This is a genomic window from Flavobacterium sp. Flavsp81, assembly GCF_059491325.1.
In genome coordinates, this window is record NZ_CP168505.1 from 2,537,543 (window position 1) to 2,652,885 (window position 115,343).

At 32.9% G+C, this 115,343-nt stretch carries 104 protein-coding genes and 2 tRNA genes (2 of these 106 running past the window's edge); 61 read left to right on the forward strand and 45 right to left on the reverse strand.

Annotated elements, in window-relative coordinates; translation table 11 throughout:
• The 4 genes in view from ACEN92_RS10485 to ACEN92_RS10500 are tightly spaced (at most 46 nt apart) and all read left to right on the forward strand, a layout consistent with a single transcriptional unit that may run on beyond the window.
• On the forward strand, window positions 1–462 hold the 3' portion of the coding sequence (locus ACEN92_RS10485; protein WP_495642298.1) for a M23 family metallopeptidase. 1,242 nt of this gene lie to the left of the window's left edge; only the last 462 of its 1,704 coding nucleotides appear in the window; the start codon falls outside the window, past its left edge; the stop codon is at window positions 460–462.
• 3 nt (window positions 463–465) lie between these two features.
• Entirely contained in the window at window positions 466–2,928 is a 2,463-nt protein-coding gene (locus ACEN92_RS10490) for a TonB-dependent receptor (RefSeq protein ID WP_495642299.1), read from the forward strand.
• Entirely contained in the window at window positions 2,925–3,575 is a 651-nt protein-coding gene (locus tag ACEN92_RS10495) for a hypothetical protein (protein WP_495642300.1), read from the forward strand. Before ACEN92_RS10490 ends, ACEN92_RS10495 begins: the two co-directional genes overlap by 4 nt.
• 46 nt (window positions 3,576–3,621) lie before the next feature.
• Complete coding sequence (locus ACEN92_RS10500; protein ID WP_495642301.1) at window positions 3,622–4,347, forward strand: hypothetical protein; 726 nt, start codon at window positions 3,622–3,624, stop codon at window positions 4,345–4,347.
• Between the two features lie 188 nt (window positions 4,348–4,535).
• Here ACEN92_RS10500 and ACEN92_RS10505 read toward each other — a convergent pair whose 3' ends face one another.
• The 6 genes from ACEN92_RS10505 to ACEN92_RS10530 all read right to left on the reverse strand — a co-directional run bounded on the left by ACEN92_RS10505 (window position 4,536) and on the right by ACEN92_RS10530 (window position 11,591).
• The gene (locus ACEN92_RS10505; RefSeq protein WP_495642302.1) at window positions 4,536–5,237 is read right to left on the reverse strand and encodes a hypothetical protein; all 702 of its coding nucleotides are present in this window, start codon (window positions 5,235–5,237) and stop codon (window positions 4,536–4,538) included.
• A gap of 126 nt (window positions 5,238–5,363) precedes the next feature.
• Window positions 5,364–7,193: an ABC transporter ATP-binding protein gene (locus ACEN92_RS10510; protein ID WP_495642303.1), complete on the reverse strand. Its 1,830-nt coding sequence runs from the start codon at window positions 7,191–7,193 to the stop codon at window positions 5,364–5,366.
• Window positions 7,186–8,232, reverse strand: coding sequence for a PDDEXK nuclease domain-containing protein (locus ACEN92_RS10515; protein ID WP_495642304.1), 1,047 nt, complete (start codon window positions 8,230–8,232; stop codon window positions 7,186–7,188). The genes ACEN92_RS10510 and ACEN92_RS10515 overlap by 8 nt, the downstream gene beginning before the upstream one ends.
• 6 nt (window positions 8,233–8,238) lie before the next feature.
• A complete protein-coding gene (locus ACEN92_RS10520) occupies window positions 8,239–9,966 on the reverse strand; it encodes a phospho-sugar mutase (protein WP_495642305.1) in 1,728 nt (575 codons plus the stop codon).
• 130 nt (window positions 9,967–10,096) lie between these two features.
• Window positions 10,097–11,053 carry a glycosyltransferase family 2 protein gene (locus ACEN92_RS10525; protein ID WP_495642306.1) on the reverse strand — a complete coding sequence of 319 codons (957 nt, stop codon included), beginning with the start codon at window positions 11,051–11,053 and terminating at the stop codon, window positions 10,097–10,099.
• A 7-nt stretch (window positions 11,054–11,060) separates the two neighbouring features.
• Window positions 11,061–11,591: a DUF4199 domain-containing protein gene (locus ACEN92_RS10530; RefSeq protein WP_495642307.1), complete on the reverse strand. Its 531-nt coding sequence runs from the start codon at window positions 11,589–11,591 to the stop codon at window positions 11,061–11,063.
• A gap of 251 nt (window positions 11,592–11,842) precedes the next feature.
• Between ACEN92_RS10530 and ACEN92_RS10535 the strand changes: the two genes are divergently transcribed.
• From ACEN92_RS10535 to ACEN92_RS10545, 3 genes are all read left to right on the forward strand, one after another.
• Complete coding sequence (locus ACEN92_RS10535; RefSeq protein WP_059116365.1) at window positions 11,843–12,094, forward strand: type B 50S ribosomal protein L31; 252 nt, start codon at window positions 11,843–11,845, stop codon at window positions 12,092–12,094.
• A gap of 173 nt (window positions 12,095–12,267) precedes the next feature.
• Window positions 12,268–13,443: a GlmU family protein gene (locus ACEN92_RS10540; RefSeq protein WP_495642308.1), complete on the forward strand. Its 1,176-nt coding sequence runs from the start codon at window positions 12,268–12,270 to the stop codon at window positions 13,441–13,443.
• Between the two features lie 197 nt (window positions 13,444–13,640).
• Window positions 13,641–15,275 (forward strand): ABC-F family ATP-binding cassette domain-containing protein, encoded by a 1,635-nt coding sequence (locus tag ACEN92_RS10545; RefSeq protein WP_495642309.1) that lies wholly within the window; start codon window positions 13,641–13,643, stop codon window positions 15,273–15,275.
• A gap of 74 nt (window positions 15,276–15,349) precedes the next feature.
• Here ACEN92_RS10545 and ACEN92_RS10550 read toward each other — a convergent pair whose 3' ends face one another.
• On the reverse strand, window positions 15,350–15,634 hold the full coding sequence (locus ACEN92_RS10550) for a GNAT family N-acetyltransferase (protein WP_495642339.1): 285 nt from the start codon (window positions 15,632–15,634) through the stop codon (window positions 15,350–15,352).
• Window positions 15,635–15,914: 280 nt separating this feature from the next.
• On the opposite strand from ACEN92_RS10550, the gene ACEN92_RS10555 reads away from it, so the two are divergent.
• Window positions 15,915–16,571 carry an alpha/beta hydrolase family protein gene (locus ACEN92_RS10555; RefSeq protein WP_495642310.1) on the forward strand — a complete coding sequence of 219 codons (657 nt, stop codon included), beginning with the start codon at window positions 15,915–15,917 and terminating at the stop codon, window positions 16,569–16,571.
• Between the two features lie 180 nt (window positions 16,572–16,751).
• On the opposite strand, the gene ACEN92_RS10560 is transcribed toward ACEN92_RS10555, so the two are convergent.
• The 4 genes from ACEN92_RS10560 to ACEN92_RS10575 all read right to left on the reverse strand — a co-directional run bounded on the left by ACEN92_RS10560 (window position 16,752) and on the right by ACEN92_RS10575 (window position 20,186).
• A complete protein-coding gene (locus ACEN92_RS10560; protein WP_495642311.1) occupies window positions 16,752–17,627 on the reverse strand; it encodes a cation diffusion facilitator family transporter in 876 nt (291 codons plus the stop codon).
• A gap of 125 nt (window positions 17,628–17,752) precedes the next feature.
• Window positions 17,753–19,066, reverse strand: a complete 1,314-nt coding sequence (gene murA, locus ACEN92_RS10565; RefSeq protein WP_495642312.1) for a UDP-N-acetylglucosamine 1-carboxyvinyltransferase — start codon at window positions 19,064–19,066, stop codon at window positions 17,753–17,755.
• Window positions 19,067–19,163: 97 nt separating this feature from the next.
• A complete protein-coding gene (locus tag ACEN92_RS10570; protein WP_495642313.1) occupies window positions 19,164–19,886 on the reverse strand; it encodes a DUF4290 domain-containing protein in 723 nt (240 codons plus the stop codon).
• 3 nt (window positions 19,887–19,889) lie between these two features.
• On the reverse strand, window positions 19,890–20,186 hold the full coding sequence (locus ACEN92_RS10575; protein WP_495642314.1) for a DUF493 family protein: 297 nt from the start codon (window positions 20,184–20,186) through the stop codon (window positions 19,890–19,892).
• Between the two features lie 500 nt (window positions 20,187–20,686).
• Here ACEN92_RS10575 and ACEN92_RS10580 point away from each other — a divergent pair, with 500 nt between their 5' ends.
• From ACEN92_RS10580 to ACEN92_RS10600, 5 genes are all read left to right on the forward strand, one after another.
• Window positions 20,687–21,220: an AAA family ATPase gene (locus ACEN92_RS10580; RefSeq protein WP_495642340.1), complete on the forward strand. Its 534-nt coding sequence runs from the start codon at window positions 20,687–20,689 to the stop codon at window positions 21,218–21,220.
• Between the two features lie 64 nt (window positions 21,221–21,284).
• The gene (locus tag ACEN92_RS10585) at window positions 21,285–23,180 is read left to right on the forward strand and encodes a RecQ family ATP-dependent DNA helicase (RefSeq protein WP_495642315.1); all 1,896 of its coding nucleotides are present in this window, start codon (window positions 21,285–21,287) and stop codon (window positions 23,178–23,180) included.
• A complete protein-coding gene (gene fmt, locus ACEN92_RS10590; RefSeq protein ID WP_495642316.1) occupies window positions 23,180–24,127 on the forward strand; it encodes a methionyl-tRNA formyltransferase in 948 nt (315 codons plus the stop codon). The genes ACEN92_RS10585 and fmt overlap by 1 nt, the downstream gene beginning before the upstream one ends.
• Window positions 24,128–24,309: 182 nt before the next feature.
• Window positions 24,310–24,582 (forward strand): HU family DNA-binding protein, encoded by a 273-nt coding sequence (locus tag ACEN92_RS10595; protein WP_042567273.1) that lies wholly within the window; start codon window positions 24,310–24,312, stop codon window positions 24,580–24,582.
• Window positions 24,583–24,711: 129 nt separating this feature from the next.
• Complete coding sequence (locus ACEN92_RS10600) at window positions 24,712–25,272, forward strand: YqgE/AlgH family protein (protein ID WP_495642317.1); 561 nt, start codon at window positions 24,712–24,714, stop codon at window positions 25,270–25,272.
• Here the strand turns inward: ACEN92_RS10600 and ACEN92_RS10605 are convergent.
• Window positions 25,269–26,108: an aminotransferase class IV gene (locus tag ACEN92_RS10605; protein WP_495642318.1), complete on the reverse strand. Its 840-nt coding sequence runs from the start codon at window positions 26,106–26,108 to the stop codon at window positions 25,269–25,271. The genes ACEN92_RS10600 and ACEN92_RS10605 overlap by 4 nt on opposite strands.
• Before the next feature lie 54 nt (window positions 26,109–26,162).
• On the reverse strand, window positions 26,163–26,555 hold the full coding sequence (locus ACEN92_RS10610) for an START-like domain-containing protein (RefSeq protein WP_007804463.1): 393 nt from the start codon (window positions 26,553–26,555) through the stop codon (window positions 26,163–26,165).
• Window positions 26,556–26,709: 154 nt separating this feature from the next.
• On the opposite strand from ACEN92_RS10610, the gene ACEN92_RS10615 reads away from it, so the two are divergent.
• Both ACEN92_RS10615 and ACEN92_RS10620 read left to right on the forward strand, forming a co-directional pair.
• Window positions 26,710–26,783, forward strand: a tRNA-Met gene (locus ACEN92_RS10615).
• A 216-nt stretch (window positions 26,784–26,999) separates the two neighbouring features.
• Window positions 27,000–27,257: a hypothetical protein gene (locus ACEN92_RS10620; RefSeq protein WP_495642319.1), complete on the forward strand. Its 258-nt coding sequence runs from the start codon at window positions 27,000–27,002 to the stop codon at window positions 27,255–27,257.
• A gap of 278 nt (window positions 27,258–27,535) precedes the next feature.
• On the opposite strand, the gene ACEN92_RS10625 is transcribed toward ACEN92_RS10620, so the two are convergent.
• From ACEN92_RS10625 to ACEN92_RS10660, 8 genes are all read right to left on the reverse strand, one after another.
• Window positions 27,536–28,615 carry a hypothetical protein gene (locus ACEN92_RS10625; RefSeq protein ID WP_495638369.1) on the reverse strand — a complete coding sequence of 360 codons (1,080 nt, stop codon included), beginning with the start codon at window positions 28,613–28,615 and terminating at the stop codon, window positions 27,536–27,538.
• A gap of 118 nt (window positions 28,616–28,733) precedes the next feature.
• Window positions 28,734–29,630, reverse strand: a complete 897-nt coding sequence (locus ACEN92_RS10630; RefSeq protein ID WP_495638370.1) for a T9SS type A sorting domain-containing protein — start codon at window positions 29,628–29,630, stop codon at window positions 28,734–28,736.
• Between the two features lie 248 nt (window positions 29,631–29,878).
• The gene (locus tag ACEN92_RS10635; protein ID WP_495638371.1) at window positions 29,879–32,770 is read right to left on the reverse strand and encodes a pectinesterase; all 2,892 of its coding nucleotides are present in this window, start codon (window positions 32,768–32,770) and stop codon (window positions 29,879–29,881) included.
• Window positions 32,771–32,809: 39 nt separating this feature from the next.
• Window positions 32,810–34,264, reverse strand: a complete 1,455-nt coding sequence (locus tag ACEN92_RS10640; protein WP_495638372.1) for a right-handed parallel beta-helix repeat-containing protein — start codon at window positions 34,262–34,264, stop codon at window positions 32,810–32,812.
• Between the two features lie 92 nt (window positions 34,265–34,356).
• The gene (locus ACEN92_RS10645; RefSeq protein ID WP_495638373.1) at window positions 34,357–35,937 is read right to left on the reverse strand and encodes a DUF5123 domain-containing protein; all 1,581 of its coding nucleotides are present in this window, start codon (window positions 35,935–35,937) and stop codon (window positions 34,357–34,359) included.
• Between the two features lie 41 nt (window positions 35,938–35,978).
• Window positions 35,979–37,772 carry a RagB/SusD family nutrient uptake outer membrane protein gene (locus ACEN92_RS10650; protein ID WP_495638374.1) on the reverse strand — a complete coding sequence of 598 codons (1,794 nt, stop codon included), beginning with the start codon at window positions 37,770–37,772 and terminating at the stop codon, window positions 35,979–35,981.
• A 17-nt stretch (window positions 37,773–37,789) separates the two neighbouring features.
• A complete protein-coding gene (locus ACEN92_RS10655; protein ID WP_495638375.1) occupies window positions 37,790–41,026 on the reverse strand; it encodes a SusC/RagA family TonB-linked outer membrane protein in 3,237 nt (1,078 codons plus the stop codon).
• Window positions 41,027–41,669: 643 nt separating this feature from the next.
• Window positions 41,670–42,836, reverse strand: a complete 1,167-nt coding sequence (locus ACEN92_RS10660; RefSeq protein WP_495638376.1) for an MFS transporter — start codon at window positions 42,834–42,836, stop codon at window positions 41,670–41,672.
• Window positions 42,837–42,938: 102 nt separating this feature from the next.
• Between ACEN92_RS10660 and ACEN92_RS10665 the strand changes: the two genes are divergently transcribed.
• The 6 genes from ACEN92_RS10665 (at window position 42,939) to ACEN92_RS10690 (ending at window position 50,434) form a co-directional block, all read left to right on the forward strand.
• Window positions 42,939–43,772, forward strand: a complete 834-nt coding sequence (locus tag ACEN92_RS10665; protein ID WP_495638377.1) for an AraC family transcriptional regulator — start codon at window positions 42,939–42,941, stop codon at window positions 43,770–43,772.
• A 70-nt stretch (window positions 43,773–43,842) separates the two neighbouring features.
• Window positions 43,843–44,205, forward strand: coding sequence for a hypothetical protein (locus ACEN92_RS10670; RefSeq protein ID WP_495638378.1), 363 nt, complete (start codon window positions 43,843–43,845; stop codon window positions 44,203–44,205).
• Window positions 44,206–44,315: 110 nt separating this feature from the next.
• The gene (locus ACEN92_RS10675) at window positions 44,316–44,846 is read left to right on the forward strand and encodes a DUF3347 domain-containing protein (RefSeq protein ID WP_495638379.1); all 531 of its coding nucleotides are present in this window, start codon (window positions 44,316–44,318) and stop codon (window positions 44,844–44,846) included.
• Window positions 44,847–44,848: 2 nt separating this feature from the next.
• A complete protein-coding gene (locus tag ACEN92_RS10680) occupies window positions 44,849–45,409 on the forward strand; it encodes a helix-turn-helix domain-containing protein (RefSeq protein WP_495638380.1) in 561 nt (186 codons plus the stop codon).
• Between the two features lie 241 nt (window positions 45,410–45,650).
• Window positions 45,651–48,194 carry a heavy metal translocating P-type ATPase gene (locus ACEN92_RS10685; protein ID WP_495638381.1) on the forward strand — a complete coding sequence of 848 codons (2,544 nt, stop codon included), beginning with the start codon at window positions 45,651–45,653 and terminating at the stop codon, window positions 48,192–48,194.
• A 5-nt stretch (window positions 48,195–48,199) separates the two neighbouring features.
• Window positions 48,200–50,434 carry a multicopper oxidase domain-containing protein gene (locus ACEN92_RS10690; protein ID WP_495638382.1) on the forward strand — a complete coding sequence of 745 codons (2,235 nt, stop codon included), beginning with the start codon at window positions 48,200–48,202 and terminating at the stop codon, window positions 50,432–50,434.
• Window positions 50,435–50,681: 247 nt separating this feature from the next.
• Here ACEN92_RS10690 and ACEN92_RS10695 read toward each other — a convergent pair whose 3' ends face one another.
• The gene (locus tag ACEN92_RS10695) at window positions 50,682–51,626 is read right to left on the reverse strand and encodes an NADP-dependent oxidoreductase (protein WP_495638383.1); all 945 of its coding nucleotides are present in this window, start codon (window positions 51,624–51,626) and stop codon (window positions 50,682–50,684) included.
• 130 nt (window positions 51,627–51,756) lie between these two features.
• On the opposite strand from ACEN92_RS10695, the gene ACEN92_RS10700 reads away from it, so the two are divergent.
• A complete protein-coding gene (locus ACEN92_RS10700; RefSeq protein ID WP_495638384.1) occupies window positions 51,757–52,104 on the forward strand; it encodes a winged helix-turn-helix transcriptional regulator in 348 nt (115 codons plus the stop codon).
• Between the two features lie 497 nt (window positions 52,105–52,601).
• On the opposite strand, the gene ACEN92_RS10705 is transcribed toward ACEN92_RS10700, so the two are convergent.
• Complete coding sequence (locus ACEN92_RS10705; RefSeq protein ID WP_495638385.1) at window positions 52,602–53,054, reverse strand: DUF4442 domain-containing protein; 453 nt, start codon at window positions 53,052–53,054, stop codon at window positions 52,602–52,604.
• 230 nt (window positions 53,055–53,284) lie between these two features.
• On the opposite strand from ACEN92_RS10705, the gene ACEN92_RS10710 reads away from it, so the two are divergent.
• From ACEN92_RS10710 to ACEN92_RS10730, 5 genes are all read left to right on the forward strand, one after another.
• Window positions 53,285–53,764 carry a DUF4870 domain-containing protein gene (locus tag ACEN92_RS10710; RefSeq protein WP_495638386.1) on the forward strand — a complete coding sequence of 160 codons (480 nt, stop codon included), beginning with the start codon at window positions 53,285–53,287 and terminating at the stop codon, window positions 53,762–53,764.
• Window positions 53,765–54,029: 265 nt separating this feature from the next.
• Window positions 54,030–54,362, forward strand: coding sequence for a PadR family transcriptional regulator (locus ACEN92_RS10715; RefSeq protein WP_007804050.1), 333 nt, complete (start codon window positions 54,030–54,032; stop codon window positions 54,360–54,362).
• A 2-nt stretch (window positions 54,363–54,364) separates the two neighbouring features.
• The gene (locus tag ACEN92_RS10720; RefSeq protein ID WP_495638387.1) at window positions 54,365–56,080 is read left to right on the forward strand and encodes a PspC domain-containing protein; all 1,716 of its coding nucleotides are present in this window, start codon (window positions 54,365–54,367) and stop codon (window positions 56,078–56,080) included.
• Between the two features lie 3 nt (window positions 56,081–56,083).
• On the forward strand, window positions 56,084–56,818 hold the full coding sequence (locus ACEN92_RS10725; protein WP_495638388.1) for a head GIN domain-containing protein: 735 nt from the start codon (window positions 56,084–56,086) through the stop codon (window positions 56,816–56,818).
• 88 nt (window positions 56,819–56,906) lie between these two features.
• The gene (locus tag ACEN92_RS10730) at window positions 56,907–57,740 is read left to right on the forward strand and encodes a GIN domain-containing protein (protein WP_495638389.1); all 834 of its coding nucleotides are present in this window, start codon (window positions 56,907–56,909) and stop codon (window positions 57,738–57,740) included.
• A gap of 131 nt (window positions 57,741–57,871) precedes the next feature.
• On the opposite strand, the gene trxB is transcribed toward ACEN92_RS10730, so the two are convergent.
• Window positions 57,872–58,819: a thioredoxin-disulfide reductase gene (gene trxB / locus ACEN92_RS10735; protein WP_495638390.1), complete on the reverse strand. Its 948-nt coding sequence runs from the start codon at window positions 58,817–58,819 to the stop codon at window positions 57,872–57,874.
• Between the two features lie 153 nt (window positions 58,820–58,972).
• Window positions 58,973–59,047: transfer RNA gene (locus ACEN92_RS10740), tRNA-Pro, on the reverse strand.
• Window positions 59,048–59,242: 195 nt separating this feature from the next.
• On the opposite strand from ACEN92_RS10740, the gene ACEN92_RS10745 reads away from it, so the two are divergent.
• The 8 genes from ACEN92_RS10745 to ACEN92_RS10780 all read left to right on the forward strand — a co-directional run bounded on the left by ACEN92_RS10745 (window position 59,243) and on the right by ACEN92_RS10780 (window position 68,510).
• Entirely contained in the window at window positions 59,243–61,741 is a 2,499-nt protein-coding gene (locus ACEN92_RS10745) for a DUF2339 domain-containing protein (RefSeq protein WP_495638391.1), read from the forward strand.
• Complete coding sequence (locus ACEN92_RS10750; RefSeq protein ID WP_495638392.1) at window positions 61,728–62,957, forward strand: hypothetical protein; 1,230 nt, start codon at window positions 61,728–61,730, stop codon at window positions 62,955–62,957. The genes ACEN92_RS10745 and ACEN92_RS10750 overlap by 14 nt, the downstream gene beginning before the upstream one ends.
• 234 nt (window positions 62,958–63,191) lie before the next feature.
• Window positions 63,192–63,959: a ParA family protein gene (locus ACEN92_RS10755; RefSeq protein WP_007804035.1), complete on the forward strand. Its 768-nt coding sequence runs from the start codon at window positions 63,192–63,194 to the stop codon at window positions 63,957–63,959.
• Window positions 63,960–63,964: 5 nt separating this feature from the next.
• The gene (locus ACEN92_RS10760; protein WP_495638393.1) at window positions 63,965–64,867 is read left to right on the forward strand and encodes a ParB/RepB/Spo0J family partition protein; all 903 of its coding nucleotides are present in this window, start codon (window positions 63,965–63,967) and stop codon (window positions 64,865–64,867) included.
• A complete protein-coding gene (locus tag ACEN92_RS10765) occupies window positions 64,867–65,436 on the forward strand; it encodes a DUF5683 domain-containing protein (RefSeq protein WP_495638394.1) in 570 nt (189 codons plus the stop codon). Before ACEN92_RS10760 ends, ACEN92_RS10765 begins: the two co-directional genes overlap by 1 nt.
• Before the next feature lie 44 nt (window positions 65,437–65,480).
• Window positions 65,481–66,188 carry a 4-hydroxy-tetrahydrodipicolinate reductase gene (gene dapB, locus ACEN92_RS10770; RefSeq protein ID WP_495638395.1) on the forward strand — a complete coding sequence of 236 codons (708 nt, stop codon included), beginning with the start codon at window positions 65,481–65,483 and terminating at the stop codon, window positions 66,186–66,188.
• 48 nt (window positions 66,189–66,236) lie between these two features.
• A complete protein-coding gene (lepB, locus tag ACEN92_RS10775) occupies window positions 66,237–67,799 on the forward strand; it encodes a signal peptidase I (RefSeq protein ID WP_495638396.1) in 1,563 nt (520 codons plus the stop codon).
• Window positions 67,800–67,895: 96 nt separating this feature from the next.
• Window positions 67,896–68,510, forward strand: coding sequence for a WbqC family protein (locus ACEN92_RS10780; RefSeq protein WP_495638397.1), 615 nt, complete (start codon window positions 67,896–67,898; stop codon window positions 68,508–68,510).
• Between the two features lies 1 nt (window position 68,511).
• On the opposite strand, the gene ACEN92_RS10785 is transcribed toward ACEN92_RS10780, so the two are convergent.
• The 6 genes from ACEN92_RS10785 to ACEN92_RS10810 all read right to left on the reverse strand — a co-directional run bounded on the left by ACEN92_RS10785 (window position 68,512) and on the right by ACEN92_RS10810 (window position 74,770).
• Window positions 68,512–69,558, reverse strand: coding sequence for an endonuclease/exonuclease/phosphatase family protein (locus ACEN92_RS10785; protein ID WP_495638398.1), 1,047 nt, complete (start codon window positions 69,556–69,558; stop codon window positions 68,512–68,514).
• A gap of 18 nt (window positions 69,559–69,576) precedes the next feature.
• Entirely contained in the window at window positions 69,577–70,440 is an 864-nt protein-coding gene (locus ACEN92_RS10790) for a rhomboid family intramembrane serine protease (RefSeq protein ID WP_495638399.1), read from the reverse strand.
• 47 nt (window positions 70,441–70,487) lie between these two features.
• On the reverse strand, window positions 70,488–71,237 hold the full coding sequence (locus tag ACEN92_RS10795) for a rhomboid family intramembrane serine protease (RefSeq protein ID WP_495638400.1): 750 nt from the start codon (window positions 71,235–71,237) through the stop codon (window positions 70,488–70,490).
• Entirely contained in the window at window positions 71,234–73,120 is a 1,887-nt protein-coding gene (mutL, locus tag ACEN92_RS10800) for a DNA mismatch repair endonuclease MutL (RefSeq protein WP_495638401.1), read from the reverse strand. Before mutL ends, ACEN92_RS10795 begins: the two co-directional genes overlap by 4 nt.
• A 213-nt stretch (window positions 73,121–73,333) precedes the next feature.
• Entirely contained in the window at window positions 73,334–73,906 is a 573-nt protein-coding gene (gene ribH, locus ACEN92_RS10805) for a 6,7-dimethyl-8-ribityllumazine synthase (protein WP_495638402.1), read from the reverse strand.
• An 84-nt stretch (window positions 73,907–73,990) separates the two neighbouring features.
• Window positions 73,991–74,770 (reverse strand): tetratricopeptide repeat protein, encoded by a 780-nt coding sequence (locus tag ACEN92_RS10810; RefSeq protein WP_495638403.1) that lies wholly within the window; start codon window positions 74,768–74,770, stop codon window positions 73,991–73,993.
• 243 nt (window positions 74,771–75,013) lie between these two features.
• On the opposite strand from ACEN92_RS10810, the gene recF reads away from it, so the two are divergent.
• The 11 genes from recF (at window position 75,014) to ACEN92_RS10865 (ending at window position 84,264) form a co-directional block, all read left to right on the forward strand.
• The gene (gene recF, locus ACEN92_RS10815) at window positions 75,014–76,093 is read left to right on the forward strand and encodes a DNA replication/repair protein RecF (protein WP_495638404.1); all 1,080 of its coding nucleotides are present in this window, start codon (window positions 75,014–75,016) and stop codon (window positions 76,091–76,093) included.
• A 199-nt stretch (window positions 76,094–76,292) separates the two neighbouring features.
• Window positions 76,293–76,970 carry a DUF2461 domain-containing protein gene (locus tag ACEN92_RS10820; RefSeq protein ID WP_495638405.1) on the forward strand — a complete coding sequence of 226 codons (678 nt, stop codon included), beginning with the start codon at window positions 76,293–76,295 and terminating at the stop codon, window positions 76,968–76,970.
• A gap of 101 nt (window positions 76,971–77,071) precedes the next feature.
• Complete coding sequence (locus tag ACEN92_RS10825; RefSeq protein ID WP_495638406.1) at window positions 77,072–78,121, forward strand: glycosyltransferase; 1,050 nt, start codon at window positions 77,072–77,074, stop codon at window positions 78,119–78,121.
• Window positions 78,122–78,155: 34 nt separating this feature from the next.
• Complete coding sequence (locus tag ACEN92_RS10830) at window positions 78,156–78,698, forward strand: hypothetical protein (protein ID WP_495638407.1); 543 nt, start codon at window positions 78,156–78,158, stop codon at window positions 78,696–78,698.
• 138 nt (window positions 78,699–78,836) lie between these two features.
• Window positions 78,837–79,850: a UDP-N-acetylmuramate dehydrogenase gene (murB, locus tag ACEN92_RS10835; protein WP_495638408.1), complete on the forward strand. Its 1,014-nt coding sequence runs from the start codon at window positions 78,837–78,839 to the stop codon at window positions 79,848–79,850.
• Between the two features lie 135 nt (window positions 79,851–79,985).
• Window positions 79,986–80,375: a GNAT family N-acetyltransferase gene (locus tag ACEN92_RS10840; RefSeq protein ID WP_495638409.1), complete on the forward strand. Its 390-nt coding sequence runs from the start codon at window positions 79,986–79,988 to the stop codon at window positions 80,373–80,375.
• A gap of 11 nt (window positions 80,376–80,386) precedes the next feature.
• Window positions 80,387–81,001, forward strand: coding sequence for an FMN-binding negative transcriptional regulator (locus ACEN92_RS10845; RefSeq protein ID WP_495638410.1), 615 nt, complete (start codon window positions 80,387–80,389; stop codon window positions 80,999–81,001).
• An 86-nt stretch (window positions 81,002–81,087) separates the two neighbouring features.
• Window positions 81,088–82,194, forward strand: a complete 1,107-nt coding sequence (locus ACEN92_RS10850) for a glycosyltransferase (RefSeq protein WP_495638411.1) — start codon at window positions 81,088–81,090, stop codon at window positions 82,192–82,194.
• Window positions 82,185–82,736, forward strand: a complete 552-nt coding sequence (locus tag ACEN92_RS10855) for an RNA polymerase sigma factor (RefSeq protein WP_495638412.1) — start codon at window positions 82,185–82,187, stop codon at window positions 82,734–82,736. Before ACEN92_RS10850 ends, ACEN92_RS10855 begins: the two co-directional genes overlap by 10 nt.
• 159 nt (window positions 82,737–82,895) lie before the next feature.
• On the forward strand, window positions 82,896–83,729 hold the full coding sequence (locus ACEN92_RS10860; RefSeq protein ID WP_495638413.1) for an energy transducer TonB: 834 nt from the start codon (window positions 82,896–82,898) through the stop codon (window positions 83,727–83,729).
• 154 nt (window positions 83,730–83,883) lie between these two features.
• Complete coding sequence (locus ACEN92_RS10865) at window positions 83,884–84,264, forward strand: PH domain-containing protein (protein ID WP_007803986.1); 381 nt, start codon at window positions 83,884–83,886, stop codon at window positions 84,262–84,264.
• Window positions 84,265–84,325: 61 nt separating this feature from the next.
• Here ACEN92_RS10865 and ACEN92_RS10870 read toward each other — a convergent pair whose 3' ends face one another.
• Window positions 84,326–85,186 carry a M48 family metalloprotease gene (locus ACEN92_RS10870; RefSeq protein WP_495642341.1) on the reverse strand — a complete coding sequence of 287 codons (861 nt, stop codon included), beginning with the start codon at window positions 85,184–85,186 and terminating at the stop codon, window positions 84,326–84,328.
• A gap of 244 nt (window positions 85,187–85,430) precedes the next feature.
• Between ACEN92_RS10870 and lipA the strand changes: the two genes are divergently transcribed.
• The 3 genes from lipA to ACEN92_RS10885 all read left to right on the forward strand — a co-directional run bounded on the left by lipA (window position 85,431) and on the right by ACEN92_RS10885 (window position 89,558).
• Window positions 85,431–86,297, forward strand: coding sequence for a lipoyl synthase (lipA, locus tag ACEN92_RS10875; protein ID WP_495638414.1), 867 nt, complete (start codon window positions 85,431–85,433; stop codon window positions 86,295–86,297).
• Window positions 86,298–86,365: 68 nt separating this feature from the next.
• Window positions 86,366–87,364 (forward strand): type I glyceraldehyde-3-phosphate dehydrogenase, encoded by a 999-nt coding sequence (gene gap, locus ACEN92_RS10880; protein WP_495638415.1) that lies wholly within the window; start codon window positions 86,366–86,368, stop codon window positions 87,362–87,364.
• 25 nt (window positions 87,365–87,389) lie between these two features.
• Entirely contained in the window at window positions 87,390–89,558 is a 2,169-nt protein-coding gene (locus ACEN92_RS10885; RefSeq protein WP_495638416.1) for a tetratricopeptide repeat-containing hybrid sensor histidine kinase/response regulator, read from the forward strand.
• Between the two features lie 13 nt (window positions 89,559–89,571).
• Here the strand turns inward: ACEN92_RS10885 and lpxK are convergent, their stop codons facing one another.
• Window positions 89,572–90,582, reverse strand: a complete 1,011-nt coding sequence (gene lpxK, locus ACEN92_RS10890) for a tetraacyldisaccharide 4'-kinase (protein ID WP_495638417.1) — start codon at window positions 90,580–90,582, stop codon at window positions 89,572–89,574.
• Window positions 90,583–90,670: 88 nt separating this feature from the next.
• On the opposite strand from lpxK, the gene ACEN92_RS10895 reads away from it, so the two are divergent.
• The 5 genes from ACEN92_RS10895 to rluF all read left to right on the forward strand — a co-directional run bounded on the left by ACEN92_RS10895 (window position 90,671) and on the right by rluF (window position 94,944).
• Window positions 90,671–91,765: a Nif3-like dinuclear metal center hexameric protein gene (locus ACEN92_RS10895; RefSeq protein ID WP_495638418.1), complete on the forward strand. Its 1,095-nt coding sequence runs from the start codon at window positions 90,671–90,673 to the stop codon at window positions 91,763–91,765.
• 3 nt (window positions 91,766–91,768) lie between these two features.
• Complete coding sequence (locus ACEN92_RS10900; protein ID WP_007803973.1) at window positions 91,769–92,548, forward strand: zinc ribbon domain-containing protein; 780 nt, start codon at window positions 91,769–91,771, stop codon at window positions 92,546–92,548.
• A 216-nt stretch (window positions 92,549–92,764) separates the two neighbouring features.
• Complete coding sequence (locus ACEN92_RS10905; RefSeq protein WP_495638419.1) at window positions 92,765–93,616, forward strand: alpha/beta fold hydrolase; 852 nt, start codon at window positions 92,765–92,767, stop codon at window positions 93,614–93,616.
• A gap of 78 nt (window positions 93,617–93,694) precedes the next feature.
• A complete protein-coding gene (locus ACEN92_RS10910) occupies window positions 93,695–94,042 on the forward strand; it encodes an antibiotic biosynthesis monooxygenase family protein (protein WP_495638420.1) in 348 nt (115 codons plus the stop codon).
• 89 nt (window positions 94,043–94,131) lie between these two features.
• Window positions 94,132–94,944: a 23S rRNA pseudouridine(2604) synthase RluF gene (rluF, locus tag ACEN92_RS10915; protein WP_495638421.1), complete on the forward strand. Its 813-nt coding sequence runs from the start codon at window positions 94,132–94,134 to the stop codon at window positions 94,942–94,944.
• Window positions 94,945–94,963: 19 nt separating this feature from the next.
• Here the strand turns inward: rluF and ACEN92_RS10920 are convergent, their stop codons facing one another.
• The 10 genes from ACEN92_RS10920 to ACEN92_RS10965 form a co-directional block, all read right to left on the reverse strand.
• Entirely contained in the window at window positions 94,964–95,710 is a 747-nt protein-coding gene (locus ACEN92_RS10920; RefSeq protein WP_495638422.1) for a LytR/AlgR family response regulator transcription factor, read from the reverse strand.
• Window positions 95,703–97,442: a tetratricopeptide repeat-containing sensor histidine kinase gene (locus ACEN92_RS10925; protein WP_495638423.1), complete on the reverse strand. Its 1,740-nt coding sequence runs from the start codon at window positions 97,440–97,442 to the stop codon at window positions 95,703–95,705. Before ACEN92_RS10925 ends, ACEN92_RS10920 begins: the two co-directional genes overlap by 8 nt.
• Window positions 97,443–97,556: 114 nt before the next feature.
• Window positions 97,557–98,039, reverse strand: a complete 483-nt coding sequence (locus ACEN92_RS10930) for a hypothetical protein (RefSeq protein WP_495638424.1) — start codon at window positions 98,037–98,039, stop codon at window positions 97,557–97,559.
• A gap of 266 nt (window positions 98,040–98,305) precedes the next feature.
• Window positions 98,306–99,688 (reverse strand): DUF4153 domain-containing protein, encoded by a 1,383-nt coding sequence (locus ACEN92_RS10935; RefSeq protein WP_495638425.1) that lies wholly within the window; start codon window positions 99,686–99,688, stop codon window positions 98,306–98,308.
• A gap of 58 nt (window positions 99,689–99,746) precedes the next feature.
• Window positions 99,747–100,037, reverse strand: a complete 291-nt coding sequence (locus ACEN92_RS10940) for a winged helix-turn-helix domain-containing protein (protein ID WP_007803949.1) — start codon at window positions 100,035–100,037, stop codon at window positions 99,747–99,749.
• Between the two features lie 4 nt (window positions 100,038–100,041).
• Complete coding sequence (locus ACEN92_RS10945) at window positions 100,042–100,656, reverse strand: hypothetical protein (RefSeq protein WP_495638426.1); 615 nt, start codon at window positions 100,654–100,656, stop codon at window positions 100,042–100,044.
• Between the two features lie 184 nt (window positions 100,657–100,840).
• Window positions 100,841–101,770: a magnesium transporter CorA family protein gene (locus ACEN92_RS10950; protein WP_495638427.1), complete on the reverse strand. Its 930-nt coding sequence runs from the start codon at window positions 101,768–101,770 to the stop codon at window positions 100,841–100,843.
• A 223-nt stretch (window positions 101,771–101,993) separates the two neighbouring features.
• Window positions 101,994–102,878, reverse strand: coding sequence for a bifunctional 5,10-methylenetetrahydrofolate dehydrogenase/5,10-methenyltetrahydrofolate cyclohydrolase (locus tag ACEN92_RS10955; protein ID WP_495638428.1), 885 nt, complete (start codon window positions 102,876–102,878; stop codon window positions 101,994–101,996).
• Between the two features lie 131 nt (window positions 102,879–103,009).
• Window positions 103,010–104,362 (reverse strand): signal recognition particle protein, encoded by a 1,353-nt coding sequence (ffh, locus tag ACEN92_RS10960; protein ID WP_007803941.1) that lies wholly within the window; start codon window positions 104,360–104,362, stop codon window positions 103,010–103,012.
• A gap of 166 nt (window positions 104,363–104,528) precedes the next feature.
• Window positions 104,529–105,551, reverse strand: coding sequence for a hypothetical protein (locus ACEN92_RS10965; RefSeq protein ID WP_495638429.1), 1,023 nt, complete (start codon window positions 105,549–105,551; stop codon window positions 104,529–104,531).
• A 266-nt stretch (window positions 105,552–105,817) separates the two neighbouring features.
• Between ACEN92_RS10965 and ACEN92_RS10970 the strand changes: the two genes are divergently transcribed.
• The 7 genes from ACEN92_RS10970 (at window position 105,818) to ACEN92_RS11000 (ending at window position 112,226) form a co-directional block, all read left to right on the forward strand.
• Window positions 105,818–106,333 (forward strand): RNA polymerase sigma factor, encoded by a 516-nt coding sequence (locus ACEN92_RS10970; protein ID WP_495638430.1) that lies wholly within the window; start codon window positions 105,818–105,820, stop codon window positions 106,331–106,333.
• Window positions 106,334–106,385: 52 nt separating this feature from the next.
• Complete coding sequence (locus tag ACEN92_RS10975; protein ID WP_495638431.1) at window positions 106,386–107,285, forward strand: FecR family protein; 900 nt, start codon at window positions 106,386–106,388, stop codon at window positions 107,283–107,285.
• The gene (locus tag ACEN92_RS10980) at window positions 107,286–109,820 is read left to right on the forward strand and encodes a carboxypeptidase-like regulatory domain-containing protein (protein WP_495638432.1); all 2,535 of its coding nucleotides are present in this window, start codon (window positions 107,286–107,288) and stop codon (window positions 109,818–109,820) included.
• A 130-nt stretch (window positions 109,821–109,950) separates the two neighbouring features.
• Complete coding sequence (locus ACEN92_RS10985) at window positions 109,951–110,340, forward strand: OB-fold protein (protein WP_495638433.1); 390 nt, start codon at window positions 109,951–109,953, stop codon at window positions 110,338–110,340.
• Between the two features lie 10 nt (window positions 110,341–110,350).
• Window positions 110,351–111,214 (forward strand): DUF5777 family beta-barrel protein, encoded by an 864-nt coding sequence (locus ACEN92_RS10990; RefSeq protein ID WP_495638434.1) that lies wholly within the window; start codon window positions 110,351–110,353, stop codon window positions 111,212–111,214.
• A gap of 110 nt (window positions 111,215–111,324) precedes the next feature.
• Window positions 111,325–111,669, forward strand: coding sequence for a hypothetical protein (locus ACEN92_RS10995; protein WP_495638435.1), 345 nt, complete (start codon window positions 111,325–111,327; stop codon window positions 111,667–111,669).
• Window positions 111,670–111,680: 11 nt separating this feature from the next.
• Window positions 111,681–112,226, forward strand: a complete 546-nt coding sequence (locus ACEN92_RS11000; RefSeq protein WP_495638436.1) for a YceI family protein — start codon at window positions 111,681–111,683, stop codon at window positions 112,224–112,226.
• Window positions 112,227–112,660: 434 nt separating this feature from the next.
• Here ACEN92_RS11000 and ACEN92_RS11005 read toward each other — a convergent pair whose 3' ends face one another.
• Both ACEN92_RS11005 and ACEN92_RS11010 read right to left on the reverse strand, forming a co-directional pair.
• On the reverse strand, window positions 112,661–114,343 hold the full coding sequence (locus tag ACEN92_RS11005) for an MBOAT family O-acyltransferase (protein WP_495638437.1): 1,683 nt from the start codon (window positions 114,341–114,343) through the stop codon (window positions 112,661–112,663).
• A gap of 1 nt (window position 114,344) precedes the next feature.
• On the reverse strand, window positions 114,345–115,343 hold the 3' portion of the coding sequence (locus ACEN92_RS11010) for a GDSL-type esterase/lipase family protein (protein ID WP_495638438.1). Its footprint extends 333 nt past the window's final position; the window shows 999 of its 1,332 coding nt (coding positions 334–1,332); the start codon falls outside the window, past its right edge — the gene reads right to left on this strand; the stop codon is at window positions 114,345–114,347.

A 115,343-nucleotide genomic window follows, 5' to 3' on the forward strand; every position in this document is an offset into this window, starting at 1 on the left:
ATTACGATAAAAGACAATACTTATGCTGAGCCTTTACGTGATAAACTTTTTATTGCAAGAATAAGTGGAAACAACAGAAGTTATTATGCAACAACAAGAAAGAATGACGTTTTTACTGCAAAATTAAAAACATTGGGGCAATTCGGTTTAGTTTTAGATACGATTGCGCCAACAATTAAAATTACCAAATCAATTCAGGACAAATGGATCAGTGATTTAAAAACGATTCAATTTACTATTAGCGATAATTTATCCGGAATCAAATCTTATAATGGGTATTTAAATGGAAATTGGATTTTATTTGAATATGATAATAAAACAAAAAAAATAATTCACCGTTTTGATGATAATATAGTTGCTGAAGGTGCTAACGATTTAAAAATAGAAGTAGTTGATAATGTGGGGAATTCTGCTATCTTTGAAACTCATTTTTTTAGAAGTCAACAAAAAATAAAACCTTAACGTTTGAATAATTTTAAATTAATAATTGTTTTCCTTTTTATATGCATTGGTTATGCTTCATCTGCGCAAAGTGCTAAAGTTAAAGGTGTCATTTTAGATAATGAAAATCATCCTGTTGCAGATGTAAATGTTTCAGCCGGGGATAAAACTACACAGTCTGATGATAAAGGGTATTTTCAGATTTTTGTGCCATCAAATAAAAAAACAGTTTTGATTTTTACGCACATTTCTTTAAAAATGATGACATTAACGGTAAACCTGAAGCCTTATGAGACTTTTGTTTTTAATCCTGTTATGAACAATTATGAAGAACAGATGGGAGAAGTCTTTGTAACTTCAAAAAACAAAAAGCGTGTTCAGGGAATTACAGTCATTGATCCTTCTACAATTAAAAAGGTGCCCGGAGCAAATGCCGGTATCGAAAATATTCTGAAAACATTGCCTGGTGTAAATTCAAATAATGAATTGAGTACTCAATATGCGGTTCGTGGAGGTAATTATGATGAAAACCTGGTTTACGTAAATGAAGTCGAAGTGTATCGTCCGTTTTTGATTCGTTCAGGGCAACAAGAAGGATTGAGTTTTACAAATACCGATTTAGTGCAAAATGTTGATTTTTCAGCTGGAGGTTTTCAGGCAAAATATGGAGATAAACTTTCTTCTGTTTTAGATATTACTTATAGAAAACCAACTCAATTTGGCGCCGCTGTTGAAGCTAGTTTTCTGGGAGCAAGCTTTGCTGTTGATGCAGTATCCAAAAATAAAAAATGGTCGGCTGTAACTGGTGTTCGTTACCGTAATAATAGCCTGCTGGTTAATAGCCAGGATACACAGACTAATTACACACCAACATTTGTGGATATTCAGACCAATATTAATTATGATATTTCTAAAAAATGGCAAATGAGTTTTTTGGGGAACATTTCTCAAAATAAATATTTGTACCGTCCTTTGACCCGGGAAACAAAATTTGGAACAATAGATCAGCCAATGGCATTAGCTGTTTATTATGAAGGTCAGGAAAAAGACCAATATGACACCTATTTTGGCGCCATAAAAACAACTTATAAAGCATCGCCAACTTTTACTTTAAAGTTTATTGGTTCATTGTTTCATACTACTGAGCAGGAACATTTTGATATTTTGGCGCAATATAGATTAGGAAATGTAAACCCTGATGGAACAACAAATCCTGATGATGTTGATTTTACAAGAGGAATTGGTGCACAGCTCAATCATGCCCGAAATGATTTAGATGCTTTAATTGCAAATATTGAATTAAAAGGATTTAAAGAGTGGAACAATAGTCAGTTAGAATTTGGCCTGAAATATACCAGAGAATCCATAAGAGACAGAATTGTAGAATGGGAAGTAATTGATTCGGCCGGATTTTCAATAAATCCGCCTATTTTAAATTTACCAAGCAATAACCAGCCTGATACTCCTTATACAGGACCGCTTTTGCCTTATAAAAACATTCGTGCTGTTAATTTTAATGATATCAATAGATTTTCAGGCTATGCACAGTGGAATAATAAAACAGAATTAGGCTCTAATCAGTTTTGGTACACTATTGGCGCCCGTTTTCAAAGCTGGCAAGTCTCGGGAGTGGCTGTAGAAGGAAAACATCAGGTGGTTTTTAGTCCACGTGCACAATTTGCTTTAAAACCGGATTGGGATATGGATATGATCTTTAGACTTTCCGGCGGATTGTATCATCAGCCTCCTTTTTACAGGGAACTTCGTGATTTAGATGGAGTTGTGGATCCAAATGTGAAAGCACAGCAATCAGTTCATATTGTCCTGAGTAATGATTATAATTTTAAAATGTGGGGCCGCCCTTTTAAATGGGTTACAGAAGTGTATTATAAATCCCTTTCAGATGTAAATACTTATTCAATTGATAATGTTCGTATTCGTTATGCTGCAGATAATAATGCAAAAGCGTACGCTCAAGGTTTAGATTTTAGATTAAATGGTGAATTTGTTCCCGGAACAGAATCCTGGATTAGCTTTGGTTATTTAAAAACCGAAGAAAATTACGAAAACAAAGGCTATATCGCGAGACCAACCGATCAACGTTTGAAATTTGCCATGTTGTTTCAGGATTATATGCCAAACATACCGAGCGTTAAATTATATCTAAATTTAGTTTATAATACCGGTTTGCCTGGTGGATCGCCCTCCTATTCTGATCCTTATTTGTATCAGAACAGATTGAATGATTACAGAAGGGCTGATGTGGGTTTTGCTAAAGTTTTTATTGATCACAACAATATTGCAAAAGCGAGCTGGCTGAAAAAATTCAAAGAATTATCATTGGGTGTAGAGATTTTTAATATTTTCAATAATCAAAATGCAATAACAAATACCTGGGTTCGGGACGCTTATTCTAAAAGCCAGTATGCAATTCCTAATTATATGACTTCGAGAGTTTTTAATATAAAACTCAATGCAAGGTTATGATAGAGGAACGTAAAAAAAGAAAAAAGATTTTTTATGTTCCCGGAATGATTTCTTTAATTTTTATTCCTTTGTTTTGTTTTTATCATTTTTATAAAACTGATGTTTTTAAAGTTTATTATGGCATTGAATTAAGTGTTCCTGTTGGAAACGAGTTTGAAGAATATAAGGTTCTTAGTTTACGAAAATATAAAGTATTTAATTTTGATGGAAGCCATTCTGAAAAGAAAAAGTTAAACGCAATGAAGCTTTATCTCAGGAAGCTAAGAGTTGAAAAGGATACTGTAAATGGAATTAAAATACATTTTGGTTCAAAATCTTATTATCAAACTTTTATTACTAGTCTTGATATTTTAGTTGAAGAAAATGCCCCTACATGGATAACAAATGAAAACGACATTTATATTTTAGGAAGTAGTAACACTTATAAAAAAGTGAAAGATACTATTGAACATCATACTATGAATTGCAATACTGGAGAGTTAATGAGACAAGAGAGTATTAGGATGCAGGAATATAAAAAAGAAGAAGAAAAGCGTAGTTTTCAAGTCTCTTTTTTTAAAGAAAAAGGAAAGTTGCTTTTTCTGGGTTATTTTGGTCTCGTTCTTCTCAATATCTTTGCATTAGTAAAATTCAATAAAAATAAATAATACGATCAAAAATAGTATATTTGATAACCGAATATAATTAACGAGGATGAAAAAACATTTTAAATATATAGTCTTAGTAATAATTGGAACTTTAATAAGTTGCCGTGATGAAGCCCAAAAACCAAAAGTAACGTATGATGCTTCAAATAAAAAAGGCGGTGTTCTGGCAAAAACGGATTCAACACAAATAGAAGTCGCAGATTTACCTATTCAGATGGAAGGAACTAATTATCTGATTCATCCGGTTGGAGATTTAAGAGTTTTTGAAAAAGGTACAAAAACACGCTATGGATCTTCAAGTGTTAATGATGTGAGTTTTACAATTTCAAATTTAGGCGAATATGAAATTACAGGATATTTACAGAATCTAAAATTTCAAAAAATAGATTCAGATTCTATTCGGCCTTTAGCAGACAAACCTGTCCTAATCCTGACTGCCACTTATTTAAAGGCATTGGCAGACAAGACTATCAATCAAATAATGGTTTATACCCTGACAGATTCAGACACAAATAAAGACGGAAAAATAGATACCGGAGATATTAAGACTTTATATTTAAGTGATATTAGCGGAGAAAATTTCACTAAAATTTCAGCTGATCTTCAGGAATTAGTGGATTGGAATTTAATTGAGTCTAAAAATCGTTTGTATTTTAGAACTATAGAAGATACCAATCAAAATGGACAATTCGATAAAAATGATGTCCTGCATTATAATTATATCGATTTGGGCGCAAAAAAATGGGAAGTTAAAAATTATAAACCTATCTAAGGTCCTTAGTTGCTGAGATACTAAGATTCTCAGACTTTTCAGATCTTTGTACATAAAAAACCAGTTAAAATTAAATAGATATAATTTTAACTGGCTTTTTTTTATCGTAGAATTGGAAAGAATGCCTCTAATCTTATTATAATCTGTAACTTTAAAAAAATCAGCATCTTAGTTCTTAACAACTAAAATCAAATCAGAATATCACTTTCCAAATCTGATTTTTCTATTTCAATATCAAAGCCCAATCGTTCTACCAATTCGATTACTAATTTTTTATACCAGTTTTCTGATTTTGGATGAATGTATATTTTTTCAATTAACTGATTAATATCAACATTTATTTTCAAACCTTCATTTAACTTTATAGAACTTTGTGAAGTATCTGTAATAATGCGAACCTCCCGTTCGTATTGAAAACTTTTTCGTTTAAATAAAAACGGAAAGAATAAATCATCAAACGGAATGTATTCTTTTTTATAATCGATATAGTTGACTTTCCCAATGTATTGATCAAAATTAGTTTCGGGATTTAATGCTTTTTGTAATCTTCCAATAGTTGACTGAATAGCTAATCCTTCACTATTTTGGGTAAAAATCTGCCACATGGCAAACGATTCATATTCGTTAATGTGCCAGCTGCTGACTGCTACTTTTTCACGATGTGTTTTATAATAATTTAAAAAGTCAGGATTGTCAACTGCCAGTTTTTTAATCTCTTCAAACGTAGGTTCGCTAAAAGTACCTTCATACTGATCTTCAAATTTGTCAGAACGCGACATGAATAATTTTTTTGAAAGCAATAAATCAAGAAATTTAGACAAGTCCAGGTATTTCCAAACTATGGTATCAGGATCATCAGGCAATTTTATGTTTTGATTGTTAAGATACATTTCTGAAAATTAAATGATTTATCATTATTGTATCTAAGTTAAAAAAATAAACACAGATTAAAGAAATTAAAATCAGTTTTAATAATTCTTTAATCTGTGTAAATCACTTAATTACAGCGATGAATCTTAAGATTCAAATGATTGCATTGTCACCAGCTTGTTGTAAGTTCCGTTATGAGAAATCAGCTCATCGTGAGTTCCCTGTTCTACAATTTTTCCTTTTTGCATTACAACAATCAAATCAGCTTTTTGAATGGTTGAAAGTCGGTGTGCGATCACAATCGAAGTCCGGTTCTGCATCATGTTTTCAAGGGCAACCTGAACAAATTTTTCGCTTTCAGTATCCAAAGCTGAGGTCGCTTCATCCAAAATCATAATTGGAGGATTTTTTAGTACTGCTCGTGCAATCGATAAACGTTGTTTTTGCCCTCCGGATAATTTATTTCCGCTGTCACCAATGTTAGTGTAAATTCCTAAAGGCAAATCTTTTACAAATTCAAAGGCATTTGCAATTTTCAAAGCTTCAATAATTTCTTCATCCGTAGCGTCTAATTTTCCTAATGAAATATTCGCTTTAATAGTATCATTAAATAAAATACTGTCTTGAGTAACTAATCCCATCAAGCTGCGAAGAGATTGTAGATTCATCTCTTTTATGTTTACTCCGTCGATAGAAATCGTTCCGTCGTTCACATCATAAAAACGAGTCAGTAAGTTTGCAATGGTGCTTTTTCCACTTCCGGATTGCCCTACAAGAGCAACGGTTTGTCCTTTTTTAATTTGAAGAGAGAAATCTTTTAAAACCGTTTCGTCTTCATATTTAAAATTAATGTTTTGAACGGTAATATTGTCGTCAAAAGATGTTTTTTCGATTGCATCAACTTTGCTCGTAATTGGATTTTCCTGATCTAAAATTTCCAATACCCTTTCTGCTGCTGCATTCCCTCTTTTTACTCCATATGAAGCTTTAGAAATAGCTTTTGCGGGAGTCAGGATATTGTAAGCCAACCCCATATAGGCAATAAATGAAGCGCCATCCAGACTTTTTTCAATCAAAACCATTTGTCCTCCATACCAAAGTAATATGGCAATTACAGTGATTCCCATAAATTCACTTGCAGGAGACGCTAAGTTCTGACGATTGCCAATGCTGTTTGATAAGTTAAAAAAGCGTTCAGTTGAGCTTTGAAAAACACTATTAAAATAATTTTCAGAGTTATATCCTTTAACCACTTTGAGTCCGCCAATAGTTTCCTCAATAGTTGATAAAAAAGTACCTTGTTCCTGTTGTGCTTTACTCGATTGCTTTTTAAGCTGTTTACCAATTAATGAAATAATATATCCTGAAACCGGAATGAATACAAAAACAAATAAAGTAAGTTTTACACTAATGATCAGCATTGCACTTATAGTGAAAACGATGGTTAAAGGTTCCTTAACAATAAGTTCGAGGATTGCCAAAAAAGAAGTCTGTACTTCATTTACATCGGCAGAAATTCTGGAAATAACATCTCCCTTTCTTTTTTCCGAATAAAAAGCCAAAGGCAATTCAAGCGTTTTTTTATACATTGCATTTCGCATGTCTCTTAAAACACCATTCCGCAGAAAGGTAATAAAAAACATAGCCAAATAATCGAATAAATTTTTCAATAAAAATATCGAAATAATTACTCCAACCATAATCGAAAGTGTAAAACCAGGATTGTGGTTATCCGCATTCGTTGTAATGTAATAGCTTAAATAATCTTCACCATATTTTTTTATATGCGTAATTCCTTCATATACAGGCATAACAGTATTTCTTTTCGTTTTATCGAATAAAACCTGTATCATAGGTATTAGCGCTATAAAAGAAAGTGTACTGAAAAGCGCATATAAAACATTGAAAAAGATGTTTAGGTAAGCATATTTTTTATACGGATATATAAAAGGAACTATTTTTTTAAAATTACTCATTTATTTTATGGATGTTATTTTCTGCTATGGCAATAGCTCTTTCGAGTTTTTCCAGCAATAATTGTTTTTCAGGTAATTGAGTTAAATATGCTGATACTTTGATTTGTTCATCATTATCAAGCATTAAATAATTAATTTGCTCAGGTGATTTTTCGCTGCACAAAATTAATCCAATTGGTTTATTTTCTCCTTCTTTTTGTTCGTTTTTCTCTAACCAACGTAAATATAATTCCATTTGACCTTTGTAACCGGCTTTAAATTTCCCCAGTTTTAAGTCAATGGCAACCAAACGCCGTAAACCACGATGATAAAAAAGTAAATCGATGTAAAAATCTTCGTCATCAATTGTTATTCTTTTTTGGCGGGCAAGAAATGCAAATTCACTACCCATTTCAGTAATGAAATTTTGCAATTGTGCCAAAATAGAGCTTTCTAAATCTTTTTCGGAATAGCTGTCATGTAATCCTAAAAAATCTAAAAAATATGGATCCCGAAAAGTTAGGTCCGGACTAATCTGTTTATCAGATTTTAAAAGTGCCAGGTCATTAATGATGGTTTGTTCAGGCTTTTTACTGATGGCAGTTCTTTCAAAAAGCATGCTGTCAATGCGTTCCTGTAAAATTCTGACGCTCCATCTTTCATGAACACTCATCTGAATATAAAACTCTCTTTTAATATTGTTTTCAATATAAATTAAAGTTCTGATATGAGACCAACTCAATTGTGCACACAGTGTGTGCACAATTGTAAGGTCTTGAAATACAGAGTTTAGTTTTATAAAACTGTGTAGATTTCTTTTGTTAAAGCCAGTTCCATATCTATTGGAAAGTTCTTCGCTTAAATTTTGAATAAGCTTCTTTCCATAATCAGCCCTATCATTTTTTAGAATCTCTTCATTGATAGTTTTGCCGATTTTCCAATATAACAAAGTTAATTCCTGATTAACCGTTTTGGCAACAAAATGACGAGTCTGGTCTATTAACCCGATAATCGAATTTAATAGTTCAGGTTTTTCATTGCTGTCAATTTTGTTATTCATTTTTTATTAATTCAACTTCATTTCTTCAATGATATTCTGAATTTTTTCATTCAGGAATGCTTCTGCCGCATCAAAATTTTCAACAGAATCTAATTCTGCATTAACGCTGATATAGAATTTAATTTTTGGTTCCGTTCCGCTTGGCCTTGCGCAAATTTTAGAACCGTCTTCAGTATAATAAATCAAAACGTTTGATTTCGGCATATCCATCACGGATTCTTCACCCGTCAATAAATTCAAAGCAATAGATGACTGATAATCTTCAATCATAATCACGCGTTGTCCATTAATTTCTTTCAAGGGGTTTTCGCGTAAATCAATCATCATCTGATTAATTTCTTCTAAACCTTCAATTCCTTTTTTGGTCAACGAAACCAAATGTTCTTTATAAAAACCATTTTCAACATACAGTTGTAAAAGTTCTTTGTAAACGCTGCTTCCTGCAGCTTTTGCCTGTGCCGCAACTTCACATATTAATAAGGTAGCCGCAACAGCATCTTTATCTCGAACGGCATCACCAACCATAAAACCAAAGCTTTCCTCTCCACCGCCAATAAATTCAAGTTCTGGAAAATCCTTAATCATTTTGGCAATCCATTTAAAACCTGTCAAGCCAACTTTGCATTCTACACCATAGCTGGTTGCTAATTCCATTATCATTGGAGTCGAAACAATGGTAGAACCAACGAATTGTTTTCCGTTAATTTTACCTGCTTTTTTCCATTGTTTTAATAAAAATGAAGTCATCAAAACCATACTTTGATTTCCATTAAGCAAAATCATCTTGCCTTCGTTATTTCTAACGGCAACACCTAAACGGTCACAATCGGGGTCTGTACCCACCACAATATCCGAATTCATTTTTTCAGCCAAAGCCAAAGCCATTGTCAAAGCTTCTGGTTCTTCAGGATTTGGAGATTTTACCGTTGGGAAATCCCCATCAGGAATTGCTTGCTCAGGAACAATATGTACGTTTGTGTAACCTGCCTGCGATAAAGTATCAGGAACAGATTTTATAGAAGTTCCGTGCAAAGAAGTAAAAACTATTTGTAAATTTTCTTTGGCAGCAGCCGGAGTATTAAAACTCGCATTTTCTATAGATGATTTTACAAAAGCCTTGTCGATTTCGGTATCGATATACTGAATCAGGCTTTCATTGGCATTAAATTTAATTTTGTCATAATCCAAGCTTTCGATTACCTTAATAATTGCCTCATCTTCCGGCGGAACAATCTGCCCCCCATCTTCCCAGTATACTTTGTATCCATTATATTCCGGCGGATTATGCGAAGCTGTAAGTACAATTCCACATTGGCAGCCTAAATATTTAAGTGCAAAAGACAATTCCGGAGTTGGTCGCAAATCTGAAAACAAATAAACCTGAATTCCGTTTGCAGAGAAAACATCCGCAACAACTTTTGCCAAAGTATTACTGTTATGACGACAATCATAAGCAATAACCACTTTTACAGGCTGATTCGGAAAAACTTCATGCAAATAATCTGAAAGTCCCTGAGTGTTTTTACCAAGAGTATATTTATTGATACGATTGTTTCCAATACCCATTACACCACGCATTCCTCCAGTACCAAATTCCAGGTTTTTATAAAAACTTTCTTCAAGTTCTTTTGGCGATGTTGTCATTAATTCCTTAACGGCAGCTTGTGTTTCGTCGTCAAATGTAGGCGTCAGCCACTCGTTTACAGCATTCAATATATTAGGAGCTATATTCATGTAAAATATTTTTTTAATGTTTAAATTAAAGATAAGTTTTTTTCAGGAGCTAATCCCGCTGTTCACTATATCTTTTGTGGTATACCCCACCACAAAAGGATGCCGTTCCCATCAGGGCTATGGCTTCATGTTAAAAATTAACTTCCCGTGCTACTTTATAACGTGATTCATTGTTTTTAGTACGCAAAATAATTTCGCCAAGAAAACCGGCCAAAAACAACTGCGTTCCTAAAATCATAGTTGTTAAAGCAATAAAAAACCAGGGATTGCTGGTAATTAAGTTATATTTCATTCCATTATACATATGGTATAATTTTGAAACCCCGATATAACCTGCCAATAAAAATCCTATGATAAACATTAAAGAGCCAATTGCACCAAACAAGTGCATAGGTCTTTTCCCAAATCGTGACAAAAACCAAATCGTAATCAAATCTAAGAATCCGTTAATAAAACGTTCCATTCCAAATTTAGTTTCCCCATATTTTCTGGCCTGATGAATTACAACTTTTTCGCCAATTTTTCCAAAACCGGCATTTTTTGCCAGAACCGGAATATATCGGTGCATTTCGCCCGAAACTTCTATATTTTTTACAACTGTATTTTTGTAGGCTTTTAATCCGCAGTTAAAATCATTCAATTCAACGCCGGAAGTTTTCCTGGCTGCCCAGTTAAATAATTTTGACGGCAGATTTTTTGCCACAACAGAATCGTAGCGTTTCTTTTTCCAGCCGGAAACCAAATCAAATTTTTCTTTGGTAATCATTTCAAACAATCCCGGTATTTCATCCGGACTGTCCTGCAAATCGGCATCCATAGTAATAATAACATCGCCTTTTGCTTTGGCAAAACCAGCATGTAAAGCCTGTGATTTTCCAAAATTTTTCATGAAACGAATTCCTTTTACATTTGGGTTTTCGTTTGAAAAGCTTTCAATAATATTCCATGAATTATCTGTACTGCCATCATCTACAAAAATGATTTCATAAGAGTAATTGTTGGATTGCATCACTTTAATAATCCACGAATAGAGTTCCTGCAGTGATTCCTCCTCGTTTAGAAGTGGTATAAGTATAGATAAATTCATTTATTTTTTATTCTTGTGTAGTTTTGCTTTTAAAAAATGCCGCGAAAATTAATCCGAAAATTGAGCTGATAACAATTGCAAAAACAGATCCTTTTAATAATTCTATAGTCGAATAAGGATTGCTCAGTTTCATTTTTTCAATAGTTTCATTAATGACTGAAGCCGGTGTTCCAAATTTCTGCATCATGCTTACCGTATATTTAATCATTAATTCGCTTAAAGTATCTTTTGCCGCCGGATCAATAACATTAAAGAGGATAATATTGAAAAAAGTAGAAATCAAAATTCCAGTAACAGCCGCTATAAAGTAAGTAGTAAAAGCATCTTTAAAAGAAAAAACACCATTTAGTTCTTTCTTTGTTTTAGAAAGTAAAATAATAGAGATAGTCAGACTTATAACGATGCCTAATAATCCCATCCACCATGCGGTAAATAAGTTCAAATCAATTGCATATATTGCAGCCGTAATTAATGCTGATGCAATTCCAATCATTACACCATAAGTGATACCGTTCTTTTTTATAACTTCATTAATCATAATTTCTATATGTTTTAAAAAATAATCCACAAATATAGCAATTCCCAATATATTCGAAGATAAAAAAGCTTTTTGAATTTAACTAAAAAAAAGTGAGCTAAACATTTGTATATTAAAAAAGAATTGTAAATTTGCAGACTCAAAATAATTAAAAGTTTTTAAACAAAAAAGAGTATATTTTGTTTACACCTTTTTCTAACCATGAAAAAGCTTCAAAATAAAAGTGCTCTAAACAATAAATAAAAGAAAAGATGAAAAAAGGAATCCACCCGGAAAATTACAGATTAGTTGCATTTAAAGACATGTCAAATGACGAAGTTTTTATTACTAAATCTACTGCAGATACAAGAGAAACAATTGAAGTTGACGGAGTTGAGTATCCAGTTGTAAAAATGGAAATTTCAAGAACATCTCACCCTTTTTATACTGGTAAATCTAAACTTATCGATACTGCAGGACGTATTGATAAATTCAAAACTAAATATGCAAAACACGCTAAATAATAGCTGTTTTTATTTATACAAAGCCTTCCAATCGGAAGGCTTTTTTTATGGAGTTTCCTCAATTCTTTATTGTTGATTTAGCAAATAACACATTTTAATGAAACCAATAAAATATTTGTAACTTTGAACCTGATAACCAAATCAAGATTTAACAAGTACCAAATTTATTATTTATGAATTACATTCTTTTTGACGGTCCCGTTCGGAATGCTCTATTGCCTTTTACTTTTACAAGACCTGTTGCTGATATTTTAATCGGAATTATGACAATTCGCCAGAAATGGGAAGCGCGCTTAGGTTCCACCATAACCACTATTACCGAAGAATATTTGTCTGCCAAATTTCCGATGGTTGAAATGGAAGAAAATGTAATGATAAACGCTGCTTATTTGCCAAATGATACGCTTGCCGAAATGGTTTCTGATTTAAAAGAAAATCAGGCTATTTTTAAAGGTGATGATGTAATTGCTTTTTTTACAACCGAAAATCAGGAAGAAGTCGATTTTGATTCATATGAAATTATTCAGTACAGCGAAGATTGTTTAACGATTGAGCATACCTGGGATATTTTCTCTAAAAATGATGCCGCAATCCGTGCAGATTTTAATTACCTGACTGAAGATCGAAAATCACAGCCCATTCCAGAAAGCGTGAATGTCATTGCACCTGAAAATATATTTATTGAGGAAGGAGCAAAATTAGAATTTGTAACGCTGAATGCTTCAACAGGCCCAATATATATAGGTAAGAATTCTGAAATTATGGAAGGAACCGTAATCCGTGGCCCTTTTGCTTTATGCGAAAATGCACAGGTAAAATTAAATGCCAAGATTTACGGAGCAACAACCGTTGGTCCCGGATCAAGAATAGGAGGCGAAGTTAAAAATTCTGTTCTGTTTCAAAATTCAAATAAAGGACATGATGGATTTTTAGGTGATTCTGTTTTAGGCGAATGGTGTAATATCGGAGCAGACAGTAACAATTCAAACTTAAAAAATAATTACGAAGAAGTAAAATTATGGAGCTATGAAACAGAAGGTTTTGCAAAAACCGGGCTTCAGTTTTGTGGTTTAATGATGGGAGATCACAGTAAATGCGGCATCAATACAATGTTCAACACAGGAACTGTGGTAGGTGTAAGCACTAATATTTTTGGAAGTGGTTTTCCCCGTAATTTTGTTCCGAGTTTTTCCTGGGGCGGAGCTGCCGGATTTACAACTTATATTACCAAAAAAGCTTTCGAAACTGCGAAATTGGTTATGGGAAGAAGAAATATAGAGTTCGACGAAACCGAAGCGGCGATTTTAGAGCATGTTTTTGAGGAAACTAAAAAATGGAGAAAAGATTAATGTGTCAATGAGATAATTTAAGGAGCCCGACAAGTTTTAAAACCTGTCGGGTTTTATTTTGTTATGATTTAAAATCTAATTTTCTAATTGACACATTTTCTAATTGCTTAATTATCTAATTAATCTATCTTTGCACCTTCAAAAAATACTTGCTAAGATGTCTAATAATCAAAGCAGTCTAAAATCTAAAAATCTAAATGATTACAGTTAACGATATTTCGGTTCAGTTTGGTGGAACTACATTATTTAGCGATGTTTCTTTTGCTATCAATGAAAATGATAAAATTGCCCTTATGGGTAAGAATGGTGCGGGAAAATCGACACTTCTAAAAATAATTGCAGGCCAAAGCAAACCTTCAACCGGAAGCATTTCAACTCCAAAAGATGCCGTTGTGGCATATCTGCCTCAGCATTTATTGACCAAAGATGGTTCGACTGTAATGGAAGAAGCCTCAAAAGCTTTTGGTGAGGTTTTTAAAATGAAAGCTGAAATCGATGAAATCAACGAGCAATTAACGGTTCGTACAGATTACGAAAGCGATGGGTACATGAAACTGATCGAAAGAGTTTCTGACTTAAGCGAAAAATATTATGCGATTGAAGAAGTAAATTATGAAGCGGAAGTCGAGAAAATTTTAGCTGGTTTAGGTTTTGAACGTGAGGATTTTACTCGCCAGACTTCTGAATTTTCCGGAGGATGGAGAATGCGAATCGAGTTGGCGAAAATACTTTTGCAAAAACCAGATTTGATTTTGCTGGATGAGCCAACGAACCACATGGATATTGAAAGTATTCAATGGTTAGAAGAGTTTTTGATCAATCAGGCAAAAGCCGTTGTGGTAATTTCGCACGACAGAGCTTTTGTAGACAATATTACCAATCGTACCATTGAAGTGACGATGGGAAGAATTTACGATTATAAAGCCAAATATTCTCACTATTTAGAATTAAGAAAAGATCGTCGTGTTCATCAGCAAAAAGCATATGATGAACAGCAAAAAATGATTGCAGACAACAGAGCATTTATTGATCGTTTTAAAGGGACGTTTTCTAAGACTGATGCGGTTCAGTCACGTGTTAAGATGTTAGAAAAACTGGTAATCGTACAAGTGGATGAAGTAGATAATTCTGCACTAAAATTAAAATTTCCGCCAGCTGCACGTTCAGGTCAATATCCTGTCGTAGTAAAAGATCTTTCGAAATCTTACGGAGATCACATAGTTTTCAAAGATGCTAATATCGTAATTGAAAGAGGTCAGAAAGTAGCTTTTGTGGGTAAAAATGGAGAAGGAAAATCGACCATGATTAAAGCAATCATGAAAGAAATTGGCATTGATGAAGGAAGTGTAGAAATTGGGCATAACTCTCAAATTGGGTATTTTGCGCAAAACCAGGCTTCTTTATTAGATGAAAATGCTACGATTTTTGAAACTATCGACGCTATTGCAGTTGGAGATATTCGTACTCAGATTAAAAATATTTTAGGTGCTTTTATGTTTCAGGGTGATGACATTACCAAGAAAGTAAAAGTGCTTTCGGGAGGAGAAAAAACACGTTTAGCAATGATTAAATTATTGCTGGAACCTGTTAATTTATTAATTCTGGATGAGCCTTCGAATCACTTAGATATGAAAACTAAAGACATTATAAAAGATGCTTTGCGTGATTTCGACGGAACATTAATTTTGGTTTCGCACGATCGTGATTTCCTTGACGGATTGGCGACCAAGGTTTTTGAGTTCGGAAACAAACGTGTGAAAGAACATTTTGAAGATGTAGCAGGTTTCCTTGCGCACAAGAAAATGGATTCAATGAGAGAAATCGAGAAGTAATTTCTTGATTTGAAATAAAAAAAGAGCTGTCCGAAAAAATTTTCGGACAGCTCTTTTTCTTTACATACAAAATCTTAAATCCGAATTCCGGGAGGAAGTAATTCTTTATATTTTGGATTTTTTTTAACAAATAATACAATTTTAGGATGAATAGGGACTAATTTGAATTTTCTTTCGATGACAATTTCCATAATATTTTTAAGCAATGTGTCAATTAAAGCCTGATTTTCAAAACCTTCCGGAGTATTGATTTTGGTTAGGAAAATTTTCTTTTCCTGAAATGAATATTCAACAGAAAGTAATCCTTCGGGGACAATGGTTTCAAATTGTCTTGCAAAAGCGTTGTCTTTGATTTCCATAATAGATTCAATAGATTCCATAATTTACATGTTTTAGAAGTAATATAGATTAGGGGAGTAACAATTCATCAAAAGTTTTTTAAGTTTTTGATATGAATTATTTGATTTACAAAGGTAATTATTTGATTTTCAATATTGAATTATTGTTTAGCCAATATTTTTGTAATTTTTTTGTTTTTAAAATATATAATTAAAATGGAAGATTTGCTATGTATGTTTAGTAAAAAAAGTAATTTTAGCCTGAAATTGAAAACTGTAATTAAAATTCCTTTTCCAGCAAATGAGTAAAATTCCTGTTTATTTTATGCCTGGTTTGGCAGCCAGCCCCGCCATTTTTGAAAAAATAAAATTAGATGAATCTGTTTTTGAAGTTTGTTTGCTTGAATGGGAAATCCCACAGGCAAAAGAATCATTATCTGATTATGCACTTCGAATTACAAAAAACATCAAGCATGAGAATCCGATTTTAATTGGGGTTTCTTTTGGTGGAATTTTAGTTCAGGAGATGGCAAGGCATATTGATGCCCGAAAAGTAATTATTATTTCGAGCGTCAGAAGCTGTGCTGAATTTCCAAGAAGGATGAAAATTGGAAAATCCACAAAAGCTTATAAACTGATCCCAATGCAGATTTTATTAAATATTGAAAAGCTGGCGAAGTTTTCGTTTGGCGAAAAAATAAACAAACGCATTAAGTTGTATGAAAAATTCCTTTCAGTCCGTGATTTGAGGTATTTACAATGGGCTGTTGAATCAGTAATTCTTTGGGACAGAAACGAAATTGATGAAAAAGTGATTCACATTCACGGAGATAAAGATGATGTTTTTCCGATAAAATATATCAAAAGCTGTATTATTGTAAAAGGAGGAACACATATTATGATACTGAATAAATACAAATGGCTGAATGAGAATCTGCCTTCTATAATATTGGAATAGAATTTTAAAGATAATTCCAATTTCAAAAGTTACACATAAATATTGTTATTTCGGAGAAGGAAAAAACCATTTTATAAAAAAACCCTGTAACTAAAATATTACAGGATTGCTTTATTTTTCAGAATTGTGACAAAAAACGAGGTTCGAAAAAACCTTAGAACCCTATTTTTTTACGCCTCCTTAATGATAATCATCAGGTTCGATATGAATTAAAACATTGCCTAATTGGGGAATTTTTTCTTTTAAGGCATCTTGTAATTTGTGTGATAAATCATGACCTTCTTTTACCGAAATTTCGGCAGAAACAATAGCATGAAGATCTACGTGATATTTCATACCGGCTTTTCGTATAAAACATTTTTCTGTTCCCAAAATACCTTTAACAGTTAAAGCTGTAATCCGAATTTCTTCTACCAAATCATCATTCAGGTTTTCATCCATGATTTCACCCAAGGCAGGCCTAAAAATTTTATAACTGTTGTATAAGATAAAAAAAGCAGCAAAAAGTGCCGCCCAGTCATCTGCAGACTCATATCCTTTTCCCATAAACAGCGCAATCGAAATTCCGATAAACGCCGCTACGGAAGTTATGGCGTCACTACGATGATGCCAGGCATCGGCAGCTAAAGACGAGCTATTGATTTGTTTACTGCGTTTCATTACCAAGCGGAATGAATATTCTTTCCAGATAATAATAGCGCCTAAAACATAGAGGGTCCATGATTTTGGTAAATCATGCGGAGTCTGAATATTGGCAATACTTTCATATCCAATAATCGTTGCCGAAGTAATTAAAAATCCAACTACCAAAAAAGTAATTAAGGGTTCGGCACGTCCATGACCATAGGGATGATTTTCATCAGCCGGTTTATTAGAATATTTGATTCCGAACAAAACCAAACAGGACGAAAATATATCTGTTGTGGATTCAATCGCATCGGCAATCAGGGCATAAGAATTGCCAAAAAAACCTGCCAGCCCTTTTAAGATGGCCAAGCAGGTGTTTCCGGTTATACTAAAATAAGTAGCTTTTATAGCTTTTTGTTCATTTGTCATTTGGGCTTTTTTAGCACGACATTTGTGTTAGAATTTTCGCTAAGAATTTTACAAATTTTATTTATTTGAAAATTAGTTTAATTAACTTGCTCTTCGTGTAAATCTGTGAAATTCGTGGCTAATTTTTATGCTCTCACAATTTTTGCTCCAATTGCTCTTAAACGCTCATCGATACGCTCGTATCCACGGTCGATTTGTTCAATATTTTGAATTGTACTTGTTCCTTTTGCAGAAAGTGCAGCGATTAATAATGAAATACCCGCACGAATATCAGGAGATGACATTGTTGTTGCTTTTAGTTGAGATTCAAAATTATGCCCCATAACCACTGCTCTGTGCGGATCGCACAACATGATTTTTGCTCCCATATCAATTAATTTATCCACAAAGAACAAACGGCTTTCGAACATTTTCTGATGAATTAAAACATCACCTTTTGCCTGTGTCGCCACAACCAAAACAATACTCAACAAGTCAGGCGTGAATCCTGGCCAAGGGGCATCAGCAATGGTTAAAATAGAGCCATCAATATCTGTTTTTACTTCGTATCCGTCTGTATGGGCAGGAATGTAAATATCATCTCCTCGTCTTTCGATTGTAATTCCAAGTTTTCTAAAAGTATTCGGAATCAAACCTAAGTTTTCCCAACTTACATTTTTAATTGTGATTTCGCTTTTTGTCATCGCAGCAAGACCAATCCAGGAACCAATTTCGATCATATCCGGTAAGATTCTGTGCTCACATCCACCAAGGCTTTCAACTCCTTCAACAGTCAATAAGTTAGATCCAACTCCTGTAATTTTTGCTCCCATAGAGTTCAACATTTTACACAATTGCTGTAAATAGGGTTCGCAGGCAGCGTTGTAAACAGTAGTTGTTCCTTTTGATAAAACAGCAGCCATAACAATATTTGCTGTTCCGGTTACGGATGCTTCATCAAGTAACATATCAGTCCCTTTCAATCCTTCTTCAGGTGATTCTACTCCGTAAAAATGATCTTCTCTGTTGTATCTGAATTTTGCTCCAAGGTTAATAAAACCTTCAAAGTGAGTATCTAATCTTCGGCGTCCAATTTTATCTCCTCCCGGTTTTGGAATATATCCTTTTCCGAAACGTGCCAAAAGCGGTCCAACAATCATAATAGAACCACGAAGGGCTCCCCCTTCTTTTTTGAAGGCTTCTGTTTCTAAATATCCAACATTCACCTCATCGGCCTGAAACGTAATTGAACCCGGTTCATTACGTTGAATTTTTACCCCTAAATTACCAAGTAAGGTGATTAATTTATTGATGTCAATAATATCGGGAATATTATTAATCTTTACTTTATCTCCCGTTAAAAGCACGGCACATAAAATTTGTAATGCCTCATTTTTTGCTCCTTGAGGAGTAATTTCTCCTTTTAAAGGAATTCCTCCCTCGATTTTAAAAATTCCCATATTCTTTTTTTAAGGTTCTGAGTTACTGAGATTCCAAGTTTCTAAGTTTTCTTTAAAAAAGACTTAGCAACCTAGTTACTTAGATACTTAGCAACTTCTATTTCTGATTGTTATTTTTTTGAAATGGCTTTGGTTTTCCCGGTCCTTTATTATTTTTGTTGCCTTGAATTTTTGGTGGTCCGGGCGGCGTAATTTTATTCGACATACGTTTGTTGGTACGCAGTAAATCAGTTGTATTTAAAAGCTCTTCTGTACTTTGTAATAAATTAATTTTTCCTCCGGATAATTCAAATAAATGCTCAAAAATCACATCGTCTTTTACCGTGTCTTTGTTCCAGCTTAAATATGATTTTTTCATATGATTGGCGATTACCAGTACCAATGCATTCTTCATCTCACCATCTTCCCATTTGTTGGCAACATCTATCATATATTTGATGTTGTTACCATAAAATCTGTACTTTGGAAAGTTCTGAGGATACTGTAAAACATCCGGTTTTAGTTGTAACACATCACGGGACGGAATTGGATATGGAGATTCGACATCTAATTTAAAATCAGACATAATAAAAAGCTGATCCCATAATTTATGTTGAAAATCGGGCACGTCACGCAAATGCGGATTCAGGCTTCCCATTACCTGAATGATATATTTTGCGGCTTTGTTACGCGTTTCTGCATCTTCAATAATCGTGGCCTGATCAATCAGTTTTTGCAAATGACGACCATATTCCGGAATAAGTAAACGTTGTCTCTCAGAATTATATTCTAAGTTGAAAACAACGTCATTCGCGACTTCTTTTTTATATTTTTCGACCATAAGTTATAATGAAACTATACCCTCGATTGTAGAAACTTCTTTGTATTTGCCAATTACTTCATCAGCACTATTCATCGTCACATCTACAGAAACACTGGTAAATTTACCTGTTTTAGATTTTGTTGTTTTAATAACCGCGCCCATATTGTCAAAAGCTTTTTCAACCCGCTCGACATTATCACTTACTGAAGGCATTATAAATTTATACAAATATTCTGCCGGCCAGGTATTTGAATTGTCTAACTCAACCTTTAATCTTTCGTAAAATTCGGCGGTGTTTTTTTCTTTATCGTTGTCCATTCGTAATTAAAAATAAACGCAAATATACGGTTTTGATTTATGATTTATGATTTTAGATTTTAGATTTTTTTCAATGGCAAACATCTTGTCATTTTTGATATTATTTAGCTAACATTTCATTTTGAAAAAGGCACCTTTAAACGAAACCAAATAGAGGATAATCCCAGAATAATTCCGGAAGAAATTAAAAAGAAATGGCGGGAAATATTCGGCTAAAGCCAAGACATTTTCTAACCTTATAATCCGCTGGTTAAAACCAACGGCTGTCAAAAAATAAATTCAAATTTTATTCCCCTTTAAGATTTCCAAAAACAAAATCATGCCTTCTAAAAATAGCCCTGATGGGAGCGGAAATCCTTTTGCTTTTTCCTTTAGAAAGCAAAAGATTGAAGTGGACAGCAGGACCCATACCTCCTAAAAATGCGAAATCATTCGCTTCTGACAAAATATCTTTTCAAATACCAATAACTTTAGGTAAATTTGCGCTTTATTTTACGAAAGTGCAAAAAGAAATCATTGTTCTCCTTGGTGGTCCTGGTACAGGAAAATCTACTCTTATTAACGAATTGGTAGCTCGTGGCTACTGTTGTTATCCTGAAATTTCAAGACAAGTTACTCTCGAAGCACAGCAACGTGGAATCGATCAATTGTTTTTGGAACAGCCTTTATTATTTAGTGAAATGCTGTTGGAAGGACGCATCAAACAATACGAAAACGCTCTTAAGGAACCTGATAATGTAGTTTTTATTGATCGCGGAATTCCGGATGTAGTAGCTTATATGGATTATATTGGCGATGAATATCCCCAGTCTTTTACGAAAGCCTGTGAGAATTATAAATATTCGAAAACTTTTATTTTACCTCCCTGGGAAGAAATTTATCAAAGTGACACTGAGCGTTACGAAAATTTTGAACAGGCAGTAACGATTCAGAATCATCTTATTGAAACTTATAAAAAATACGGTTACGACTTAATAGAAGTACCCAAAGATACGGTTGAGAACAGAATTCTTTATATCTTAGATAAAATTTAGTCATGTTTTAAAGTTGCAAAACTAGAAACTGCTTTCTAAATTTTTTAACTTTAAAACGAGACCAATGCCTGAAGCGCAAGAAATTCTTTTAAAATACTGGAAACACGAAAATTTCAGACCTCTCCAAAAAGAAATTATCGATTCGGTTTTGGATGGTCAGGATACTTTTGCCTTGTTGCCAACCGGTGGAGGAAAATCGATTTGTTTTCAGGTTCCGGCCATGATGCAGGATGGGATTTGTCTGGTGATTTCACCTTTGGTAGCACTGATGAAAGATCAGGTTGCAAATTTACAGAAAAGAGAAATCAAAGCTATTGCACTCACAGGCGGGATTCATACGGAAGAAATCATTGACCTTCTGGACAATTGCCAGTACGGAAATTACAAGTTTTTATACTTATCACCTGAAAGATTACAATCGGATTGGATTTTGGAGCGCATCAAAAATTTGCCTATTAATTTAATTGCAATTGATGAAGCGCATTGTGTTTCGCAATGGGGACATGATTTTCGCCCGGCATACCTGAAGATTTCAGAGCTTAGAAAGTTCTTTCCCAAAATTCCTTTTTTAGCTTTGACTGCTACGGCGACACCAAGAGTTATTGAAGATATCAAAACCGAATTAGGATTAAAAGATACGAAACTTTTTCAGCAGTCTTTTGCCAGGGAAAATATCGCCTACATGGTTTTTGAAGTTGAAGATAAAATGTATCGTGTTGAACAAATTCTCAAGAAAAACCCACAGCCGTCTATTATATATGTACGAAACAGAAAATCGTGCCTGAATATTTCGACACAATTGCAGTCGCTGGGTTTTAGGGCTACTTATTATCACGGCGGACTTTCATCTAAGGAAAAAGATAAAAACATGCAGTTGTGGATGTCGGAACAAGCACAGGTAATTGTCGCAACAAATGCTTTTGGAATGGGAATTGACAAAGACAATGTAAAAACGGTTATTCACACACAGCTTCCTGAAAACATAGAAAATTATTATCAGGAATCCGGAAGGGCCGGAAGAAATGGGGGTAAATCTTTTGCGGTCTTACTGACCAATTCATCAGACACCAACCAAACGGAACAACAGTTTTTGAGTGTTCTGCCTGACAAAAAGTTCCTGAATCTAATTTATGTCAAACTTTGCAATTATTTTCAGATTGCTTATAGCGAAGGTTTAGACGATTCATTTTCGTTTAAACTGAATCATTTTTGCCAGAAATACGACTTCCCTACCCTAAAGACTTATAATGCTTTGCAGTTTTTGAATCAGCAGGGAATTATTACAATGTCTCAGGAATTCTCAGAAAAGATTACGATGCAATTTTTAATCGAGTCCAAAGAAGTAATTCGATATATAAGCCTGAACTCAAATGACGAAGAAATTGTTTTGGCTATTTTAAGGACGTATCCGGGGATTTACGAAATGAAAGTTGCTTTTAATCTTTCCTTAATTGCAAAAAAATCAAATCACACTGAAGAACAAGTTTCTGCCGTTTTAGAAAAATTAAGAGAAAAAGAAATTATTGAATACAAATCTAAAAATAATGATGCTACCATATTGTTTAATGAAGTTCGGGAAGATGACCGAACGATAAACAGGGTTTCTAAATATCTCGAAAGACAAAATCAGCTTAAAAAAGACCAGCTTATGTCTGTTCTTCATTATATAAAGGAAGACAAGACTTGTAAAAACCGATTAATTCTGGATTATTTTGGAGAAAAAACCGAAACAAATTGTGGCGTTTGTTCTTACTGCATCACAAAAAAAGGCAAAATTACCGAAGCTGATTCGATTGCTGACAAAATTCTGTCATTATTAAAAACGGCAGCTTTAACATCAAGAGAAATTCAGACCCAAATAAAACTGGATGCGAATGATATTATTTTGGCGCTTCAGGAATTACTGGAAAACAATCATATTATTATACAACCAAACAATAAATACACTTTAAAATCATAATGGAAAAATTGAGAATTATATTTATGGGAACTCCGGAGTTTGCTGTAGGCATCCTGGATACCATTATTAAAAACAATTACGATGTTGTCGGCGTAATAACTGCAGCGGATAAGCCTGCAGGACGCGGACAAAAAATAAAATATTCGGCAGTGAAAGAATATGCGCTGGCCAACAACCTTACTTTATTACAGCCAACGAATTTAAAAGACGAAGCTTTTTTAGCTGAACTAAAAGCGTTACATGCTAATTTGCAAATTGTAGTTGCCTTTAGAATGTTACCAAAAGTAGTTTGGGAAATGCCTAGTTTGGGCACTTTTAATCTTCATGCTTCTTTATTGCCAAATTATCGCGGAGCTGCACCTATTAACTGGGCTATTATTAATGGCGAAACCAAAACGGGTGTTACTACTTTTTTTATTGATGATAAAATAGATACCGGAGCAATGATCTTAAATTCGGAGATTGCGATTGAACCAACAGAAAATGCAGGACAATTACATGATCGATTAATGCATTTAGGAAGTCAGACTGTTATTGATACTTTGCAGGTTATTGAGAAAGGAAATGTTATCACCACAATTCAGGAAGACAATGCTGAAATCAAAACAGCTTATAAACTTAATAAAGAGAATTGTAAAATCGACTGGGCAAAACCCGGAGATGAAATCAACAATCTGATTCGGGGTTTAAGTCCGTATCCGGCAGCATGGTGTTTTCTAAAAGATAAAAATGAAGAATTAAGTATCAAAATATATGAAGCAAAACTTATTGAAGAAGCACATTCTTATGAAATTGGAAGCCTGATCAGCAGTAAAAAAGAAATTAAAATTGCTGTCCAAAATGGTTTTATTCAACTTTTGAGCTTGCAATTACCCGGAAAAAAGAGAATGCAAGTGTCGGAATTATTAAATGGAATTACTTTTTCGGAGACGGCAAAAGTCTATTAAGCTCAGTGAAACAGGGGTTTCTACCTGTTTTTGACCGGCAAACAACACGTTTTATGAACAAAAAAAGCAAGTTATTAACAATTTTTACTAAATTTAAAGAAAACACTTGCAAGGAACGGATTTCCTGCTAAATTTGTGTATTAACAATTTTTTTTTTAACCAACAATTAATAACTAATTATTATGAACAAATCAGAATTAATCGATGCTATCGCTGCTGATGCAGGAATTACAAAAGCTGCGGCTAAATTAGCTTTAGAATCTTTTTTAGGTAATGTGGGGTCAACTTTGAAAAAAGGAGGAAGAATTTCATTAGTAGGTTTTGGATCATGGTCAGTATCAGCCAGAGCTGCCAGAGACGGTAGAAATCCTCAAACAGGAAAGACTATTAAAATCGCTGCTAAAAATGTAGTTAAATTTAAAGCTGGAGCTGAATTAGAAGGTGCTGTGAACTAAGTAAGAAAGTTCTCTAAACTTATAATATAATCAAAACCCTTCCACATGAAGGGTTTTTTTATACGGTTTAACGATTTTATTTGGGATTTTAAATATTTTATGATTAAATTTAATAAAAATTGTAGCCGTATGATTTCAGAAAAATTAAAAAAAGGACACCTGCTTATTGCCGAGCCTTCTATAATTGGAGATTTATCATTTAATAGATCGGTAATTTTATTAGCAGACCATAACAAAGAAGGATCAATAGGTTTTATCATCAATAAACCATTAAAATATACTATTAATGATTTAATACCTGAAATTGATGCCACTTTCAAGATATACAATGGAGGTCCTGTAGAACAGGATAATCTTTATTTCATTCACAATATTCCAGAATTAATTCCGAATAGTGTTGAGATTTCTAATGGAATTTATTGGGGAGGTGATTTTGAATCAACCAAAGACTTAATAAACGACGGATCTATCAATAAAAACAATATTCGTTTTTTCTTAGGATATACCGGTTGGGATGAAAATCAGCTTGAAAACGAAATGCAGGGCAACTCCTGGATTATTGCCGATAATAATTATAAAAATAAAATTATCGGAAAGTCTACCACCCATTTTTGGAAAGAGCAGATTATTGAGTTGGGAGGCGATTATCTTATTTGGTCAAATGCACCTGAAAATCCATATCTGAATTAATTTTCAGAAATGGATTCATTCAGTTTTTGCATTAATAAATGAGCCAGATTATTTGTAAATTCTTTTTTCCGGTATTTTGTTATCGGTTGTATCCCTGTAATTACATTTGTAAGAAATAATTCATCAGCTTTTTGAAGATCAAAGGGTGAAATTATTTCTTCAGTAACTTCAATGCCTTCTGTTTTTTTAGCCAAAGCCAAAATTTGTTTACGCATTACACCATTTAAGCAGCCTTCAGAAATTGGCGGAGTAATTAGTTTTTTGCCCACAACCATAAATAAATTTCCTTGTAAAACTTCGACAACATTTTTTGTGTCATTAAGCAAAATACAGTTTTCAAAACCATTTTCACTGGCAAAAATACTTCCGGTAATATTAATCATCTTATTAGTTATTTTAATGGATGATAATAATTGTCTGGACACATAGAAGTCTTTGTACAGATCAACTTCGTAATGAGACGTATTTAAAGCGTAAGAAGCCTTTTCCAATGGAGTGGTGTAAATTAAAAAAGAAACTTCGTTCGTTTGAGGTAAATATAATCCGCCATTGTTTCTAAAAACGGTAATTCTCGCTCTGGCCGATGTAGAAAATCCATTTTCCTGAACCACTTTTAAAATTTGCTCTTCAAGGTATTCCATTGTAAAATTCATCGGAATCTCCATTCTAACAACACGCATAGAAGCCATTAATCTAAAATAATGATCTTCAAGAAATAAAATTTTATTGTTAACTATCTTTACTGTTTCAAAAACACCATCTCCATACAAAAATGCCCTGTTTTGAGTTAGTATATTATCGTCCTGTGCTATTACGTTTCCGTTAAAATTGATCATAAAAAAGCCCTGAATTTTGTTCAGGGCAAATATAAGTCATAAAATAGAATTTTACTAAACTGATCCTATTAGATGTTTCAAATCCGAAATTTGATTCTCCCACAATTGTTTAGCCTCACCTACTTCTTCTTTTTCAGCAAAATCAATAACCATTAATGATACATCTTTTGTCAATTCATCAACCAATATATGCAATTCAAAAAAGTATTCTGTGTCTTTACTGGCTTCGTCCACCCATTTGAATTTTACTTTTTCACCCGTTTTTTTCGAAGCCAAACGCGCTTTTTCCTGGGAATCATTCCATATAAAAGTAAAAAACTCGCCGCGAGAATTTACATTATCAGCAAACCATTCAGACAAACCGGACGGTGTTGATATATATTGGTATAATAACTGAGGAGAAGAATTAATCGGGAACTCTATTTCGTAGCGTATTTTTGAATCCATGAGTTGCATTTATTTTTTTTGGAAATATAAGAATATCTGTTCAAAAAAAAAGGTTTTTAAAAATATTTTTTTTTCTTTGATTTATGCTTGTCAGCTTTAATATAATTTTTATATTTGCACCCGCAATGAGGGATTCATTCCTGATAGCAGTCCAGGCGAGGTAGCTCAGTTGGTTAGAGCGCAGGATTCATAACCCTGAGGTCACGGGTTCAACTCCCGTCCTCGCTACAAGAAACAAACCCTTAATCATCAATCGATTAGGGGTTTTTTATTTGGATATTATTTCAAAAACACTAACTTTAATTCTTTATAAGGAATCTAGTGAGAGAATGTATAAATTTGAGATAGAAATTATTGCTATATACTGTGGATATTTAAAAAACGCAAATATAGCGACAATAATCGTAGTTAAACAGCATCTTGTAAACTAAGTAATTGAACAATATGGATATAGTTAAATTTAAAATCACATCAAAAACGATAAAAGTAGAAGTACGCAATTCGAATAATTATATTTTTAATTTCAATACTGCCTTAGAGATTGAAAAAGAAGACAGGGATGTTTTATTAAAACTATACAATGCATTAGATATTCTTTTTAAGAAAGAAACTCCAAGCGAAGTTAAAAACTTCATCTCGCCAAACCAAACCAATATATTAGACCAGATTTCTGCTGTTGACAATTTAGAAGAGGAATACTAATATTGGTTATCTGACGTAATTAACATCCAAACATGCTAGTGAGAAAGGCATAACCCTTTGTTGATGAATAAAAAACTTATAATTACGGAAGTTTGTACATATTATTGAAATGGAAGAAAACAAAATTTAGCTTTGGGAAGTTTAGATCAAAGCCTATTATTTCGTTTTAAAACCAAAAAGCCACTTCGACAATGAAGTGGCTTTTTGGTTTATAATGCTTCCATGTCGGGAAATCATCGAAGTATTGTCCCGGCTTCTAACACTTTGCTGAATCTTAATTATTTTTTTTCTAAAATTGCTTTTAGCATGGCTTTCAATTCACTAATCTCTTTGTTTTGAGCCTGATTCACTTTGTTTTGTTCGATTAAATAAAGTGTTAATTCTTCGATTTTTTCTTGTTGAATTTTTGACATTTCACCAAGCTCTATTCCGTTTTCTTTAATTTCTTTGGCAGACGGCACGTTGCGTAAATGCCCTTTTTCCTTAATTTGTGTTTCTACTTCTTCTAAGGTTGGTAATTTATAGTCTTTTGAAAACACATAATCCGCCCATGTTGATTGTAAACTTACACGTACTTCTTCTGTAAGAATACCACCTTTTACAAAAAGATTATAATTGGATATATTAACACCTCCAGCTGTTAAAGGGAAGTTTCCAAAAGCAGTAGTACCATTACCACCCATACCTACTTTTGCATGAAATTTAAGTTGGCTGGCCGTAAAATCCCCCCAAATAAGGTCCTTACGGGTGTAATTATTATTAATACACAACTTGTTGCTTCCTGGTTCGTTTGCACCAGCAGCTTGTCCAATGAAAATATTATTCGAACCATTTTCTTCAGAATAGAAACCAGAACCTGCACCAATACATACATTTCCACTTCCTGACATCTCATGACCTGCTTGATTTCCAAGATAAACATTATTAGTTCCTCCACCATTAGCAGATCCACTATCGTTTCCAATGAATATGTTTTGTGAGCCACTAGATCCCGCTCCAGCATTAAGACCTATACCAATATTTTCATTCCCTGAACAACTGCCCCCTGCACTAGCACCTAAAAAAGTATTTGAATTTCCTGTGGAATTATTTCCTGCACCGTTACCGATGGAAGTGTTATGAGCAAATGCTGGTGCAAAAGAATTTACTCCCAAAGAAGTACTATAAACTGCTATCATACCCGCAAAAACATTATTACGCTTAAAGAGCACGTTAACATCGTTAGCCGATCCTAGATAATTAGTTATTGGTGTTGCCGTTGAAAGTGTGTTGGATGCAACGGTAGCTTGCGCATTAGTTTTGGTAATTGCAGATAGTAAGGATAAACCCGTTAATAACAATAGTTGTTTCTTTTTCATAGTGTATATATTTTAGCCTTAAATTTAATATAAATAATAATATTTTTTTGTAAACCGCATAAAAAAAGAGAATACCCATTACCGGATATTCTCTTTTTAATATTGTAAAATTAGTAAATTAGTTCACTAATACTTTTACTGATTTTAGACCCTCAGCTGATTGTGCTTTTACAATGTAAACACCTGAATTTAATTCAAAACTTGTGTTTTCAGAAACTTTAAACGATTTAACTAAAGCGCCTCCTAAATTATAAACCTGTATCTGAGTATCTGAAATTACATTAGTCACATGTACTTGTTTTTTGATTGAAAAAATATCTAAAGACAAATCTTTTTCAAAACCATCAGTTGAAAGATTTATTCCTGCATTCACATCTCCCAGATAAATTCTATACATTTCTGGTTTATTTGTATAATCTCCAATAGTATAATTTCCAGCAACATCTGCAGTAATTTTCAATGTACGCATATCGTAAACATTTGTAACAGCAGCATATGCCTTACTTGTAGCAACGGACGAACCGGCTGGAACTGTAACAGTAAAATTAGCAGTATTTGTAACATTTACTTTAAAATAGTAAGTCACTGTCTCACCTGCGGCTAATGCAATTGTATAATATCTTCTTGTAGCATTGCCTGTACCATTAAAAGCCAATCTACCAGATTTGGAAGCACCAGTAAAAACCGGAGTAATTCCATTATTATTTAATTGAGAATCATAAAGCACTAAACTTGCATTATCAGATCTCCATCTGTCACCAGCTAATGTATTAATAGTCAATTCCCCAAAACTTGCGCTAGCAGTTAATGTAGCAACCTGATGACCGGCATCAACGCCACCTGTAAGACTTCCAGAAGTAAAAAGTGGACATACAGTCTGATTAGCTATAGTTATCATGTCTGTAAATCCTGATCCCATTGGATTAGCTCCGAAATCCCAAACTTTTGTTTGAGCACTCATAGAAAATGCTGAAAAAAGCGCAATTGAAGTTAAATAAAGTAGTTTTCTTTTCATAATTTATAGTTTTAATAGTTTAGCAATTACATTTGTAATCGATTGCCTAAAATTAAGTTTTTTTTTACTAAGGATAAAATTTTTAAGCATTTATTTTACAGATTTCCATATAGTTATGATAATTATCCACCCATAAAGAAAAACCTACGAAATCGTAGTAGTTTTTATAAGAAAAAGCAAGCTCTAAAAAAAGGATTCAGAGGCTTGCTTTTTGCAGTAATTTATTTTAAAAATTTAAAATCTGAATATTAATGTGTAATAATTTTTACTGATTTCTGACCATCTGCTGCTTTAATGGCAACAATCCAAACTCCATTTTGGAATTCAAAATCAATATCCTGATTTGTTTTAAATGATTTTACTTTAGCTCCGGTTATACTATAAACAGCAACAGCAGTTTCTGATTTTACATTTGAAATTGCAATTCTGTTTTTATATCCAAATACATTAACCGCAGAAGTTGGCGTATTATCTTTTACCCCTAAATTTTCATTAGAAATTAATTGTGGTAACGGGTCCCAGTTATCACTTCCTTTTGTAAAATTGAAAGTTGTAATTGCTGTTCCGTCTGTAAGTGTAGGTACAGCTAATTTCGTTGCCCAGGCAGCACGACTTGCAGAATTATCTACACCTGAGTTTTCGATAGTCCCATATTCATACATTTTAGCAGATTCTCCACTCAATGAGTTATTCCAGCCCAGAGGTAAAATTAATGATTGACCAGCATAAGAAGGATTGGCAGAAGTTTCGATAGTCGTGTTATAAAAAACTACTTCACTGGTATTTGCTGCCCAAGGACGGCCAAAATAGCCCGGCTTAGAACCAAAAGCCGATGCCGTTTCTGTACCAGGAACTGCAGATGTAACTTTGCATTCGTACATCAAAAATCCTCGCCCTGTAGTTTGTTGCGCAGCTGTTATGTAACACACGTCACTACTTACATCACTAGTGTTCATAGCAAAATCTGTTTTATAAAAAACGGCATCCATACCTCCAAAAATATAATCAGTAGCCCCCATCATCACTCCTTTATACACTACCACTCTTGCGGTTGTTCCACCAAAGAAAGAATCCTGACGTCCAACAACACGACATTTGTTTAATATCACTTTATCTATACCATTTTTAACAGCAAAGGCTGCTGCTCTTTCCACAAAGCTTTTATCCTGAACAGCAGTACTTCCGTATGTTGTTGGACGAACACCCTTATTTCCAGATGCCAACTCAACAACATCCTGAGATTCTTTCAATGAAATGTATTGATTATACGAGTTTTCAATAATAATGTCTTCAGCTATAAATCCGTTTGCACTAATCAGCAATGTTGCATTCCAATAAGAATTATTGGTAGTTCCGCTTACATTTGTATATGTCTGATAGCCGTTTTCTTTATTCACTCTTAAAACATCAGCATCCCATTTTTGGTTGCTCTTCATACTATAATAATTATAGCCTACACCATAATAAGAAGTAATCCTAACGGCTCCTGGCGCAATATCAACTCCTTTGTTTAACAAATTAATATTTGGTGTTGCAGCTGCATTTTTTAAAGTAACATTCGCTTGGGTAATGTCTATCATTTCTTCGTAATTCCCAGGATCAATCATAATGGTTACACGATCTGTACTGGTACGTGTCATTCTTGTAACATCAGCAAGAGCCGCATTAATAGTTTTGTATGTTTTATCAGTACCAACGGTAAGAATTGAAGCATACGCTATACTTCCTGTTGGTGCTGGCGCTACAAAATCAAGGGTTTTAGAAGTCGCTGCACCGGTTACTTTCAAATTAGAAGTTAAAGTCATCACCACAACACTGCTATTCAAACCACTGTACGTAATAGCATAAGTACCATTACGCAAATTGATTGCGGCTCCTGGTGCAAAAGTATAAACATATCCACTTTCATTCAGGTTCGTAAAAATCAATGTCAAACTATTAATTTGAGCAGCGTCTAAACCAGTGGTTGTAATCGTTACAGGATAAACAGGCTTATTAGTAAAGGCAACATCTGCAGTAGTTGTACCTGTAACCGTAATTGTATTGGCTAAAATTTCATAATTATTAACTCCCGTTGCCGAAACTGCATATTGAGTGTTCGGTTCCAATTCTACGGTATAAGTAGAATTCGAAGTATTGATAACCGGTTTCGGAATAAAAATTTTATTAGCTGATGGATCAGGAGTATAAGTTAAAGCTACTTTAGAAATATCAGTTCCCAATCCTGTGACAGAACCGGATATAGTGAATAAGTCTACTTTTAGGGCAACTATATTGTAGTTTGTGGTTGTAGCTAAAACGTTCAGAGAATCACCATTACTGATGATATAGCCGTTTGCATTCAACAAACTCATCTGGTAGGTGTATCCGGCAGGCAGTGTTACATTATAAGTTCCGGAGGTTACCGGTGCAGTCCATACTTTTCCGGCAGGGTTTGTAAACACAACAGAGTACCCTGTTATTCCAGGAGCTGCAGTTTCATCAACAGTGCCTGTAATAGTAGTGTATGTGGCTGGTTTTCTCAAAATTCTGAAGTAGTTTCCTTTACCACCTAAACACGATATTTTAAAATCTCCTGCTTGTTTTGCCTGAAATTTTGCCAATGTAACAGCACCTCCGGAAACTCCCAACGGAATAGATTCCGTCTGTGTATTAGTTGTTGTATTAACAACAGTCAACAAATTATTTGTATACCCTGATTCTATGGCAGAAACCACAGTCACTTCATCATCTGGGTTCAGGGTCAATGTAAAAAAACGGGTAGTGGAACTAGCGTTCCCATTACAATAATATCCTCCAGTATAATTAGTATCGGTTGTTCTAACACTGGTACCATAACGCGTAATGGCCGTATTGGTAGTATACAATCTATCGGAACCTCCTGTTTTAAGAGTCAACACTCCGGAGGTGAGCGTTTGTACAACCGAACTGGTCAAAGTATTGGCAGACGACGAAGTTCCAGAAATAATCGTTCCACTATATGTGTACCAAGTATTAATATCAGTGGCTGTTAATTTGTTATTATACAAATTGACATCTAATGTTGCCCCTCCAAAATCCCAAACATCTGTTTTTTGGGCCTGAGCAAACGATACTAAAAACAGCATCGCAAATAAAAGTAATCGTAATTTTGTTTTCATAATCTGGTTTTAGTTAATTAGTAAATTATTTATTGGTTTTTAAAATTCAAAAGCTCCTAAATCTGGTAAAGTTCCATTAAATGGCAAGCCCACATCTATCCCTTTATTGATCATATCGCTATCTGCTTTTAAGTGAAAGAAAGTTACATCCGGCAAACTGCCATCTGATTTTCTGGCACCTAATAACTGAGCATAATCAATGCTGGTAAAATCATCTGTCGTAACAGTTATTCCGTTTTGCCAGCTGTTGTTGGTTACATCGACAATATCAGCAAGTGTAGTTCCATAAACCCCAAGCACATTACTGTTTTTAAGAATCAATTTTGCTAATGGACTTGTACTGCTAAAAGAATAATTCCTGCCGTTGTCATACGCTGAACAATTAAAAAGAGTTACTTCTCCCCGGTTACTGTTATGATCAAAACCATCTGCTACATTTCCTGCTGCTATACAATTGGTATATTTTGCATTATGTTTTAGTAATTTATCATCGCTTCCTCCGGTTTTAAATCCGTTACCGTCCCCGGCTCCTTTGACTCCGGTTTTCAGATATCCATTTTTAACTGCCCAACAATTCTGATACGTTGTTGAAATATTATCAGTTCCTCTTAAATAACCATCCCAGCCGTCATCTAAATTTTGCCAGGCCCTGCATCCTATAAATTTATTTCCGGTACCGGCATTCAATTTACAGGCAAAACCATCCGCATTTTCAAGAGTGGAATCTGCATTGAAGTACGAATCACAATTCAGGATCGTATTATTTGCAGCTCCGTTATCCAATTGCAATCCCGAATCTGAACATTCTGAGAAAGTCATAAATTCAATTATATTACTACTTCCTTTAACCTGCATTCCGTTATCACCAGCTTTATAAATATCAATCCCTTTAATATGCCAATAATCACCAGTTAAAACAATTCCCTGATTAGCTGAATTTTCAGTCATTACAGAGAAATCTAATTTTGGACGAGAAGCTCCATCTTTCGCTTTAAGCGTAATTACCTTATCTGAAGTTCCTGATGTTGCTATCGTAATTTTTGAAGTCATAGCATAAGTTCCGCCATTCAAAAGAATAGTTTCTCCCGCTTTGACTTTACCCAAAGCCGTATTTAATTCCGTAACATTTGAAACCTCATAATCAGCAACAGGCGTAGCTGAAAAACTTGTGATATTAATTACTTTAGTAGCTGTTACAGCACTTTTATCTTTTGCAGTGGCAGTTATAGTAATCGTTCCGTTTTTCTTAGCTGTAATAAGACCCGATGCCGATATTTCGGCTATCGCAACATCTGAAACTTTCCATAAAACTGTTTTATTAGTTGCATTGTCAGGTGTAACTTTAGCTGTCATTTGTGCATTAACTCCGGACGCAATATCACTACCGGTAATTTCAATTTTTTGAATCAACACATCTGAAACTACAGGAACATCATCATCTTTTTGACATGAAAAGAATGCCAAAAGCACTATTAATTTTAACATAGTTTTCATTTTCATTGTTTTAAATTTTATAACAGAAGAAAAAAAGGCATACAAAACGTTTAAATTCAGTATGCCTTTTAATATTAACAAAATAGTATAGCTTATTTAATCCAACGAGGATCTCCAATTGCATTATCAATCAAAGTTTGATTTTTGATTGTAAAATCACCTGTCGCAGCATTTACATATTGCGGATCAGCTACAATTCCTGAAGCATCAACTTTATTATTAAGAATCGCTGTATCCTTAAAACCAGCGGCATTGAAATAATAATCTTTAATAAATGTTGGCGCTGTTGTAGCTGGTTGATTTGTATAAACTGCTGTCGTATTTGTAATCAATGTATTTGTAACACTAGATGCATTCGAAAGAAAACGAAGATATAATATTCTTTTCCCTGATGTTGGAGATACTACTGCACTGTTTGAAACATTATTCAGAGTACATTTTTCAATTAAAACAGTAGTAGTCAAAGTTCCTCCTGACAAAGTACCTGTACCATCAGCTCTGACAAAATCACGCCCTGATGAACAATTATCAAATGTGCTGTTTTTAAGAACAATATCTTTTACATAAGTATTTCTGAAATCAATAAAATCAGCCCCCGCATTTGTGTTCACGTTCTTAACAACACAATTATCCACAGTAACAGAGTTTACTATATTCCCATTTATATTTCCACCAGATATAAGTGCACGTGTAAAATCATGAATAGTACAACCTTTTAATAAAATATCTCCGAAACTACCAGCTGCTGCAGAAACGGTAACAACACTTGCATTTGTTAGAGCAGTTGCTTCCAAATCTAAATCCATTAAAGTTGCGCTTAAAACACCGGGATTAACCGTAAATTTAACATGAAGCTTTGGCTTGTTGTAGCTATAGAGCCCTCTAATTGTAATTGATTTTGTTAATATTACTTCAGAGTTTGTAAAAACAGTGTAATCTCCGGGATTTAATATTAACAAGGCACCTGATGGGGCATTAGCCACTACATCATTTAAATTATCTGTTGATTTAACTTCAATACCATCTGAAACATCAATATTGGTTGTAATTACTTCTGACCCTCTTCTTGATGTATTATTAAACAAATCTGCGGTATATATAGTTTGTGACGATAATCCGGTGATTGTTGCAATACCATCAATTTTCTCTTGTGGTGTAATTACGTGTGTAATATTTCCTGGATTAAGTATTATCTGTGTAACATTACTATTTGGAATCCATCTTAAAGTAGCGGATTTACCCAAAACATCTCCCTGTTGTATAGGTAAGAAAAGTTGCTCAGATAAAGTTGTTGCCGATGTAATTGACCATTTAGAATCTTCCAAACCAGCAGAACTTATTCCTTTAACTCTAATAGAATAAACAGTTTCACCTTCTAATTTTATCGATACAGGCAACTCGCTTCCGCTAACCTGAACCGTTTTAAAAATAGTTTTAAATTCAGGATCATTCGCACTAAATTCAACTACATAATGATCTACATCATTTTTTAAATTCCAGTTTAACTCAACTACAGTTTGATTTTTGACTTTTGCAGTAAGACCAACAGGTGAAAAAGCTTGAGTATTTCCGATTCCATCCAGCAAAGGTTCGTTGTAACTATCACAACTTACCGCGAGTGCTACAACCAAAAAAGCAGCAACCAGACCTTTTATTATATATTTTCTTTTCATAATTATAATGCTTATGATTTATAATTTTTTCTAATTAGCTATTAATATCCGTAATCGTTTACTAACTGATTATTACTACCATCAATAAACACTTGCCAAATTGGCCAAAACTGTCTATTATCGGGATCAACTCCAGCTTTGTAAAGCGAAGCTATTTTAGTATCCTCTAATTTAGTCCAGGTTGCTGAAGTATAATCAGCTCCGGGGTTTACATTTTCACCACGATTCAAACCATATATAACTAACGAAACATTGTCAGCTGCATATTTATAATACAAGGTAGATGGTACATCAGCATATGCTCCTGTACGGGCTTTTAAATCGGTCATTTTAGCTTTTGCCTCATCTAATTTTACTTTAAGTAAATTCCAACGAATCAATGCTTGCTTACGTTCCATTTCTCCGGTAAACTCAAATTTATTTTCTTCAACAATAGCATTAAGCATAGCTTGTTTGTCTGTCAAAGCATTCACATAAGCATCTACTTTAACCGCATGAGCTGATGCCGGGAAGGCTCTTTTTCTAATTTCTTTCAAATAAGGAGCTGCTGCTGCTGGCCCTTCTAATTCATTAGCAGCTTCTGCAGCAATCAAAAGTACTTCTGCATAACGCATATACATTTTATTAACACCATCATCATTTGTAGAAGTTACAAAGCGTTTCATCCATTCATAACGATATTTACCAAAACTCCATGTATCTAAAGCAGCTAATTCTTGTTTAGCTATATTATTTACCGCTGTACCCCATTTATAAGGTACACAAGTAATATCTCTACGAGAATCTGTCTGGTCATAGTCATAGAAAACAAATGGTAATGGACCAGCAACACCACCACGGTTTGCACCGTTTGCATGAAATTGATCATTTGTAGTGTGTTTTACTGCAAAGGTAAATAACATACGGCCACGTCCATCAGCAAAAGGAAGCTCCCATAGAGATTCTCCTCCGGCAGTAGTAATTTCCTGATTGTATTTTTTCCACAACCCTTCAAAAGTTGGCTCTAATTTTGCTGAACCACTCTGAATAACTTCACGACATTCTTTTAATGCCAAGGCATACATATTAGCAACAGAAAGTTCGGGATCATTGCTTCTTCTAACACCACCCACAGGATATAATTGATATCCGCTTGCTGCCATTGCCAAACGCGCTCTAAATGCTTTTACAAAAGCTTTATTTACATGTTCTACAGTACTGGTATAGGCAGTTTCATTAGGCCATGCAACTAATGTAGATGCCTCTCCTAAGTCTGCTATTAGTTGTTTGTAAATAATATCACGGTTTGATTTAGGCAAATATATGGTTGCATTAGTCATTGGTGCAAAACGAGCAGGAACATCTCCCCATGCTTTAAGTAAATCAGCATAATAAATAGCTCTTAACGTCAAAGCCTCTCCTAGTAGCTGCCCCATTTCTGAACCCGGTAAAGGATTTCCATACTGACGTATACCGCTTATACAAATATTGGCACGTTCTATACCCTGAAACATCATTGCATACGCATTATTAGACGTATTCATCTCTGTATTATTAGGTTTAGCGTCATATACAACCAAATCAGCCTTATCACCGGGACTTTGAGAGGTATTATGCCATTCTACATCGGTATTTAATCCATAATATGGTAAAAAACGCCCTCTATAAGAGTTAGTTTCAGCAAATGGTACTTTTATACCATCAACAGCTCCTTTTGCAAGTCCGGCTGTAGAAAAAATTACAGATGCCTCCAATGATGATGCTGCAGGCGTCTCTAAATAGCCCTCTTCAAATTGTTCGCAAGAACTAAATAAACCAGAGATAATTAATCCTGCTATTATTATTTTATGTTTCATTTTGTAGTAATTTAAAATTAGAAATTAAGATTTATCCCAAAAACCATCTGTCTGCTTCTTGGATAAGGACTTGAATCAACCCCGGGTGTAAGCGGATTTTTTCTTTTAGTTGAAACTTCCGGATCAGAACCTGAATAATTTGTCCACACAAAAACATTATTTGCCGTCAGATAGAATCTCAATTTAGAAATCCCAATTTTAGATGTAAATGCTTGAGGAGTTGTATATCCTAATGTTAAAGTATTTAATCTTAAAAACGATGCATCTTCAACTGCCCAATCACTGAATACATAACGGCTCATATAGGGAGACCACATTGTAGTATTAGCATTCAAAGCCGTTAATGCAGCAGGATCTGTTACTAATTGACCAGAAACAGGATCTAAATTTGTCCATCTGTTTCCGTCTGCCATAATAGCATTTAAATTTTTGTATTGCCCACCTGAACCGGTAGGGGCTGTTGTAAATTCAATTTTATCAGCATTATATACCTCATTACCAATACTCCAGTTAAAAGCTGCCATTAAATCAAAACCATAAGCATTTCCATTGATAACAAAACCACCTGTACTTTTAGGATTTACATTTCCGATAACCGTTTGATCATTTACATCCACTTTACCGTCTCCAGTAAGATCTTTCAATTTCATGTACCCTGGCTGAACCGTTCCCACAACAGTGCTGGCATTTGCTACATCACTCTTTAAAGTATATTTTGATCCATCCCAATCAAAATCAGAAACCTCATAACGCCCATCATTTTTATATCCATACATGGTTCCCAACGAAGAACCAACAGCCACTAAATAATCGTTTCCAATTTGTGAAGAGGCCCAACCTGTAGCCTGCCCAAAGTCATCCATAACGCCCAATGAATTGATACGGTTTTTATTTATTCCCACGTTGAATGAAAAGCTCAGTCCGTATTTAGCTCTTTCGATGGCTACAACGTTTAAAGTTGCTTCAAACCCTCTATTTTGGGTTTCACCCATATTACGGAACTGAGTATCATATCCTGTTCCTAGTACTGGGAAATTTATTAGCAAATCACTTGTTGTATTATTATAATAATCTAAAGTACCGTTTAAGCGATTTTTGAAAAACCCAAAATCCAAACCAAAGTTACGAGTCACTGTTGTTTCCCATTTCAAATCAGGATTAGGCATTGTTTTTGAAGGTGCCCATATACTAGTCACTCCATTAATCCATGTTGTTGATGTAGATTGAAAGATTTGAATTTGCTGCCCAACAGGTATCTGATTGTTACCTGCTTCACCATAACTTGCTCTTAGTTTTAAAAGATCTAACCAAGAACTATCTTTTAAGAAATTTTCTTCTGAAATTTTCCATGCTGCTGCTGCTGCAGGAAAATACCCCCAACGATTCTGTTCTAAAAATTTACTTGATCCATCAGCTCGAAACGTAGCGGTTAATAAGTAGCGGTTTTTATAATCATAATTCGCACGCCCAAAAAATGAGAACAATTTATCCTCAGGTTCGTAATAATTATCTACCGCCTGTGGTGTTCCCTGTGTTGTTAAAGTTTTTGCCTGAGCAAAATCAAAAAATGTTGGATACCCGTGAATAGTAGTTGTAACAGTATTTTTAGTATTAGTAATACTTTCTTCCCCTACAAGAATAGATGCGTGATGGTCTTCACCCATTAGTTTTTTGAAATCATAATTCAAAGTATTAGCATTTCTAAAACGCTCTTCTTTAGAATCACCCATAATCATAGCTGGCATTCCTTGTAATGTTGCAGCTGGTGAATTGTTTACATAATAAGTAGATCTTCCGTAAAAACGATAGTCCAAAGTATTAAAATTATCCAGACCTAAATCTACTTTTAATTTTAAATTATCCACAATTTCCCATCCAAAACTACCTAACATGTTAAAGTTTTTACGGAATTGCTCACGATCATTATCAGAAATAGAGGTTAAAGGATTAATCAATACATCTGTACCATCTCCGTTTGAATCTTCTGATGAAGTTAAACCTGCCACCGGAAGTGGTGCATAACCCACTATGGTACGCATACGGGAATCAGATGAAGATTTTTCATTTTGCTCGTTTACTCCTCCACCATTAATCTCCGTATCAGAATAACGCATAGTAAATCCAACATCAATTTTATCGGTTATTTTACTTTTTAACGCCAAAGACAAGTTATTTCTTTTATAATTTGAACCAATCATAATGGCTTTTTCATCAAAATGAGCATAATTGAAATTATAATTCAATTTATCATTTCCTCCTCTAATTCCTAAATCACGGCTTTGCACCTCACCATTACGTCCAAAAATTTGTTTTTGCCAATTGTCTCCTTTCACACCTTTATACATATCCTGATCTTGCCAGTTACCAAAATACTTAGTGTATGATTCCGGGTTAGAGGCCACTTTTGTTCCTGTTTGTGAAAGCAAAGCGTATTCATATTGCCATTTAGTATAATCATCCGGCGACAAAACATCAATTTGTTTAGCCATCGTTTTCATACCATAAAACATATTAAAACTTACAGCCATCTTACCATCTTTACCACTTTTGGTAGTAATTAAGATTACCCCATTTGCACCACGAGATCCGTAAATTGCAGTAGAAGAAGCATCTTTTAAAACCGTCATCGACTCAATATCAGATGAAGAAATATCATTCATACTATTCACAGGAAATCCATCCACTATAATTAATGGTTGATTACTCTGAGTAAGAGAGCCTCCTCCACGAACTCTAATTTGTATATCAGCATCAGGTGATCCTTCTGATGACATTACCTGAACCCCAGCGATTCGACCTGTTAAAGCTTCAGCAACGTTTGCAATCGGAACTTTTTTCAGATCATTACCCGAAATAGTTGAAACAGCTCCCGTTAAATCAGATTTTTTAACAGTACCATAACCCACAACAACAACTTCGTTTAAAGTGTTTGATTCTTCAACCAAAGCCACATCAATTTTAGTTTTCCCTGAAGCGGCAACTTCTTTAGTTTTGAAACCTATAAAAGAAAATACTACAACAGCTTTTGAATTCGTCAGATTTAGCTTATATTTACCATCAAAATCTGTTGAAACACCATTTTTAGTTCCTTTTTCTAATACATTTACGCCCGGCAAGCTTAGACCAGCAGCATCTTTAACAACACCTTGTATTGTTACATTTTGTGCACTCACCTTGTTGCCGGAAAGCAAACACAATAAGAAAACAATTGCAAAGCAACAATTTGTCCCTTTAAATAACTCTTTAAAATTCATAGTTTACTGTTTAGTTTATTATTATATAGTTAAGTTTAAGTTTTATTTTCATTGAATATAATACCTAAAAAATCAAGGTATTCATTCACTTAAAGTCTTGAAAAAAGATTAAAAAAGTTATTGTTTAAAAAGAAAAAAATAACCATGTAATCGATTACACAAACTTAGAAAAAAATTCTATATAAAAAATTAAATTTCACAAAAAAATCATAAAATAAATTACATATAAAAAATTATTCTCTTTTTTAATATTACATATGCAATTTATTGATACAATAATTATCAAATGTACATTATTTTTTTTATGCATATAAAATTATTGCATAAAATTCAATCGATTACAGAATCTATAATTATTTTCACAATTTAAAGCAGTGAATTAATACTTAAGTAATTTTCTTATATTTCATAGTTTAAACTAGAAATAAGTAAAAAATTCATTAAATTCCGCCAACAATTAGGAGAAAAAAACTCAGAATTACCTTATACACAATTCTGTATCAAATCTTTAACATAAATTTTAACATAACACAATGACAATCAGCATAATTTTTAATAAATAACATTTGTTACAAAATGCTTTAGTAATTAAAAAAAATCCCTTAAAATAATTTAAGGGATTGAAATTAAAATTTAAAATTATTTAAACGCTTTGTACTTGCAATACGTCTTTATTTTTCTGTATTAAGGCAAAAGTAATTATCATGCCTATAATAGACATTCCGACACCTATAAGATTAGGAGATGCAAAACTATATCCGGCGGCTAAAGGTAATCCGCCTAAAAAAGCCCCTAAAGCATTTCCGATATTAAAACTTCCCTGAAGTGCTGCAGAAGCAATCATCTCAGCATCCTTGGCAGTACGAATCATTAACATTTGTATAGGCGCAATAACCGAGAAAGAAATACAGCCTGTTAAGAAAGTGAGAAATAAGGAAGCATATTGATTGTAGGAGAAAAAATAAACCAAAATTAAATCGGCAGACATTACAAACAACAAAGTTAAGGTCGTTGGAGCAGGTGAAAATCTATCTGCTAATTTGCCTCCTAAAAAATTTCCGACAACCATTCCAAAACCTGCCAAAATTAAAATATAAGAAACATCTTTTGGAGAAAATCCAGACACATTTATCAGCAGTGGTGCGATGTAGCTAATCCACGCAAATAATCCTCCAAAACCAACTGCTGTAATTCCAATAATCAGCCAGGCATCAGCTTTTTTAAAAAATTGCAATTGTGTTTTCATATTTACATTTTGATTTTTTCCCAGATTCGGCATCCATAAATAAATAAACAAAAAGGTAAGCAGACCTACAACAGTAATAAGGATAAAGGTATAACGCCAGATAAAATTATGTCCTATATATGTCCCTATTGGAACACCAATAAGATTAGCCAATGTTAACCCCGAAAACATAATTGCGATTGCCTGAGCTTCTTTACCTTTGTCTGCCAAACGGCTTGCCACTACAGCTCCTACTCCAAAGAAAGCACCATGTGGCAATCCGGAAAGAAATCTTGAAGCAAATAAAAAATTATAAGTAGGCGCAATAATTGAAAGTGCATTAAAAACGGTTAGCATCATCGCCAAAATTAAAAGCATTTTTTTAGGCGCATAATTTCTTCCAATAATAACCAGCAAAGGAGCCCCAATAACAACTCCCAGTGCATAAGCTGAAATTAAATATCCTGCAACAGGAATAGTAACTTTCATATCTGAAGCAATATCAGGCAGCAGACCCATCATTACAAATTCGGTAATTCCGATAGTTAAACCTCCTAATGATAACGCAATAAGACTTTTTTTCATTTGTTTTTACAAGAAAAGAATAGATTTTCTATGATGCAAATTTACGTCAGGTCTACAAAAAAATAATTGTATATTTACGATATAAACTTGTATATTTAGATTATGCCAAAATTAAACCAATTCAAAACACTTGCTATAGATGAATTTGAAGATGAGAAATTTCATCTTCCGCCTCATACTCACACGTATTATGAAATCATTTATATTAAAAAAGGAAATGGTATTCATCATTTAAACCACAATTTATTACCTTATAAATCAGGAGATTTATTTGTGATTTCGCCAGATGACGAACATTATTTTGACATTAAAAAAAGTACTCGTTTTTTCTATATTAAATTCACTGACAGTTACTTTAATTCAAAACAAAATCTTACTTGTGATGAATTTTTAATTCATACACCCGAAAGTTTCATGCGGGATAAGACACTTAAAGAAACTGTTTTAAAATTAGATGATCCCTGCAAAACGATTTTAAAGAATACCATTGAAAACATTTCGGCCTACAATTGCAAAACCGATGTTTCGAATTCTCCAATTGTATTTTACCAAATCCTTTCTATTTTTGGATTGATCAAGGAAACGATGCGCGAAATGAATCTTATTGTTAAAGGAAATTCTATTGACAATGAACAAATCACTTCTTATATCCATCAGAACATTTATCAGCCTAAATTGGTTCAGATTAAGATAATTGCAGATCATTTTAATATTGCACAAACCTATTTCAGTGCTTATTTCAAAAGGACTTTTGCAATTAGCTATCGGGACTATATTCATAATCTGAGAACAACTTTAATCGAAAAACGATTTCAAAACAATCAATTGCCGGTCAAACAAATTGCTTATGAATTTGGTTTTACAGATGAAAGTCATTTGTCTAATTATTTCAAAAAGAGAAAAAATATGAATCCTACAGATTTTAAAAGGCTTTAGTTATGGAAATCTTAAAAAACCTTCGGGCTAAATATTTTTATCTAAATTTGTATCACAAATCAATTTTTCCTTGACTAAAAAAGTTTACATATTATCCTTCCTGCTGACAATTGGTTTCTTTTTGATTCCGATTTCCGGTATTTCATGTGGCAATAATTCCAGGGAAACTTTGCATAAAAAAGAAAAAGATTGCTGTACAAAAGAATGCTGCAAGAAAACTTCGGCTTCTAAAAAAGAGAAACACGATTGTGAAGGAAAATGTAATCATAAGAACTGCACTACTTCATCTTTGCAGTTTAGCATTCCGGCTTCAAACACCTTTGAGTTTCAAAATAACACTTTTAATTTCTTAATAGAAAAACCTACTTCATATTATAACGAAGCCGATATTTCTGATGGTTTTACTTCGATTTGGTTACCTCCAAAAATATAATAATTGTATTTGTAACAGCCATAAATGGGTCATTTTGAAACCATTTGTTCTAAAATTCAGTTAAAAATAAACCAAAGGAAAATTCGAATTCCTTTTTAAAAACATATAAAATGAAAAATTCAATAGCAGCTGTTTTTGCAGCAATCGCAATAATATTATCTATAAATACAATCACAGCAAAAGAAACAAAATCTCAAACAACTACAAAATATGTTCAGGACTCAAGTCAGCTGAAACCTGTTTTTGATAATTATTTTGCAATGAAAGACGCACTTATCAAAAGTGATGCAAAAACAACTTCGGCGAAAGCTGCCACTTTGTTAACAGCTATAAATGCTGTAAAAATGGATAAATTAAAAAGCGATGAACATACAGTTTGGATGAAAGTCATGAAAAAAATGACTTCTGATGCAAAATCAATTTCATCTAATCAGGATCTTAAAAAACAACGTGAGGCTTTTAAGTCATTGTCTAAAAGTACTTACGAGCTAATTAAAATTTCAAATCCTGCACAAACGGTTTACTATCAATATTGTCCAATGGCCGACGCTAATTGGTTAAGCAAAGAAAAAGCTGTTAAGAATCCGTATTATGGAACATCAATGCTGACTTGCGGAAATGTGGTAGAAACTATCAAATAAACATGAAGCTCTATATCAAAAACATGGTATGCAGCAGATGTAAAATGGTTGTGAAGTCTGAGTTTGAAAAACTCGGACTTCAGACTATTTCTGTAGAACTGGGTGAAGTCGAATTGCAAAACGAAATTACAGAAAGCCAAAAAGAAGTTTTACTTCAGAACTTACACTCCTTAGGTTTTGATTTGCTTGATGATAAAAAAAGTAAAACAATTGAGAAAATAAAAACACTTATTATCGATTTGGTTCATCATAAAAACAATGAATTAAAAACCAATCTATCTGATTATCTGGCTGAAAACCTCAGTCAGGATTATAATACACTCAGTAATTTATTTTCGGAGATAGAAAATACAACTATCGAAAAATATTTTATCAGTCAGAAAATAGAAAAGGTAAAAGAATTATTGATTTATAATGAACTTTCGTTAAGCGAAATTGCGGATATTTTAAACTACAGCAATGTGGCACATTTAAGCAATCAATTCAAGAAAATTACAGGCTTTACTCCTACTCACTTTAAGCAATTGAAGAATAAAAGTCGTATTCAGATCGAGAATTTGTAAATTCTATTATTAAAGAGCCTGAATAAATTAAAAGTCATATTTTTTTATATCTCGCAAAGTCGCTGAGACGCCAAATTTAAAAAGAATAAAAATAAAGCTTTGCGCCTCTCCGACTTTGCAAGATTTATTTAAACAGAACTACAGAGAATTTGTAAATCTTACAAATCATTTTCAAAATTATACAACCCGAAGTAATTGTTACTTCGGAAATTTGCATTGTAATACTTTAAAAGATAAAACAATGACTCATCAATATACTATTTCAGGAATGTCGTGCGATGGCTGTCGCACGAAAGTCGAGAAAACACTGAATACAATAGAAGGAATTCAGGCCGAGGTGACTTTAAATCCTCCTTTGGCTACTGTCACAATGGAAAAGCATCTTCCAACTGAAAAATTTCAAGAAATCCTGAGTCAAGTTGGAAATTACACTATTGAAATGACTACCGCAAAAAATACCGCAGAAGCTCCTTCTAAATCCTGTTGTTCAAATCAGAAGAAAGACAATCACGAAGGACACCATCATAAAAAAGAAGCTATTGTAACTCCCAATTATAATACAACCGGTATTTTTTATTGCCCAATGCATTGCGAAGGCGTTAAAACTTATGATAAACCTGGAGATTGCCCGGTTTGCGGAATGGATTTAGTTCCCCAAGTCGCCATAAGCAATACACAATTTACTTGTCCGATGCATCCTGAAATCGTTTCGAACGAACCCGGAGATTGTCCAATTTGCGGAATGGATTTGGTTCCGATGAAAGCTTCAGAATCTGAAGAAAACAAAACCTACATTGATTTATTAAAGAAAATGAAGATTGCCATTTTGTTTACGCTTCCCATTTTTATTATTTCAATGTCAGAAATGATTCCTAATAACCCTCTTTACAATCTAATGTCTGTTGAAAAATGGAATTGGGTGCAGTTCTTATTTTCTATTCCCGTGCTTTTTTACGCAGGCTGGATGTTTTTTGTTCGTGCCTGGAAATCGATTGTTACCTGGAATCTAAACATGTTTACCCTAATTGGGATTGGAACCGGTGTTGCATTCTTATTTAGTATTGTCGGAATGTTTTTTCCGGATATTTTTCCGTCCGAATTTAGATCGCATCACGGAACTATTCATCTTTATTTTGAAGCTGCAACGGTTATCCTAACATTAGTTTTATTAGGACAACTATTAGAAGCTAAAGCCCACGGGCAGACCAACGGAGCCATAAAAGAATTATTAAAATTAGCTCCAACCGAAGCAACTTTAGTCGAAAATGGAAATGATAAAGTAATTTCGATTCATAATATTAAAAAAGGAGATTTACTACGTGTAAAACCTGGAGAAAAAATCCCGGTTGACGGAAAAATCACAACTGGAGAAAGTAGTATTGACGAAGCAATGATTACCGGAGAACCCATTCCGGTTGATAAAAAAGTTGGCGATACAGTAATTTCGGGAACGATAAACGGTACCAAATCATTTGTAATGATTGCCGAAAAAGTAGGTTCAGAAACCCTGCTTTCACAAATTATACAAATGGTCAATGATGCAAGCCGTTCGAGAGCCCCCATCCAAAAATTAGCCGACCGGGTATCCAAATATTTTGTCCCAACAGTTGTTATCATTTCTATAGTAACTTTTATTGTCTGGGCAAAATTTGGCCCTGAACCTGCCTATGTTTATGGATTAATTAATGCAATTGCGGTTTTGATCATAGCCTGTCCTTGTGCTTTAGGATTAGCCACCCCAATGTCAGTAATGGTGGGCGTAGGCAAAGGAGCTCAATTCGGTATCCTGATAAAAAATGCCGAAGCGTTAGAAAATATGAGTAAAATTGATGTTTTGATTACTGATAAAACCGGAACAATTACCGAAGGAAAACCATCTGTAGAAAAAATCTATGCTGTTAATAATGATGAAAATGTTTTATTGCAAAATATTGCTTCCCTAAATCAACACAGCGAACATCCTTTAGCACAAGCCGTAGTTAATTTTGCTAAAGCTAAAAATCAAACGACACTTGAAGTTCCGGACTTTGAAGCTATTGCCGGAAAAGGAGTTACAGGGACTGTCAATAATTCAAAAATGGCTTTAGGAAATAAAAAACTAATGAATCAGATTGGCGCTACGATCACTGAGGATATTGAAAAAAAGATTGTTGCCGAGCAAAATCTGGGTAAAACTGTTTCTTATATTTCCGTTGATAAAATTGTTTTGGGTTATGTAACAATTACTGATGCCATAAAAGAAAACAGCGTAAAAGCAATCAAAGATTTAATCGATCAGGGGGTTGAAGTGATTATGATGACGGGCGATAACAGTAATACTGCAAAAGCCGTTGCCGATCATTTGCATTTAAGTTCGTTTAAGGCAGACTGTCTTCCTGAAGATAAACTAAAAGAAATTCAGCGATTACAAGCCGAAGGTAAAATTGTAGCCATGGCAGGCGACGGAATCAATGATGCTCCTGCATTGGCTCAAGCAAATATTGGTATTGCCATGGGAACAGGAACTGATGTCGCTATCGAAAGTGCTAAAATAACACTCGTAAAAGGTGATTTAAACGGAATTGTAAAAGCTAAAAAGCTAAGTTATTCGGTAATGAAAAACATCAAACAAAATCTGTTTTTTGCTTTTATATACAATGTTTTAGGCGTTCCAATTGCAGCGGGGATTTTGTATCCGGTATCCGGAATTCTGCTTTCACCTATGTTAGCTGCTTTGGCGATGAGCCTGAGTTCCGTTTCAGTAATTGTAAATGCATTACGCTTACGAAATTTAAATCTTAAATAATTTAGATGAAATTACATACTATTCTTATTGTCTTTTTGATTGTTTTAACTGCAAGAGCCCAAAAAACAGTTCGTTACGATTTATACGTTCGCGATACAATTGTCAATTTTTCGGGGAAAGAAAAACATGCTTTTGCCATAAATGGTCAGATTCCGATGCCTACCTTAACTTTTACAGAAGGAAATATTGCGGAAATTTATGTGCATAACGAATTAAAAGAAAGCACTTCACTGCATTGGCACGGATTATTTCTTCCTAATAAAGAAGACGGCGTTCCGTATTTAACACAAATGCCGATCGCACCCCATACAACGCATAAATACAGCTTTCCGATCATTCAAAACGGAACGTATTGGTACCACAGCCATTCCGGGCTTCAGGAACAGATTGGTTTATACGGGCTTTTTATCATCAACAAAAAGAAAGGTGATCCGACTTTTAGAAAAGGGATTGATGATTTACCAACAGTTCCGGTTATTTTAAGTGAATGGACAGACTTAAAGCCGGAAAATGTACAGCGAATGCTTCATAATGCCAACGATTGGTTTGCCATAAAAAAAGGAACAACTCAAAGTTATTCTGAAGCCATTAAACAAGGACATTTTTCGACCAAAGTTACCAACGAATGGAAACGAATGAATGCTATGGATGTGAGTGATGTATATTATGAAAAGTTTCTGATTAACGGTAAAAATGAAGATCAGCTTTCGCAATTTAAATCAGGAGAAAAAGTCAGGCTCAGAATTGCAAACGGAGGTGCGTCCAGTTATTTCTGGCTGACTTATGGAGGCGGAAAAATAACAGTTGTAGCCAGCGATGGAAACGATGTTGAACCTGTAGAAGCGGACCGTCTGATTATTGCTGTTTCTGAAACCTATGATGTTGTGGTTACGATTCCTAAAGACAATAAATCTTTTGCCTTTTTGGCTACAGCCGAAGACAGAACAGGTTCAGCTTCTTTATTTCTAGGTAACGGCGTTAAGCAGCCTGTTGACCATCTTTCGAAATTAAAATATTTTGAAGGAATGAAAATGATGAACGACATGATGAAAATGAACGGAGAAATGAATGATATGGGCATGAATATGTCATTGAATAAAATGGATATGAATACCGTAATGTATCCAGAAATTACAGGCGAAGATGAAAACCCGAAAAACATGGATCATTCTGAACATAAAATGGAAGTCATGCAGATGACTAACGACAGTACAGAAACTGCTGAAATAGTTACTTTGAATTATGGAATGCTAAAATCCCCGACCAAAACAAACCTTCCTAAAAATGTTCCTGTCAAAGAATTACATTTTGAATTATCCGGAAATATGAATCGCTATGTTTGGAGTCTGGATAATAAAGTAATTTCAGAAACAGATAAAATCCTGATTAAAAAAGGAGAAAATGTTCGGATTGTATTGTATAACGGATCTATGATGCGCCACCCGATGCATTTACACGGGCATGATTTTAGGGTCCTGAACGAACAAGGGGATTATGCACCACTGAAAAATGTGATTGATATTATGCCAATGGAAACCGATACAATTGAATTTCAGGCAAATGCTGATGGCGACTGGTTTTTTCACTGTCACATTTTATATCACATGATGGCGGGAATGGGACGCATTTTTAGTTATGAAAATTCGGCTCCGAATCCATTGATTCATGATCCGAAAATGGCTTACAAAATGCTGAAAATGGATGATCGAATGTTTCATTTTATGGCTGAAAATGATTTTGCCACAAACGGAAATGACGGCGAAGTTATGTTTAGTAATACGCGTTGGAGCATTGGAACAGAATGGAGATTGGGTTATAACGATCATCACGGTTACGAAACCGAAACACATATTGGAAGATATATTGGAAAAAATCAATGGTTAATGCCTTTTATTGGTTTTGACTGGCGCTACAGAAAAATGGATGAAGGTGAAATGGAAAAGAATCTTTTTGGACAATCTAACACCAAAGACGATCGTTCTGTTTTTAGCGCCGGTCTTGAATATACTTTACCCATGCTGGTAAAAGCACAAGTTGAAGTTTATACTGATGGAAATCTTCGCTTGCAATTTGAGCGAAAAGATATTCCGCTTTCGAGACGTTTACGAATGAGCCTGATGTGGAATACAGATAAAGAATATATGGGAGGTTTGAAATATATCGTAGCAAGAAACTTTGGAATCACAACGCATTATGACAGTGATATGGGAGTTGGTTTTGGTATTAATCTGAATTATTAATTTAACTATAATAAATTATATGAGTTCGTTAAAAAAATAGATCAAAAAATATAAATTTGAGTAAAACATCTTTATACTTCTGGAAATCATTGTCATCCTGAGCGGAGTCGAAGACTTTTTACATGAAAGGGTTTCGACTCCGCCTCAGCCTGACACCTATTTTGAATTACACCAAACAGGTTATATTTTAACTATGAACTTAAAACTTTCATGGTCTTAAAAAACATTTAGTTTTTAATCATCAGGATTAAAGTCTGATTACAATTTTTCCAACAGTTCTTCCTGTTTCTAATTGTAGATGTGCTTTTTTCATTTCATCAAATGAAAATATTTGTGAAACGTGTGATTTGATAATTCCTTTTTGCATTAAATCAGCAGCAATATTGATGTTAGAACCAGAAGATTTAACAAAAACAGCAAACAAATCAATGTTTTTGTTTTTAGCTTTTTCTACATATTCAGGAGCAATTTCACCCAAAATGTAAATAATTTTTCCGCCTGGTTTTACAACATTTATAGAACGGTTGTTAATTTCGTCTGAAATTGGATTTAAAACCAAATCAATATCTGAAACTTCATTTTCAAAATTTACTTTAGCATAATCTATATGTTGATCAGCACCATTTTGCAAAACAAACACTGCATTTTTTTCAGACGAAGTTCCAATAACATATGCTTTAAAATGTTTGGCAATTTGTGTCGCATAATGTCCGACTCCACCCGAAGCACCGTGAATTAAAACCTTATCCCCTTCTTTTATTTTTCCATTCGTAACTAATGCCTGCCAGGCTGTTAGAAAAGCAAGTGTTGCCGCAGCAGCAGCTTCATGAGAAATATTTTTCGGTTTTAAAGCCAAATGCGAAGCTGGGGCTGCAACATATTCGGCATAAGCTTTTCCATTACCGCGATAATTTATCATTCCGAATACTTCGTCGTTTAATTTAAATTGAGACACATTCTTCCCTGACTCCACAACGGTCCCGGATAAGTCCCAACCTAAAATAACCGGACGTTCGTCTCCAAACAAACGATTGATTCTTTCCTCTGAAGACCTTGTTTTATAATCAACCGGATTGATGCTCAAAGCACTGACTTTTATCAAAACCTCATCATCGTTAATTTCCGGTTTCGGAATATCTACATATTTTAGGTTTGAGACACTTCCTGCTTCGTTCAAGATAATGGCTTTCATAATAATTTGTTTTAAAATTAAAGCTCAAAAGTATACTATCAGTATCTTTGGTACAAGTATGCACTTTTTTGTATCTTACATACTAAAAGTATACTAATGTTGGTTATCAATATTTTAAAAATTAAAAAAAATGATAAAAAATAATAATACCAATAAATCTGGAGATACAATTTGCTCTGTTGATTATGCTTTTAAAAGAATTGGAGGCAAATATAAAGGTCGGATTTTATGGAATTTAAGCCTCAAAAATGTGCTCCGTTATGGCGAATTACGACGAATTATTACAGACGTAACGCCAAAAATGCTCACCCAAACTTTAAGAGAACTCGAAGATGATGAATTGATTTTTCGAAAAGTATACCATGAAGTGCCACCCAAAGTAGAATATTCATTAACTGAAATTGGTATGGAACTCATTCCATTTATCAGTCATTTGAGAGAATGGGGCAGCAAACAGCTGGCAAAAGAGAAGGTTTGAATTTTAATTTATTATGACTCCATTATCTTCAGAAAATGAATTTAAAGTATAATCCAAAATTTAGAATCATGATTGGCACTACTTTTGAAATGACGAATAATCATCAAACAGTTACAATCTAAATAATTTTCATGTACGGAATCAGTCCTTTTTTATTACTTATTTTACCGCTAATTTTTCAAATTTTATTTGGAAGAAAATCTATTGCCGGGGCTCTAAAATTAAATTTTTTCAGAGTGAGCCTGATTAGCTTTATCGCACAATTTATGTTTTCTTATTTGGCTTTTCAAATTGTTTCTCACAACCTGAGCGTTAATTCAAATGGTCAAATTCATTGCGGAATGCCTTTGGTAGGATTAATAATAGTGGAGTTCTTTTTTATAATACTCTTATTAGTAACAATCTTAGTTCAATTTTTAATAAAAAGATACTATAAACGTGATGATAAATTAAATGACTGAATACTATATACAAAAAAAGCCTTTTTAAGGCTTTAATTATTTTAGTCGGACACTCCATTCGAAATCCATTTCTGAAACCTGGTTTCCTTTTTCGTCAGTTCCTATAGATTTCATCCAGAAAGTCTGCCCTTCGCCTGTTTCAATTGTTTTTTGAATAGCATCTGCAATTAGATGTCCGTCTTTACAAACGAATGTGATTCTGCCGGTCGCTTTTTTAGAAAAGTTCCCTTTATTATTGGCTACTAACATGGAAATCTTTCTTCCGCTTTCCTGAATTTGTGAGATTACCAATGCTCCTGTGGTTAATTCTGCGGCCATTGCCTGAACCGCAAAATACATCGAATTAAACGGATTCTGATTGATCCAACGGTGTTTTACACTTACTGTGCAACTGTCTTTGTCAATCGCTTTTACCCGAACGCCACAAATATATGCCGATGGTAATTTGAATAATACAAATTTGTTGAGTTTGGAAACTGAAACTGCCATGTGATTTATTTTTTATGTAAAAATACAAAAAAACTATGCGCGCACAATAAATTACTTTTACTTTCCTAAAATATCAATTAAATCAAGACTTTACATCATTTATTAGTATTTTTTACGTGTTAATTAAATTCCAAATTTGTTAAAAATTAGTTAATATTTGGTACTATGCGAAACATAATACTGTCTTTTGGATATATATTTGCATAAGAAATTACTATATACTTTTAATCATGGAAACATCAACACCACTCATCATGGAAAACACATCAGAAAAGAACACTGCAACGTTCACGCATTTAAGTACTTTAAGCCAGTACATCATTCCGTTTGGAAATTATATTTTCCCGATTTTAATCTGGACGAGTTATAAAGACAAATCTGAATTTGTAAATCATCATGGAAAACAGACATTGAATTTTCAATTGAGCTTATTGCTTTACACTTTAATTTTAGCTTTAATCGCAATTCCGATTTTCATAACTGTTTTTTTACAAAACCTTCCAATGGAAGCGGTTTTTAACAATGAGGATTTCGTTATCAGAAATTTTAATTTTGAAGGAAACATTGGATTATTAAGTATTGGGGCGACAGCTGTTGTACTTTTTGGATTACTGAAAGTAGTTGAATTCTTTTTAGTGATTTATGCTTCTATAAAAACCTCGAATGGAGAATACTATAAGTATCCAATGACGATTCCTTTTATAAAGTAAAATCAATAAACAATTATAAAAACACTTCGACTTCGCTCAGTGTGACATAATAAGGTTAAAAGTTATAGATTTCCAAGAGCCTTAGCCCTGACAGAAGCGGCATCCTTTTCTGGCTCCTTTAGACAGAAAAAGATATAGCGGATGGCAGGAAACAGCTCCTGAAAAAATCAATCATCAATCACCCGAGCCAGAAGAGCGAACTGGCGCATCAATCATCATCAATCAAAAAACGAATCGTTCAATCTAAAAAAAACAAAATGAAATTATGAACATTGAAAACACAAAAGCACAGATGCGCAAAGGTGTTCTTGAGTTTTGCATCTTATCTGTATTAAAAGAAAAAGACGCATACACATCTGAGATATTAGACACTTTGAAAAACGCAAAATTATTAGTTGTTGAGGGCACTGTTTATCCGCTCTTAACACGCTTGAAAAACGATGGTTTACTGAATTATCGCTGGGAAGAATCAACTTCAGGACCACCACGAAAATATTATGGATTAACCGAAATAGGACAAACATTTTTAAACGAATTAAACGGTACCTGGACAGAATTATCAGACGCCGTAAAACTAATCACCAATCAAAATCAATAGTCATGAACAAAACAGTAAATATAAACTTAGGAGGTATGTTCTTTCACATCGATGAAGATGCATATTTGAAACTAACGCGTTATTTTGACGCAATAAAACGATCATTAAATAGCTCATCCGGGCAGGATGAAATCATTAAGGATATCGAAATGCGTGTTTCTGAATTATTAACAGAAAAACAAAAAAGCGAAAAACATGTTGTGGGATTGAAGGACGTTGACGAAGTTATTGCGGTGATGGGACAGCCTGAAGACTACATCATTGAGGATGAAGCAAAATCAGGACAATCGTTTAATGACCACGCAAACAGAAGAAATAAAAAATTATACCGCGATAAGGAAAAAGGTATGATTGGTGGTGTTGCGACAGGTTTAGGGCATTATTTTGGAGTTGACGCTGTATGGATAAAAATTATATTTCTGGTATTTGTTTTTGCCGGATTTGGAACTGGAATTTTGGCCTACTTTGTACTATGGATAGTAACTCCGGAAGCAGTTACAACGTCTGAAAAACTGGAAATGACGGGAGAACCTGTTACAATTTCGAATATCGAAAAAAAGGTTCGTGAAGAAATTGAATCACTATCTGATAAATTTAAAAATGCAGATTATGACAAAATGGGAAACCAGGTAAAGTCGGGAGCTGAGAGAATAAGTAGCTCATTTGGAGATTTTATTATGACTGTTTTTAAAATCTTCGTTAAATTTTTAGGGGTAATTTTAATAATGGCCGGAATTAGTACTTTAATTGCTCTTTTTATTGGGGTATTTACTTTAGGAACGAACTTTTTTGTTGAGTTTCCTTGGCAAAACTTTATTGAAGCCGGAAACTTTACAGAATATCCGATCTGGTCATTTGGTTTGTTAATGTTGTTTGCTGTTGGAATTCCGTTTTTCTTTTTGACGCTTTTAGGTTTCAAATTGTTATCCCCAAACTTAAAAACTATGGGTAACATTGCGAAATACACTTGGTTAGCCATCTGGATTATTGCTGTTGCAATTGCAATCAGTATCGGAATCAAACAAGCAACTGAAATTTCACAAGACAACAAAACAGTTGAGAAAAAAGCAATCAATATCACTCCGAAAGATACACTTTATGTGAAATTCAGATATAATGATTACTATGCAAAAGATTTGGATCACCGCAGAGAATTCGAGTTTGTTCAGGATTCAGCTAATAATCAGTTGATTTATTCGAATGATGTTCGCTTACATGTTTTATATACAGATGCTGCTGCACCATATTTACAAATAGAAAAAAGTGCCAGGGGAAATTCACTTATAAATGCTAAAAAAAGAGCTGAAAAAATTAATTATAATGTTCAGGTTATTGGAAATCATTTAATATTGGATAATTATTTTGTAACTGATGTAAAAAATAAGTTTAGAGGTCAGGAAGTTGATGTATATTTGTACTTACCAGAAGGTCAATTGTTTAAACCGGATGCTTCGATTGAAGATTATGACGATTCAGATAATGATTTCTTCAACTTACGAGGTGACTATAATTACAAAGTTGAAGGTTCTAAAATTATATGTTTAAATTGTCCTGCAGACGAAAATGAACACAACGATGCAGAGGAACAAGACACTATTAAAAATGATACTGTAAAAGAAGTTTCAATTAAAATTAATGGAAAAGAAGTTTTAAACAGCAAAAAAACGAACGGAAAGCTAACCACTGATAAAAACGGAGTTATAATCAAAATTAACTAAGCCATGATAAAAATAATCATTCATATTACAAAATTCATTATTGCGACGATTACCGCTTTATTGTTTGCCTCATGTAATTTTAACGGTAATTCAATAGAGGGAAGTGGAAATACTACTAAAGAAAAAAGAATTGTTCAGGGTGATTTTAAAAAAGTATCTGTAAGTAACGCAATTGATTTAGTAATCGAACAATCTGATTCTACTGAAATTATTGTTGAAGCTGACGATAATTTACAGAAAGAAATCATTACAAAGGTTGAAAACGGAACATTGGTGATTAGTTGTAAATTCGGTTCTTTTCATAATGTTACAATGAAAAAAGTAACGGTAAAAATGCCTGTTATTGATAAATTGGAAGCTTCAAGTGCATCATCAGTACAAAGTAAAAATATTATTCACGGAGAGGATATAAATATAGAAGCTTCAAGTGCATCAACCATTGATATTAATGTTGAATCTGATAATATTACTTGTGATTCCGGAAGTGGAAGTACCATTAATATAGAAGGAAAAGCATTAAAAATCAAAACTTCGGCTTCCAGCGGCAGTACTATTAATGCCAACAAATTATTAGCGAATGAAGTTCATGCAGAAGCATCAAGCGGAGCAAGTGTAAACGTACATCCAATTGTAAGTCTGAAAGCTGAGGCCAACAGCGGAGCAAGCATTAATTATGACTCATCTCCTAAAAATATCGAGAAAACCGAAAATTCAGGAGGCAGCATCAGTCAGGGCTAAAACTTGTTCTTCTTTAAAATATAAAAGAAATCATTCATCAAAAGTGGATGATTTTTTTATATTTGTCAAAAATCTAATCCTAGAATTAATGAAAAAAAATAAAGCCTTACTCCTGTTATTATTAATTACCACATTAACTTTTGCTCAAAAGAAAGAAAAAATAAAAGGATCTAAAACCGTAACCACTTCAATAAAACAAGTGGGAGATTTTGATATTCTTGAGGTAGATGATAACATTGAAGTTTACCTGGAACGCGGAGAAAAAAATGAAATAAAAATTGAAGCTGACGACAATCTACATGATATTATCGGAATGGATTTAAGAGGTAAAGCACTTCGTTTATATACTTCAAAACAATCTACAATTTTTAAAAAATTAACTGTTCGTGTTACATATACCAAGTCCCTTACCAATGTAATTACCAGAAATGAAGCTATGATTTATGCTATTCAGGAATTACAGCTTGATGATATTACTTTTAACAGTTTCGATTATTCTAAATTATTTTTGAATGTAAATGCAAAGAAATTTAGTTTAACAGCTGATGATAAATCAAAAACCGAATTGAATTTAAAATCAGAAGAGGCTAGTTTACAGTTAAGTAAAAGCTCCTCTGTTAAAGCATTGGTATCTTCAATAAAATTCAAGTGTGACTTATATCAAAAAGCAGCGGCAACAATTGAAGGTATTGCAGAAAAAGGAACCATTCGTTTAGACAACAATTCGACTTTTACAGGAACAAAATTCACTATAAAAGAAGCCAGCTTTACTGCTGAAAGTTCTGCAACAGGAACTGTATTGGCAGAAAACACAATCTCTTTGGCAATAGGTGATAAAGCTGAAGTTTCACTTTTAGGTAAAGCAAAAATAGAACTTACACGTTTTAGCGAAGAGGCCAAATTGATCAAAAAGATTAAATAAAAAGTTTCATGTTTCAAGTTGTTGGAACGTTAAAAACAAAAAGTCCCAATCAGTTTGATTGGGACTTTTTGTTTTTAAGCCTTATATCCACGTTCAAAAGAACTTAAAACTTAAACCTGAAACAAATTTATTTATTCTTTAGCAGCTAAATAACGTTCGGCATCCAATGCGGCCATACAACCTGTACCCGCAGCTGTAATTGCCTGACGATATACATGGTCAGCAGCATCACCTGCAACAAAAACACCAGGAACATTTGTATTTGATGTTCCTGGAGTATTTATAATATATCCTGTTTCATCAAGAGTAATGTAGTCTTTAAAAATATCTGTATTAGGTTTGTGTCCAATGGCTACGAAAAATCCTGTTGCCGGAATTTCAATAACCTCTGCAGTAGTTTTGTTTAAAGCTTTAATGGCATGTACTACATTTCCATCACCTAAAACTTCAACAGTATCATGATTCAATAAAATCTCAATGTTTTCAGTTTTACGAACGCGTTCTTCCATGATTTTTGAAGCTCTGAATTTTTCACTTCTTACCAACATCGTTACTTTTTTACAAAGTTTTGATAAATAATGTGCTTCTTCACAAGCAGAATCGCCTGCTCCAACAATTACAACTTCCTGATTACGGTAGAAAAACCCATCACAAACCGCACAAGCCGAAACTCCGCCACCCATTTGCAGATAATGTTGTTCTGATGGCAATCCTAAATATTTTGCCGTAGCTCCTGTAGAAATAATAACGGTTTCACAGTGCAATTCTATTTTATCGTTTATCCAAACTTTATGAATATCTCCTGAAAAATCAACTTTTGTAGCCCATCCGTCACGAATGTCTGCTCCAAAACGTTTTGATTGTTCTTGTAATTGTATCATCATTTCAGGTCCTGTAACACCATCAACATAACCCGGAAAATTTTCTACTTCATTTGTTGTAGTCAACTGACCACCTGGCTGCATTCCCTGATATAAAACCGGGTTCATATTTGCTCTGGCAGCGTAAATTGCAGCAGTATAACCTGCCGGTCCGGAACCAATAATCAGGCATTTAATTTTTTCGATTGTATCTGACATAGTATGATTGTATTAATAAATTGATGGTGCAAAAGTAAGTTTTTATTGTTGGAAAAAAGAACTCAACTAATCAGTTTTTGCTATTCCAAAATAGAGAATAACGAATATTGTAGAAATGAAAAATCCTTTCTGTAAATACAAAAAGGATTTTTGTCGGGGTGGCAGGATTCGAACCTGCGGCCTCCTGCTCCCAAAGCAGGCGCGATAACCGGGCTACGCTACACCCCGTAAGCGGGTGCAAATATATAATTATTTTTTGCTTATACAAAACAATTTAAGAAATAAGAATATTTTTAATTACCAATCATATAATTATGAAGCTCTAATCATCATAGTATTTCAATTAACATGAAAAAAACTAAAATATCTGCCCCAGTATTAAAATGTTATTATATTTACAATTCATAACATAATAGATTCTCTATGGAAAGCTTTCTTTTGGTTGCATTATTTTGTTTTTTAATCTACATTCTTAATAATCTCAAAGGTCGTTTTGACAATCTGGAAGACAATATTCAAAAACTTAATAAAAAAATAGATCTTCTAAAAGCAATTGAAAAACCAGTTGAAAAACCTATAACTCCTCCACCGGTTATAATTCCAAAAGAAGAAATTAAATTTGAAAAACCGCAAGAAGTTATACTGCCTCCTGCTCCACCTATTAAAGAAGAAACTCCTGAAATAAAAGCTGAGAAAGTTGTTTTCTCAATGGATTCAGATAAAAACCCACAAATTATAACTTCAAAAACAGTTTCAAAACCTTATGTTGCTCCTGTTCCTAAAAAATCATTTTGGAAAAATTTCAAAGAACAAAATCCGGATTTAGAGAAATTTGTCGGCGAAAATCTGATTAATAAAATTGGCGTTTTAATTCTTGTTTTAGGAATCAGTTATTTTGTAAAATATGCCATTGATAAAGACTGGATAAACGAACCGGCCCGTGTTGGAATTGGCGTTTTGTGCGGTGCGCTTGTTATGGGAATTGCCCACAAACTACGAAAAAATTATGCTGCTTTTAGCTCTGTAATTGTAGCAGGAGCAATTGCTATTTTCTATTTCACAATCGGAATCGCTTTTCATGATTATCATTTGTTCAGCCAGACTGTTGCTTTTAGCATCATGGTTGTAATTACCGCTTTTAGCGCTTTAATATCATTGTCTTATAATAGAATTGAACTAGCTGTCCTCTCTTTAATCGGGGGATTTGCAGTACCTTTTATGGTTAGCACCGGCGAAGGAAATTACGTTGTTTTATTTACTTATATCAGTATTCTGAATATTGGAATTTTAGCATTAGCTTACTATAAAAAATGGAATCTGGTTAATATCCTTTCTTATATATTTACCATTTTATTATATGGAGGATGGCTTTCGAAAGAATTACAAACAGAAAAACCTCATTATCTTGGAGCATTAATCTTTGGATTTGTTTTCTACTTTATTTTTATCGTGATGAATATCATTAATAACCTCAGAACAAAAGGAGAATTTTCGATAGCCCAATTAACAATTTTAGCCAGCAATACCTTTTTATTTTATGCTGCCGGAATGGCAATTCTGGATAGTTATCATCCTGAATTACGAGGATTATTTACAACCATAATAGCATTACTTAATTTAGTATATGCCTGGTTTTTATATAAAAAATTCGGTTTAGATAAAAAAGCAGTATATCTTCTTATTGGTCTAACACTAACTTTTATAACACTTGCCATCCCGATTCAGTTTGAAGGCAATTATATTACTTTATTCTGGGCAGCAGAAGCCGTTTTATTATTATGGCTTTCACAAAAATCAAAAGTCAGCAGTTATCGTTTTGGTTCTGTAATCGTACATGCACTTATGATAATCAGTCTGATAATGGATTGGAACAAGTATTATAATGGTGATATTATTTTAAACATTGTACTTAATCCAATATTTACAACTGGTTTATTTGCAGTAATTTCTTTGTTTGCCGTGTCGCATTTATTGAAGAACGAAAGTGAAGGTGCTAAACTATTTGGCATCTCATTCAATCCTGAAAAATATAAAAAGTTAGTTTTCGGATTAGGATATGTAATTGGTTATCTGGTCGGAATATTTGAAGTTACCTATCAATCAAATTATGCCATAACCAACCCAAGTTCTGCCGCTGCCCTGCCCGTTGTATATCATTTAGCATTCTTTGCTCTGCTGGCAAGACACTTAGTAAAAAAGAAAACCGAAGCAGGATATCAGGGTACAACATTAATTGCTGTAATCAATATTGTTTTATTTTCATTTTGGTTTAGCAATTATGCATTCAGCGAGCATGAAGATATTATGACTTTTAGTACCGGCAGGTCAATTGCTTTTTATCTGCATTATATTTCACTGCTGATTATCATTTATTTTGGATTTCTGTTGTATAAAATGAATTCCGAAAAGGTAATTTCCTCTGTCTTCAGCAAAAAGATTTTCGCCTGGACAGCAGCTTTTCTTGTAATTTATATTGCCAGTACTGAATTAATGATTCACGGACTCAAGTTATTAAATTCACCGGTAACAACAGACCAGATTCATCAAAATGATCTGTTTAAAATTGATAAACTTGACATTGGCTACATTCGCCAAACAATAGCCTCAGATAATATTGAAACCGCAAGAACAAAAATAGTTAAAACGGGTTTTCCTGTTCTTTGGGGAATTTTAGCTTTCGTGTTTTTAATTGTCGGAATAAAAAAGCAAACAAAAACGCTCCGAATTATTGCCTTGGCGTTGCTTGGATTAACCATTATAAAATTATTCCTATACGACATCAGCAACATTTCTGAAACCGGAAAAATAATCTCTTTCATTCTTTTAGGAATCCTGATCCTGATTATTTCTTTCGTATATCAAAAAATTAAAGTCTTAGTTATAGATGAAAACAAGCCTGAAAAAACAAATGAAACTGAATAAACTTTTATTACTATTATTACTGACCAACATTTGTTTTGGTCAGTTTCAAACTATCGGAAAACTAAAAGAAGTATCGCAGAATGGTTTTCATGAAATCAGGCTGTCTCCTGAAATTCGCTCTTTCTCCAAACAGGATTTGAGCGACATCAGAATATTTAATTCTAAAGGAAATGAAATTCCATACTTTATTCAAAACAGCACCAATATTTCGTCGGATAGTTTTGAAGCATACACCATAGTTTCGAAAAAAGTCGAACCGAAGAAAAGTACTTCGGTTATTATTACTATTCCTTCAACCAAAAAAAACAATCAGTTATCGCTATTTATTGCCAATTCTGATGTGGTAAAAAAATATTCAATTTCCGGAAGTAATGATCAAAAAGAATGGTTCGGAATATCTGACTCACAGTCTCTATATGACCTGAACAGTACTACAGAATCAAGTGTGGTAAAAACTATTACGTATCCTTTAAGTATCTATAAGTATTTAAAAATAGATTTTGATGACAGAAAAACACTCCCTGTTAATGTTTTAAAAGTTGGAAATTTCACTACAAATATGCAGACACAAAGCCTTCAGGAAGTTATTCCAAAGAAATTAACGACAACTGAAATTCCTTCAAAAAAAGAAACAGAAATTCATGTTGTTTTTGATGCACCGCAAATTATAAATCAGCTTGCTTTTGAGATTTTAAAACCAACTTATTATAACCGAAAAGTTACTCTTTACAAGAAAACAAAACAGCAGATAAATCGAAAAATTCAGATATATGATGAAGAAATAGCTTCTTTCGAATTAAATTCAAAGGTAAAAAACAGCTTCACAATTCCGGAAATATTCGAAAAAGAGATTTTTATAAAAATTGAAAATCGAGATAATCCTCCTTTGGTCGTTTCATCGATTAAATTCAATCAGAAACCAGTTTCAATCATTGCAGATTTAAATGCAGGTGAAAATTATATTCTAAAAACAGGCAATAAAAATCTTGCACAACCGGAATACGATATTTCAAACTTCAAAGACAATATAACTGCTGCTCTTCCAAAAATCGGCATCTATGAAGTTCATCATGCAGCAAAATACAAAAAAAATGAAATACAAAAAAGAGCATTTTGGCAGCAATCATGGTTTATGTGGATTTGTATTATCCTGGGAGGAATTACAATTTTATTCTTTACGGCAAGTTTGATAAAAGATTTAAAAAAGGAGAATTAGATTAAAAACCAAAACTCAGGTACTTTTTAATTTTTTCAAAATTGAATTTTAAATTCTTCGTTTTTAAAAGAAAAACAGAAAGAAATTTCTCTGTTAATTTTCTTAATAACCAAGATTAAGACTTATCAAACACGCACCAAACAACGATTAACCATAGTTTAGTAAATGTTAACAAAATAGATTTTCAGAAACCATAAATAATTGTATTTTTACGGTTCAAAATTTAGAAAATAAATGGGCAAAATCATTGCGATTGCTAATCAAAAAGGAGGCGTTGGAAAAACTACTACATCAGTAAACCTTGCTGCCTCATTGGGTGTTTTAGAAAAAAAAGTATTATTAATAGATGCTGATCCTCAGGCAAATGCCACATCAGGACTTGGAATTGATGTAGAATCTGTCGAGATTGGAACCTACCAAATACTTGAACACAGCCACACACCTAAAGAAACTATCATTCAATGTTCAGCTCCTAACGTTGATGTGATTCCTGCTCACATTGATCTTGTTGCCATTGAAATCGAGTTAGTCGATAAAGAGAATAGAGAATATATGCTTAAAAAAGCATTAGCAAGTGTAAAAGACGAATACGACTTTATCATTATTGATTGTGCTCCGTCGTTAGGCTTATTAACCTTAAATGCTTTAACAGCGGCTGATTCTGTGGTTATTCCTATTCAATGTGAATATTTTGCATTGGAAGGATTAGGAAAATTATTGAACACAATAAAAAGTATTCAAAAAATTCACAACCCTGATTTAGATATTGAAGGATTATTGCTGACTATGTATGATTCGAGATTACGTTTATCAAACCAAGTGGTTGAAGAAGTTCAGAAACACTTCAATGATATGGTTTTTGATACCGTTATCCAGCGAAATGTAAAATTAAGTGAGGCGCCAAGTTTTGGGGAGAGCATCATTAATTATGACGCAACCAGCAAAGGAGCAATCAATTACATTAATTTAGCTCAAGAAATTATAAAGAAAAACAGCAAATAGTTTTTATGACAAAAGCAATTAAAAAACAAGCCTTAGGAAGAGGATTATCAGCATTATTAAAAGATCCCGAAAACGACATTAAATCAGTAGACGATAAGAACGCTGACAAAGTTGTTGGAAATATCATTGAGCTTGAAATAAGTGCTATAGAAATAAATCCGTTTCAGCCAAGAAGCAATTTCAATGAAGAGTCGCTACGTGAATTAGCTACTTCTATTAAAGAACTTGGTGTGATTCAACCTATTACTGTTCGAAAATTAGACTTTAACAAATACCAGTTAATTTCAGGAGAGCGCCGTTTACGTGCTTCTACTTTGGTTGGCCTGACTACTGTTCCTGCCTATATTCGTATCGCCAATGATAATGAATCGTTGGTAATGGCTTTGGTTGAAAACATTCAGCGTCATGACTTAGATCCTATCGAAATTGCACTTTCGTACCAACGTTTGATTGATGAAATTCAACTTACCCAGGAACAAATGAGCGAACGTGTAGGTAAAAAACGTTCTACAATTGCCAATTATTTACGTCTTTTAAAACTGGATCCGATTATTCAAACGGGTATTCGTGATGGTTTTATCAGTATGGGTCATGGCAGAGCAATTATCAATATTGAAGACTTAGACGTTCAGACTGATATTTATCAAAAAATCGTTAGCCAAAACTTATCTGTACGTGAGACAGAAACTTTGGTAAAAAACTATCATGAAAGCCTAAAACCAAAAGCAGAAGGAAAAGCAAAAGCAGATTCTTCATTTGTGGTTAAAGAAACACAAAAAAATACTTTCAATGATTATTTTGGTTCAAAAGTTGATATAAAAGTTGCCGGTAACGGAAAAGGAAAAATTACAATTCCGTTTAACTCAGAAGCTGACTTTAACAGAATTATAAAATTAATAAACGGATAGTGAATAAAATTGTCCCTATAAGTCTATTGTTCTTCTTTCTAGGAACCGTCTCTATTTTTGCCCAGGTAAAAAAAGACACGGTTTTAGTCGTAAAAGACACTACTGCATTACTCGAAATAGACCCGCTTACGCCTGCAAAAGCGGCTTTTTACTCTGCCATTTTACCAGGTTTAGGACAAGCATACAATAAAAAATACTGGAAAATTCCTTTAGTCTATGGCGCTATCGGAACGAGTTTATATTTTTATATAGACAGTAATAAAAAATATCACAGCTACAGGGATGAATATAAAAGAAGACTTGAAGGTTATGGTGTTGGTACTGGCGGAAAATATGATTATTTGGATGATAGCCGACTTATAGCCGGCCAAAAATTCTATCAGCGAAATCGTGATTTATCAGCCTTATTCGTTGTTGGATTTTACGTTTTAAACATCATCGATGCAAATGTTGACGCTGCTTTGATTCAATTTAATGTCAACGAAAGATTATCTCTTCGGCCGGAAATTTACCCTTCGGATGTAACTTTTAAACCAAACGTTGGACTAACTTTTAATTACAACTTTTAAACAGGTATAAATTCTGTTTAAATTTAAAAAAAAACACATAAAAAATGAAAATTGCACTTTTAGGATACGGAAAAATGGGTCAGGTAATCGAAAGAATTGCTTTGGAAAGAGGTCATGAAATTGTTTTGAAAAAAGACGAATTCAATACTTATGACGGACTTTCTACAGCTGATGTTGCTATCGATTTCAGTGTTCCTACTGCAGCCGTAGCTAATATTTCCAGTTGTTTTCATGCTAATGTTCCGGTAGTTTCAGGAACAACAGGGTGGTTAAAGCATTATGCTGAAATGGAAGCACTTTGCAACGAAAAACAAGGCGGTTTTATATCCAGTTCAAATTTTAGTTTAGGTGTTAATATTTTCTTTGAACTAAATGAATATCTGGCCAAAATTATGGCTCAGTTTGATTCTTATAAAGTATCAATGGAAGAAATTCACCATACCCAAAAATTAGACGCCCCTAGTGGAACAGCAATTTCTTTAGCAAAAGGAGTAATCGAAAATAGTGCCTACGGAAAATGGACACTTGAAGATGCAAAGCCAAATGAAATTCATATTGAAGCTAAAAGAATTGGCGACGTACCGGGAACACATACAGTAACTTACAATTCTGCTGTTGACAGTATAGAATTAAAACATACTGCCCATAATCGCGAAGGTTTTGCCTTGGGTGCAGTTATTGCTGCAGAATGGCTGGCCGGTAAAAAAGGAATCTACACGATGAAAGATGTTTTAAATCTTGAATCTAAATAAAAACTCAAAAATAATATTCTGGAATTTCAGAACTAAAATATAAAAATTATGACACTTTATCATTGGTTTCTCTTTTTCTTAGCTATACAAATAATCCATTTTCTTGGAACCTGGAAATTATATCAGGCAGCTGACAGAAAGTCCTGGGAAGCCGCAATTCCTGTTTATAATTCAATTATTTTAATGAAAATTATTGGCAGACCAACCTGGTGGACAATACTGTTATTTATCCCAATTATCAATCTTATTATGTTTCCGGTTATTTGGGTTGAAACCTTAAGAACATTCGGGAAAAAATCTACATTAGATACTATTTTAGGAATTTTTACTTTAGGATTTTATATTTATTATGTTAACTATACTCAAAAATTAGAGTATAATGCTAACAGAAAATTAACTCCGGAAAACAGAACGGCAGATACGGTAAGTTCATTACTTTTTGCCATAATCGTAGCTACATTGGTACACACTTATGTTGTACAGCCTTTTACAATTCCAACTTCTTCATTAGAAAAATCATTATTAATTGGAGATTTCTTATTTGTCAGTAAAGTAAACTATGGTCCAAGAGTTCCTATGACAACTATTGCATTACCAATGGTTCATGATTCGATACCTTTGACTAAAAGAAAATCTTATTTGAGCTGGCCGCAACTGCCTTATTTCAGATTGCCTGCTTTAGAAAAAATCAAAAATAATGACATTGTAGTTTTTAACTGGCCGGTAGATACAGTACATTACTTTTTTGAACCAAAAGGAAGACCTGGCGTTATAAAACCTATAGACAAAAAATCAAATTATGTAAAAAGATGTGTAGGTATTCCTGGTGACAGCTTGTCTATAAAAGATGGTTACGTTTTTATTAATGGGAAAAAATTAATTTTACCTGAAAGAGCAAAACCACAATATTCATATGCGGTAGCATTAGATGGTAAAACCACAATCGATTTTGAACCTCTTTTAAAAGAACTTAACGTAAATCTTGTTGACGTTTTGGGATTCAAAGACCAGGAAAAAAGAGATACATTATATTTTGCAGCACTAACAGATGCAAGTGCTGAGCGTTTAAGAAATACTCCCGGGGTTACAAATGTAAAAAGACAAATTTCTAAAGGAAATGACAATGCGATTTTTCCACATATTAACAAGTGGAACCAGGATAATTTTGGTCCAATCTACATTCCTGAAGCCGGAAAAACAGTCGCCCTTACAAACGAATCACTTCCTTTTTACAAAGAGATAATAACAAATTACGAAGGAAACACATTACAACTGGATGGTTCTAAATTTTTAATAAATGGAAAACCAGCTACTACTTACACGTTCAAACAAAACTATTACTGGATGATGGGTGACAACCGTCATAATTCTGAAGATAGTCGTTATTGGGGATACGTTCCTGAAAATCATATTGTAGGTAAACCGGTTTTCATCTGGATGAGCTGGGACACAAACGGAAAAGGTATCAATAAAATTCGCTGGGACAGAGTTTTTACAACTGTCGATGGCGAAGGTCAGCCTCAATCCTATTTTAAATATTTCCTGATCCTTTTGGCAGTATTTTTTATTGGCGAATATTTTTGGAAAAAAAGAAAAGAAAGCAAACAATAAACAGTCAAACGTTTAAAAGTCTAAAGTCATAAAGTCAAGTTTAAAACCTTGTTTTTATGGCTTTTGACTTTTGATCTTATAAAACTTTAGACACATATGAACTCGTTATTACTTCCTACCTATTTCCCTTCGATCAGCCACTTTGCAGTTATGGCCCAATCTGAGAATATCACTTTTGAGATGGAGGATAATTTTCAAAAACAAACCAACAGAAACCGTACTTATATTTATAGTCCAAACGGAATACAGCTTTTAAATATTCCTGTAAAACATTCAAAAACTGCCCATCAAAAAACCAAAGATGTTTTAATTGAAAATGAATTTGACTGGCAAAAACAACACTTCAAATCATTGGAAGCTGCCTATAGAAGTTCTCCTTTTTTTGAGTTTTTTGAAGACGATATCATTCCTGTATTTGAGAAAAAACACACCTTTTTAATGGATTTAAATATGGAAGTGTTTGATATTGTTACTAAGTGTTTAAGGGCAAAATTTAAGTTTCATAAAACAGCAGAATATTTTCCTTCCCCGGAAAACGTTTCGGACTTCAGATATTTGGCCAATGGAAAAAAAGACACTAATTCTTTCGAAAAATATACTCAGGTTTTTGATGATAAACACGGGTTTATAAACAACCTAAGTGTTTTAGACTTACTTTTTAATGAGGGTAAATTTGCCATGGACTATTTGAAAAGTCAAAAACTAATTTAATTTATTCCATAGAAAGTCTTGCCATGATCGGATAATGATCAGAATTTTCGAAATCAGAAAAACTTTCAAATTGTTTAACTTTCATTTTACTGTCTGCAAAAATATAATCAATTCGCGCCGGATAATAACGAAATTTATAGGTTGCTCCAAAACCTTTCCCGGCTTCTTCAAAAGTATCTTTGAGTTTTCCTTTTATGCTTCGATATACATATGAAAATGGACTATTATTCATGTCTCCACAAATAATAATTGGATGTTTACATTGTTTAATATTTTCCTTAAAGATTTCGGCCTGTTCCTGCTGCTGCCTGAATCCTTTACTTATTCTGTTATAAATAAGTTGTGATTTTCGCTGATTGACATTATCAATATCATTTGAAATTTCCTTTACATCAGGTGAAATCTTAATAGACTGCAGGTGCATATTATAAACCCGTATAATGTCTTTTCCTCTCTTTATATCGGCATAAATCACATTATTATCCGATTTAGGAAAAACAATATTTCCTTCATAAATAATGGGAAATTTGGAAAAAATAGCCTGACCGGTTTTTATCTGGTTACCATCAATAAAAATATAACGATGCGGGTAAACTTTTAAATCAAGATGAGCAGAATTTGAATATTCCTGAATACAAAGAATATCAGGATCTTTTTCATCTATAAAAGCTTTAATATTTGAAGGGATATCATCTCGATCTAACCATTTAAAAACATTAAAAAGACGTACATTGTAACTCATTACCGAAAAATCTTTTTCGTCTTCTATATATTCTTTACCGGTTATTTTATAGAATTTATTAATAAATGTAATCCCTGTCAGGAGGACCAGGCCGGACAAAATAAGGCGTTTTTTAAACTGAATTGCCCAATAAATAAAGAACATTCCGTTTAGCACAAAAAAGGCTGGCATAAAGAGTGTTAATACGGAGAGCAAAGGAAAACTTTTGGGCGCCAAAAATGGTAAAATATAGATACTAAAAGTCAATACAGTCAGTATTATATTCAAAAAGAACATTATTTTATTAAACCACGACAGGTTCTTCATATTGTCTTAATTACCGGATTATTTCCCTGCTTTGAACAAAAATTCCTTTTCTTCTTTTGTCAGACAATCATAACCGGATTGGCTAATCTTGTCTAAAATTTCATCAATTTGCTGTTGCGTTTTATCTTTCGTAACAATTCTTGATGTACTTGTCTGTGTAGGTTTTTTATAATTTTTATGAACTTTTTTGAATGGAGATGTTGGGGATTTTTTAAATAAATTTATAAAGAAATCTAATATTTTAGAAACTATCAAGCTCAGATCAGTTCCATTTTGAAGCAATTTAATAAAAATAAAACCAAAAAAGGCTCCGGCTAAATGCGAGATATGGCCACCCATATTAACTGAACGCAATTGCACTAAATCTAAAATTAAAATTACAGCCGTTATATGCCAAAGCTTTACATTTCCGAATAGAAACAAACGAACATTCATTAATGGAGAGTAGGTCGTTGTAGCAACTAAAATTGCCATTATAGCCGCAGATGCGCCAACAATTGAACCATACATATTCGAAAAATAAAAACTTAAAGCAAAAACTAATCCGGCAAAAAGAGCACTTAAGATATATAATCCTAAATACTGTTTTTGAGTAAAAAAAGTCAAAAATAAATTACTCGCAAAATTTAAAACCATCATATTAAATAACAAATGCCAGAAATCGAAGTGAAAAAAAGCATATGTTAAAAACGTCCAGGGTTTAAATAAGAAAACTTGAGGGTCTGAAGACAAAGCCAGCCAATTGGGGTATGCAAATGCTCCTGAGAAACTCGGCCAGAAAAAAACTAAAGAAATTATAAAAAAAGCCACATTCCAATAAATAACGCGCATTGCTATGCCGCCTAATCTATATTGCAATTTTAAATCATCCAGAATATTCATAAAAAGCTTCCTTTGGGTTTATTAATTTGATTACTTAAATTTAAAAATTAATTCCACCGATTCTTATTAAACTGGTTCTTTTTCCAATACCACATAATTAAAAAACCAAACAGAGCACCGCCAATATGAGCATAATGAGCTATTCCGGACTCGATTCCCATAAGAGAATTTCCAAAAATACCAAAAAATCCATCAAACAACAGCATGTAAATTGGAACAAAATATTTTGCTTTTATTGGAATCGGTATAAACATTATTCCTAATTCTGCATTAGGAAACATAAAAGTAAAAGCAATTAACAATCCATAAATAGCTCCGGAAGCTCCAACAACAGTACCAAAGTAAGCTTCAGTAAAACGCTGATATTGAGACACACTCAAAATTTCCTGCCATCTTGAATTGATCTTTCCTTCGCTTAAAACCTGTAAAATTTCAGTTCTGTTTAATCCACTGGATTCCAAAATATTTAAACCATCCTGATAAAAATAATAATTAACTGCAAAATTTACCAAAGCTGCTCCCAATCCACATGAAATATAGAAAAACAAAAACTTCTTTCCTCCCCAAAAGTGTTCTAGTGTAGAACCAAACGAATATAAAGCAAACATGTTAAATGCAATATGAGCAAATCCGCCATGCATAAACATATGGGTAATTGGCTGCCAAATTTGAAATCCGGGATTTTGAGGAAAAAAAAGCGCAAAATACTCATAAGAAACTGGTACTAACTGTGCACCAATAAAAAAGATAATATTAATTATCAATAATTGTTTTACTACGGGAGTCATATTCATCATAAGGCAAACTTTTTATCTATATCTTCAACACGCATGGTAATGAAAGTTGGTTTTTGAAAAGGTGAAATATTGGGATCTTTACAGGCAAACAAACCGTTTACTAAATTATCCTGTTCTTTTTCGGTTAAATAAGATCCGGTTTTAACCGCTAAACTTTTTGCCATCGACTTGGCAATGGTATCATTCTGACTGTAACTGCTTGCCGGAATTCCGTCCTGCAAATCACTTAATAATTGTTCAATTACAAGAGAAACTTCGCTTTCAGTAATATTTACGGGAATTCCGGAAATCACAACATGATCTGTCTGAACATCTTCAAAAACAAAACCTGTCGTTTCCAGTGAAGGTTTCAATTCTTCAATTAATTCCATTTCGACAGAGGTATAAAACAAATTCAAAGGGAATAACAATTGTTGGCTTGAAGCCTGATTTACTGTCATATTCAGCAAGAATTGTTCATACAAAATACGCTGATGTGCACGCTGCTGATCAACAATTACCATTCCTGATTTGATGGGCGAAACTATATATTTTTTATGAATCTGATACGTTTTTTGAATCGCTTTTTCTACATTTTCATCATCAAACAACGACGAAGTTACTTCTTCATTTTCAAATGTAAAAGGTGAACTCTCTATACTATCTGTTTCTAAACCGACATATAAACTTTCCCAACTTGCTGTTGGTTCGACTTTTTTAGAGTAACCTGAATAAGAACCGGAACCCGAGCTTGAGGCTGAACCCGATTTAGAATAATGCTGATTTGTTTTATCATCCGTAAATGGATTAAAAGTTCCATCAACCTGGATTGTTGGAGTTTCTCCTTCTAAATCTTTATAATGATATGGTGTGTCTAAATTGGCGTCACGATCGAAATCCAAAACAGGAGCAACATTAAACTGCCCTAAACTATGCTTGATTGAAGCTCTTAAAATAGCATATAGAGCTTGTTCATCATCAAACTTGATTTCTGTTTTTGTTGGATGAATGTTAATATCAATTGTATTTGGCGGAACCTGAAGATATAAAAAATAACTGGGCTGACAGCCATCTTTTAATAATCCGTCATATGCAGCCATAACTGCATGGTGCAAATAGCCGCTTTTTATAAAACGATCGTTTACAAAGAAAAACTGTTCTCCCCTGTTTTTTTTAGAGAATTCGGGTTTACAAACAAATCCCTGAATACTGACAATTTCTGTTTCTTCGTTTACCGGAACTAACTTTTCATTGGTTTTCCCGGAAAAAATACCTACAATTCGCTGACGAAAATTAGAGATTGGCAAATTATACATTTCACTTCCATTATGATAAAAAGTAAAATGAATATTCGGATGTGCCAAAGCTACACGCTGAAACTCATCCATTACATGACGGAATTCCACCGTATCCGACTTTAAAAAGTTACGACGGGCCGGAATATTAAAAAATAAATTTTTAACGGCAAATGAAGTTCCTTTTGGTAAAACCGCAACTTCCTGAGAGATAAACTTACTTCCTTCAATAACAATATGTGTACCCAGTTCTTCCTGATCCTGTTTGGTTTTCATTTCCATATGGGCAATCGCAGCAATAGATGCTAATGCTTCTCCGCGAAAACCCTTTGTATGAAGTGAAAACAGATCTTCGGCCTGGCGTATTTTTGAGGTCGCGTGACGTTCGAAACACATACGCGCATCGGTCACACTCATTCCTAAACCGTTATCAATAACCTGAACTAGTGATTTTCCGGCATCTTTTATAATCAATTTAATATCAGTAGCTTTTGCATCCACGGCATTTTCCAGCAACTCTTTTACAACTGAAGCGGGTCTTTGAACCACCTCTCCGGCAGCAATTTGATTAGCAACATGATCAGGAAGTAATTGAATGATACTCGACATTAAAAAATTTAAGTTTAAGGTTTGATCTTTAATTCAACGTATTGTAAAAATCTCAGATATATACTATTATACTATGTTTCTGGTTTTAAAACCAAGGTCTACAAATTTAATGAATTTCTATTGGGTTTTAGAATTTCATCAGTCATAAAAAAAACAAAAACCTATACTATTTTTACACAGTATAGGTTTTAGTATTTTTAAAACAATTGTGTTTTATTCGTTCTCTATTTTCACAGGAGTTTCCTCAATTTGAAGTGCACCGGAAGCCAACAAAGGTTGATTAAATGGGTGTGACATAGAAGCCTGTTGACGAATATACGCCATTTTTATAGCAGCGATAGCCGCTTCGGTTCCTTTGTTTCCGTGAATCCCTCCACTTCTGTCAATAGATTGCTGCATGTTATTATCGGTAAGCACACAAAAAATAACAGGAATATCGGTTTGAACATTCAAATCTTTGATTCCTTGTGTAACACCTTCACAAACAAAATCAAAATGCTTCGTTTGCCCCTGAATTACACATCCAATAACAATAACTGCATCAACATTTTGCGTTTGCAACATTTTTTTTGCACCATAAATCAACTCAAAACTTCCCGGGACATTCCAACGGATAATTTGTTCCGCAGGAACTTCGCAATCTATTAATGCATCGAAGGCACCATTATAAAGTCCTTCGGTTATAGTTTCATTCCACTCAGAAACAACAATCCCAAATCGAAAGTCTTTCGCATTTGGGATTGTGTTTTTATCGTATTCTGATAAATTTTTATTTTCAGTAGCCATCTTTATATTTTAGATTTTAGAGTATAGATTTCAGATTGCTAAAATACGAATCTAAAATCTAAAATCTGAACTCTATAAATTTTATTATTGCGCTAATCCAATCAATACATCAACAGAAGCTGCTTCCGGAGTTGCATCGAAGTTTTCTTTAATATCTGTAAAATATTTCAAAGCATCTTCTTTCTGACCTAAAGCTAAAGCAGTTTTACCGGCTTTTAGCAAGAAACGAGGCGTTGTAAAATCATTTTTGTTAGATTCCGCAGCTTTTACATAATAGTCTAAAGCTTCTTTTTGTTGGTTCTTTTGAGAGTAAGCATCTCCAATTGCACCTTTTGCCAAAGCACTTAAAATCAAATCTTCAGATTTAAATTCTTCTAAATATTTAATTGCTTCATCAAATTTACCAGTATTCAAATAAGCCATACCTGCATAGTAATTTGCTAAATTTCCTGCATCAGTTCCAGAATATTGGTCAGCAATCTGAACGAATCCGAATTTACCTTCAGAACCATTCAAAGCCAATTTATATAATGAATCGCTTGCTACGCCATCAGTCGCTTTTTGAAAATTTTGCTGAGCAACAAACATTTCGTTTGCAGCCTCATCCTGTTTAGGAGTTTCAATAAATTTTTGGTAAGCCAAATATCCAATAGTAGCAATCGCAATACCAGCAACTAAACCAATAATGATTTTTTGATTTTTCGCCACCCAATCCTCAGTTTTTGAAGCAGTTTCATCTAATTTTGAAAAAACACCGGCTGTAGTGCTGTCTTTTTCGTCAATAACTACCTGTTGCTCTTCATTTACTTCTTTAACTTCCTTTTCCTTTGGTGTCTTATATCCTCTTTTATTGTAAGTAGCCATTTAAAATTAATTTAGTGAACGGCAAAAATAAAATTTTTATTGAAACCGACGTAAAAAAAATCAATTTTATATCTATTTTAAAAAAAATAATTTCAATAATCGCAACTTCTTTCCTTTCAGGAGTAAAATAATTCATGTTCAAACACGCCAAAAGCCTTTTATATCGATATTTTTCAATAATTTGCACCCTCTAATTTTTGATGTTCCAAAAACACTAAAATTTATCATTACAGCTCCTTAAAAATGCATTTAAACAAAATTTCTTTATTCAATTATAAAAATTTCTCCGAAGCCAGCTTTGATTTCGACCTCAAGATCAATTGTTTTGTCGGCAAAAACGGAATTGGCAAAACCAATGTGCTTGATGCAATCTATCATTTAGCGTACGGAAAAAGTTATTTCAATCCATTAGCAGTTCAAAATATCAAACACGGAGAAGAGTTTTTTGTAATTGATGCCGAATTAGAAAAAAATGACAGAACGGAACAAATTGTCTGCAGTTTAAAAAAAGGACAGAAAAAAGTATTAAAAAGAAACGGCAAGGCTTATGATAAATTTTCAGATCATATCGGATTTATCCCTCTTGTGATTATTTCTCCGGCTGATCGTGATTTAATTGTAGAAGGAAGCGAAACACGCCGTAAATTCATGGACAGCGTAATCTCACAATTAGATTCGACTTATTTACACCAGCTTATTCAATATCAAAAGGTAATTATACAGCGAAATGCGCTACTGAAATATTTTGCCCTGAACCATACCTTTGATAACGACACCTTATCTATATACAATGAACAGCTAAATGGTTTTGGGAAAGCGATTTTCGAAAAAAGAAAAGAATTCCTGGAACAATTCATACCTATATTTAATATCCATCACCAGGCAATAACGGGATCTGAAGAAACGGTACAATTGGTTTACGAGAGTCATTTATACGAAAAAGATTTATTGACTCTTTTACAAGAAAGCATTAATAAGGATCGTGCATTACATTACACAACTGCAGGCATCCATAAAGATGATTTGTCTTTTGAAATTGATTCACACCCAATAAAAAAATTCGGATCACAAGGTCAGCAAAAGTCATTTTTGATAGCCTTAAAATTGGCACAGTTTGAATTTTTGAAGAAACAAAGCGGTGTAAAACCACTTTTACTTTTTGATGATATTTTTGACAAATTAGACGAAACCCGTGTTGCTAAAATCATCGAAATGGTAAATAGTGAAACTTTCGGACAGCTTTTTATTTCAGACACGCATCCGGAACGTACTGAAACGATTGTAAAATCGACACATCAGAGTTATAAAATATTTAATTTGTGATTTTTTTCGCCACGAATTACACAAATTATCACTAATTTTTTTCTGCTCAGTTTTGTTGATTAATTCTCTGAAATAAATATTAACAAGTCTTAATTTGTTTAAATTAGTGTAATTTGAAGCAAACTTAACACCTGTTATAAAAGAGAAATTATTAATTTAGCCAGAACAAGATTAAAAACAACTGCAATAAATACCGAATATGCTAACGAAAGAATCATTGCAATTTTTAGACGGTTTAAAAACCAACAACAATAGGGATTGGTTTCAGGATAATAAAAAAAGATACGAGATTTTCAAAAAAGATTATCATCAATTGGTGAGTGATTTTCTGGATGTAATGAAACCATTAGATCCTTCATTAGAATTACTTGAGGTTAAAAACTGTACATTTAGAATTAATCGTGATATTCGATTTTCTAAAGACAAATCTCCTTACAAAGCACATTTAGGCATTTGGATATCCAGTGGTACTAAAGGCTTAAATCGCGCAGGATATTACGTGCATATAGAGAAAGGCGCCAGTTTTATTGCCGGAGGATTTTACTCTCCCGAACCTGATGATTTGAAGAAAGTCCGTAAAGAAATTGCTTTTTTTTATGAGGACTTAGAAGAAATTTTAGGTAATAAAAACTTTAAAAAAGAATTTGGGAATTTAGATATAAACGAAAATAATTCGCTTAAAAATCCACCGCGTGGTTATGAAAAAGAGCATCCAGCAATTGAATTTTTAAAATTAAAAAGTTTTATTGCTACTCAAAAATATGACATTAAAGAAGTGACCCAAAAAGATTTTGTAGCTAAAATGAGCCAGAAATTAATTGCATTGAAACCTTTAAACGATTTTATAAATCGTGCCTTAGACACCGATGAACTTTAAAATTTTCCGTCACAAATTTCACTAATTAATTTGAGTGAATTCGTAAAATTCGTGGCAAAAAACATATTTTTATTTACGAAAAAGCATACTAAGTTTACCGAATGAAAAAAAGAAAAATACTTTTTTTAGGAGAATCCTATCGTGCCGATGCTATAACGTGGATGAAAGGGCTGGAAGAATTTGGCGATTTTGAAATTATAACATGGGAACTTCAAACTCCAAGCAATTCAAAACTGAACAGATCCAAACGTATTGCGGAATATTTCTTTTCTCCAATTGCTATTCGCAAAATCATTCGACAGGAAAAACCAGATATGGTTATTGCCGAAAGAACAACCAGTTACGGTTTCTTAGCTGCTTTATCGGGCGGAAAAACCATCGCGATTGCACAGCAGGGAAGAACCGATTTATGGCCTGAAGACTCGATTTTATTGCCTTTTAAGAAATTCATTCAGAAATATGCTTTCAAAAAAGCAAATTTAATTCATGCCTGGGGACCTGTAATGACGATTTCGATGAAAGCTATTGGTGTTGATATGAGTAAAGTTTTGGTTTTGCCGAAAGGAATTGATTTATCACTTTTTTCTCCTTCAATCAACAATTCGAATAAAATTGAGGCTATTATCACTCGTTCTCTTCAACCTGAATACCGACATGATTCAATTTTAAAAGCTTTTGCTATTTTACATCAAAAGAGAATTGACTTTTTGCTGACTGTTGTTGGCGATGGAACAAGATTGCAATTTTTAAAAGATTTAGCCAAAGATTTACAAATAGAAAATAAAGTGATTTTTACAGGAAGGATTCCAAATACGGAACTTCCTAAACTATTACAACAATCAAATATTTACATCAGCATGCCTATAACCGAAGGTGTTTCTGCCTCTTTATTTGAAGCGATGGCCTGTAATTGTTATCCCGTTGTTTCGGATATTCCCGGAAATCAAAGTTGGATAAAACATCGGAAAAATGGACAATTAGTTGAAATTGATAATATTGAAATGCTGGCTGAAGAATTGATTTGGTCTTTTGATAATATTAAATCCCGAAATGAGGCGATTTTACAAAATAGAAGTTTTGTTGAAGAGAATGCAAATTATGATATTAATATGAAGATTATTGCGGATAAGTATCATCAGTTATTGATGTGAATTGACAATCAAACAGCGACTACAAAACATATTTATGGTAAAATATACTTACATATCTTCTATCGATTATATCACTAATTTAACTTTTGACTATGTTGAAACTTATTCATTTCAACGTGGGGAACAATTTGAAAAAAATAATTTATTAAATCGAAGTGAATATAACACATTACAACGAAGAAAGCTTCGAAAAAATGACTTGAGCGATTTTCAAGAATTAAGACTTAATGAATTGAAAGGACTTGTAAATTATACACAATATATATTAAATGATAAAGGAGAATTTCATCCTTCAAGTAAAAAAACAAATACGTTTAAATCTACAGACCAAAAAGTAATTGATTTGAAAAACATTTTGAAAACTGAGATTAAAGATATTCCAAGTGGGATGTGTGCTCCCAAATATCGAGATGCATTTGTTTTTTATGACAAAAACAACAAAATCATATCAACACTAAACGTCTGTCTTAGTTGCCAATACATGGAAATTGAAATGTTTAACCACATTAACGGTGATTTTATTACTTATGATTTATTAAAACATTTTTTTATTAAGGCAGGACATGATGTAGAATAAAAGAATGAAAAATCATATTCATTTTTCAGATTGAGTTCTAAAATCTCCAATCCGATATTTATTCAAAATTCACCTCAAATAAATTATAATCCTTACTTTTGATTCCTGAATTAATTCGTCAAAAAAGCCCTTTTATTTATGGAAATCCAATCCAATTTTTCTTTAAAAAACTATAATACTTTTGGTATCGAAGCCAAAGCCAAACAATTCGTAGCCGTTCATTCTGTTGACGAATTAAAAACCATTTTAGAAGAAAACAAAAACGAAAAAAAATTCATTTTGGGTGGCGGAAGCAATATGCTTTTAACCAAAGATATTGATGCTTTGGTGATTCATATTGATTTAAAAGGCAAGAAAATCATTAAAGAAGATGATGATTTTGTCTGGGTTGAAAGTCAGGCCGGCGAAACCTGGCACGACTTTGTTATTTGGACAATCGACAATAATTTTGGAGGTTTAGAAAACATGTCGTTGATTCCGGGAAATGTTGGCACAACTCCGGTTCAGAATATTGGCGCATACGGAACTGAAATAAAAGATACGTTTGTTTCCTGTGAAGCCATAAATATTGAATCTCAGGAAATCAAAACTTTCACTAATATAGAATGTAATTTTGGTTACCGGGAAAGTATTTTCAAACATGAAGTTAAAGACCAATATATTATCACTTCGGTAATTTACAAACTGACAAAACGCAATCACAAAATCAATACTTCTTACGGAGATATTTTAGCTGAATTAGCCAAAAACAATATTACTGTCCCAACTCTAAAAGATGTGAGCAATGCTGTAATTACAATCAGACAAAGCAAATTACCGGATCCTAAAGAATTGGGTAATAGCGGAAGTTTCTTTAAAAATCCGATTTTATTAAAATCCGATTTCGAGAAAATCCATCAGAAATTTCCGGAAATGAAATATTATGAAGTTTCAGATACTGAAGTAAAAGTTCCGGCTGGATGGTTAATTGAGCAAGCCGGTTTTAAAGGAAAACGTTTTGGAGATGCCGGCGTTCATAAAAATCAGGCTTTGGTTTTGGTAAATTATGGAAATGCGACCGGACAGGAAATTTTAGCAGTTTCAAAAGACGTCCAGGATACCGTTTTCAAAACTTTTGGCATTCATATTGAGGCTGAAGTGAATGTAATTTAAACACGAAACATTTCATTTCCGCTTGATGGAACAAACCGTAAAAATCATCATTATTTTTCAAATAAATTCAACCAAAATATTTCCATAAAAATAACAAATCCAAATGACGAAAAAGTTTCGGCAATTATTGAAGAATTGTCAGCAAATCTTTATCTTCGTTTTGGAAGCGACGGAAAGAATTCTTTTGCAGATTGGCAATACGACAATTCAAAATTTATTTTTGTTATAGCTGAAATCGATAATGAAATTGTGGGTTGTGGAGCGATCAGACCAATTGACGAAAATATTGGTGAAGTCAAACGAATGTATTCTAAATTTCCCGGAAAGAAAATCGGACAAACAATTTTGTCATTTTTAGAAAATAAAGCAAAAGCAATTGGTTATAGTGATTTGGTTTTGGAAACAAGGGTGAAAAATCAGGAAGCCATCCAATTTTACCAAAAACAAGGATATAAAGTAATTCCGAATTACGGAAAATATACAGATCGACCTGAAGCCATTTGCTTTGAGAAATCTTTGAAATAACTCAGAAAAAAATGTACACTCCAGACATATACAAAAACGAAGATCCGGAATCAATCAGAACTTTTTTGAAAGAAAACAGTTTTGGAATCCTGATAAATCAGACTAACGGTAAATTATGTGCGACACATATTCCGATAGAACTTGAAATTAACGCTGATGGAAAAGAAGTTTTGCAGGGGCATATTTCAAAATTAAATCCCCAGGCAGAAGGTTTTGCAGAAAACGATCAGATTCTGGCTGTATTTTCAGGCCCGCATAGTTATATTTCTTCTTCTTGGTATGATCACGAAAATGTCCCAACCTGGAATTATATAGCCGTGCATGTTTATGGCCGTATAAGAATCATTGATGAAACAGCAGCAATTGAATCACTTAAGAAATTAGTTGATAAATACGAAGCTAACTCAGAAAATCCGGTTCGTGTTGAAAATTTATCTGCAAAAACAATGCGTGAAGCCCGAGGAATAATTGGTTTTGAGATTGAAATCGATGAAATTCAGGCAACAAAAAAATTATCACAAAACAGAGACGATCATAATTATAAGAATATAATTTCGGAGTTGGAAAAGACAGAAAACACTCAGTCCATTGCTATTGCAAAAGAAATGTCAAAATACCGAAAGTAAATTGGTTTTATACATTGAAAATTAGGAATTCATAATTACCTTTGCACTCGCAAGATTTAGAGATTAATAGCCATTAAATAAACCAAATGCTTATATACATATTTTACTCTTTTATTGTTATTGCCGTTATTCAACTTTCTTATTATCTGGGAGTTTTTGGGAAATTTGCTTTTGGCAAGCCACAAAGTATTGTTCCAAAAAATCTTCCCGTTTCTGTAATTGTCTGCGCAAAAAATGAAGAAGAGAATGTAAAAAAATACATTCCGTTATTAGCAGAGCAAAATTATCCTGATTTTGAAATTGTTTTGATTGATGACGCATCAAGTGATGAAACCTTAGAAGTTTTTGAGCAATTCGAAAAAGAATATTCAAATATCCGTTTAGTAAAAGTAGAGAATAATGAAGCTTTTTGGGGCAATAAAAAATATGCTTTAACATTAGGCATCAAAGCGTCCAAAAAAGAATATTTATTATTTACAGATGCAGATTGTTATCCAGCATCAAAAGAATGGATTACAACGATGACTTCTCAGTTCACCATGAACAAAACCATTGTTTTAGGTTATGGCGGCTATGAAAAAATAGAGCGCTCATTTCTGAACAAAATTATTCGTTTTGAAACTGTACTGACAGCTGTGCAATATTTTTCCTGGGCAAAATTAGGTGCTCCGTATATGGGAGTGGGACGAAATCTGGCTTATAAACGAGACGAATTTTTTAATGTAAATGGTTTTATTGATCATATTCAGGTTCGTTCGGGTGATGATGATTTATTCATAAACCAGGCTGCAAATAAATCCAACACTACCATTTCTTACACACCTGAAAGCTTTACTTATTCAAAACCAAAAGAAACCTATAAAGAATGGTTTACTCAAAAAAGAAGACATATTTCTACTGCAGAACATTACAAGTTTTTTGACAAATTGCAATTAGGGCTTTTCTTCTGTTCACAATTATTTTTCTTTTTATTAGTTATTATTTTACTGGCTTTCCAATTTCAATGGATTGCTGTACTGGCTATTTTTGCAACCCGCTATACGGTTGCCTGGACTGTAATTGGGTTCTCTGCCGGAAAATTAAAAGAAAATGATCTTAAAATTTGGTTTCCGATTGTAGAAATCATACTTATGTTAACTCAAATTAATATCTTTATAACTAATACCTTTTCAAAACCTGTACATTGGAAATAAATTCTAAAATAGAAAAAGCAAAAAAAGGCGATCAGATTGCCTTTACTTTTTTATTAGATTTTTACTGGAATGAAGTATACGGGTTTATGCTGAAACGTACCGAAAACGAAACTATAGCTGAAGATATTACTATTGAAACTTTCTCAAAAGCATTCGATAAAATAGCAAGTTATAATTCTGAATTCCAATTTAACACCTGGTTGATTGCAATAGCAAAAAATGTTTATATTGATTTGTTGCGCAAAAAGAAAACCAATCTTTTTATCGAAATAACTGATTCCGAAGATCAACAAGCCTATAATGTTGCTGATACTACTCTGTCTGCTGAAGATGCTTTAATCAACGAACAGAATCTTTCCCGTTTACTACAATGTATTAAAGAATTAAAACCGCATTATCAGGAAGTAATTCAGTTACGTTATTTCCAGGAAATGACTTATCAGGAAATTGCACTCAAAATTAATGAGCCTTTGAGCAATGTAAAAGTAAAATTGCTTCGTGCTAAAAAATTATTAGCAGAAATCATTGAGCGTAACAGATAATTTTATATCTTTAATAAAAGAATAAAATATCTTTACTTTTATTCTTAAAAAAATAAATATTTCTCACACCAAAGTTCTTTTGTTTTCGTTATTTAGTTAAAACTAAAACCTTTATTGCTTATGATTTAATGTTTACTTAACCTTTTAAATCCATTAACTATGTCTAAATTAAGCATCTATGAAACCAAGTGGACCGACCTTGTTTTCGAAAACAAAAACAAAGAATACGGCGCGTACCAATTACGCCAGGAGAGTTCTAAAAATTCAATTACAGCGCTATTCACGAGTTTGTTGATTATAGCTGCTTTAGGAAGTGTGTCCATGCTGATTAGTAAATTTACAACATCCTCTTCTATCACTGAAAAGATTCCCACGATTGATGAAGTAATAAGACCCGTGCGTTTAGATCAGCTAGTACGACCGGAAACAGAAGAAACTATTGCACCACCAGTACAAGAACAACAAGCTATTACCCAAGTGACAGATGCCCGTCAGTTAATAAATCCTGTTGTTGTGCCTACTGAACAGGCAGTACAAAACATTGCACCGAACACAGAAAATGTTCCAGTTGTAGACAATACCTCTACAGGAACAGGAACAGCAGTAAATGCTTTACCAACAACTAGCGGTGGTGGTGGTCAAAGTCTTGCTCCATCTACTACAAGTAATGAGCCGGTGCTTGCTGCTGTATTAGACAAAATGCCGGAATTCCCTGGAGGAATGAGTAAATTCTACACCTATGTAGGAAATAATTTCAACAAACCAGAATTGGATGCCGACAGAACAATGCGCGTTTATGTTTCGTTTGTAATCGAAAAAGACGGTTCAATGACAGACATAATTGTAAAAAATGATCCCGGATACGGATTAGGAAAAGAAGCCGTTCGCGTTTTGAAATCATTAAGAACGAAATGGACTCCCGGAATATTAGACGGAAAACCAGTTCGAACAGCCTATAATCTTCCAATAACAATAAAAACGGAAGCAGAATAAATAAACAAAAAGCAGAATTTAGGTTCTGCTTTTTTTATGTCTTTTACGTTGGTACCTTTCATTATAAAATTAAAAAACATTTATAAAAACTAACAAAATCAATTACTTTTACAATTCATAAAAAGAATTGTATTAAAAATTAAAAACAATAAAAATGGGAATATTTTCGGCTATTCTTGGCAATGCTGGTTCAGTAAGCCAGGAAGATTTACTTAAAAAATACGGACAGCTTTTAACTGATAATGAAGAAATCGAAATGGGTTTCAAATTAATTCGGGACACATTTATCTTCACTAACAAAAGATTAATTTTAGTTGACGTACAAGGAATAACAGGCAGCAAAACTGAATACAAATCAATTTCATACAAAAGTATTACCCGATTTAGTGTAGAAACTGCAGGAACTTTTGAACTTGATGCCGAATTAAAAATTTGGGTTTCAAGCGAACAACAACCCAGCATTATCAAACAATTTAATAAATCGGTAAATGTGTATGAAGTGCAAAAAGTATTAGCACACCATGTTTTAGGTTAAAACAACAAACCCGACAAGTTTCTAAAATTTGTCGGGTTTTATTTTTTCCGGACTGAAATTATTATTTCTTTTTTTTAGTCGCTGTTTTTTTAGTTGCAGCTTTTTTTACAGGAGCTGTATTTACTATTTTTTGCTGAACATAAGGTTTATATAAACCGTCTTTCTCTGCTCTTTTTTTAGCATCTTCTGCTCTTTTTTGAGATTCCGGATGTGAACTCATCATCTGGTCAATAAAAGAAGCCTGAGTACCCTCGCTCATCTTAGCTAAAATTCTAAATGCAGATTCCTCAGCATTGACATTATAACCATTCTTTTTCAAAAAATCATATGAAAACAAATCAGCTTCAGTTTCTTGTTTACGGCTGTGTTTACTATCAATCATTGCACTTCCAATTTTACCTAATTGACTATCAGTAACAGAAGTTACTGTTGCTGATTGCGAAGCGGCCCCATCAAGAAGAGCTTCTTTTTGATATGCCGCTCTCATAGCATCTCTGGAATCATTATTGGCAACGTGCCCGATTTCATGGCCTATAACAGCAAGCAATTCATTATCATCCATAATATCCATTAATCCTGAATATACACGAACACTGCCATCAGCAGTAGCAAATGCATTTACTTCTTTGAGTTTATATACCTTATAATTCAAAGTATACCCTTCCCCTTTAGTGTGTTTTCCAAAAACCCTGTTCAGTCTTACTGCATAAGAATCTGTCGCTGCAGCTATAACGTGTTCTGCATCTAATTTATCAACCGCTTCTTTTGATAATTTAGCGGCATCTGCATTCGTCAAAGTAAAACTGGTAACTCCTTTTTGAAGAGCTCCGATTGCTTTCTCTCCAAGATTAATTTGTGCATTCATTTTAGTCACACCAAAAGAAGTAAATAGAATTCCTAAAACTATAAATTTATTTTTCATCATTTTATATTTGAATTAACAACAACAAATATACTTAGAAGTAAAAATATAAATCAAATTATATTTATTTGTTTATTAACAGTTAATAACAACCATATTTATTGTATTATTTAAATAATTATCTAATTCATTATACAGAATTAACAAATTATCGATAATCAACGGATAAAATCGATAAGATAACAATTAGACACACTACTAACTTCTACAACTTTACGTATATTTGTAGTGTCAAATTTAATATATGGAAACCGTAGTAGAAAATATACCAACCGGAAAGCCTAAATGGCTAAAAGTAAAACTTCCGATTGGACAAAAATACACTGAACTTCGTGGTTTGGTAGACAAATATAGCTTAAATACCATCTGTACCTCAGGTAGTTGTCCTAATATGGGAGAATGTTGGGGAGAAGGAACTGCAACTTTTATGATCCTGGGTAATGTATGTACCCGTTCTTGTGGATTTTGTGGTGTAAAAACCGGAAGACCTGAAACAGTAGATTGGGATGAACCTGAAAAAGTAGCCCGATCAATAAAAATTATGAACATCAAACATGCAGTAATTACAAGTGTGGACAGAGATGATTTAAAAGATGGCGGCTCTATTATCTGGATTGAAACTGTAAAAGCAATTCGACGTATGAACCCAAACACAACGCTTGAAACTTTAATTCCTGATTTTCAGGGAATAGAAAGAAATCTTGACCGAATTGTAGAAGCTAATCCTGAAGTCGTTTCACACAATATGGAAACTGTTCGCCGTTTAACACGTGAAGTTCGTATTCAGGCAAAATATGATCGCAGTCTCGAAGTTTTACGTTATTTGAAAGAAAAAGGAATTAACAGAACTAAATCAGGAATTATGTTAGGACTTGGCGAAACTGAAGAAGAAGTCTTTCAAACCATGACTGATTTACGTAATGCTAATGTTGATGTAGTAACTATTGGTCAATATTTACAACCAAGCAAGAAACATTTACCTGTAAAAGAATTCATTACTCCGGATCAATTTGCCAAATACGAGAAATTTGGTCTTGAATTAGGTTTCCGTCACGTAGAAAGTGGTCCGCTTGTTCGTTCATCATACAAAGCACAAAAACATATTTTATAAAAAGTTTAACCGTTTTTGTTTAGTTGGCAAATAGATTAAACAAACGATTTACCGAATAAACAAAAAGCTTGAAAACAAGAATAGCAATAAATGGTTTTGGAAGAATTGGCAGAAATTTATTTCGATTACTTTTAAACCATCCTGAAATTGAAGTTGTCGCAATCAACGACATTGCAGATAACAAAACGATGTCGCATTTAATAAAATATGACAGTATTCATGGGGTTTTACCTTTTGTGGTATCCCATGATGAAAGAAGCATTATCGTTGATAAAAAACATTATCTGTTTTTTCATGAAAATAAGATTTCAAATTTAGACTGGAAAAGTCACCATATTGATTTTGTAATTGAATCTACCGGAAAATACAAAACATATGAAGAGCTAAATGCACATATTGAAGCAGGAGCAAAAAAAGTAATACTTTCAGCTCCATCAGAGGTAGATACTATAAAGACTGTTGTTTTAGGAGTTAATGAAGGTATTCTGGACGGAAGCGAAAAAATTGTTTCAAACGCAAGCTGCACAACAAACAATGCTGCTCCGATGATTAAGATTATCGATGAATTATGTGGAATTGAGCAAGCATACATTACTACAATACATTCGTATACAACGGATCAAAGTTTGCACGATCAACCGCATAAAGATTTAAGAAGAGCAAGAGGAGCCAGCCAGTCAATTGTTCCGACGACAACAGGAGCCGCGAAAGCACTGACAAAGATTTTTCCTGAATTGCATCAGAAAATTGGAGGTTGTGGCATTAGGGTTCCTGTTCCGGATGGTTCTTTAACAGACATCACATTTAATGTGAAACGGGCCGTAACAATAGAGGAAATTAACAATGCTTTTAAAAACGCATCAAAAACACGTTTTAAAAAAATATTAGATTATACAGAAGATCCAATCGTATCCGTTGATGTAATAGGCAATACACATTCCTGTGTATTCGACGCACAACTAACATCTGTTATAGATAAAATGGTAAAAGTGGTTGGATGGTATGATAATGAGATAGGCTATTCATCGAGACTTATCGATCTAATCGTGCTGATGAAAAAAACATAAGATTCATTATAAAAAGTATTACAACATGAAATACCTTTTTATTTTTATCAGTTTTTATTACATCTCATTGTATTCACAATCAAAACCGAATACAGATAGCATTTCCTATTATAACAAATTAGCCAGCTCCAGTCTTAAAGATAAGAAATATAACAATGCCCTATTATTTACTCAAAAATCAATTGATTACAGTAAAAGCCACAATAGAGCAGAAAACCTGGCTGATCAAACTTTCAAACTTGGAAAAATATATTACAATCAACAGCAATACGAAGAAGCTTTAAAATATTTCCATAAAAGTATTGTCCTATTTGATCAAATTCCGTTAACTGCAACAAAGGCAGTTGCTTTATATTATATTGGAATTACAAATACTGCAAAAAAGGATTATGAAACTGCTGAAGTATATTATAAAAAAGCAACCGTTATTTTTAATAAATTAAACTTAAATTATTCTTATGAATATTTAAATTTAGAAAAAGCAAAAGCATATAAGTCACATAAAAATTATGATTTAGCTTCCAAAACATTAAAAAAAATAATTGAACAGCCTGAGAGTAATAAAACTCCAACAATCAAATCAGATTCCTATTACCAGCTTGGTTTAATTGAAACGCAACGCAAGAAAAATGATTCCGCTATTATCTACTTTAATAATGCTTTGGATTTAAATGCAAAAACTCAAAATTTAAAACAAAAATCAAAAATTATATTCGCAATAAGCCAATATTACAAAAACAATAAAGAATATGACCGCGCATACAGTTATTTAGAGGAACATTACCAAATAGAAAATTACATTCTAAAATTAAAAAATGCCAAACTTGATTTTGATGAATTTAAAAAAATCAAGCAAAATAATCTTTTAAATGACGAGATAAAAAGGGAAAACGAAGAAAAAGCACAAGTAAAAACTTATCGATATTCAAAATTAATCAGCATTTTGGCTATTGCACTTATCTCTATTTTATCATTATTAAGTTTAGCATTATATAAAAATAATATTATCAGAAATCAAAATAATTTACTTTTAAAAGAAAAAAACAAAGAACTTATTTTAGCCAAAAATAAAGCTGAAGAAGCTTCAAAAGCAAGATCTGAATTTTTATCAACAGTAAGTCATGAGCTTAGGACCCCGCTAAATGCTATTAATGGGATTGCACATTTATTACTTGAGGAGAATCCAAGACAATCACAATTAAAATATTTAGATTCTCTGAAATTCTCCGGAAATTATCTCACTACATTCATTAACGAGATACTTGAAATAAATAAAATGGACTCCACAAAAGTCGAAATAGAAAAAATTAGTTTCGACTTAAAAGCTTTGCTTGCCAATATTCAAAACTCTTTAAAAGAATTGGCGACTACTAATAATAATCATCTTACACTGGAAATAGACAATGCGATTCCAGATAATCTAATTGGTGATACAACCAAACTATCTCAGATAATCCTTAACTTAATTAACAATGCATTAAAGTTTACCAAAAATGGAAATGTAACCGTTATTGCTAAATTAGATGCTCTTGGAAAGGAAAAAGCAACGGTTTATTTTGAAATTACCGATACAGGAATTGGTATTCCAAAAGACAAACAGGAAAAAGTATTTGAAAGTTTTTCACAAGGATCTATTGAGGTTAACCGCAAATATGGAGGAACTGGTTTGGGGCTTACCATAGTTAAAAAACTTATTGAGCTTTTGGGAGGTAAAATAAAATTACTAAGTGAAGTTGGCAAAGGTTCTACTTTTAATTTTAAACTAAATTTCGGCATCAATAAACACCCATTGAAAAAAACTCAGGAAACTAAACTTTATGATGATTGTCAACTGGAAAACAAAGTCATTCTGTTGGTTGAAGACAATAAAATAAACCAGCTGATAACTCAAAAAATGCTGGAAAACAAAGCGATATCCTGCGAAATCATAGATAATGGTGAAGAAGCTATTGAATTATTAAAAGTAAAACATTTTGATTTAATTTTAATGGATGTACACTTACCAGGAATTAACGGCACAACAGCTACAGAACAAATCCGGGAATTCGACAAAACAACTCCAATCATTGCCCTTACTGCTATTTCTCTTGATGAAAACAGAGATCAGCTTTTATCTTTTGGAATGAATGATGTCATAACAAAACCTTTCGTTCCGGATGTCTTTTACAATACCATTGCCAGACATTTTGATTAAAAATTTAGTTTTTTTACTTTTTCAAATACTCTAAAACTTCAAAATTAAAATTTTCCTGACTATTAATAAATGAACTTGTTATTGGTAAATAATATAGTTTCGAAGCTAATTTCGAGTCTTTTAACCGAACAAAATCCTTTTCAGTTGTAATGATTTTTTTATGTTCTGCTTTTTTTAAAATTAATTCTATTTCTGTTTCCGAAAAATGATGATGGTCCGGAAAAGTCAAACATTCATCATTTTCATTTTTTAAATAATCAAAAAATGATTTTGGTTTAGCAATGCCGGCTAAAAGTAATTTTGATTCGTTTTTAATTTCATCGACAGTGATTTTTTCATTGACACCATAAATAGCATCATCATAATCTATAAAAGTAAAATACAATTCCTGCTTAGGATTTAATTTTAGCTTTCGCTGAACTTCCTGTTGCTTTGCAATTGATAAATCCTTCGGACATTTAGTTACAATTACAATATTGGCGCGATTGGCTCCACTCCTGCTTTCGCGTAAATTTCCGGTTGGCAGCATAAAATCATCCAAATATAAATCATCATAAGAAGTCAACAAAATATAAAACCCCGCTTTTACTTTTCGATGCTGATAGGCATCGTCAAGCAAAATCACTTCAGGCTTTACATTTTGAGATAATAATTGTGTAATTCCGTTTGTTCGATTCGCATCAACTGCCACTTGAATATTGGGAAATTTTTGATAAAACTGAAAAGGCTCATCACCTAGAATTTCGGCATTTGAAGTAGAATCTGCCAGTACAAAACCTTCAGACTGACGTTTATACCCACGACTTAGAGTAGCAACTTTATATTTATCAGACAGTAACCGAATGAGATATTCAATTTGAGGTGTTTTTCCGGTTCCGCCTACACTTAAGTTTCCAACAGCAATAACCGGAATATCAAATGAAACAGATTTCAGAATTCCTTTATCAAAAAGAAAATTCCGAATTGCAGTAATGAATCCGTAAAGAATTGCGAATGGGAAAAGTATTTTTCGAAGTACATTCATTTTACGAAAGTATAATTTTTTTTGTTAATTTGTTTCAGGTTTCAAGTATACAAAACATGAAACCTAAAATCCGAAACAAAAGTAAAAAATGAAAATCAAAAATATAATAGAAGTACTAGAAGAAATGGCTCCTTTGGCTTACGCCGAAGACTTTGATAACGTTGGGCTTTTAGTTGGAAATTCAGAAACCGAAAGCACCGGAGTTTTAGTTTGCCACGATGCTTTAGAAAATGTAATTGAAGAAGCTATTACTAAAAACTGCAATTTGGTAGTTTGTTTTCATCCTATTTTATTCTCGGGAATAAAGAAAATAACAGGTAAAAATTATGTAGAGCGCGCCATTTTAAAAGCTATTAAAAATGACATTGCCATTTATTCCGTTCATACTGCTTTAGACAACCACTCTCAGGGTGTTAATAAAATTTTCTGTGATGCTTTAGGATTAATAAATACAAAGGTTTTGATTCCGAAGCAAAATTTCATTCAAAAATTAGTTACTTATACCGTCCCCGATAATGCTGAAAAAGTTCGCAATGCATTGTTTGAAGCCGGAGCAGGGAGAATTGGCAACTATGATAATTGCAGTTTTAACTCAGAAGGTTTTTTTACTTTTAAAGGAAATGAAGACAGCAATCCTGTTATTGGTAAAAAAGGAGAGTTGCATACCGGAACCGAAATAAAAATTGAAGTTGTTTTTGAAAAACACCTCCAGACTAAAATCCTTAAAGCACTTTTTGCAAATCATATCTACGAAGAAGTAGCTTATGAAATTTATGATTTACAAAATTCACATCAAAATATTGGTTTAGGAATGATTGGTGAATTTGAAACTGAAATGGATGAAAAAGAATTTCTTTATTTCGTAAAAGATAAAATGGTAGCTGATGGAATTCGTCATTCTGCCTTTACAGAGAAAAAAATAAAAAAAGTTGCTGTCTTGGGAGGATCAGGAAGTTTTGCTATAAAAAACGCCATTGAGTCTGGAGCAGATGCTTTTTTGACTGCAGATTTAAAATACCACCAATTTTATGAAGCTGAAAATCGGTTACTTTTAGCAGATATTGGTCATTTTGAGAGTGAACGCTATACAAAAAACTATATTGTTGATTATCTTAGGAAAAAAATCCTTAATTTTGCCATCATTTTATCAGAAGAAAATACAAATCCAGTTAAGTACTTATAGAATATGGCGAATACGAAAGAATTAAGTGTTGAGGACAAGTTAAGAGCAATATACGATTTACAGCTTATTGACTCGAGAATTGACGAAATCAGAAACGTAAGAGGAGAACTTCCATTAGAAGTTGAAGATTTAGAAGATGAAGTTGCAGGTTTAAGCACGCGTTCAGAAAAACTAAAAAGTGAACTTGAAGTAGTTGAGGATCTTATCAAATCTAAGAAAAATGCTATTGAGGAACACAAAGAAGTTATCAAAAAATACACAAAACAGCAAGAATCAGTTCGTAATAACAGAGAATTTAATTCTTTGACCAAAGAAGTTGAATTTCAGGAATTAGAAATTCAGTTGGCTGAAAAGCAAATTAAGGAAATGAAAGCTTCTATTGAACATAAAAAAGAAGTAATTTCTAACTTAAAAGAAAAATTAGAAGCTAAAAGTTCACATCTAAAACATAAAAAATCTGAATTAGATGCAATTATGGCAGAAACTCAAAAAGAAGAAATCTTCTTAACTGAGAAATCTACTGAATTTTCAGAGCAAATCGAAGCAAGATTATTAGCTGCTTATAACAGAATCAGAAGTAGTGTTCGTAATGGCTTGGCTGTAGTATCTATCGAAAGAGGAGCTTCCGCAGGATCATTCTTCACGATTCCGCCGCAAACACAGGTGGAAATTGCTTCCAGAAAGAAAATCATCACTGATGAGCATTCAGGAAGAATCTTAGTTGACAGTGTACTTGCTGATGAAGAGAAAGAAAAAATGGAACAACTGTTCTCAAGTATCTAAATAAAAATTGTCCCGATAAACATCGGGACTTTTTTTTGTTTAAAGTTGTCTGCTAATTTAGCTTAGACTATTTTTTTGCTAAGAATTGCATCAATTCTACAAATTTGTATTTTGTTTGTATGATAAATATAAAATTCGTGATAAATTTGTGTAATTCGTCACTATTTTTTTTAGGTTTCGAATAGTTATATTTTTATCATTTAAACCTACTTTGTTTTGGGACTTAAAGAAGGAATTCGTTTTATTACATTAAAATCGGTTGGGCAATACATTAATTTTTTAAGTTATGTACATCCGCAAAAAGCCATAGACCTCTCATATGCACTTTTTAGCCAGCCACGAATTGGCAGACTGAAAAAAGAAAATTTGCCTAAAATACTTAAGCATGCAGAGACAGAAACCTTTCATCATAACGAACATCATTTTCAAACCTATGTATGGAAGGGGAACGAAACCAAAATTTTACTTGTTCATGGTTGGGAAAGTAATGCTTCGCGATGGAAAAAAACGTTACCTCATCTTCAAAAAACCGGAAGCACAGTCATTGCCATTGACGCCCCCGCACATGGACAAAGCAGCGGCAAGGAATTTAATGTTCCGCTCTATGCCGAATTCATAAACAAAGCAGTAGAAAAATATCAGCCGGATATCATTATTGGCCATTCTATTGGAGGTGCAGCCTGTGTGTATCACCAATATTTGTTTCCGAATACAAGCATCAACAAAATGGTCATTCTTGGAGCGCCTTCCGATTTAAAAACACTGATTGACAATTATGTTTCGATGTTAAGTTTAAATGCTAAAATGTTTTCACTTTTGGAAAATCGTTTCCTCACACATTTTAACTTTAAACTGGAAGATTTTTCAGGACAAAAATTCGCTTCACAGTTTAATATTCCAGGATTAGTAGCTCACGACACAACAGACGATGTAGTTTCTTTTGAAGAAGGAAAAAAAATAGCGAGCAATTGGAGAAACAGTCAGTTTCTCGAAACCAAAGGTTTAGGTCACGGAATGCACGATGATGAACTGTATCAAAAAGTGATTGAATTTCTGTTTACTGAATAAAGTTCAAAGTTGCAGAGTTCGAAGAAAGGTTTTTTTTTGACATTTTGTAAGAATCTAATAATCTAAGAAGTTTAAATTATGATAGCTGTAATTTTTGAAGTCATTCCTAATGAAGGTAAAAGAGAAGAATATCTTGATATTGCTGCAAATTTAAGGACTGAACTAAATAATATTGAAGGATTTATATCAATTGAACGCTTTCAGAGTTTTAGTGATCCTGAAAAAGTTTTATCATTGTCTTTCTGGAAAGATGAGGAAAGTATTCAACAATGGAGAAATCTCGAAACACATCGATTTGCCCAATCGAAAGGCAGAAATGAAATATTTAAAGATTATCATTTAAGAATTGCAAGCGTGGTTAGGGATTATGGAATGTTCGACAGAAAAGAAACGCCAAAAGACAGTACCGGCTTTCACGATAAATAATAATACCATTTTCTAAAATATAATCCGAACCCTTATAAAATCCCATAATCTAAAATCTAAGAAGTCTAATTTTTGACTACTTTTGCAGTATGGAAGAAAATCTAAAACGCCTTAATAAATTCATTGGAGAAACAGGTTATTGTTCCCGTCGGGAAGCAGATAAACTCATCGAAGAAGGACGCGTAACCATAAACGGTGCAATACCCGAAATGGGAACCAAAGTTTCGCCGGATGATGAAGTGCGTATAGATGGAAAATTAATCCTGGAGAAACATGAAAAAATGGTTTATTTAGCTTTCAACAAACCTGTTGGAATTGAATGTACCACCAATCTCGAAGTTCGAAATAATATTGTTGATTATATCAATTATCCAAAACGTATTTTTCCTATCGGGAGATTAGATAAAGCCAGCGAAGGATTAATTTTTATGACTAACGATGGTGATATTGTAAACAAGATTTTACGTGCCAGAAACAATCATGAAAAAGAATATACAGTTACCGTAAACAAACCTATTACCGACCGTTTTATACAACGAATGGGAAATGGAGTCCCAATTTTGGATACCGTTACCCGAAAATGTAAGGTCGAACAAATTAGCAAATACACTTTCAAAATTATCCTCACACAAGGTTTAAATCGCCAAATTCGTAGAATGTCTGAATATTTGGGTTATGAAGTTACGGCATTAAAACGTATCCGAATAATCAATATTTCATTGGATATTCCTGTTGGTCGTTATCGCGATTTAACAGATGCAGAAATTAAGGAATTAAATCAATTAATTGAGCCATCAAGCAAAACTGAAGAAGCAAGTTTACCAAAAACGGAAACTCCAAAACGCAGAACCGAATTTATTTCAAAACATGATCCCAGATTTAAGAAAAAAGGAGATTATTAATATTTTCTTTATAAAGTTTTTACTTCAGTATTCTAAAGTTTTTTACAAAGTCTTTGTATTTATCACTTAGGGTTATTTTATGATTACCTTTTAAAATAACCAGATTATCATTAACAATTATTTCTTCTATTTTGACTGCGTTTACAATATAGTTGCGATGAGTCTGAAAAAATTTCTTTGGATCCAAAAGTTGAATAATTTTAGTCAGCGATATCAGAATTACAAATTTTTCGGCTTCTGTAATAATATTGCAATATCGGTCTTCAACTTCAATGTATATTATATCCTTAATCTGGACTTTCTTTAAGGTTTTGTTTTTTTTGATAAAAAGAGAATCATTACTTATAACTGTATTTTGATCCTCGCTGTGAAAAGCATTTGCCTGACCATAAAATTTCTCAACTGCCATTTCAAGCGCATATAAAATCTCAAGTTCGTTGAATGGTTTCATTAAAAAACTAAAAGGCCTGGTAAGCTTCGCCCTTTCAAAAATCTGACGGTCCTTAGAACTTGTTAAAAAAACAAATGGTTTTAATCCGTTAGGAACAATATTTATGGTTTCTGCAAAAGTAATTCCATCCGGCTTTCCATCCAGAAAAACATCTATAACTACGATATCAATCGCATGGTTATAAAACATTGTTAGTGCCTCCTGATGAGTTCTGGCAACTCCAACAATATTATAATTATTTTCTGTAAGTACTTTTACGAGCGCATCACTTTCAGAAACAGTATCCTCAATAATAAGAACATTTATATTATCCATGGTTTTTAAACTTTTGTAAGGCAATAATCATTTTAGTTCCAACATTTTCTTCACTTTCTATTTCCAGTCTGCCGCCATTTTTATAAATCATGCTTTTACATAACTGCAACCCTAATCCTGTTCCTATTGCATCGTCATTTTTCTTTCTGGAAAGCAGAACGGTATCTTTTAATAATTCTTGGCGCGTTGTTTCTGTCATTCCTAATCCGGTATCTTCAATAATCAAATAACAGAAATCTTCAGATGAAGGCCGTTCATAAATAGAAATCGTTCCATTTTCTTTAGAGAATTTAATGGCGTTATCTAACAGGTTGCGGATAATTATTTTAAGCGAATCCATATCAGCAAACACATAATCTACCGTAGAAACATCGTTTTTAAAATTAATGTTTTTATTTAGCATCAACGATTTATAGTTATACTCAACATGCTGTACAATTGATGCAAGATGCAATGATTCCTGAAAAAAATAAGCTTGTTTGGTTTGCAATAATGCCCAATTAAGCAGGTTATCCAATAAATTATAAGCACCACTGGCAATTGTACTGTTTTTATGAAGTAAAACATCGAGTTCTGTATAATTTTTATTCTCCAGATTATCTAATAATTTGCTATTGCTCGTTTTTAGGGCATTTACCGAAGATCTCAAATCATGGCTTACAATAGAGAACAATTTATCTTTTGTAGCGTTTAATTCATCCAGCTGATTCTTTTGAGCTAAGATTATCTTGTTGTTCTTGATTTTTTGCCTGTAAAAGTAAACTCCTGCCCCAAACATTACGAATAATAAAACCGAAAAAATGATAAACCCATTTCTTTCGGCTATTTTTACTTTATTCTCGGCAGCAAGAACGTTAACTTCCTTTTGCTTTTGTTTAATTGCAAACTTCTTTTCGAGATCTGCGATTGCCCAGACTTTATTCTGGTCGTTTAAGGAATCTTTCCATGCTTCGTATTCTTTTCTATAAGTTAAAGCCATTGGGAAATTTTTCCTGTTTTCTTCTACTGCCGCCATATTTTTGGCTGCAGCTCTTTTTAAATCAAATGACTTTACTTTTTTGGATAAATCATATGCTTTTTCAAAATAAGGAATTGCCTGATCGTCTTTGAATTGTGTATAATATAAATTGGCAATATCCATGTAAGAACTTATGAGTATTACGCTGTCTTTTTCTGCCTCTTGCAATCTTGCACCTTTAAATAAATATTTTTCTGATTGATTAAAGTCCTGCAGATGCAGATGACACAATCCTATATTATGAAGAATTATGCTTCTTTTCAAATCATAAATTTCTCTTGTTGATAATTTTTCTATTTCACAAAAATATTTTAATGCTTTTTGAAATTTATTTTGTTCTAATGCAATTTCACCAAGATTATTCTTAACTTTATAGTTGAATTGAAAAACTGTAGATACCTTTTCAAATTCATTTTTAGATTCATTTATAAGTTTTTTTTCTCTGAAGCTAATTCCTCTAAAATAATGACAATAATCTAAAAGTTTAATATTTTTGGTCAAAAAAATTTGTTTCATAGAATAAACTAAAGTTGAATCCCAGTTTTTTTCCAGAAAAAAAGATGCTGCTTTATTAAAATTCAACTCCTCTTCAAACTTAATTACAGTGGTTTTTATTTCATTTCTAAATAAATTATTTTCATGAATATTTTCTTGTGAGAAGATAAAAAATGAATTAAACAATAATGAAAATAATAATAATTTAATATTAAGCATTCTTTATTTAGATTTAATTATTGCAAATATATACTAGCAAAAAACTTCGCTAGTATATATTTTCATAATCTTTTAAAGACTATATTCTAATTTGGAAATTAACTGTAAAATATACTATCCTCCGTGCTGTACAGTAGTTTCAGTTCCTCTTGAAGTTTCAGGATCAATATCCCAAAGAAAAGTTTGAATTGATTCTACATTTGAAAGTCCCCCAATAAAAATAGTATGGTCTGCCTGAAAAATTATTTCATAGATAGATAAATTTCCTAATAATTCTTCAGGCATATCGTACACTATAAAAAATTGCAATTGGGCATGTCCAGCAAGATCTATATAGGTATTTTGAAATATGCTGTATTTGAGCGTTCCATTATCGTTAAGTGCAGCCGAATCGACATAAACAATAGCATTCACCGTAAGCGTGTTCGCATTAGCACTATAATATGCTTCAACATATGGAGATAAAATCTCTACAGATTTTGTTTCTTCAAATGTCACATTTCCTATTGAACTAGCTGTTGTTTCTATTGTACGGGTAATATCTTTTCCAGGAGGAGCAACAGTTGTAGGACAAGAATTTGGTAAAGTTTTTTCCATGTTAGTGTTTTTTTAAGTTAATATAGCGTTAGGTTATTTGTATTTTCAGAAATATTCTTAGTTATGCCTTTACTATAATGACACAAAAAGCAAAATTTCCAAAATCAAATATAGTAAAGATTTTCTTAACAACTTTATTTGCAATATTATTAAACAACAGATATTAGCTTCATTATGCCTAAATAAATAAAAAACTAGAAGAAACCAGCTTTTATTATACAAAAAATCCTACTCAATAAAGAATAGGATTTCTTTGTTGCTATTTATTATTTTTTCAAGAACTCATAATATAAAGGCTTAGATAAAAAAGAGCTTTTTTGATATGAGTCAATCTCTTTTTCTCTTGAAGTTTCAATTAATTCTCCATCTAAATTGTGCGTTAAAAAATACTCTCTACGTACTTCATCATTAAAATTCAAATTACTCAAAAATCTTGGTTCTACTCCTTTATTTACCGAAATATTGTAATTTGTAATGAGGTTACCCCAATTTATAAAACTGCATAATAATACTGTTCCATAAAAATACCAAACCATTTGATTTAGAAGATAGGCATTGGTTTTTTGCTTTGTGATTTTTAAAAGAGAAAACAATAATCCAATAATAGCCAGGATAAGAAAAGCATATACACCCAGACGTTTATATGTGAGTCCAAAACATGAAATATATTCTGAATTTTTAATGATTGTACTTATAATCAAAATACCATTTAACAGAATCCAAATTCCAGCTAAACGTTTTAGATTTTTAGCTTTCGAATCAAAATTGAATCCTCCCTTGAAATAGAACAATATAACACCAACTGCCATGAGTATAGAAAAAATCACTGCGTTTACTCTTTCGTGTGTATCAGAACTTAGGTTTGCTCTTTCGACAACTTCAAAAAACTGTTCGTAATTATAAGTAACAATAAATACCAAAAGCATCAAATTCAACAACACTAAAGTAATTTCACCACTCTTTCTTTCGAAATCAAGATCAAGAAATGAAAATGAACTTTGATGTTGGTTTTTAACTTCTTCATTAAAATCATTATCCAACACCGGGTTCTTATCATAACAAACATCCGGTACCCAATAATTCCAAAAAGTAAATGAAATATAAAAGCCTAAACCAGTAATCGCGATTAATTGCAGAATATCAATATCTAACGTATAATTAGTAAAAAGAGAAGAAAAATGATCGCTTCCAAAAGAATAAACTACAAAAAACAATATCAGAAATATTGCCGGAATCATAAAATAAGCAATTAGTTTCTTAGCAAAATTATTACTTATTTTTCGCTGCGGAAGCCATTGACTGAAGATAAAAACACGCCCTAATGAAGTGATTCCGTTTAAGAAAACAAGTGGAAAAACCTGAATTATTTTAAGCTTATTATCCTGCGTTTTAAACTGCAGAAAAACAACTGACAGGAACAAAGCCAAAAAAGAAGCAAAATCCCCATACCACGCAAAAGCAATACAAGACAGCACAGATGTAATGACTAAAACCAAGTGGGAACGTTCTGTAAATTTATCCTGAAAGTAATAACAAATTAAACCGGTTATGACCAGACCAAAAATAGCGAGATTGACGCCTACTGACTCGTTGTAAAAAAGCAATGTAAAAACAATACTGCAAACTAAAATAAAATGGATTTTTTTCATGATTTAAAATTTAAAAGTACTTTGTTTTTCAAAGTAATTAGACAAAAAAATTTGGTTATTAAGATTTCATTAATTTTTCGAGATAAGACAAATGTTCTTTAAAAGCTGCACGTCCTCTATCGGTAACACGGTATGATGTTTTAGGTTTTTTACCCACGAATTCTTTTTTAACTTCAATATATTCGGCTTTTTCCAAAGCTGAGGAATGACTGGCTAAATTACCGTCAGTGATATTCAAAAGCGTTTTCATTTCGGTGAAGTCAATCCAATCATTGACCATCAGAATAGACATAATACCTAATCTGACACGGCTTTCGAAATCTTTATTTAATTTATCAATGATCCCCATTGGTTTATTTGTATTTTTTGAACATTACTAATCCGTACAAGATATGTAAAATACCAAAACCTATGATCCAAAAGATCAAACCATATCCAATATAAAAAAGAGAAACTGCTCCTAATACAAGTTCGCAAAAACCTAAATATTTTACATCTGAAAAAGTATATTTTTCAGCATTTATAAGTGCTAAACCATAAAAGATTAACGTTACAGGTGCCACTAAACCATAAATTTGATGATATAATAAAGCCAGACAGAAAATACCACCCATTAAAAGAGGAACTCCTAAATTGAACAACATCTTTTTTGTAACTGAAGTCCAAATTGGTAAATCATATTTTTTACTTTTGCGAAGTGTAAAAAATATTCCAAAAGTTAAGGCACACAACAAAATTATAATTGCTATAAATATTAATTCTGAAACCAAATCAACTGAATATAATTTATGTTCTCCGTCAAAATACTCAAGCCCATTTGCTCTAAATAATTGATAAACATATAATCCGCCAATTAAAGCAGATAAACCTGCAAAAACTCCTGAGAGCCCGCTTAGTGATATAAATCTTGAAGAACGCTCCATCATGGAACGAATGTGTGCTAAATCTTCTTGGTGCTTCTGATTCATAATTAAAGTACTTTGTGTTACAAAGTTATTATTTATTTTGAAATGACAAACAAAAAATAATATTTTATTTAAATAGTTATTACTTGATATCTGTTAGCTTTTGAAAAAACCTTGCAGGAACCCATAAAAACAAAAGCCTGTTCGACAGAATGGGCTTTTGTTTTTTAGTTATATAAAATCTTTATCAAAACCATCTTCTTCGTTTGAATAAAAGCACACCAAGAACAGATAAAAGAATTGAAACAAAAAGTAAAATCCAAATACCGTATTTACTTCCTTCCAAACCATTGGGAACGTTCATCCCATATAAACTGGCAATTAAAGTCGGAATCATTAAAATAATAGAAATTGAAGTCATCTGCTTCATTATATTATTCATATTATTAGAAATCACAGAAGCATACGCATCCATCATTCCTGTAAGAATGTTACTGTAAATATTGGCTGTATCCTGTGCCTGACTCAACTCAATTTCGACATCTTCCAATAAATCTAAATCGTAGTTTGCCTTATGAGCTTTTAAGTTTTTAATTCGATGGAATAAAACATCGTTCCCTTTTAAAGAGGTAATAAAAAACACCAAACATTTTTCGATTTGGAGTAAAGCCTGCAATTCTTCGTTTTTAATCGATCTCTCTAAATTATCTTCTGCAAGTTTTATCTTTTGATTGATTTGTTTCAGATATTTTAAATACCAGACACTTGAAGACAGCAATAATCGTAAAACCAAATCAAAACTATCCTTGATCTCAATGTTTTTTCTTTGTGAATACAGTACAAAATCAGCAATAATTTCTGTTTTATAAAAATTGATGGTAACACTAATATCTTCCTTAAAAATTAAACCAAGGGGAATTGTCTGAAAAGGAAGTTTAATGTCATTGATTTTTATTGGAACACGCATAATAATGAGTGTCCAGCCATCTTCGATTTCAATTCGGGGTCTTTCATCAATATCTTCAATATCATTATAAAAAGCTTCAGGAATCTGAAGTTCTTCTAATAAATATTCTTTTTCTGCTGCTGTTGGAGATTCAATATTAATCCAGCAATTAGGAGTCCATTCCTGGATTTCGATTAATCCGTTGTTGTTTTTTTTGTAAAAAGCTTTCATTTCAAGATACCATGGTTTTATAACAGCATTTTGAAAAGATTCAAAAGCTATTTTCAGTTTAACACTAACGAATAATAATCGTCCATTTGGAGAAGTTTTTTTAAGTGGTGCAAAAGTATCTTTTATTTTTAAAAACAGAAACTTAAAACTAATTAATTATATATTAAAAACAACAAAGCCCATTCGACTGAATGGGCTTTGATTATTCACATTTTATAAAAAACTATTTTCTTGCGCTTCTCATTTTGCGTGCTAAAAGTGTGTTTTTAAGCAACATTGCAATGGTCATTGGTCCTACTCCACCCGGAACCGGTGTAATAAATGATGCTTTTTTGCTTACTCCGTCGAAATCAACATCACCTTTTATCACATAACCTTTTGGGTTTGATGCATCGTCTACGCGAGTAATTCCAACATCTACAATTACAACTCCGTCTTTAACCATATCTCCCTTTAAAAATTCAGGAACGCCTAAAGCTGTAATAATAATATCTGCATTTTTAGTGAATTCTGCTAAGTTTTTAGTACGGCTGTGTGTAAGCGTAACTGTCGAATCTCCGGGATTTCCTTTACGGCTCATTAAAATACTCATTGGACGTCCTACAATATGACTTCTACCGATTACAACGGTATGTTTTCCGGATGTTTCAACTTTATAACGCTCCAACAATTCCATAATTCCGAATGGTGTTGCGGGGATAAAACTTTCCATTTCAAGTGCCATTCTTCCGAAGTTCGTTGGATGAAAACCATCTACATCTTTATCAGGATCAATTGCTAATAAAATTTTTTGCTCATCGATGTGTTTTGGCAAAGGCAACTGAACGATATATCCGTCAAGATTATCATCTTCGTTGAGTTCCTTAATTTTTGCTAATAAATCTGCCTCGGTAATATCTTCAGGCAAGGCCACTAAAGTTGAATCGAAACCAATTTGCTGGCAGGATTTTACTTTACTTCCTACGTAAGTTAAACTTGCTCCATTGCTCCCCACAATAACAGCTGCTAAATGAGGTACTTTTCCTCCTGCGGCTTTTATTGATTGAACTTCTGCAGCAATTTCGTTTTTAATATCCTCAGATGTTTTTTTACCGTCTAGTATTTGCATTTTATTTAAAGTTAAATGTTTTGAGTTAGAAGTGAGAAGTTTAAACGTTTCTCAAATTTCAATATATTTATAAAATTTAAGGTCTAAAATTCCAAATAACCTGAAACTTTAAACCTTAAACAAATTTTATTTTATCTTGGCATTCCGCCTGGCATTCCTTTCATGCCTCCCATCATTTTCATCAGGTTTTTTCCGCCCGGGCCCTGCATCATTTTCATCATCTTGCTCATTTGGTCGAATTGCTTCATTAACTGATTTACCTGCTCGACTTTCGTTCCGGAACCTTTTGCGATTCTGGCTTTTCTTTTTACGTCGATAATGGCAGGTTTACTTCTTTCGATTGGCGTCATCGAGTGAATAATCGCCTCAATATGTTTGAAAGCATCATCTTCAATTTCTACATCTTTCATTGCTTTTGAAGCACCTGGTATCATTCCGACCAGGTCTTTCATATTACCCATTTTTTTAACTTGTTGTATCTGCGTTAAGAAATCATCAAAACCAAATTCGTTTTTAGCGATTTTCTTCTGAAGTTTTCTGGCTTCCTCTTCGTCAAATTGCTCTTGTGCTCTTTCTACAAGCGACACAACGTCACCCATACCCAAGATACGCTCAGCCATACGATCCGGATAGAAAACATCAATTGCTTCCATCTTCTCGCCTGTACCCACAAATTTGATTGGTTTGTTTACAACCGATTTAATCGAGATTGCAGCTCCACCACGTGTATCACCATCTAATTTTGTTAAAATGACTCCATCGAAATTGAGGATATCATTAAAAGCTTTTGCAGTGTTTACGGCATCTTGTCCTGTCATTGCATCCACAACAAACAAAGTTTCCTGTGGCTGAATTGCTTTATGAACACGGGCAATTTCATCCATCATTTCTTTGTCTACCGCCAAACGACCAGCAGTATCGACAATAACGACATTGAAACCGTTTGCTTTTGCATGTTTGATTGCATTCTGAGCAATCTCTACAGGATTTTTATTTTCCGGTTCTGAGTAAACCTCAACACCTATTTGGTCTCCCACAACATGTAACTGATTAATCGCCGCAGGACGGTAGATATCACACGCTACTAAAAGTGGTTTTTTATTTTTCTTGGTTTTTAGAAAGTTTGCCAATTTTCCTGAGAAAGTTGTTTTACCGGAACCTTGCAATCCTGACATTAAAATAATGCTCGGATTTCCTGAAAGATTAATTCCTGCAACATCTCCGCCCATTAATTCTGTTAGCTCATCTTTAACTAACTTTACTAATAACTGACCTGGCTGAAGTGTTGTTAAAACATCCTGCCCTATTGCTTTTTCTTTTACTTTGGTTGTAAAATCTTTAGCAATTTTAAAGTTAACATCGGCATCTAGTAAGGCACGACGAACTTCTTTTAAGGTATCGGCAACGTTTACTTCTGTAATTTTTCCGTGTCCTTTTAATATATGGAACGCTTTATCTAATTTATCACTTAAATTATCAAACATAATTTTGTTTTCTTTTATTGAAGTGCAAATATAAACTAAAGTTACAAAGTCACAAAGTTAGCAAGTTGTAAAATTTAGAGAATATCAATAAAAAAACCAGCTTAATTAACTGGTTTATTGTTATACTTTATATTTTTTGACCACGAAAACATATTGCTGTCAGAATTTAAATTTTTTCAAAATAAAGATAATTGGTAACATTACTATTTGTTACATATCGCAAACGTATTTGAGAATTATTAAACTCAAATAATTTCCAGTCATTATTCAGTTTACTGAGCAGCTCAGTACTGAAATTTACTTTCAATTCTCTAACGCTATTTACTATATTAGTTTCCCATTGACCTGTTACCGAAACCCCATCTTTTGTAGCAACCACCGAATTGTCGCTTTTAAAAACAAATACATATCCGCTGTACAAGGAACTTTTTTCGTAATTATCATATAAACAGGATACTTTCCAGGAATTACTTGTAATTGTTCCTACAAAATCAAGTGTTGTAATGTTATTTTCCCAGCAATTATCAATAACGTATTTAATCGCATTTTCAAACTCTAAATTATTTGTAATTGATTTTGTCTGATTATTACAATCTGTTATCGAAATAGGATAACTTAATGCAATATACTGACTGGCATTTAAATTTTTTATGAAAATAAAGAAACCCCAATCATTTGTAATATTGACAGAACTTGCTTGTTGATTATAACTATTATAAATATTAATTGTTATTGGATAATTAATGTTTAACCCATTAATTTTGGATAAAAGATCAGGGTAAAGATTCCAATAATCCATTAATGAATCAAAACTGGCTTGATCTGAAATCAATTTTTGAGTATAGTTATAATAAATCATTGTGACCGGAAAAATAATTGTCACAATATCGTCATCTGTCGTATTTGCATTGATATTATCCTCTACCTGTTGATAATCCGCAATAGTATTTATAGCAATACTTACACCATTTACAGTAACCGTATAGGGTAGTTTTATAGTGCAATAGTTGGATTTATCGATTACATTATCCTGTACCGTTTTTACCATTGCAACCCTTTGCAAATAAGAAGTAAGAGGGGAATCTTTTGTAACTGTTTGCGTATTATAGTCCTGCTCATCTGAATCGTTTTGACAAGAGAGTAAAAACAAGAGGATCACTACTGATAAATATTTTTTTAAAAACAACATATTTATATTTTTACAAAGGTAATAAAATTTTAAAAATACTGGTTTCCAGACCAGTTTTTGCCTATCATAGATTGTATATAATCAAGAAAAATATCTTTTTTACTACAAACAAATTACTATTAACAAAAGTTAACCGAAACCAGATTTAGAATTATGGATAAATTAAACCTATTCTATACTTAATAAAACAATTTACTTTGCTTTTACCCTACTTAAATTAAAAACAAATACTTTTGCAAAGTCCAAATTGAAAGATATAACTGCCAATGCCAAACACAAACCAATCAAATAGTTGCGACGAAATAATCTTTTCGTCTTTTTTTAAAAGTCATATTACAGCACTTCGGAATTTTCTTTTTTATAAATTTGGCAATAAAGACCAGGCAGAAGATGTAGCTCAGGAAGCTTTTATTAAACTTTGGCAAAACTGTGCTTCTGTTCCGATAGAAAAAGCAAAATCATATGTTTATATTATCGCAAACAACAGTACTTTAAATGAAATTGCACATCAAAAAGTAGTTTTACGATATGAAAAAAATTTCACAGGCTTAGACAGAACTAACGAAAGTCCCGAATATATTTTGGAAGAAAAACAATTTCAAGCTAAACTTTTGAAAGCCATAGAAAAATTAAATGAAAAACAACGTGTGGTTTTTTTGATGCATCGAATTGACGGAAAAAAATATAGCGAAATCGCCATTGATTTAAATATTAGCGTAAAAGCAGTAGAAAAACGCATTCATCTGGCTTTGTTAAGCTTACGCAAAGAAATTGATTTATAATAAAGTAGGGTAAATTTAGCTTCAATTGTTTTAATGATATAATACCAATACAATGAAAGAGAATCAAATATTAGCCAAATGGCTCAACAATGATTTATCGGAGGAAGAATTAGCCGAATTTGAATCAAGTCCTGATTTCGAAAAATATCAAAAGATTAAAGACTATACCGCTCATTTGGAAGTAGATGATTTGGATGAAGATACGATGTTGTCTAATATCCTCCGACACAAAAAAGCAACACAAAAAGTGATTCCGTTATACAAAAATTGGATATTTCGAGTGGCGGCTATTTTTGTCTTGGCCCTTGGAATCACATTTGTGATGAAAAATTTTGTACCCCAAACTCACATAGCAAATTTTGGAGAAAAAACCACTTTTACATTACCTGATAATTCTGAAGTGGTCCTTAATTCCGGTTCTGAAATAAATTATAAAAAATGGAACTGGAACAGTAACAGACGTCTTGAACTAAAAGGCGAAGCCTATTTTAAGGTATCCAAAGGAAGACGCTTTGAAGTACAGACACCCCTTGGAAAAGTATCGGTTTTAGGAACTCAATTTAATGTTAAAGCCCGAAAAAACAGGTTTGATGTGATGTGTTATGAAGGACGTGTAAAAGTAAATTACGCAAACACACAAATCATATTAACCCACGGACAAAGCGTTACTTTTGAAAACGGAAAACAATTCAACACTTCAATAAATTCGTTAAAACCAACATGGATTGACAACGAAATATGCTTTTACAAGGAAAATATCAAAAGCTTGTTAGACGAAATTCAAAGACAATACAACGTTACAATAGTATTAAATACAAAAGATACAGGTTCGTTATTTACAGGAAAATTACCTACCAAAGACTTAGATGTGGCATTACAAATTATTAGTACAACCTATCATTTAGAAGCAAAAAAAGTCTCAAAAAATAAAATAATATTTGACAAAAAATAAATGTTACGCCCCAAACAATTTCATTTTTTGTTTTTTTTCTTTTTTCTTGTCCTGAAACTTTCTGCTCAGGACACAGAAAATGCTATACCTTTAAAAAACATAATAATTGATATTGAAAAACAGCATCAGGTAAATTTTAATTACACTGAGGAAAATGTTATAAACCTTCAATTAATACCTCCCAAAAAATCACTTTCTTTAGAACACAAATTGCAATATCTTGCCGAAAAAACCAATTTATCTTTTGAAAATATAGAAAATAAGTTTATTAATATTTATAAAAAATATGACGAGACAAAAATAATTTGCGGTTATGTTTTTTCGAGTATAGATAAAAAACCTATTGAGAATGCTAATATTCATTTAGCAAACAACGCACAAATTACAACAGATTCAAACGGTTATTTTAAATTTGAAAAAAGCTCTAAAAATAATTTTTCAGTTAGTCACGTCGGATTTATAACCAAAAAAAATCTGATAAGTAATCCGGATTCTAAAAATTGTTTAAAAATAATATTAGAACCTGAAATAACTGAACTCGAAGAAATAAAAACCAATCCTATTTTGGCTTCCGGAATTTCCAAAAATATTGATGGATCCTTTCAAATTAAACCCAAAAAATTTGGTATACTGCCAGGACTTATTGAATCTGACGCTTTGCAAACCATGCAGCAAATCCCGGGCGTAAACAGCATTGATGAAAGTGTGTCAAGCATCAATGTTCGTGGCGGTACACACGACCAAAATTTATTTTTGTGGAACGGAATACGAATGTACCAAACGGGGCATTTTTTTGGTTTAATATCGGTCTTCAATCCCAATTTGGCGCATACCATTTCTATCCATAAAAACGGGAGTTCTGCTTTTTATGGAGAAAGTGTTTCTAGTGTTGTGGCCATTTCTTCTACTCCTGAAACAACAGAAAAAAACACTTTTAGTGCAGGAATCAATATGATTAATGCCGATATCTATGCTAAATACAATCTCTCAAAAAAGAGTTATATTGAAATTTCAGCTCGAAAATCCATCACTGATTTTGCAGAAACCCCTACTTACAAAGAATATTTTAATAAAGTATTTCAAAATACGACTATTACTGATTTTGCTCAAGACCAAAATATCGATTATCAAAGTGATAAAAAATTTAATTTCTACGATGCCACCATTAAATATTCTCAAAAAATAGGAATCAAAGACCAACTAATACTGGATTTAATAACCATAAAAGATAACCTGAAAGTTTTTCAAAGTGCTACATTCAACAGCATTATCAAGTCAGAAAACAATGTTTTACGCCAACAAAATTATGGAGGGAATTTATTATGGAAACGAAACTGGAATACCTTCAATACTACTAAAATTAATATTTACAATTCTTCTTATGAACTTTTAGGAAATCAAAAAACTACTAACGGAAATCAAATAGTAACTCAGGAAAATACAGTTACAAATGATGGAATTAATTTAGAAAACAATCATAATATCAGTTCCAAATTCAGTTTAAATAATGGTTATCAGTTTAATGAAATTGGCGTTACAAATTTAGAGCAGGTAATAAATCCTGAATTTTATCGAAAAACCAAAGATATATTGAGAACACACGCCTTAATTTTGGAAGGAAAATATAATGATACTGTTTCTAAAATATATATTAATGCAGGAACACGAATTAATTATATTGAAAAATTCAAAAAATATATTGTAGAGCCTCGATTACAATTCAATTATGGAATTAACAAAAATCTTAATATTGAAGTTTTGGGCGAATTAAAAAGTCAAACTTCCCAACAAATTATTGATTTGCAGAAAGATTATTTTGGTATCGAAAAAAGACGTTGGATTATCTCAAACAATACAACAATTCCAATTCAAAGAAGTAAACAAATCTCGCTAACCTTATTCTACAAAAAAAACGACTGGTTGCTGGATATAGAAAATTTTTATAAAAAAGTAACCGGAATTACAAGCTCCAGCCAAGGTTTTCAGAACCAATTAGAATTTATACGAATAACTGGCGGTTATGAAGTTTTAGGAACAGAAATTCTGATTCAAAAAAAAATGAATTATTTTCTGACCTGGTTAAGTTACACTTACAACACTAATAATTACCATTTTTCTAATTATGAATATCCTCGTTTTCCTAACAATTTCAAAATGGAACATAATGTATCCTGGGCAGGAATTTATGAAAAGAATAATTTCAAAATTGCTTTAGGAGCAAAATGGTCTTCCGGAAGACCAAAAACATCTCCGGATAACTCCAAAATTGATCTTTCAAATCCCGTATTGGTCTACAATAGACCAAACAACACGAATTTAAATATTTTTTCACAGGTTAATTTTTCCTCCACCTACAAATGGGAGAGTTTAAATGGAGTTCAGTACAAATTAGGAGTATCCATCCTGAACATCCTGAACAAAAAAAATGAAATCAGCGAATATTACAGAATAAGTAATCTGGCAAATTCTATAGAGGAAGTAGAAACATTCTCATTGCAAAGAACTCCAAATGTAAGTTTTAGAGTTTCATTTTAACCTAATCTGTTTCAGAAGGTTATAAATTTATTCTCTTTTCTTTTCAACTTATTTTACAAAAAAGCAATTCTTTGGTAGGGTAATCCTTATCAAGGCTGTTTTTATATTGAATCCCCTTAAAAGAATAAAAATGAAAAGAAAAATAATCTTAACCGTTTTAGCGATAAGCATTTTAGGCGCTTTTGGTTACTACTATGTATGTTATGGCGGTGCCAGAAACGTTTCGACCGAAGAAACTGCCTTTACTGTTTCCTCAAAAAGCATCATAGAAGAATTTGGCTCTGATATTGAAAAGTCAAATACTAAATATCTGGAAAAAGCAATAGCCATTAAAGGAGTTGTCACTAAAACAACCCAAAAGCAAATTATTATAGACAATACGATTATTTGTGATTTGAAAGAATTAGATCCCTCAATTAAAAAAGATCAATTAGTAACTCTAAAAGGAAGAGTTGTTGGATATGATGACTTGATGGGAGAATTAAAATTAGACCAGTGTTTGGTAATAAATAACGATTAATAAAATAAAAATGAGGAAATTTTTAGGCTTTATGCTTGTGTGTTTTTTTACAGGAAATCTATTTGCCCAGGATGATTTATTGAGTCAGCTGGATACTGTTAAATCTAATGAAAAACAAATTGAAATAGCAGCTTTCAAAGGATTGCAAATAGCCAATATGCAGTCTACAAAAATGCCTGCAAAAGGCGAATGGTATATGCTTGTTTCACACCGTTTTGGAGATTTGTCCCAAGGATTTAATAATTTCTTTGGTTTAGACAATGCTCTGACAAAATTTGGAGGAATTTATGGCGTAACAAACTGGCTGAGCTTTGGAGCTTCACGCCATACTTTTAATAAAACCTATGAGGTAACTGTCAAATACAAAATGGCTAATCAGGAAGTAAATGGTTTTCCTGTTACTATAGTAGGCTATAACACTTTGGATATTAACAGTGCATTAGAAAAAGACGAATATCCTAATTTACAATTTTCTGACCGTTTGGCTTTTACTTCTCAATTATTAATTTCCAGAAAGGTTACTGAAAAATTTTCAATCGAAATGGCTTTCATTAATGTTTATAAAAATTTATATGACGATTCGGTTGATCAGCAAAATGTATTCTCAACTGCAGCAGGATTAAGATACAAAGTGGCCAAAAGAATAAGTGTTAACCTTGAGTATGCTGCCCGAATAATTGTAGAAGAAAAGCCTATAGACCCTTATCATAATCCACTTACAGTTGGTTTAGACATAGAAACCGGCGGTCACGTTTTTCAATTGGTAGTATCCAACAGCCAGCCTATGAATGATGTAGCGGTATTTTCGGGTGCCTCAGGAGATTGGAACAAAGGACATGTTTATTTTGGCTTTAACATGTACAGATCATTTTAAAAAACAAGAATAATTAAAGTTAAAAACATGAAATCGAAATGATTTGGCTCAAAATCAGAAATAAAGAAATTGAGATATCATATTACTTTAAAAACAAATATTATCTACATATGAAAAAGAGTATTCTATTATTATTTACCTGTGCTGCATTTTTGGTTTCCTGCACAGCCAGAACTTACGAAGACATTTCAGAACCTGTATCAAGCGGGCCTACTTATACAGCCAATATTGAAACTATAATAAAAGCAAACTGTGTCGGCTGCCATTCACCAGGAGGCAGATTGCCAACTTTGGTAACTTATGAGAATGTAAAAAATGCTACCCAAAACGGTAATTTAATCTGCCGAATTGATCAAACACAAGCTTGTGGCAGCGTAATGCCAAGATCAGGGCCAATGCCAAGACAAACAATTGATCTGATTATACTTTGGCAAAAAGAAGGATGTAAAAATTAAAACTACATAAAATGAAAAAAGGAATATTATTAGCATTGTTTTTATTAGTGGGAAATCAAATTTTTTCACAAAAAATGATAACACGCACCGGAGAAGTAAAATTTGAAGCATCAATGCCTGCTTTTGAAGAAGTAGCAGCATCAAGCAAAACAACTTCTTGCATTCTTGATAAAGCAACGGGCGATTTTGTGGCTTTGACTTTGATAAAATCATTCAAATTCAAAGCACCTTTAATGGAAGAACATTTTAATGAAAATTATATGGAATCTTCCTTGTTCCCTAAAGCGACTTTTAAAGGCAAGATTTTGAATTTTGATGCCAAAAAATTGTCAGCTGCAAAAACTACCTACGATTTAGAAGGTGATTTAACGATACACGGTGTTACAAAAAAAATAAAAACTAAAATCAATCTTACTCTAAGTGGAGCAAAAATTCTGGCAACAAGTGCAATTTCAGTTAAACCACAAGATTATAAAATTGAAATTCCAAGTTTAGTAAAAGGAAAAATTGCCGAAAATGTAAAAGTTTCGATGAATTTTACTCTTGAAGCCAATTAAATTCAAACAACTATTTCTTAATCGAATTACAAAATAGTCCGGAAAAACCTGAAATAAAATGATTCTGAATTAGTAACCGGATTTACTGTTATATTATTGGTTTAAAAAAAAGGTTAATTTGAACTGCCCCAAAAAATTAGACATATTTTGGGGCATTTTTTATAGAAGAAATCTTTTTAAGATCTTTTCTTTATGATTACATTAATCCTTCGCCCATCGTTTCTGAATCATATAAGGCCGATGAAGCAGCTTTACAATTTTACTTCTCAAAACTCATATCGCTTCTTTTCTGATGTGTCACAAATTGGTCTTTATGCTTTAGAATTTTAGCCCCGGCAGCAGCGGCATCCTTTTTCCGGCTCCTTTAGCCGGGAAAAGATACAGCGGATGACGGGAATCAGCTCCTTACATTTTTTATACTCTTAAAAAGGAATTTAGAACTGGAAATAAATAAATGGCTGAGAACCTGCAACAGCTGTCGCATAAACGATCCAGTATACAAAACCTAAAATTATTGCTTTGATTAATAATGGCGTTTTATCAAAAACAGATTTCATTCCGTTTGTAAATATTTCAGGCAGAAAATGCCAGACATAACCGAAAAGCATTAATAAAAACACATTTTTGTAGCCTAAGATTATTGCTTTCCATTGCTCGGGTTCGAATGTTAACTGACCAATATTGTCGATTACCTGCAAGGCTGTATCAAAATCTCTTGCACGGAAGAATATCCAGCAAAAAACCACAAAATGGAATGTTATGACTATTGAAAAGAAAGTCCATAAAATGGAGCTTTTACCTTCTTTTTTGGATGGGAAAAATTCTAAGAATATTTTATGCACTGCCAATGCCAACCCGTGCAACGCTCCCCAAATAATAAACTGGGCTCCCGCACCATGCCACAATCCTCCTAAAAGCATTGTTGTAAACAAATTAAAATTCGTAACAGTAGTTTGATTTCGTTTATTTGAAAGCAAAAATGTCAGGGCAAAAATAACAATTGAGCTGCCTGCAATAATTAATGGAATTATACTGATATTGATATTTGTAATTCCCCAAAGCAATAATCCAAAGAAGAATAAGCTTGGGAAAAGAAACCCTGCAAAAGATCCTTCACGATTTCCTCCAATAGAAATATATAAAAAGTCTTTTAACCAGGTTGATAACGAAATGTGCCATCTTCTCCAGAAATCGGTAATTGATGTTGATTTATAGGGTGTTCTAAAGTTAACCGGTAATTTAAATCCAAGTAACAGCGCAATTCCTATTGCCATATCTGAATATCCTGAAAAATCACAATAAATCTGAATGGCATACCCGTAAGAAGCCATTAGGTTTTCGAATGACGTATAGGTCATCGGGGTATCAAAAACACGATCTACGAAGTTTATCGATATATAATTTGAAATAACTGTCTTCTTGATTAATCCTCCAATAATAAGGAACAATGCATTATTTACATCTTGTTTGGTAAGGTTTAATTTTTGATAAATCTGCGGAAGAAAATCTTTTGCACGTACAATTGGCCCCGCTACTAATTGTGGGAAAAATGAAACGAAGAATAAGTATTCGATGTAGTTTTTTGTCGGTTTAATTTCTTCACGATAAATTTCAATAATATAACTCATCGACTGAAAAGTATAGAACGAAATTCCAACCGGAAGAAAAACATTATGCAATTCGAAATTACCATTGAACATATCATTGTACGTAACAATCATAAAGTTCATGTATTTAAAATAACCTAATAATCCTAAATTTAGGATAACACTTATTACGAGATATATTTTTTTGACACTGTCTTTCTTTTGCCTGTAAATAATCTGGCTCAGGCCATAATCTACGACAGAAGAAAGCAATAATAGCAAAAAGTATATTCCGCTTGACTTATAATAAAAGAAAAGCGAAAACAGAATTACATACGTTAGTCGTAAATAAAATGTTTTACGTAAAAAAGCGTATACAAAATAGAAAACCAAGAACAACCCAAGAAACAATCCTGTATTGAATAATAACTTTTCTTCGGGATTATATATGAACCAACTTTTAACCTGCTCTAATGTAATTTCTCCAAAATTATGAACAAACCAGTCATTTATGCTATTACTTGTTATCAACTTATTTTTTTGATTTAAAATTATCGTATGCTTTTAAAAATGCTTCTGTAAACAATTTTCCTTGTTTTTCATATCCCTTTTTAGAGTAATGAACAAAATCCGGCCCAATCAATCCTTGTGCTCTTAACTCCCGGACCCCGTTTAAACCTCCAAATTCATCATACAAATCCCAGACTGCAAAATCATTTTTATCTGCAGCACTATTAATACGTTCTGCATACTCTTTAACGTAAATATTCGGCTTTCTTCCTCTGTGCAAAGATGGCGGCGGCGTCATGACAATTATTGGGGCATCAATGTTTTGTTCTTTCAGGTTACTAATAAATTCGCGTAATTGCCTGATATAAGCAGAAGCTTCCATGTTGTCGTAACTTTCATTTGTTCCGAGTGAAAAAATCAATAAATCAGGATGTAACGCTTTTAATTGTTCAAAAAACAATGGGTATTTATTATAATCTGAGAACTTGGCCCCATTTACGCCTATACCGCTATAGGTTACTCCCGGAGCATTTTTCTCCAGAACGATTCCGCTAAGCTCATATTTCGTTGCGTTTTTATCCGGAATCAAATAAATTTTCTCTAATGCTTTTTCTGAATTATAGTAATAAGAAAAAGAATCAGATTCCATATTTAAAGGAACGAACTCTGAACTTTTAATATTTTTCGGCTTTGTTTCGTTTGTTGGAATCCTCAATATTCTTCCTGCACGAATATTATTTGACTTTAAACTATTTGCTCTTTTTATTTCAGCCACTGTAATATTATATTTATTGGCAATAACAGAAATCGCTTCTCCTTTTTTAATTTTATGCGTTATTATTTTTGGCTCTGTAGACTGGATAATATTTATTTTGGATGATATCGCCAAATCAAACATTTTCTGGTTTTGAGGGGTAATAATGTGAATTGAATTAAACTTATAGGCTTTATCTTTTATATTCAATTCAATTACAAAACCGGCATTATCCCTCCAAAGCCCAATTCCGCTTACGCCTACAGG

Excerpts from the sequence above, each read along its gene's own strand:
- ACEN92_RS10920 (WP_495638422.1), bottom strand. The coding sequence starts at position 95,710 with ATGGATAATATAAATGTTCTTATTATTGAGGATACTGTTTCTGAAAGT.
- ACEN92_RS10695 (WP_495638383.1), bottom strand. The coding sequence starts at position 51,626 with ATGAAAGCCATTATCTTGAACGAAGCAGGAAGTGTCTCAAACCTAAAA.
- ffh (WP_007803941.1), bottom strand. The coding sequence starts at position 104,362 with ATGTTTGATAATTTAAGTGATAAATTAGATAAAGCGTTCCATATATTA.
- ACEN92_RS10605 (WP_495642318.1), bottom strand. The coding sequence starts at position 26,108 with ATGATCAATTTTAACGGAAACGTAATAGCACAGGACGATAATATACTA.
- ACEN92_RS10525 (WP_495642306.1), bottom strand. The coding sequence starts at position 11,053 with ATGAATTTATCTATACTTATACCACTTCTAAACGAGGAGGAATCACTG.
- ACEN92_RS10635 (WP_495638371.1), bottom strand. The coding sequence starts at position 32,770 with ATGAAAACAAAATTACGATTACTTTTATTTGCGATGCTGTTTTTAGTA.
- ACEN92_RS10940 (WP_007803949.1), bottom strand. The coding sequence starts at position 100,037 with ATGGGGATCATTGATAAATTAAATAAAGATTTCGAAAGCCGTGTCAGA.
- ACEN92_RS10640 (WP_495638372.1), bottom strand. The coding sequence starts at position 34,264 with ATGAAAACTATGTTAAAATTAATAGTGCTTTTGGCATTCTTTTCATGT.
- lpxK (WP_495638417.1), bottom strand. The coding sequence starts at position 90,582 with ATGAATGTACTTCGAAAAATACTTTTCCCATTCGCAATTCTTTACGGA.
- ACEN92_RS10655 (WP_495638375.1), bottom strand. The coding sequence starts at position 41,026 with ATGAATTTTAAAGAGTTATTTAAAGGGACAAATTGTTGCTTTGCAATT.
- ACEN92_RS10675 (WP_495638379.1), top strand. The coding sequence starts at position 44,316 with ATGAAAAATTCAATAGCAGCTGTTTTTGCAGCAATCGCAATAATATTA.
- ACEN92_RS10975 (WP_495638431.1), top strand. The coding sequence starts at position 106,386 with ATGAAAGAGAATCAAATATTAGCCAAATGGCTCAACAATGATTTATCG.
- ACEN92_RS10980 (WP_495638432.1), top strand. The coding sequence starts at position 107,286 with ATGTTACGCCCCAAACAATTTCATTTTTTGTTTTTTTTCTTTTTTCTT.
- ACEN92_RS10520 (WP_495642305.1), bottom strand. The coding sequence starts at position 9,966 with ATGAATATAGCTCCTAATATATTGAATGCTGTAAACGAGTGGCTGACG.
- ACEN92_RS10515 (WP_495642304.1), bottom strand. The coding sequence starts at position 8,232 with ATGAATAACAAAATTGACAGCAATGAAAAACCTGAACTATTAAATTCG.
- ACEN92_RS10900 (WP_007803973.1), top strand. The coding sequence starts at position 91,769 with ATGGCGAATACGAAAGAATTAAGTGTTGAGGACAAGTTAAGAGCAATA.
- ACEN92_RS10745 (WP_495638391.1), top strand. The coding sequence starts at position 59,243 with ATGGAAAGCTTTCTTTTGGTTGCATTATTTTGTTTTTTAATCTACATT.
- ACEN92_RS10830 (WP_495638407.1), top strand. The coding sequence starts at position 78,156 with ATGGTAAAATATACTTACATATCTTCTATCGATTATATCACTAATTTA.
- ACEN92_RS10795 (WP_495638400.1), bottom strand. The coding sequence starts at position 71,237 with ATGATGAATATGACTCCCGTAGTAAAACAATTATTGATAATTAATATT.
- recF (WP_495638404.1), top strand. The coding sequence starts at position 75,014 with ATGCATTTAAACAAAATTTCTTTATTCAATTATAAAAATTTCTCCGAA.
- ACEN92_RS10665 (WP_495638377.1), top strand. The coding sequence starts at position 42,939 with ATGCCAAAATTAAACCAATTCAAAACACTTGCTATAGATGAATTTGAA.
- ACEN92_RS10730 (WP_495638389.1), top strand. The coding sequence starts at position 56,907 with ATGAAAAAAAATAAAGCCTTACTCCTGTTATTATTAATTACCACATTA.
- ACEN92_RS10790 (WP_495638399.1), bottom strand. The coding sequence starts at position 70,440 with ATGAATATTCTGGATGATTTAAAATTGCAATATAGATTAGGCGGCATA.
- ACEN92_RS10885 (WP_495638416.1), top strand. The coding sequence starts at position 87,390 with ATGAAATACCTTTTTATTTTTATCAGTTTTTATTACATCTCATTGTAT.
- ACEN92_RS10710 (WP_495638386.1), top strand. The coding sequence starts at position 53,285 with ATGGAAACATCAACACCACTCATCATGGAAAACACATCAGAAAAGAAC.
- ACEN92_RS10690 (WP_495638382.1), top strand. The coding sequence starts at position 48,200 with ATGAAATTACATACTATTCTTATTGTCTTTTTGATTGTTTTAACTGCA.
- ACEN92_RS10785 (WP_495638398.1), bottom strand. The coding sequence starts at position 69,558 with ATGAAGAACCTGTCGTGGTTTAATAAAATAATGTTCTTTTTGAATATA.
- ACEN92_RS10970 (WP_495638430.1), top strand. The coding sequence starts at position 105,818 with ATGCCAAACACAAACCAATCAAATAGTTGCGACGAAATAATCTTTTCG.
- dapB (WP_495638395.1), top strand. The coding sequence starts at position 65,481 with ATGAAAATTGCACTTTTAGGATACGGAAAAATGGGTCAGGTAATCGAA.
- ACEN92_RS10955 (WP_495638428.1), bottom strand. The coding sequence starts at position 102,878 with ATGCAAATACTAGACGGTAAAAAAACATCTGAGGATATTAAAAACGAA.
- ACEN92_RS10510 (WP_495642303.1), bottom strand. The coding sequence starts at position 7,193 with ATGAGTAATTTTAAAAAAATAGTTCCTTTTATATATCCGTATAAAAAA.
- ACEN92_RS10945 (WP_495638426.1), bottom strand. The coding sequence starts at position 100,656 with ATGAATCAGAAGCACCAAGAAGATTTAGCACACATTCGTTCCATGATG.
- ACEN92_RS10850 (WP_495638411.1), top strand. The coding sequence starts at position 81,088 with ATGCTTATATACATATTTTACTCTTTTATTGTTATTGCCGTTATTCAA.
- ACEN92_RS10860 (WP_495638413.1), top strand. The coding sequence starts at position 82,896 with ATGTCTAAATTAAGCATCTATGAAACCAAGTGGACCGACCTTGTTTTC.
- ACEN92_RS10540 (WP_495642308.1), top strand. The coding sequence starts at position 12,268 with ATGAATTACATTCTTTTTGACGGTCCCGTTCGGAATGCTCTATTGCCT.
- ACEN92_RS10925 (WP_495638423.1), bottom strand. The coding sequence starts at position 97,442 with ATGCTTAATATTAAATTATTATTATTTTCATTATTGTTTAATTCATTT.
- ACEN92_RS10555 (WP_495642310.1), top strand. The coding sequence starts at position 15,915 with ATGAGTAAAATTCCTGTTTATTTTATGCCTGGTTTGGCAGCCAGCCCC.
- ACEN92_RS10660 (WP_495638376.1), bottom strand. The coding sequence starts at position 42,836 with ATGAAAAAAAGTCTTATTGCGTTATCATTAGGAGGTTTAACTATCGGA.
- ACEN92_RS10645 (WP_495638373.1), bottom strand. The coding sequence starts at position 35,937 with ATGAAAAGAAAATATATAATAAAAGGTCTGGTTGCTGCTTTTTTGGTT.
- ACEN92_RS10930 (WP_495638424.1), bottom strand. The coding sequence starts at position 98,039 with ATGGAAAAAACTTTACCAAATTCTTGTCCTACAACTGTTGCTCCTCCT.
- ACEN92_RS10760 (WP_495638393.1), top strand. The coding sequence starts at position 63,965 with ATGACAAAAGCAATTAAAAAACAAGCCTTAGGAAGAGGATTATCAGCA.
- ACEN92_RS10630 (WP_495638370.1), bottom strand. The coding sequence starts at position 29,630 with ATGAAAAGAAAACTACTTTATTTAACTTCAATTGCGCTTTTTTCAGCA.
- ACEN92_RS10865 (WP_007803986.1), top strand. The coding sequence starts at position 83,884 with ATGGGAATATTTTCGGCTATTCTTGGCAATGCTGGTTCAGTAAGCCAG.
- ACEN92_RS10575 (WP_495642314.1), bottom strand. The coding sequence starts at position 20,186 with ATGGACAACGATAAAGAAAAAAACACCGCCGAATTTTACGAAAGATTA.
- ACEN92_RS10530 (WP_495642307.1), bottom strand. The coding sequence starts at position 11,591 with ATGATTAATGAAGTTATAAAAAAGAACGGTATCACTTATGGTGTAATG.
- ACEN92_RS10755 (WP_007804035.1), top strand. The coding sequence starts at position 63,192 with ATGGGCAAAATCATTGCGATTGCTAATCAAAAAGGAGGCGTTGGAAAA.
- ACEN92_RS10595 (WP_042567273.1), top strand. The coding sequence starts at position 24,310 with ATGAACAAATCAGAATTAATCGATGCTATCGCTGCTGATGCAGGAATT.
- ACEN92_RS10495 (WP_495642300.1), top strand. The coding sequence starts at position 2,925 with ATGATAGAGGAACGTAAAAAAAGAAAAAAGATTTTTTATGTTCCCGGA.
- ribH (WP_495638402.1), bottom strand. The coding sequence starts at position 73,906 with ATGGCTACTGAAAATAAAAATTTATCAGAATACGATAAAAACACAATC.
- mutL (WP_495638401.1), bottom strand. The coding sequence starts at position 73,120 with ATGTCGAGTATCATTCAATTACTTCCTGATCATGTTGCTAATCAAATT.
- ACEN92_RS10570 (WP_495642313.1), bottom strand. The coding sequence starts at position 19,886 with ATGGTCGAAAAATATAAAAAAGAAGTCGCGAATGACGTTGTTTTCAAC.
- ACEN92_RS10845 (WP_495638410.1), top strand. The coding sequence starts at position 80,387 with ATGTACACTCCAGACATATACAAAAACGAAGATCCGGAATCAATCAGA.
- ACEN92_RS10935 (WP_495638425.1), bottom strand. The coding sequence starts at position 99,688 with ATGAAAAAAATCCATTTTATTTTAGTTTGCAGTATTGTTTTTACATTG.
- lipA (WP_495638414.1), top strand. The coding sequence starts at position 85,431 with ATGGAAACCGTAGTAGAAAATATACCAACCGGAAAGCCTAAATGGCTA.
- ACEN92_RS10505 (WP_495642302.1), bottom strand. The coding sequence starts at position 5,237 with ATGTATCTTAACAATCAAAACATAAAATTGCCTGATGATCCTGATACC.
- trxB (WP_495638390.1), bottom strand. The coding sequence starts at position 58,819 with ATGTCAGATACAATCGAAAAAATTAAATGCCTGATTATTGGTTCCGGA.
- ACEN92_RS10560 (WP_495642311.1), bottom strand. The coding sequence starts at position 17,627 with ATGACAAATGAACAAAAAGCTATAAAAGCTACTTATTTTAGTATAACC.
- ACEN92_RS10910 (WP_495638420.1), top strand. The coding sequence starts at position 93,695 with ATGATAGCTGTAATTTTTGAAGTCATTCCTAATGAAGGTAAAAGAGAA.
- lepB (WP_495638396.1), top strand. The coding sequence starts at position 66,237 with ATGACACTTTATCATTGGTTTCTCTTTTTCTTAGCTATACAAATAATC.
- murA (WP_495642312.1), bottom strand. The coding sequence starts at position 19,066 with ATGGGAATTTTTAAAATCGAGGGAGGAATTCCTTTAAAAGGAGAAATT.
- fmt (WP_495642316.1), top strand. The coding sequence starts at position 23,180 with ATGGAAAAATTGAGAATTATATTTATGGGAACTCCGGAGTTTGCTGTA.
- ACEN92_RS10550 (WP_495642339.1), bottom strand. The coding sequence starts at position 15,634 with ATGGAAATCAAAGACAACGCTTTTGCAAGACAATTTGAAACCATTGTC.
- ACEN92_RS10715 (WP_007804050.1), top strand. The coding sequence starts at position 54,030 with ATGAACATTGAAAACACAAAAGCACAGATGCGCAAAGGTGTTCTTGAG.
- murB (WP_495638408.1), top strand. The coding sequence starts at position 78,837 with ATGGAAATCCAATCCAATTTTTCTTTAAAAAACTATAATACTTTTGGT.
- ACEN92_RS10870 (WP_495642341.1), bottom strand. The coding sequence starts at position 85,186 with ATGAAAAATAAATTTATAGTTTTAGGAATTCTATTTACTTCTTTTGGT.
- ACEN92_RS10545 (WP_495642309.1), top strand. The coding sequence starts at position 13,641 with ATGATTACAGTTAACGATATTTCGGTTCAGTTTGGTGGAACTACATTA.
- ACEN92_RS10500 (WP_495642301.1), top strand. The coding sequence starts at position 3,622 with ATGAAAAAACATTTTAAATATATAGTCTTAGTAATAATTGGAACTTTA.
- ACEN92_RS10750 (WP_495638392.1), top strand. The coding sequence starts at position 61,728 with ATGAAACTGAATAAACTTTTATTACTATTATTACTGACCAACATTTGT.
- ACEN92_RS10950 (WP_495638427.1), bottom strand. The coding sequence starts at position 101,770 with ATGAAAGCTTTTTACAAAAAAAACAACAACGGATTAATCGAAATCCAG.
- ACEN92_RS10995 (WP_495638435.1), top strand. The coding sequence starts at position 111,325 with ATGAAAAAGAGTATTCTATTATTATTTACCTGTGCTGCATTTTTGGTT.
- ACEN92_RS10720 (WP_495638387.1), top strand. The coding sequence starts at position 54,365 with ATGAACAAAACAGTAAATATAAACTTAGGAGGTATGTTCTTTCACATC.
- ACEN92_RS10820 (WP_495638405.1), top strand. The coding sequence starts at position 76,293 with ATGCTAACGAAAGAATCATTGCAATTTTTAGACGGTTTAAAAACCAAC.
- ACEN92_RS10650 (WP_495638374.1), bottom strand. The coding sequence starts at position 37,772 with ATGAAACATAAAATAATAATAGCAGGATTAATTATCTCTGGTTTATTT.
- rluF (WP_495638421.1), top strand. The coding sequence starts at position 94,132 with ATGGAAGAAAATCTAAAACGCCTTAATAAATTCATTGGAGAAACAGGT.
- ACEN92_RS10685 (WP_495638381.1), top strand. The coding sequence starts at position 45,651 with ATGACTCATCAATATACTATTTCAGGAATGTCGTGCGATGGCTGTCGC.
- ACEN92_RS10780 (WP_495638397.1), top strand. The coding sequence starts at position 67,896 with ATGAACTCGTTATTACTTCCTACCTATTTCCCTTCGATCAGCCACTTT.
- ACEN92_RS11000 (WP_495638436.1), top strand. The coding sequence starts at position 111,681 with ATGAAAAAAGGAATATTATTAGCATTGTTTTTATTAGTGGGAAATCAA.
- ACEN92_RS10700 (WP_495638384.1), top strand. The coding sequence starts at position 51,757 with ATGATAAAAAATAATAATACCAATAAATCTGGAGATACAATTTGCTCT.
- ACEN92_RS10610 (WP_007804463.1), bottom strand. The coding sequence starts at position 26,555 with ATGGATTCAAAAATACGCTACGAAATAGAGTTCCCGATTAATTCTTCT.
- ACEN92_RS10985 (WP_495638433.1), top strand. The coding sequence starts at position 109,951 with ATGAAAAGAAAAATAATCTTAACCGTTTTAGCGATAAGCATTTTAGGC.
- ACEN92_RS10680 (WP_495638380.1), top strand. The coding sequence starts at position 44,849 with ATGAAGCTCTATATCAAAAACATGGTATGCAGCAGATGTAAAATGGTT.
- ACEN92_RS10535 (WP_059116365.1), top strand. The coding sequence starts at position 11,843 with ATGAAAAAAGGAATCCACCCGGAAAATTACAGATTAGTTGCATTTAAA.
- ACEN92_RS10725 (WP_495638388.1), top strand. The coding sequence starts at position 56,084 with ATGATAAAAATAATCATTCATATTACAAAATTCATTATTGCGACGATT.
- ACEN92_RS10810 (WP_495638403.1), bottom strand. The coding sequence starts at position 74,770 with ATGGCTACTTACAATAAAAGAGGATATAAGACACCAAAGGAAAAGGAA.
- ACEN92_RS10825 (WP_495638406.1), top strand. The coding sequence starts at position 77,072 with ATGAAAAAAAGAAAAATACTTTTTTTAGGAGAATCCTATCGTGCCGAT.
- ACEN92_RS10895 (WP_495638418.1), top strand. The coding sequence starts at position 90,671 with ATGAAAATCAAAAATATAATAGAAGTACTAGAAGAAATGGCTCCTTTG.
- ACEN92_RS10705 (WP_495638385.1), bottom strand. The coding sequence starts at position 53,054 with ATGGCAGTTTCAGTTTCCAAACTCAACAAATTTGTATTATTCAAATTA.
- ACEN92_RS10990 (WP_495638434.1), top strand. The coding sequence starts at position 110,351 with ATGAGGAAATTTTTAGGCTTTATGCTTGTGTGTTTTTTTACAGGAAAT.
- ACEN92_RS10600 (WP_495642317.1), top strand. The coding sequence starts at position 24,712 with ATGATTTCAGAAAAATTAAAAAAAGGACACCTGCTTATTGCCGAGCCT.
- ACEN92_RS10625 (WP_495638369.1), bottom strand. The coding sequence starts at position 28,615 with ATGAAAAAGAAACAACTATTGTTATTAACGGGTTTATCCTTACTATCT.
- ACEN92_RS10585 (WP_495642315.1), top strand. The coding sequence starts at position 21,285 with ATGCCTGAAGCGCAAGAAATTCTTTTAAAATACTGGAAACACGAAAAT.
- ACEN92_RS10965 (WP_495638429.1), bottom strand. The coding sequence starts at position 105,551 with ATGTTGTTTTTAAAAAAATATTTATCAGTAGTGATCCTCTTGTTTTTA.
- ACEN92_RS10620 (WP_495642319.1), top strand. The coding sequence starts at position 27,000 with ATGGATATAGTTAAATTTAAAATCACATCAAAAACGATAAAAGTAGAA.